52 protein-coding genes and 4 pseudogenes (2 of these 56 cut by a window edge) are annotated in these 115343 nt (G+C 47.5%); 20 read left to right on the forward strand and 36 right to left on the reverse strand.

Annotated features, from left to right (window positions below; all coding sequences use genetic code 11):
• The 3 genes from MY7_RS07960 to parC all read left to right on the forward strand — a co-directional run.
• Positions 1 to 98, forward strand: partial view of a CoA-binding protein gene (locus MY7_RS07960; RefSeq protein WP_007410316.1) — the end only. 310 nt of this gene lie to the left of the window's left edge; the window shows 98 of its 408 coding nt (coding positions 311-408); its start codon lies off the left edge, out of view; it ends in the stop codon at positions 96 to 98.
• A gap of 423 nt (positions 99 to 521) precedes the next feature.
• A complete protein-coding gene (gene parE / locus MY7_RS07965) occupies positions 522 to 2489 on the forward strand; it encodes a DNA topoisomerase IV subunit B (RefSeq protein WP_007611767.1) in 1968 nt (655 codons plus the stop codon).
• A 2-nt stretch (positions 2490 to 2491) separates the two neighbouring features.
• A complete protein-coding gene (gene parC / locus MY7_RS07970; RefSeq protein WP_007611775.1) occupies positions 2492 to 4915 on the forward strand; it encodes a DNA topoisomerase IV subunit A in 2424 nt (807 codons plus the stop codon).
• A 53-nt stretch (positions 4916 to 4968) separates the two neighbouring features.
• On the opposite strand, the gene MY7_RS20025 is transcribed toward parC, so the two are convergent.
• Complete coding sequence (locus MY7_RS20025; RefSeq protein ID WP_007410313.1) at positions 4969 to 5094, reverse strand: hypothetical protein; 126 nt, start codon at positions 5092 to 5094, stop codon at positions 4969 to 4971.
• A gap of 24 nt (positions 5095 to 5118) precedes the next feature.
• A complete protein-coding gene (locus MY7_RS07975; protein WP_003153956.1) occupies positions 5119 to 5472 on the reverse strand; it encodes a hypothetical protein in 354 nt (117 codons plus the stop codon).
• Between the two features lie 379 nt (positions 5473 to 5851).
• On the opposite strand from MY7_RS07975, the gene MY7_RS07980 reads away from it, so the two are divergent.
• The 11 genes and pseudogenes from MY7_RS07980 to MY7_RS08030 all read left to right on the forward strand — a co-directional run bounded on the left by MY7_RS07980 (position 5852) and on the right by MY7_RS08030 (position 17499).
• Positions 5852 to 7270, forward strand: a complete 1419-nt coding sequence (locus MY7_RS07980; protein ID WP_007611779.1) for an alanine/glycine:cation symporter family protein — start codon at positions 5852 to 5854, stop codon at positions 7268 to 7270.
• Positions 7271 to 7474: 204 nt separating this feature from the next.
• On the forward strand, positions 7475 to 8431 hold the full coding sequence (locus MY7_RS07985) for a sugar kinase (RefSeq protein ID WP_007611781.1): 957 nt from the start codon (positions 7475 to 7477) through the stop codon (positions 8429 to 8431).
• 29 nt (positions 8432 to 8460) lie between these two features.
• Positions 8461 to 9480 (forward strand): zinc-binding alcohol dehydrogenase family protein, encoded by a 1020-nt coding sequence (locus tag MY7_RS07990; RefSeq protein ID WP_007611783.1) that lies wholly within the window; start codon positions 8461 to 8463, stop codon positions 9478 to 9480.
• A 13-nt stretch (positions 9481 to 9493) separates the two neighbouring features.
• The gene (locus tag MY7_RS07995) at positions 9494 to 10129 is read left to right on the forward strand and encodes a bifunctional 2-keto-4-hydroxyglutarate aldolase/2-keto-3-deoxy-6-phosphogluconate aldolase (protein WP_029325931.1); all 636 of its coding nucleotides are present in this window, start codon (positions 9494 to 9496) and stop codon (positions 10127 to 10129) included.
• Position 10130: 1 nt separating this feature from the next.
• Entirely contained in the window at positions 10131 to 11207 is a 1077-nt protein-coding gene (uxuA, locus tag MY7_RS08000; RefSeq protein WP_007611787.1) for a mannonate dehydratase, read from the forward strand.
• The gene (locus tag MY7_RS08005) at positions 11204 to 12040 is read left to right on the forward strand and encodes an SDR family oxidoreductase (protein WP_007611789.1); all 837 of its coding nucleotides are present in this window, start codon (positions 11204 to 11206) and stop codon (positions 12038 to 12040) included. The genes uxuA and MY7_RS08005 overlap by 4 nt, the downstream gene beginning before the upstream one ends.
• Positions 12041 to 12123: 83 nt before the next feature.
• Positions 12124 to 13125: a substrate-binding domain-containing protein gene (locus MY7_RS08010; protein ID WP_029325932.1), complete on the forward strand. Its 1002-nt coding sequence runs from the start codon at positions 12124 to 12126 to the stop codon at positions 13123 to 13125.
• 76 nt (positions 13126 to 13201) lie between these two features.
• Positions 13202 to 14473 carry an MFS transporter gene (locus tag MY7_RS08015; RefSeq protein ID WP_029325933.1) on the forward strand — a complete coding sequence of 424 codons (1272 nt, stop codon included), beginning with the start codon at positions 13202 to 13204 and terminating at the stop codon, positions 14471 to 14473.
• 118 nt (positions 14474 to 14591) lie between these two features.
• Positions 14592 to 15408, forward strand: a pseudogene (locus MY7_RS08020) (hypothetical protein).
• Entirely contained in the window at positions 15405 to 16013 is a 609-nt protein-coding gene (locus tag MY7_RS08025; RefSeq protein WP_007611793.1) for a DUF4166 domain-containing protein, read from the forward strand. Before MY7_RS08020 ends, MY7_RS08025 begins: the two are co-directional and overlap by 4 nt.
• Positions 16007 to 17499, forward strand: a pseudogene (locus MY7_RS08030) (YndJ family protein). Before MY7_RS08025 ends, MY7_RS08030 begins: the two are co-directional and overlap by 7 nt.
• Before the next feature lie 173 nt (positions 17500 to 17672).
• Here the strand turns inward: MY7_RS08030 and MY7_RS19545 are convergent.
• Positions 17673 to 17948 carry a hypothetical protein gene (locus MY7_RS19545; protein WP_029325934.1) on the reverse strand — a complete coding sequence of 92 codons (276 nt, stop codon included), beginning with the start codon at positions 17946 to 17948 and terminating at the stop codon, positions 17673 to 17675.
• 15 nt (positions 17949 to 17963) lie between these two features.
• Between MY7_RS19545 and MY7_RS08040 the strand changes: the two genes are divergently transcribed.
• Entirely contained in the window at positions 17964 to 18299 is a 336-nt protein-coding gene (locus MY7_RS08040) for a hypothetical protein (RefSeq protein WP_029325935.1), read from the forward strand.
• Between the two features lie 144 nt (positions 18300 to 18443).
• Complete coding sequence (locus MY7_RS08045) at positions 18444 to 18713, forward strand: hypothetical protein (RefSeq protein ID WP_014418037.1); 270 nt, start codon at positions 18444 to 18446, stop codon at positions 18711 to 18713.
• A gap of 268 nt (positions 18714 to 18981) precedes the next feature.
• Here the strand turns inward: MY7_RS08045 and MY7_RS08050 are convergent, their stop codons facing one another.
• On the reverse strand, positions 18982 to 20118 hold the full coding sequence (locus MY7_RS08050; protein WP_007611798.1) for an alpha/beta hydrolase: 1137 nt from the start codon (positions 20116 to 20118) through the stop codon (positions 18982 to 18984).
• Positions 20119 to 20362: 244 nt separating this feature from the next.
• Positions 20363 to 21860: pseudogene (locus tag MY7_RS08055) on the reverse strand (cellulase family glycosylhydrolase).
• A gap of 459 nt (positions 21861 to 22319) precedes the next feature.
• Between MY7_RS08055 and MY7_RS08060 the strand changes: the two are divergent.
• Complete coding sequence (locus MY7_RS08060) at positions 22320 to 22631, forward strand: DUF4870 domain-containing protein (RefSeq protein WP_007611800.1); 312 nt, start codon at positions 22320 to 22322, stop codon at positions 22629 to 22631.
• Between the two features lie 49 nt (positions 22632 to 22680).
• Here MY7_RS08060 and MY7_RS08065 read toward each other — a convergent pair whose 3' ends face one another.
• The 18 genes from MY7_RS08065 to MY7_RS08150 all read right to left on the reverse strand — a co-directional run bounded on the left by MY7_RS08065 (position 22681) and on the right by MY7_RS08150 (position 76056).
• The gene (locus tag MY7_RS08065; protein WP_029325936.1) at positions 22681 to 24081 is read right to left on the reverse strand and encodes a sensor histidine kinase; all 1401 of its coding nucleotides are present in this window, start codon (positions 24079 to 24081) and stop codon (positions 22681 to 22683) included.
• A gap of 2 nt (positions 24082 to 24083) precedes the next feature.
• Positions 24084 to 24791: a response regulator transcription factor gene (locus MY7_RS08070; protein WP_029325937.1), complete on the reverse strand. Its 708-nt coding sequence runs from the start codon at positions 24789 to 24791 to the stop codon at positions 24084 to 24086.
• 143 nt (positions 24792 to 24934) lie between these two features.
• A complete protein-coding gene (locus tag MY7_RS08075; protein WP_029325938.1) occupies positions 24935 to 26206 on the reverse strand; it encodes a glucuronoxylanase XynC in 1272 nt (423 codons plus the stop codon).
• Positions 26207 to 26257: 51 nt separating this feature from the next.
• On the reverse strand, positions 26258 to 27796 hold the full coding sequence (locus MY7_RS08080; RefSeq protein ID WP_029325939.1) for a glycoside hydrolase family 43 protein: 1539 nt from the start codon (positions 27794 to 27796) through the stop codon (positions 26258 to 26260).
• Between the two features lie 319 nt (positions 27797 to 28115).
• Positions 28116 to 35975 (reverse strand): bacillomycin D non-ribosomal peptide synthetase BamC, encoded by a 7860-nt coding sequence (gene bamC / locus MY7_RS08085; protein ID WP_007611810.1) that lies wholly within the window; start codon positions 35973 to 35975, stop codon positions 28116 to 28118.
• Between the two features lie 82 nt (positions 35976 to 36057).
• Positions 36058 to 52149 carry a bacillomycin D non-ribosomal peptide synthetase BamB gene (gene bamB / locus MY7_RS08090; protein ID WP_007611811.1) on the reverse strand — a complete coding sequence of 5364 codons (16092 nt, stop codon included), beginning with the start codon at positions 52147 to 52149 and terminating at the stop codon, positions 36058 to 36060.
• A 44-nt stretch (positions 52150 to 52193) separates the two neighbouring features.
• Complete coding sequence (gene bamA, locus MY7_RS08095) at positions 52194 to 64142, reverse strand: bacillomycin D hybrid PKS/NRPS BamA (protein WP_007611813.1); 11949 nt, start codon at positions 64140 to 64142, stop codon at positions 52194 to 52196.
• A 19-nt stretch (positions 64143 to 64161) separates the two neighbouring features.
• Positions 64162 to 65364, reverse strand: a complete 1203-nt coding sequence (bamD, locus tag MY7_RS08100; protein ID WP_007611815.1) for a bacillomycin D biosynthesis malonyl-CoA transacylase BamD — start codon at positions 65362 to 65364, stop codon at positions 64162 to 64164.
• Positions 65365 to 65922: 558 nt separating this feature from the next.
• Positions 65923 to 66708, reverse strand: a complete 786-nt coding sequence (locus tag MY7_RS08105) for a 3-hydroxybutyrate dehydrogenase (protein ID WP_007611819.1) — start codon at positions 66706 to 66708, stop codon at positions 65923 to 65925.
• A gap of 12 nt (positions 66709 to 66720) precedes the next feature.
• Positions 66721 to 67383, reverse strand: a complete 663-nt coding sequence (locus tag MY7_RS08110) for a CoA transferase subunit B (RefSeq protein WP_007410136.1) — start codon at positions 67381 to 67383, stop codon at positions 66721 to 66723.
• 17 nt (positions 67384 to 67400) lie between these two features.
• Positions 67401 to 68096 carry a CoA transferase subunit A gene (locus MY7_RS08115; RefSeq protein ID WP_029325940.1) on the reverse strand — a complete coding sequence of 232 codons (696 nt, stop codon included), beginning with the start codon at positions 68094 to 68096 and terminating at the stop codon, positions 67401 to 67403.
• A gap of 30 nt (positions 68097 to 68126) precedes the next feature.
• On the reverse strand, positions 68127 to 69572 hold the full coding sequence (locus MY7_RS08120) for a GntP family permease (RefSeq protein WP_007611822.1): 1446 nt from the start codon (positions 69570 to 69572) through the stop codon (positions 68127 to 68129).
• 302 nt (positions 69573 to 69874) lie between these two features.
• Complete coding sequence (locus MY7_RS08125; protein ID WP_007611825.1) at positions 69875 to 71071, reverse strand: cytochrome P450; 1197 nt, start codon at positions 71069 to 71071, stop codon at positions 69875 to 69877.
• Position 71072: 1 nt separating this feature from the next.
• Positions 71073 to 72092 carry a biotin synthase BioB gene (gene bioB / locus MY7_RS08130; RefSeq protein ID WP_007611827.1) on the reverse strand — a complete coding sequence of 340 codons (1020 nt, stop codon included), beginning with the start codon at positions 72090 to 72092 and terminating at the stop codon, positions 71073 to 71075.
• A gap of 2 nt (positions 72093 to 72094) precedes the next feature.
• On the reverse strand, positions 72095 to 72796 hold the full coding sequence (bioD, locus tag MY7_RS08135; protein WP_007611828.1) for a dethiobiotin synthase: 702 nt from the start codon (positions 72794 to 72796) through the stop codon (positions 72095 to 72097).
• On the reverse strand, positions 72793 to 73953 hold the full coding sequence (gene bioF / locus MY7_RS08140; RefSeq protein WP_007611829.1) for an 8-amino-7-oxononanoate synthase: 1161 nt from the start codon (positions 73951 to 73953) through the stop codon (positions 72793 to 72795). The genes bioD and bioF overlap by 4 nt, the downstream gene beginning before the upstream one ends.
• Positions 73943 to 75289 (reverse strand): adenosylmethionine--8-amino-7-oxononanoate transaminase, encoded by a 1347-nt coding sequence (bioA, locus tag MY7_RS08145; protein ID WP_007611830.1) that lies wholly within the window; start codon positions 75287 to 75289, stop codon positions 73943 to 73945. The genes bioF and bioA overlap by 11 nt, the downstream gene beginning before the upstream one ends.
• Positions 75289 to 76056 carry a 6-carboxyhexanoate--CoA ligase gene (locus MY7_RS08150; protein WP_007611831.1) on the reverse strand — a complete coding sequence of 256 codons (768 nt, stop codon included), beginning with the start codon at positions 76054 to 76056 and terminating at the stop codon, positions 75289 to 75291. The genes bioA and MY7_RS08150 overlap by 1 nt, the downstream gene beginning before the upstream one ends.
• A 223-nt stretch (positions 76057 to 76279) precedes the next feature.
• On the opposite strand from MY7_RS08150, the pseudogene MY7_RS08155 reads away from it, so the two are divergent.
• The 3 genes and pseudogenes from MY7_RS08155 (at position 76280) to MY7_RS08165 (ending at position 78296) form a co-directional block, all read left to right on the forward strand.
• A pseudogene (locus MY7_RS08155) lies at positions 76280 to 76737 on the forward strand (GtrA family protein).
• Entirely contained in the window at positions 76738 to 77631 is an 894-nt protein-coding gene (gene galU, locus MY7_RS08160; RefSeq protein ID WP_007611838.1) for a UTP--glucose-1-phosphate uridylyltransferase GalU, read from the forward strand.
• 74 nt (positions 77632 to 77705) lie between these two features.
• Positions 77706 to 78296 (forward strand): DedA family protein, encoded by a 591-nt coding sequence (locus MY7_RS08165; RefSeq protein ID WP_007410125.1) that lies wholly within the window; start codon positions 77706 to 77708, stop codon positions 78294 to 78296.
• 54 nt (positions 78297 to 78350) lie between these two features.
• Here MY7_RS08165 and MY7_RS08170 read toward each other — a convergent pair whose 3' ends face one another.
• From MY7_RS08170 to MY7_RS08230, 13 genes are all read right to left on the reverse strand, one after another.
• Positions 78351 to 79880: an acyl-CoA carboxylase subunit beta gene (locus tag MY7_RS08170; protein WP_007611839.1), complete on the reverse strand. Its 1530-nt coding sequence runs from the start codon at positions 79878 to 79880 to the stop codon at positions 78351 to 78353.
• A 17-nt stretch (positions 79881 to 79897) separates the two neighbouring features.
• A complete protein-coding gene (locus MY7_RS08175) occupies positions 79898 to 80677 on the reverse strand; it encodes an enoyl-CoA hydratase (protein WP_007611841.1) in 780 nt (259 codons plus the stop codon).
• 13 nt (positions 80678 to 80690) lie between these two features.
• A complete protein-coding gene (locus tag MY7_RS08180) occupies positions 80691 to 81590 on the reverse strand; it encodes a hydroxymethylglutaryl-CoA lyase (protein ID WP_007611850.1) in 900 nt (299 codons plus the stop codon).
• Between the two features lie 15 nt (positions 81591 to 81605).
• Positions 81606 to 81818, reverse strand: coding sequence for an acetyl-CoA carboxylase biotin carboxyl carrier protein subunit (locus MY7_RS08185; protein ID WP_007410121.1), 213 nt, complete (start codon positions 81816 to 81818; stop codon positions 81606 to 81608).
• On the reverse strand, positions 81815 to 83164 hold the full coding sequence (locus MY7_RS08190; RefSeq protein ID WP_007611855.1) for an acetyl-CoA carboxylase biotin carboxylase subunit: 1350 nt from the start codon (positions 83162 to 83164) through the stop codon (positions 81815 to 81817). Before MY7_RS08190 ends, MY7_RS08185 begins: the two co-directional genes overlap by 4 nt.
• Before the next feature lie 21 nt (positions 83165 to 83185).
• Positions 83186 to 84826, reverse strand: a complete 1641-nt coding sequence (locus MY7_RS08195; protein WP_007611856.1) for an AMP-binding protein — start codon at positions 84824 to 84826, stop codon at positions 83186 to 83188.
• Positions 84827 to 84870: 44 nt separating this feature from the next.
• A complete protein-coding gene (locus tag MY7_RS08200) occupies positions 84871 to 86013 on the reverse strand; it encodes an acyl-CoA dehydrogenase family protein (protein WP_007611857.1) in 1143 nt (380 codons plus the stop codon).
• Between the two features lie 139 nt (positions 86014 to 86152).
• Positions 86153 to 87691, reverse strand: coding sequence for a glycoside hydrolase family 10 protein (locus MY7_RS08205; RefSeq protein WP_029325941.1), 1539 nt, complete (start codon positions 87689 to 87691; stop codon positions 86153 to 86155).
• Positions 87692 to 87811: 120 nt separating this feature from the next.
• Positions 87812 to 88192 carry a DUF1360 domain-containing protein gene (locus tag MY7_RS08210; RefSeq protein ID WP_003153891.1) on the reverse strand — a complete coding sequence of 127 codons (381 nt, stop codon included), beginning with the start codon at positions 88190 to 88192 and terminating at the stop codon, positions 87812 to 87814.
• Positions 88193 to 88266: 74 nt separating this feature from the next.
• Complete coding sequence (locus MY7_RS08215; protein ID WP_007611859.1) at positions 88267 to 92070, reverse strand: non-ribosomal peptide synthetase; 3804 nt, start codon at positions 92068 to 92070, stop codon at positions 88267 to 88269.
• 19 nt (positions 92071 to 92089) lie between these two features.
• Positions 92090 to 102865, reverse strand: coding sequence for a non-ribosomal peptide synthetase (locus tag MY7_RS08220; RefSeq protein ID WP_007611860.1), 10776 nt, complete (start codon positions 102863 to 102865; stop codon positions 92090 to 92092).
• A 25-nt stretch (positions 102866 to 102890) separates the two neighbouring features.
• Entirely contained in the window at positions 102891 to 110540 is a 7650-nt protein-coding gene (locus MY7_RS08225) for a non-ribosomal peptide synthetase (RefSeq protein WP_007611861.1), read from the reverse strand.
• Positions 110541 to 110555: 15 nt separating this feature from the next.
• Positions 110556 to 115343, reverse strand: partial view of a non-ribosomal peptide synthetase gene (locus MY7_RS08230; protein ID WP_029326088.1) — the 3' portion only. Its footprint extends 2910 nt past the window's final position; only the last 4788 of its 7698 coding nucleotides appear in the window; its start codon lies off the right edge, out of view — the gene reads right to left on this strand; it ends in the stop codon at positions 110556 to 110558.

Here is a 115343-nt window from a genome sequence, read left to right on the forward strand (position 1 = left end):
GTCTTGCAAATGAAGAAGCGTATCGCATGATTACAGACAAAGGACGGACGGCTGTTATGGATTTATGTATAAAAGTCGCCCGCGCTGTTATAAAATAGGAACAAAAAAGGCAAAAATCCTTGGCAAATCAGGGGTTTTTGCTTTTTTATTGAAAGAATACTCTTTGCGTATGATGATGAAACAGATACAATAAAGCATGAACAGCTTTTTTAGAAACCCCTTTATACAGGGGTTTACAGTCTGTTTGCGATGGCCCGCATAAAGCTATATAATAGAAAGCGAACTCATGTTCTTATCCGCCGAAAAGGGCACCAAAAAGATGAAAAGCCGTTCGAATGTATGTCTTGCGGCCTAAAAAACGAGCCATTCGCTTAAATATGTTGCGAAATCAAGCATATTGGTTATAATTGTGAGTCCGAGGAGAATTGGACCGAAGCTTGCGCATACTGAAAAACAAAGACATGAAAACATTTAAAAAAGAGAATGATTAAGAGCAGGTTTTTTGAAAGGGGTTTGTACGTTTGGCTAGAAAACAGCAATTTGATTACAACGAAGATGCCATACAGGTGCTTGAAGGCCTGGAAGCCGTCAGAAAACGACCGGGAATGTACATTGGTTCGACGGACGCACGCGGCCTGCACCATCTGGTATATGAGATCGTCGACAATTCCGTCGATGAAGTTCTTGCCGGCTACGGAGATCATATTATCGTAACGATACATAAGGACAACAGCATCTCTGTACAGGACAGAGGACGCGGAATGCCGACCGGGATGCATAAGCTCGGAAAGCCGACGCCGGAAGTTATTTTCACCGTGCTGCATGCCGGGGGGAAATTCGGACAGGGCGGCTATAAAACAAGCGGCGGTCTGCATGGTGTCGGCGCATCTGTCGTAAACGCATTATCGGAGTGGCTGACAGTTACTATTGAGCGTGACGGATATGTTTATAAACAGCGGTTTGAAAACGGCGGCAAGCCCGTGACTTCACTTGAAAAAATCGGAACGACCAAAAAAACGGGAACGCTTACCCATTTTAAACCTGATCCGTCAATGTTCAGCGCAACGGTTTATAATTTTGACACGCTGTCAGAACGTCTGCGCGAATCGGCTTTCTTGTTAAAAGGTTTGAAAATAGAATTAATTGATGAACGGAACGGCGTAAAAGAAGTATTTTATTATGAGAACGGAATTGAAGCATTTGTCGCTTATTTAAACGAGGAAAAAGACGCTTTATGCGAAGTGGTTTCCTTTGAAGGCGAGCACCATGACATTGAAGTCGATTTCGCGTTTCAGTTTAATGACGGGTATTCAGAAAATATGCTGTCATTCGTTAATAACGTCAGAACAAAGGACGGCGGCACCCACGAATCAGGAGCCAAAACGGCAATGACAAGAGCGTTTAACGAGTATGCGCGAAAGGTCGCCCTTTTAAAAGAGAAAGACAAGAACCTTGAAGGCGCCGATATCAGGGAAGGTTTGTCCGCAATCATTTCCGTGCGTATCCCGGAGGAACTGCTGCAATTTGAAGGCCAGACGAAAGGGAAGCTTGGCACAAGTGAGGCGAGATCCGCCGCGGATGCCGTTATTTCCGAGAATCTTGCTTATTTCTTGGAAGAAAACCGCGATACGGCGACCCTGCTTGTCAAAAAAGCGATTAAAGCCAGCCAGGCCCGTGAAGCGGCCCGTAAAGCGAGAGAAGAAGCGAGAAGCGGCAAAAAGCGAAAAAAATCAGAAGCGACGCTGAGCGGAAAACTCACACCGGCCGGTTCCAGAAATCCGGCGAAGAATGAATTGTATCTTGTGGAAGGAGACTCTGCGGGAGGTTCTGCAAAACAGGGAAGAGACCGGAAATTCCAAGCCGTGCTGCCCCTTCGCGGAAAGGTCATCAACACAGAGAAAGCAAAGCTTGCAGACATCTTCAAAAATGAAGAAATCAATACGATTATTCATGCGATCGGAGGCGGTGTCGGCGCAGATTTTGAGATAGACGACATCAACTATGACAAGATCATTATCATGACGGACGCGGATACCGACGGCGCACACATTCAAGTCTTGCTGTTAACGTTTTTCTACCGCTATATGAAACCTTTAATCGAGCACGGAAAAGTCTTCATCGCCCTTCCGCCTCTTTACAAAGTGAGCAAAGGAAGCGGTAAGAAAGAGATTATTGAATATGCTTGGTCCGACGAAGAAATGGACGGCGTTTTAAAGAAAGTCGGCAAAGGGTATACCATCCAGCGCTATAAAGGTCTGGGAGAAATGAACGCAGACCAGCTCTGGGAAACGACGATGAATCCCGAATCGCGAACGCTCGTCAGAGTCAAGATCGACGATGCGGCACGGGTAGAGCGCCGCGTAACGACATTAATGGGAGACAAAGTAGAACCGAGAAGAAAATGGATTGAAAAGAATGTTGCCTTCGGATTAGATGAGGAAAGCAATATTTTAGAAAATGAAAACTTGTCGGTCGCTGAGGAGGTTTAATAGTGGCACAGCCAGAATTATTTCATGATTTACCGTTAGAAGAAGTAATCGGCGACCGTTTCGGACGCTACAGTAAATACATTATTCAAGACAGGGCGCTGCCCGACGCTCGTGACGGTTTAAAGCCGGTGCAGCGGAGAATTTTATACGCCATGCACGCAGACGGAAATACATTCGATAAAAATTTCCGTAAAGCGGCGAAAACGGTCGGAAACGTTATCGGTAATTATCATCCGCACGGTGACAGTTCCGTTTATGAAGCGATGGTGCGGATGAGCCAGGATTGGAAAGTGCGGAATGTGCTGATTGAGATGCACGGCAACAACGGAAGCATTGACGGTGATCCGCCGGCTGCCATGCGTTATACGGAAGCGAGATTATCATCTATCGCGTCAGAGCTTTTGCGTGATATTGATAAAAATACGGTTGAATTCGTTCCGAACTTTGATGACACTAGTAAAGAACCGGTTGTTTTGCCCGCCATGTTCCCTAACTTGCTTGTCAACGGATCAACCGGGATTTCGGCGGGCTATGCGACTGATATTCCCCCTCATCATCTGGGTGAGGTCATTGATGCTGTCATTAAACGGATTGAATCTCCGGATTGCACCGTCGATGACTTGATGCAGGTGATTAAAGGGCCTGACTTTCCGACAGGAGGCATTATTCAAGGAGTCGACGGTATTCGGAAGGCTTATGAAACCGGTAAAGGCAAAATTATTATCCGCGGCAAGGCTGAAGTGGAATCCGTAAGAGGCGGACGGGAGCAGATCGTCATTACAGAAATTCCGTTTGAAGTAAACAAAGCCAATCTTGTAAAGAAAATGGACGAATACCGCATAGACAAAAAAGTTGAAGGCATTTCTGAAGTCCGGGATGAAACTGACCGCACGGGGCTTCGGGTGGTCGTTGAGTTAAAGAAAGAAGCCGATGCAAAAGGCATTCTGAACTTCTTATATAAAAACACTGATCTGCAGACAACATATAACTTTAATATGGTCGCCATACATAACCGCCGGCCGATGCTGATGAGTCTTACGGCCATCCTGGATGCGTATATTTCCCATCAGAAGGAAGTGGTGACAAACCGCTCCGTCTTTGAATTGCAAAAAGCAAAAGAGCGGCACCACATCGTTGAAGGACTGATGAAGGCACTGTCTGTGTTAGATGAGGTCATAGCCGTCATCCGGGCAAGCAGCGACAAGAAAGATGCGAAGCAAAACTTAATGTCTAAATTCGCATTTACGGAGCCGCAGGCCGAAGCGATCGTATCCTTGCAGCTGTATCGTCTGACAAACACGGATATTACGGCGTTAAAAGAGGAAGCGGAAGAGCTCAGCAAGAAAATTCAGGAGCTCGAAGCCATTTTAAGTCATGATAAAAAGCTGTTAAAAGTCATTACAAGCAGCCTGAAAAAATTGAAAAAGACCTATGCTGACAGCAGACGGTCTGTCATTGAAGAGAAAATTGAGGAAATTAAAATCAATCTTGAAGTCATGGTTGCCTCTGAGGACGTATATGTGACAGTCACAAAAGACGGCTATGTAAAACGAACAAGCCAGCGGTCATTTGCCGCTTCTAACGGCCAGGATTTCGGTATGAAGGATACTGACAGGCTGATTCACCAATTTGAAATGAATACAACGGATGTTCTCCTGCTCTTTACCAATAAGGGAAGCTATGTTTATTGTCCGGTTCACCAGCTTCCTGATATCAGGTGGAAAGACATGGGGCAGCACGTAACGAACATCATCACGATTGACCGTGATGAAACCATCGTGAAAGCTATACCGGTAAAAGAATTTGATCCATCTTCATATTTATTGTTTATGACGAAAAACGGCATGGTGAAAAGAACTGAAATGACGCATTACAAAGCGCAGCGTTACTCGAAAGCGCTTGTTGCCCTTAACCTTAAAGGGGACGACGAGCTGATTGATGTTCATGTCACAGACGGCGGCAGCCAGCTGTTTATCGCCACCCGCCTCGGGTACGGTTTATGGTTCGGTGAAGATGAAGTAAATGTAGTCGGTGCCCGTGCGGCCGGCGTAAAGGGCATAAATTTAAAAGACGGTGATACCGTCGTATCAGGACAAATCCTGCATGAGACAGATTCGCTTGTCCTTGTCACACAGCGGGGAGCAATCAAGCGGATGAACCTATCTGAATTCGAAAAAACATCCAGAGCGAAGCGCGGTGTCATCATGCTGCGTGAGCTTAAAAAGAACCCGCATCGTGTTGTCGGCGTATTCGCGTGCGCTTTGGCCGACATGATCGCTGCGGAAACAGAAAAAGGCGAGAGAATCGAAATCCCCGTGAAGTCCTTGCGGGCGAATGACCGATACAGCAACGGTTCCTTCTTTACCGATGAAGATGAGACAGGGCCGGTAACAGATGTATGGCGTATACCCGCGTCTGATGTTTAAAAGTAAAAATAAAATAAAAAAAACCTCCGCTCATTGAGCGGAGGTTTTACTATTTAGCTTTCATGGTTGCCGAATAAGTCAGTGATAGCGTGAATGACTTCGATTCCCTGCCATACAAATAAATTCAATGCGGTGAATGAAAACAACCCTAAAATCACCATTCGTAAGATAAACAACATGTTTAACAACCTCCTCATTTTATGTTACATAGATAGGCGATGTTGAACATGAAGCTCATCGAAATACGAGGACTGATAAAATTTAGCGATTAAAAAGCTTTTCTTTCGCTGTCTTCTCCGGGAAGCGGGGCGTCTCCTGTCTGATATCACGATCAGTGAGACAGAAGCGGCAAAAAGCGCCGTCAAGATATATGAGCCCGTCAGCGATTTTTTCTCATCATCAGCATTTTGGCCGGCCTTCATTTCGTGCATTTCCTGCTGGTCGGCTACCGCTTTAAAATGATGAGCAGTATCAAACGCATGGGGAATGGAGAGCAAATGAAAGCTTGCAATCGCTAAAAATAAAATAGAAGCTTTTAAAAACAAGATTTTTTTCAAATGTTCTCCCCCCTTCATAAGTCTGAATATTTTTATTATAATACCCTAATTTAAATGTAAAGTAAACATATTTATTAAATTTAAAAAATTATTATCCTGGTTAAGTATATACCATTCCATCCATCTTTTCATCTCTTTTTTCTTAAAGACCTATTTGTTATGATATGCACGCATTCCTTATGACGTGACAACATTTTTCAGGGCTGTAAGATAAAAAACACGGAACATGACAGCAAAAGACGTGATGAAGAAACCGAAACATTTTCTTAAAAAAACTTCTCAACCACTGTTGTTGTGATATAATAATACTCGTTGTGTTAAAAGATCTAACATATGCAGCAAAAATGACAGTAAAAGATATGTAAAAGGGAGGTTAAACATGGAGGCTTTCATCAGTGAAATCATAAATGTTCCAAATGATTTTATTTGGAAGTATCTTGTTTATATTTTAGTCGGGATCGGATTGTACTTTACGTTCCGTTTTCGCTTTATTCAATTCCAATACTTTATTGAAATGTTCAGAATCGTCGGGGAGAAGCCGCAAGGAAATAAAGGAGTGTCTTCAATGCAGGCATTCTTTATCTCAGCCGCTTCTCGTGTCGGAACCGGAAACTTGACCGGCGTCGCGCTGGCGATTGCAACAGGCGGTCCCGGCGCAGTATTTTGGATGTGGATCGTAGCGATTGTCGGTATGGCTTCCAGCTTTGTGGAAAGCACCTTGGCGCAGCTGTATAAAGTGCGTTCCGGTGACGAATTCCGCGGCGGTCCGGCATATTACATGGCAAAGGGACTGGGCGCCCGCTGGCTCGGTATTTTATTCGCCGTATTGATTACCGTTTCTTTCGGACTTATCTTTAACGCCGTGCAGTCAAATACGATTTCTGTCGCGTTTGACGAAGCATTCCATGTGAATAAAACAGTTATCGCAATCATTTTAGCTGTATTAACGGCTTTCATTATATTCGGCGGTCTGAAACGTGTTGTTTCCGTTTCGCAATTAATCGTTCCGGTCATGGCGGGTATGTATATTCTGATCGCGCTGTATGTCGTGATTGTAAATATTACAGCGGTACCTGAGCTGTTTGTTACGATTGTGAAAAATGCGTTTGGTCTTGAACAGATCGTCGGCGGGAGCTTAGGAAGCATCATTATTATCGGTGCGCAGCGCGGCCTGTTTTCAAACGAAGCGGGTATGGGAAGCGCGCCGAATGCCGCAGCGGCTGCACATGTGTCGCATCCGGCTAAGCAGGGATTAATTCAGACGCTCGGCGTGTTTTTCGATACATTTATCGTTTGTACATCGACTGCCTTTATCATTTTATTGTACAGTTTTACGCCTAAAGGCGACGGCATCCAAGTGACACAAGCCGCACTGCAGCACCACCTCGGCGGCTGGGCCCCGACATTTATTGCGATTGCGATGTTTTTATTCGCATTCAGCTCTGTCGTCGGCAACTATTACTATGGTGAAACGAATATTGAATTTATTAAAACAAGCAAAACATGGCTTAATATTTACCGCGTCTTCGTTGTAGTGATGGTGGTATACGGCTGTTTGGCTGACTTCCAGATCGTCTGGGACATGGCAAACTTGTTTATGGGACTGTTGGCTCTCATTAACTTAGTGGCAATCTTACTGCTGAGTAATGTAGCCTACAAGATCTATAAGGATTATGCCGCTCAGCGCAAAAAAGGTCTTGATCCTGTATTCAAAGCGGAGAATACCCCGGAGCTCAAGCATATTGAAACATGGGCGGAAGAAGAAGATACAAGCCCCGAACGTAAGACTGCTAACTAAGGAAACATGCATACAATTTTCAAAAAACCCCTTTACATTTTGTTGTGAGGGGTTTTTTCATGTGAAAAACCGGGTTATTTTTACCGAAAATAGATTTTTTTGAATTTGTTGTATTTTCCTCTTGCTCGTGTAAGGGTTTTCATATAAAGTTTTACTAAACCGGTTTACCAAACCGATTTAGTCTTAAAAGAAAGGAGTATTGATGTGGCTTCTGATTATGGCATTTTTACGATCGGTGATGCGATGATCACCTTAAATCCCGCAAGCACAGGGCCTTTGCGTTTTGTTACCCATTTTGAACGAAAAGCAGGAGGAGCTGAACTGAATTTTGCGATTGCATGCGCCAGATTGAATCTGCACTCAAAGTGGGTCAGCAGACTGGGGAAGGATGAGTTCGGCAGAGTGATTTATCAGTTTGCCAGAGGAGAAGGAATTGATGTGACTGACGTCTCCTATGTTGAAGGCTTTCCTACATCTTTAAATGTCAAAGAGATCAGAAATGACGGTTCAGGCAAGACGTTTTATTATCGTTTCAGTTCACCAATTCTGACTCTTGCACCAGAAGATATAACAGAGAATATGTTTGCCGGCATTCACATCGTTCATCTTACCGGTGTGTTCCTCGCGCTTGATAAGAAAAACCTTGAAATTGCTGAAAGAGTGCTTTCCATCGCCAAAGCAAGAGGGATTCCCGTATCTTTTGATCCGAATATCAGGCTGAAGCTGTGGACGATTGAGGAGGCGCGTGCGGCATTTCATCAAATCTTTCCGCATACTGATATTCTTCTGGCGGGCCGGGACGAAATGAAACAGCTGACAGGTATAGGAGAAAATGAAGCATTAGCCCGGTTTGCAGAGACCTATTCAATCAGTCAGCTCGTCATAAAAGACGGTGAATCAGGTTCTGCGCTGTATCATGATCATAAGTGGATTCACAAAGAGGCTTTCCCGGTTGCGCCTGTTGACACGGTAGGAGCGGGTGACGGCTTTAATGCCGGCTACCTGTACAGTTATCTGCATGGTTTTGAACCGGAAAAACGTCTGGAGTTTGCCAATGCGGTCGGTGCGCTCGTCACCACAGTTTCCGGTGACAACGAAGGGCTTCCCTATCTAGAAGAGGTTCTGTCATTTGTAAACAAAGAGACTGTGATTGAACGGTAGCAAGCACAACTTAAAAAGCGGGTGAGAAAATGAAAGCGGTTCAAGTACGGAAAGCATTTGATCTGATGGTGACGGAATGTGAGAAACCGTCTGTTGTCCACGCGGATGATGTTCTTGTCAAGGTGAAGCGGGTCGGAATTTGCGGATCAGATTTGCATATTTATCATGGGACAAATCCGTTAGCGTCCCTGCCGAGAGTAATCGGACATGAAGTCACAGGGGAAGTCGCAAAGACAGGTTCTCATGTCCGGCGTTTCAAGCCGGGTGACCGCGTAGTGGTTGAACCGATATCTTATTGCGGAACATGCTATGCCTGCCGGAAAGGACGTCCGAACGTCTGCAAAGCGCTTTCGGTGTTCGGCGTTCATGAAGATGGCGGGATGCGGGAATATATCGTGGTTCCGGAAAAGCAGCTGCATGCCGTTTCGCCCGATCTGCCCTGGGAGGAAGCGGTCATGGCAGAACCATATACGATCGGCGCCCAGGCCGTTTGGAGAGGCCGTGTCGAGAAGGAAGATACCGTTTTGATTCAGGGAGCGGGACCGATCGGAATCTGCATATTAAAAATGGCAAAGTTCAAAGGCGCTTCCGTCATGATAACCGACTTGAATGATGAACGCTTGGCATTCGCTGAAAAAAACGGGGCGGACGTTACCGTCAACGCGCAAAAAGAAGATCCCGTTTTGCGGGTGAACGAATGGACAGAAAATGAAGGCGCCAATGTTGTCATTGATGCCGTCTGTCTCCCCTCAACGTTTGAAACGTCCATTGACGCGGTTTCTCCGGCCGGTCATGTGGTTGTGCTTGGTTTTGATGAGAGGACTGCCGGCATTTCTCAGCTTCCGATCACAAAAAAGGAAGTCACGATAACCGGTTCAAGATTGCAGACGAATCAGTTTCCGTACATTACAGACTTACTGAATAGAGGCTTGTTAACGCACGGCGGTCTTATTACACATACATTTTCTGCAGATGACGTCCATCAAGCATTTCAGTTGATCGAACAGCACCCGGGCAAGGTGGGAAAAGCAATCATTACGTTTGATTAAAGGAGGAGCGAGAATGCTGCCTAAGTACGCCATTTACGAAAAACTTCTGCATGCACAAGTGGTGGCTGTCATAAGGGGACAAAACAGCCAAGAGGCGCTTGAAGTTTCAAAAGCGGCCATTTCAGGAGGTATCAGCGCCATTGAGCTTACATACACAACTCCTGAAGTGGAAGATGTCTTTAAGGAACTCCGGCATCAAAATATTCTTCTTGGAGCCGGCTCTGTAATGGATACAGAAACGGCGAGACACGCCATTTTATCAGGCGCCTCATTTATCGTCAGCTCTCATTTTGTAAAAGAGATAGCATCTCTATGCAACCAGTACAGCGTACCGTATCTTCCGGGATGCATGAGCGTGTCTGATATGGCTTTGGCGCTCGAAGCCGGATGTGATGTGGTAAAGCTGTTCCCCGCTAATTCGTTTGACCCTTCATTTATCAAGTCGGTCAACGGCCCTCTGCCGAATGTCCGCATTATGCCGACTGGGGGTATCTCATTAAACAGCATGAATGACTGGCTCTCTGCCGGAGCGGTCGCGGTCGGTGTGGGGAGCGACTTGACAAAAGCATATCAAAAGGGCGGCTATGAAGCTGCCGTATCCCTCAGCAAAGAATACGTCTGCCGAAAAAACGAATATATGGGGGTGTAACATGAATATCACGTTTCGCTGGTACGGCCAAGGTAATGATACGGTGACTCTTGAACATGTCAGACAAATTCCCGGGGTCAAAGGCATCGTCTGGGCTCTTCACCAGAAGCCCGCGGGCGAAGTATGGGAAAAGGAGGACATTGAAGCGGAAGTCAGATACATTCAATCCTATGGGTTTCATGCAGAGGTCGTGGAAAGCGTGAATGTTCATGAAGCCATTAAACTAGGTCATGAAGAACGCGGACAATATATTGAGCACTATAAACAGACCATTCGCAATCTGTCCGAATTCGGCGTGAAAGTCATCTGTTACAATTTCATGCCGATATTTGACTGGACGCGTACCGATATGTTCCGCGCGCTGGAGGATGGGTCAACCGCTTTGTTTTTTGAAAAAGCGAAAGTGGAAAGTCTCCCTCCGGAGGAACTCATCCGCACGGTTGAAGAATCTTCTGATTTGACGCTTCCCGGGTGGGAGCCGGAGAAAATGGCCCGGATCAAGGAACTGTTTGAGGCCTATCAAACGGTCGGTGAAAAACAGCTTTGGGCCAATCTTGAGTTCTTTTTACATGAAATTCTTCCTGTAGCGGAGGAACACGGCATTCAAATGGCCATTCATCCGGATGATCCGCCCTGGTCAATTTTTGGCCTGCCCCGTATTATCACCGGTGAGAAAAGTTATGAAAAGCTGCGAGAGATTTCAGATTCACCCGCCAATTGTATTACGTTATGCACGGGTTCGATGGGAGCGGATCCCGCCAATGATATGGTGAAGATCGCCAAACACTATGCGGGAGCTGCGCCGTTTGCCCATATACGAAATGTGAAAATCTGCGATAACGGTGATTTTACGGAAACTTCGCATCTTACCAGTGATGGGTCCATTGATATTACCGGTGTGGTAAAAGAATTGCACGGCCAAGACTATAAAGGATATGTACGGCCTGATCACGGCCGTCATATCTGGGGCGAACAATGCCGGCCGGGTTATGGTTTATATGATCGTGCCTTAGGAATTATGTACTTGAACGGACTGTGGGATGCGTTCTCGTCTCATGAGAAAGGGGTGAAGAGATGAAACCGATTCATGAACGTTTATCAGGAAGAACCGCTGTCATAACAGGCGGGAGCGGTGTTCTCTGTTCAGCAATGGCAAAGGAGCTTTCGCGGCAGGGGATGAAAATTGCGATCGTCAGCCGGAATGCTGATAAAGCAGAGCGTGCGGCGGGCGAGATTGCTGACGCTGGAGGAACCGCGGTTTCTGTACCGGCTGATGTTTCAGCCCGTGATTCGCTCGAAAAGGCAAAAGACGAGATTATCAGCCGGTTCGGTTCTGTCAATCTTTTAATTAACGGAGCCGGGGGAAACCACCCTGATGCGATCACTGCCAGCGAGACGTATGAAGAGGATGAGCAGGGCACATCATTTTTTGATATGGACGAAACGGGGTTTTCAAGCGTATTTTCAACCAACTTTACCGGTGCATTTCTGGCATCGCAAGTGTTTGGAAAAGACCTTTTGAAGGCGGAATGTCCCGCGATTATTAATATTTCTTCTATGAGTGCGTATACACCGATGACAAAGGTGCCCGCCTACAGCGCGGCCAAGGCGGCGATTCAGAATTTTACGATGTGGATGGCTGTTCATTTCGCAAAAAAAAGGCTGCGGGTGAATGCCATCGCTCCGGGTTTCTTTTTGACTGCGCAAAACCGTGGGTTGTTATTACAGGAAGATGGAAGTCTGACAGACCGATCCAATAAGATTATGGCACATACACCGATGAAACGTTTCGGGAAACCGGAAGACATTCTGGGAACGCTCCTGTGGCTTTCGGATGATTCATGCTCAGGCTTTGTCACCGGGGTCACAGTTCCCGTCGACGGAGGTTTTATGGCTTATTCCGGAGTGTGACAGAATCCATGTCCCTGTCAGATTGTAAACTATTTACTTCTGACTTATACTAGTGAAAAATGAAGACAGACGGGGATGAGTCTATGAAAACCATTACAATTTCTGATGTGGCGAAATATGCAAACGTATCTAAAAGCACCGTATCTCAATTTTTAAATCAGCGCTATGACTATATGAGCGAGAAAACGAAACAAAAAATAGAAGCGGCTATTCAAGAGCTGAACTATCAGCCGAATTTCGTCGCCCGCAGCTTAAAACAGAAATCAACATTTACGGTAGGTGTGGTGGTGGCTAATATTCTTCACACCTTTTCCACTCAGGTCATCAGGGCGGTGGAAGACTATTTTCATGAACAAGGATTTCATATTATTGTCTGCAATGCGGATGATGAACCGGAAAAAGAAAAGAAATATATTGAAATGCTGCGGGCCAAGCAGGTGGACGGAATTATTATTTTTCCGACGGGCGAAAATCTCTCTTTATATGAAAAGATGAAACGCGATACGTTTCCGGTCGTGTTTATGGACAGAACCATTGAAGAACTCGGGATTCCGACAGTGATGCTTGATAATCATCATGCAGCCGGTCTTGCCGTTGACCGGTTTATCGAAAGCGGCATTAAGAGAATCGCGATTATTACGACGTCCATTATACGGGGAATCAGTCCGAGGGTAGAAAGGATTGAAGGGTATAAGAAGGCGCTTGACCGCCACGGAATGATGGTGCGGAACGAATATATCAAAACAGCCGATGCAGCTGATATTTCCAATGTTTTGTCAGAGCTGTTCTCACTTGATGAGCCTCCGAAAGCGATATTGGCGGCAAACGATATCGTTCTTGTTGAGGTGCTGAAGTATATGAAGGAGCATGATATGACAATTCCGGATAAGGCTGCCGTCATCGGGATTGATGAAGTTCCTTTTGCGGGTTTTTTTACTCCTCCGATTACGACGATCGTTCAGCCTGCGGCAGAAATGGCGCGAAAAGCGGGAAGCCTTCTTCTTTGCCAGATACAAGAAAAAGATGGCGGTGAAAAACGGATTCACCGCTATAAACCGGCGCTGCTCGCAAGACAATCCGGATAACCGGTTTCATTGCATAAACCGGTTTACTCCGGCAATTCAAATGTCTGAATGTTATGAAATAAGAGGGAGGGATTTTATGTTCTCAAAGGATAGATTCCCTATTATTCTTCTTTTATTTTCAGCCGGGGTGATTAACTATTTAGACCGCTCAGCGCTGTCTATTGCAGCGCCGTTCATACAGCAGGATCTCACATTGTCGGCAACCCAAATGGGGCTGATTTTCAGCAGTTTTTCTGTCGGATACGCTGTGTTTAACTTTCTCGGCGGTGTTGCATCTGACCGGTACGGGGCTAAATTGACATTGTGTACGGCGATGATCGTTTGGTCTCTTTTCAGCGGAGCGGTTGCGCTTGCTTTCGGATTTGTAAGTCTTTTGATTATCCGTGTTTTATTCGGTATGGGGGAGGGGCCGCTGTCGGCTGCCATAAGCAAAATGGTCAACAATTGGTTTCCTCCGTCTCAGCGCGCCACGGTCATCGGCCTGACAAACAGCGGCACGCCGCTCGGCGGAGCGATTTCCGGCCCGATTGTCGGGATGATTGCTGTGGCGTTCAGCTGGAAGGTTTCCTTTGTCCTGATCATGATCATCGGTTTAGTCTGGGCGGTCATCTGGTTTAAATTTGTCAAAGAACGGCCGGCGCCGACGGAAGACGCCCCGGCAATGAAAGCGGAGATTCAGTCGCATGAGCAGCATATCCCGATGACCTTTTATTTGAAACAAAAAACGATTCTCTTCACGGCTTTTGCCTTTTTCGCCTACAATTACATCTTATTTTTCTTCTTAACATGGTTTCCGAGCTATCTGGTGAAAGAACGCGGTTTAAGTGTTGAATTTATGAGCGTGGTGACTGTTATTCCTTGGATTCTTGGATTTATCGGTTTGGCGGCAGGCGGAATGATTTCTGATTATGTATTCAAAAAAACCGCCGGAAAAGGGGTTTTGTTCTCACGGAAAGTCATTCTTGTCACTTGTCTGTTCGCTTCCGCTGTACTGATCGGATTTGCCGGACTTGTTACCACTACCGTAAGTGCCGTTATTCTCGTTGCTTTATCAGTTTTCTTTTTATATATAACGGGCTCTATCTATTGGGCGGTGATTCATGATGTGGTTGATCAAAGGAATGTCGGGTCAGTCGGCGGCTTTATGCATTTTCTTGCAAACACGGCCGGTATTATCGGGCCTGCTTTAACCGGCTTTATCGCGGACAAAAGCGGATCATTCTCCGGGGCGTTTTTGCTTGCAGGCGGATTAGCCGTTTTGGCCTCGGCTGCGGTAATCTGTTTCGTGCGTCCGATTATCATTCAACCCGCTTCTAAAGATAAAAAAGACACGATACCTTATTCATAAGTCATCAAAGCCACTGAGGCTGTCCTGCCGATAACGGGATGGCCTTTTCGTTCTGCCGCTTGATCTGTTCCTATGATAATATAGGAGTTGTTTACAAAAGAAGGGAAGAGGAGGGGGCATGAAACAGAAGCCGATATATGTCGAAATCAATATTGCATCTGATATAGAAACGCTTTGGGAATATACGCAAAACCCGCATCTTCATAAGGAATGGGATCTGCGTTTTTCTGACATTACATATCTTCATAGGCTGCCAGATGAACCGCAGAGATTTCTATATGAAACACGAATCGGTTTTGGGCTGAAGGTATCCGGCACAGGCGAATCAATAGGTGACATAAGGTCTCGCTCGTCAGAAAGAGTGTCTTCGCTCGCTTTTGCCTCTGATCATCCGCTGTCACTTATAAAAGAAGGCAGGGGCTACTGGAAGTATATAGAGCGGGATAACGGACAAACCGCATTTTTGACTCAATATCAATATGTAACGGCCCGCGGTCTGCCGGGAAGTTGGATAGACCGGTTTTTATTTCGTCCGCTGCTAAGCTGGGCTACCGCATGGAGTTTTGATGCGTTGCGGCTTTGGATAGAACAAAACAGACATCCGAAGATATCAGTCCGTTCCGGGTTTGTCTATGTCTTTATGTGTCTCGTATTCAGTCTGTATTGGTTTTTTTCAAGGCTTTTATGATGGCTGTGCCGATGCAGAGATCGTGAGGGGAGCGCTGGAGACAGGGTTAGGGGTATTATGGCTGATTCCCATGCGGAGAAAGTGGCTGATTCACGCCGGGCAGTCAGTCTTCTTTTGTGTAACGGCACTGCTATATTCCGGCGGCGGATTCGTGATCTCATTAGGAGTGCTTACGATAGCCGCAATGATTCTTAATCTCAAGCTGCCGAGCGCCTGGCATACAAAACGAAAGAGAGAAGTGAAATGACGGATTCAATGTATGAAAAAGCGATTACTCATTATCAATCACTGCACCCGATGCTGCAGAAACGGTACAGATTTGACGAATCACGCACGTTTTGCGGAGAAGGCGTTATGTCAGAAATAAAGGGAGGTTCTTTTCTTGTCAGAATGCTTTTAAAGACAGGTGTTTTTTTCAGATGTTTTTTCTCAGAGAGGGGAAACGATATCCCTTTCACTATCGAAAACAAAAATAGGCAAAATGGCGTGGAATGGAATCGTACCTTTTTCTTTAAAGGCAAAACGCGTTTTTTTGATGCAGTCATGGAATATGATGAGCGGGAAAACAGAATTCTTGATTACTTCGGAAAACCTCACATCCTACTGTCTGAACTGCATTTAGAAGCGTCTTCAGACGGAGGGCTTGTTATTACATCCGGAAGGCAGTGGCTCCTGATAGGCGGAAAGAAAATCCCGCTTCCGGCATGGATGTGCGGCAGTTCAACCGTTTATGAGGCTTATGATGAAGAAATGAATTGCTTCAGCATAAAGGTTCATGTGAAAAACCGGATACTCGGCACGCTTTTCTCTTACCAGGGGACTTTCCGGGAAACAGAGGGAGAAACATGCTGAAGCGTCATCTCATGGTATGCGTGATTTGCTTTTTGGGATTTGCGGCGGCTGAAGCTCCGCATATATCAGCTGCTGAGACGTTTGTTTTATTTTCCGTACTTTTTTTCGTTCCCGCTGTATTCGATTTTGCTTTTCGGCCGTCAAAGACCTTAAAGAATGTGTGGTTACGGAGTTATCCTGTTGCCGCTTTATGTGCGGTGCTTGCGCTTGTCACAGACTTCAGTTTTTTTGCCTTTGTGTGGCTCATTTATACGCTTGGGCTGGCACTGTATGCTGTCCGGCGGCTGACGAAAACAAATATTCACAGAACAGAAGAGATATCTGTTATGGCGGGTTTCATTTATTTGGCCGGGGGCGGATTCTGGTTCTTCGCATATGTCCTTGAGATTCCCGTCATGAATTTCGGCCCGCTTATCGTTCTGCTGACGGCGGTGCACTTTCACTATTCCGCTTTCCTCATTCCGATCTTTAACGGATTGCTCGGCAGGATCATACGGGAGAAACGCGAACTTTACCAGTGGAGCACGGTCATTATTTTGATTTCGCCGATCCTTATTGCCTTGGGGATTACATTTTCAAAGACACTTGATGTGATTGCTGTCGCTCTGTATCTGGCGGGTCTGTATGTAAATGCATATCTCGTCTTTACGGGGCCGTTTGTTACGAAAACAGGAAGGGTCTTGATCAGGAGTTCTTCGGCTGTGTTAATGATCACAATTGCTTTTTCTTTGATATATTCGTACGGTGTCTACCGCGAGGAGGCAACGCTCACGATCAGCCAGATGATTTGGATTCACGGGGCCGTCAATGCATTCGGCGTTATCCTGCCGGCTTTGGCGGGGTGGAGGTTGGAAAATCCGAGACCGTTTGATGAGGGCAGTGAAAGAACGTTCAGCCGTATTTACGGGAAGAGAACGATAGGCAAAGAATTTTTGACTGATATTCATGCAGCAAATGACATCCATTATACCGGCCTTCTGGATCAGCTGAGAGAACTGCATTCTGAAGACTTTTCAACTGAAAAACTGGCGCCGGCCGTTATTTCCTTTTATGAAGAGACAATTGATTAGGAGTTGACTCTGACAAAGATGGCAGAAAAAATGTCCGTGCGTGGATCAGAACAAATGAAAAGCAGGAAACCGTTTTTACTGCGCTGTATTCAGCGTACAGGTCAAAAGGGGAAGGATACATGAATATCTCTCTTCCGCTGCCGTACGGCCAAATGACGGGCATTTTAAAACCTTATGCGCGTAATCAGAATCTTATTTTGACAAGCAGACGGCGAAAAAGCGGAGCGGGTGATGAAGGGATTTATCTGCAAACGAAATGGGGGGCGTGTCATCTTCCGCTGGCAGAGACATTTCTTATTTCAGCCCAGAGCGAAACAAGCCTGAAGGCCGTTCATCATATGTGGCTGTTCGGACTGAAATTTTTAACTGTGCATTATTGGATCACTCATGCTTCCGCAGGTAACCGAAGCAAATAACAAGCTGCAGAGCCGTCTGTTCATCAGGCGGTTTTTTCTCATCTACATGGGTTATATTCACCATTTTATTTGCGAGCTATTTTGCGGCGGATGACACGAAAGGAGTCATGCGCTGGATCTCATTTATTCTCGTGTTAGCTCAGCTGTCCGGGATGACATGAGCGGTTATGTTGTCAGTGAATGAGGATAGGACGCAGCCTCGGTCTTGCCAGTCTTTGCCTGTCTTTCATGATTCGCGAAATGAAAACGACCGCAAAGATACCTGTTACATTGAGCGGTATGGTGAAGGCAGCCGGGCATATGTCCTTGCTGAAAATCTCGTTTTTATCCATTTTAGCCCATGACATGATTTTTACGAAAATGTTTAGCTTCACAACGGCATATGCGCTGCGTATAGGTGTCAGTGAGAAAGAAATCAGCTTGTTGTCTTTTCGTTTATGACTCCCCACGCACTGGCTCCGCTAGTGATAGGAACGTTAGTTCGCAGGTGCGGAAACTGGGTAACATTAAAGCTGTTTTATTTACTCGCAGCCGTTTTTATTTTTATCATTCCTTTTACCATCAGCCCGATGGCGCTTTATGCACTCGGTATTTTCGGAGGACCTTTGGTCGAGGGATTTTTTAACGATTGGCTGGGGCTCAGGGCCGGATTTTATTTCGCGGCAGTGCTCGGGCTGGCGGCTGTCATACTTGCTCAGCTCATATGTGAGGAGCCGATGCGAAAAAATCGTCGGAGTATTACCAGACATGATTTTATTTTTGTGTACGCTTTCAAAAAAGAAGAGATCTTATTCGGATAAAATTCATGACAATATATGTATTTTTAGTGAAAATAAGTATCTGATCTACAAAATATGACAAATTCCCTTTGTACAAGATGGTAAAATCAGATTACCTGCTAAGTGAAAAAGCAGCAGGCAATAAATCACAAGGGGGCAATATTAATGTTAAAAAGTAAAATTAAAAAAATAGCCGGTGCGGCTGTAATTGCTGGAGCATTATTGGTTTCTGTGTCGCCAGCAAAAGCAGAAACTCTTCCGGGATTGATCTGGGTCATGGACAAATATACTGACGCTTTTAAATTCGACATGTTTATTAAAAACGGAAATGAAAAATGGGTTTATGTTTACACAAGATTATCCGATGGCAAAGTTGATGTGGAAGAAGTAAAGTGTGAAACAATTTATAAAGATCGATGCTATGTAAAGCAGTAAGAAATAAATACAAATCGTAATACATCCTATTTTTTAATTCTGTCTCATCAACTAAGTATACTTAAGATAACGAGACAGAATTTCCATTAAAGATTTAACTTCCTAGAATATATATTATGTAAACTAGAAATTGTGAAGAGAATAAAAAAATGGATTCATATTCTAAGAGCATCCCCTTTTTGTAAGGTAATATTAAAAAACCTTTACGTCCTTAATAAATTAAATTGGTCATAAAGGTTTTTCAGTTTGAGTATTTTAATCGGTTATGTCACTTGTTGCTGGTCTTCTTGATCAAGTTCACGCCATCGTATGCCAGACTTTCCACACTTGCAGCCTTCTGCAGTATGTAATGATCAAAAAAGTTCTTCGTATAGTCTGTAACAAGATTTCGCATCTCCATGGCATCCCGTTCGCCTCTAAGTTCCTCATTCACACTGGTAAATACGATGTCGCAGTAATCTAAATGCGCAGCGCGATCAACAGAGAAATAATAGGTATCCATGCTATTGTTAGCGCCAATGATCGCATTCATGTTATAGTTCGGTTCAGAAAACAGCAGCAAAAAGGGTTTCTTAAGGTCGCTGCCCTGAAGGCCGAACGCTCCGCTATCCAAGCCAATCCCGCAGGCGAACCGTTCGTCGTCCCGGCAAACAATCGCCGTCGTAGCCCCTCCATAAGAATGTCCGACTATGCCCATACCGATGTCAAGCAACAATCTGCCCTTAAAGATGGAATTCAGCTCTCCAGAGTCCAATTTGACAAGATAATCGGCTACATACCTTACATCTTCTGCCTGTAATTCACTATACTCTGTTAACTTGTCAAGTATCGGCAGTGTAAGCACGTTTTGGCACATCTCAATGGCAGTTTCATCGTCAGGACGCATCTTCATCTTACCAGTCAACGCCATCATCTCCGGATCTTCAGAAAACGCCATAATAATATCCGAAAAATCCTTTGATATATTAAACAGGCGCCCATCTTTACGCTTATACATCGTGCTGTTCTGATGGCCGATGCTTACCACAACATATCCCATGCTTGCCAAGTCTGTACAGATCACTGTACCCCATTCTGGAGAACCGCCCCCGCCGCAAACATAAAATAACACCGGATAGCGTTTTTCCATCCCGGAGAGAGCAAGGCCATCGTAACATTGGGTCTTGATATCTATAGTGTAAGCATCCTTCAACGCAGTGAGAAGCGGCTGCTCATCAAGCATTTCGCAGACTTCAGGAAACATGTACGTTGATGTAGTCTTCCCTTCGCTGCTGTCGGACGGATAGTACACAAACGCCGTCAGTTCTCTTTTTGTATGATCTGATGCCGTGTACTCAAAATCCATCTGGGTTCGGCCGACAGTATAGCCGCCAATTGGCTCTGGAAACGCGTCATACTTTTTCATTCTTTTGTTCCCCCTTAAGTAATAAAAGTGGCGGATGTGAAATACACACATTGCGCTACAAACGCTTTTCATTACATCATATGTTCAGTGAATCATAGCTACTCCTTGGCTTTCTTGAAATTGCTAACAACATTTGTACAGGCCCATATACTGTTTCAGAGTTTCATCCGCCACGTAAACCTCCATGTATTGCTGTTTAAGTTGATAAAAGCGGACATCGTTGCTGATGTCCGCTTAAAGCTTACTAATTGGGTTCTGTTCCCCAAATCAGTTTTCCTTGATGATATAATGTGATTTTTCGTTGTTTTAAACGTATTTGATTGGAAAAAGGAATAATCGCCGCTTTGTGCATAATTGCTCCAGTCATCGTTGTGAAGACGAAGCTGAATATTCCCTGTGCTTGCTCCCGGTGACAGCGTTCCTTTTTTAAAACCCAGTTCCAGGTAGGTATCTGCACCTTGCTTAGGTTTATACAGCGTCACAAACTTGTGGGTCAGATTGCCTCATCCAATCTGCGTGTAGTCACAGTCAAAGTTTTGGCCTTTGTTTTTCGCGTTATACCAGTAACGGGCAGTGACACCTTTTAAATCAACCGTGGTATTCCCGTTATTTTTTATGTGAAGCTGCGGGCGGATTTGGTTGCTGTTCACACTCCCATCCCCTGCTTTGTATTGTACAGAAACGCCTTTTTCCTGTGTGGGATTATCTTGTGCTGGCGTTTCAGGGCCGTCCTTCGTTGAATCTTTGTTGCCGCGAATGTTTTCTCTTACGAAGGTTCCTGAAGCAGTTAAATCTGACAGCGGCCAGCCGCCTGTTTTAGATGCTCCCGGCTTTAACGCTGAGGATGATTCCTGCTTATCAGAAAGATTCCAGTTCACCCAGCTGATTTTCTTGCTGTCGAGATAATTCAGCCATTCCCGCGACTGGTCAAGGAATACACCGCCATTTCCAGACGCGTCGCTTGTTCCCCATTCCGTCACGAAAATAGGCGCTCCTTTACTGAGTGCATAGTTTGCTTTATCCCGTAAAGATTGGCCGTGTGTGCCGGCATAAAAATGAAGCGCGTACATGACGTTTGCATCTTTTAGCTGGTCATCGGCAGCATCATTCACATCCTGGCTCCATGTACCGGTTCCGACAATGATGGGATTGTCGGGGTCATTTTTGCGGATAACGGAAATCACTTCTTCCGCATACGGTTTAATATCACGCTTCCAGTTCACGTCACCGTTTGGTTCGTTTGCAATTTCATAAATGACGTTTGGCGTGTTTCCGTAAAGACTTGACATTTCCTTGAAAAATTCTTTTGCCTTCTCTTTATTTTGGTTTGGGTTGCCGTCATTTAAGATATGCCAGTCAATGATGACATATATCCCAAGTTCTTTTGCCGTTTCAACTGCTTCTTTCACTTTGTTCTTCACAGACGGGTTGTCAATATAACCGCCGTCTGCCGTATACATTGCCGCGCGGAAAACGGTGATGCCCCAATCGTCTCTCAGCCATTTTAAGCTGTCTTTATTGACGAAATCGCCATACCATTGCAATCCATGTGAACTGATCCCTTTCAATTGTACCGCTTTGCCGTCTCGGTTTACGAGCTGTGTACCTTTTATGCTAAGCTGACCATTCTTGACTACTGGCGTTTTTGTCCCTGCTGCTGATGCCGGCGAATGCAGCAAGCCGCCCATTGTCAATACCGCAATCAATAAACACGTAATAAAAATAGAAATTGACCGTTTCATATCTGATCTTTTCCTCCTTCGCATCATTTTGGCTCTTTCTTATGAGCTCGAACTCATTGTAAAAATCTTTCTCATGATTGTCTATCAACCTAATTTCTTGTTTTTGGGAGGTGTAAAAGCCTGTCAATTTGCTCTATCTCTATTGAATAAGACACACCTGACACATATAGTACAAAGAAAACCGGACTGAATCGGGACTTTACACGTCATTTTTCAATCGAATCGAAAAATTAAATGTATTTCCAACGTAGACACGCTGAATGTGAGGAGTCTCAATATGGCATTGTATCTTATGATTGCTGTAAGAAGACGAGCCCTTACCCGTCCTTGTTAATTTAAGGTTGATGTAAGGTTCGGATTAATACGGGTTAAGGTTGGAGTTGTACAATAAGATTGTACTTCAGTGAGGGATTCAGCCAGAAGAATTCCCCCTTCAATAAATCATAGAGGTGAAAAGGTTTGAGAGAAAATAAAATTTTGTCTTCATTATGTTACTTCAGTATATTTTTTGCGCCATTTCTGTTTCCGATTATCGTCTATTTCTTAGGTCAGGACGATGTGAAATATCATGCGAAAAAATCTTTATGGACGCATCTGATTCCTTATTTGATTTTTGTAATGGGCATCATCGCTTCAGGTTTACTTGGTATGAATGACATCAGGCACGCCGGGCCTTTCCTGCTTGCGACGTATGCTGTTACATTCCTTGTGGCGATCTACTTTTTCATTTGGAACATTGTCAAAGGAATCAAAGTGTTTTCGGAACAATAGGAAAAAAAGGTTCTGTTATTGATCAACAGAACCTTTTTTTGTATAGCCATTATGATAATTGTATATCTATCGTTGTCCCTTCTCCCGCGGTGCTTTGAATGGTGATGTCCCCTCCGTGCTTTTGGATAATATCCTTTGCTATGGCCATTCCAAGACCAGAGCCTGCATGCGTCGTTCCTGTATTTGTCCCCCTGTAATAGCGATCAAACACTTTCTCCAGCTCCTCTTCTTCTATCCCTTTGCCGTTGTCCTTAATTGTCACATGAGTTCGTTCTTTTTGTTCAAGCTGTACAACGATCTTCACATCAGCATCATTGTGAACGAGGGCATTTAAAATGAGATTCGTGACCGCTCTCCGAATCAATATCGCATCAAGGTTCAGCATCAGCTTTTCCACGTTCGTTTGAAGTTCAATGGACTTATCCGCATATCTAGAATCGTTTAACATATCAATTAACGTTTCCCGCAGCAGCGATACAAGGTTTACCCGTTCTGTATGTAACATCACATCGTTGTTTTTCAGCCTTGTCGTTAAATTTAAATCTTCCATCACATCTTTCATATAGAGGGATTTACTCTCAATGATCTGGGCGTACTCTCTGATCTGTTCGACTGTGAGATGGTAATTTGGATCTTGAATGATTTCTGCATAGCCTTGAATAGATGCTAATGGTGTTTTAATGTCATGAGAAATATGACTGATCCACTCTTCACGCATTTGCTCTAATTTATCTTTTTCTTTTTTGCTTGAAGATAGTTGTTTCGATAAGTGATTGACATTATAGAAGACATCTTTATAAATGCCTTTGGATTTCATTTTGATCGTATAATCTCCATTAGCTAACCGCTGGATTCCTTGAATGACACGGCCGAGCGGTTTTGTGAGCTGCCGGCTGAATAGATAGCCAATGAGTAACGCGATCAATGCATCTATTGATAATAATATGATGGTCCCTGCATTGAACTTCGTCACAAATTCCTTGGTATCATATGAGAGGACATACTTTCCGAGAGAGGGATTTTTAAACCCTATAAAGTAACTGTACTCCTTGCCGTTCACTTTTTTTCCGCCGGCGTAAATGGTTGATAATAATTGTTCATCCTTATATTTATGTAAATTTATAATTTCAATAGGCGTATATTTTTTCTTCAGTCCTTTAGGTTCTCTATCATGATAAACATCCTGTCCGTTTTCATCTAATATTTGAATCCATGCATTCTGCTCTTTTAAAGCTTTTTGGCCCTCTTTGTTTACTGTGATACCATTGTCCGATAACGTGACATATTGTCGGAATGATCTTGTGAAAGTTTCCGGTGTACTTTCTTCGTCATGTTGGCTGTTCGCCTGGAAAACGAGCCAAAACATAAAAATAAATAAATTAATGAAGACTGTAATGATGGTCACGATAATGACAGAGACCATATACCTGCCTGTTAATCGCCAATTCATCCTTACGCATCCTTTACAGCAAATTTGTAGCCTAACCCTTTCACAGTGACGAGAAAGTCTGGTTTTGATGGGGTGTTTTCTATTTTCTCACGGAGCCTGCGTATATGAACCATCACCGTGTTGTCAGAACCGAAGAAATCTTCTCCCCATACAGCTTGATAGAGTGTTTCTTTACTGATCACCCGATTGGGATGCTGCAGAAAATAGGTCATAAGCATAAGTTCTTTAGGTGTTAACTCAATAGCCGCTCCATTTTTGGTGAGCTCGGCTTGTTGTTGGTTTAATTCAAATGGTCCTTTTTTTATCACGGTTCCGGTTTGAGAAGGCTGTAAGTAAGAGACCCGTCTCAGCTGCGCTTTGACCCGATATGCAACTTCCTTAGGGCTGAAAGGTTTTGTAATGTAGTCGTCCCCGCCGATGGCAAGTCCTACAATTTTATCCGTTTCCTCCCCCTTTGCAGACAAAAAGATAATCGGAACGTGTGAAATGTCTCTTATTTGTTTGCAGATATCATAGCCTTCACCGTCTGGCAGCATGATATCCAATATCACAAGATCGGGATTTTCTTGATGAAATTGAGCCAATCCGTCACGGGCAGTCGAAGCGGTGATCACGCGATCAATGCCTTCTCTTATTAATACGGTTTTGATCAGTTCCAAAATTTCTTTTTCGTCGTCTATGATTAATACTTTGCTGTGAAGCCGTGACATATATTGATCACTCCTTGAAGTCATTGTCATTATTATACCCAATGTCTGTGTATCTTTAAAAAAATCAACACTTCTATCCCACAGAAAATAAGCCAATTTTCTTTTTCAAGTAAGAAAATTGGCTTATTGCGATGCTGATGCCTTTAACGCTTTACAACAAATGTTGTCACGCTTTGAGCCGGAAGATGGGCCCAAAAATGATTGTCCGTTACTTTGAGATCCGTTCCAGGCTGAAGATTGCTGCTGCTGCTCGTGATCCATCTGGATACTTGCGAAGCAGTTCCATTCTGCAACACAAAGTTTTGGTTGACCCCTGTGTTATTTTTATTAATGGCAACAATCACGACTTTATTGTCTCCTTTATAGGCTGACACGTAAACATTCGGTTCAGGATTTTTCGTTGCATCAATCCTTACATAGCCAGGGCGCACAAATTTTGAGAAATGAGCCATATTGTATCCGCGTTTGCTGATCATCCCATCTTCTTTCATAGGGCCGTATGATCTGCGGATGTACCACCATACATAAGCTTGAAAATCTCCCTCCACCATTGAATGGTGAATATGCTCTGAAACACCTAAAGCCTCAGGCCAGCGATCCGCTGAATTGTTGTCACTATTCGGATAGTATACCTCCGTCATCCATAGCTCTTTCCCTCCTCCTTTTTGTTTGAAAAGAGGATAAGGAAACTGACTGACCTGAGTGCCGTACAGGTGGGTTCCGAGGATATCCATATTCCTAAGCGCCTGCGGATCGTTCAAAATGGGGTCCGATATATTTTTCAGGTATTGAAATGATTCCGGCGCAATCACACGGGCATTGATGGAACCGGCATTCTCTCTCATGAAACGCAGGATTTCTTGGGGCGTCCACCATGTCCATTCGTGAGCGTAATCTGGCTCGTTTTGCATAGAAATCGCATACAGATTCACACCATTACTCTTCATGAAATTAACGAAATCGTTAAGATGCTGCGCGTATGCGGCGTACTTATCGTATCTCAGCCGCTTAGCTGATGTGTCACCATTATGATTGAAAGTCTCAACCATATCGTTTGGCGGATTCCAAGGGGAAGCAAAAACGATTGCTCCATGTTTGATCGCACTTTTTGCAGTCTCCACTTCCTTGTACCAATTGTTTCTATTTTCATCTACATGAATTCTTAAGACCGAAAAACCTAACTGATTCTGTCCATTGCCAAAAGCGGTCTCCCGTTGGGCTGCAGTCAAGTCTCCAATCCAAGCCGGGTGGTTCATTCCTCCAAAACCGCGAATCACTTGTCTATCTGCAGATATATTAACTTTTGCATCACTCGCTGCTGAAACTTCAGTAACTCCCGGTCCTAAGAGCATGACGGACATCATTGTGAAACATACCAATAATACACAAATTGTTTTTTTTACGCTCGACATCATTTTTTCCTCTCTTTCATATGTCTTTTATGGACTTAGAAAACGTATCTTTGCTTATCTTTGTGTAAACTGCCAGTAATCAACGTTAAACAAGTTTCCTGTACCAGTTCCCGTAAATACAAAGAATACGTTGTGAACACCTGTTGCGCCGCTTATCGCAGTTTCTATTTCTCTCCAGGATTGCGTTCCGCCTGTGGAAGGGACATTCAAGGTTCCGACAAGCTTACCGTTTGCACTGTCTAGCCGCACTTCTATTTTCCCGCCAAGAGCGGACGCTACATTTGCTTTAAACGTCCTGGCGCCGCCTGAGCCGAAGTCTGCATTTCCAACAGCAATCCAGTCTCCGTTATGAATGTTTGTGACATGTTGATTATTGACCGGCCCGCCGGGTGCTGAGGATGCCTCTGTCAAAATCCGTCCGTTCCAGGCAAACGTTTCCGCTTCTACCCGGTTATATGGATTCAAGTTGGATAGCTGTTTGACACCTGCAAAATTTGCCGCTACTTCTTGCAGGGAGCCATCTGGATTATGCACAAGCTTATTAATATGGGGAGAACGGTATCCTTTGCCGGCCCCGTAAAGAGCGGAGCTGACAGTTTGAGTATGATACACCACATACCACTCGTTTCTAAAATTGAAAACAGCATGGTGATTGTTCCCGCCGCCTCCGAAAAATGCTCCCGGATTTTTCAGAAAGTGCCCTCTATACGAAAAGAAACCCATGGGACTTGAGCTGGTCATATAGCCGATCTCACCTGGAGGTTTATCGGCGGGGTGCGCGCCCCCGAAATTGATACAATAGGAATAGTAATATTTTCCGTTATACTTATGCATTCCCGAATCTTCAAACATAAAAGGCGCATCAATCGTCGATGCACTTCCAGCAACACTGGTCATATCAGGACCTAATTTCATGACTCTTGCTGTTTTAGGATTGGCCCATTGCCCCTGCGTTGGATTTGAACCGCCCGGAACGCCTCCGCCGGCATATAGGTAACCGGTACCGTCATCATCTACGAATACTGCCGGATCAAAAAGCCATACAACACCGGACATTCCTGGCGTATTTGGCGTTACCACCGCTTTTCCGATCGGATCTGTCCATGGGCCGGTCGGGCTGTCTGCGGTGAGAACCCCGATACCTCCGCCGCCGTTTGCGAAATAAAGGAAAAATTTATCCTTACCATTGATCTTTTTCACCGCGGCTGACGGGGCCCATGATGCTCCTGCCCATTTGGCAATCCCCCGGCCGCCATTCGCCCCATTGGCACCCGCTGCGGGAATCGCTCCGTGATCTGTCCAGTTCACCATATCCGCTGAAGATATGACGGATATTTTATTCAAATTGGCAAATGAATTATCCTTAATCGTTCCGTCGCTATTATATTCATAGTCATCGCTTGACATATAGATGTAGACTCTTCCGTTATAGGTCAGCGCAAACGGATCTGCTCCCAAATGATGGTCTATAAGCGGATTTGAATTCCCAACATGTTTTGCAATTGGAGTGCTGGCAGCATACGCAGACTTCCCAGTGAAGCAACTTAATAATAAAGCAAGGACCCATAGGCATACGCAACATTTTTTACACATAACTTAACGCTCCTCCTTTTTCTTTAAATTTAGGGAACTTTTGCCATTTGAGAACAAATTGCAGTACCGGCAGTAAAAAGCAGACTCCGCAGTTAAGCAACTCAATAATAGAGCTAGTACCTATAAACATACGCTACACTTTTTTCTAATAACTTGACATCCTCCTTTTTCCTTAAAATGTATGATGATTTTTTTACCATGACAACTGGTCATGGAGAACGGCTCTGGAGTAAACCTTGCGAACACAGGAGTATGACTCTCGCCTTTTTAATAAAAACGCCGCTGAGTGCCAGGCCAGCGGCGTTTTACACTTGATCATTTACATTTTGTCAAACTTTGCGTCCCCCGCAAACGATCCCATTGACAGTTGTTCTTCAAGAACAAGTCCGTGATGATGCCGTTCTTCAATCCTTTTGATAATAGATCGAATTGTATCCGTATTTTCTTCAATATTGTGAGGGTCAAAGATCGTCACATGGTCTCCTTTTAATTTATACTCAAAGTAATGCTGTGCGGTTGATTGCTTCCATCCTCTATCGGTCAACTCGCCGCATAGAAAATGATGAATGTTGGCGTTCACCGCGCCGGAATTGATCAGTTTATTGTGATATGTGAGATAGCTTCTGATTTTATCCTTAATGGAAGGAATGGTTAATAATTCTCTATAATAATCCGGAATGATATCCAGATTCCGATGAATGATCTCTTCGGTTTCCTTTTCCGAAAAATAATTCACCGATACGGCTCTTTTAGAATCAAGCATCATAATGTCCGATACGATGCGTCCGCGCTTCTCCAAGGCTTTGGCAACCTCAAAAGCCAAATTCGACCCCGAGGAGTAACCAAGTAAAACAAAGGGCCCTTGTTCCTGAATGCCTATCATGCTTTCTGCATACCGGTCAACGATCTCTTGCTCGTAAGACGGCTCTTCTAGGAAATCAGCGGCATAGACGGTGCAGCGGCCGGCAAGTCTTTTCGCCATTTCATTATAGACCAGCCCGTATCCGATTAAAGGCGGGAAACAGAACACAGGGATTGAACCGTTCTGATTCATCTTGACGAATACGTTATCCGTCTTGGACTCGAAAACTGCTGCTTGAATGGCGCGTGCCATTGTTTCAATGGTAGGAAAATCGTATACGGCCTGATAATGCATTTTGATTCCCATACGGTCGTTGATTTGATGAATAACTTGCAATACTTTGAGCGAATGGCCGCCAACGTCAAAGAAGTTATCTTTAATTCCCGGGTCACTGAGAGCTAAAATGTTCTTCCATATCTCGGCCAGCTGCTTTTCAATTAACGTTCCGGGCGCTTCGTATTCGGTTCCGGTAAGCCTATTTCCCTCAGGAGCCGGCAAAGCTTTTCGATCGATTTTTCCATTTGCGGTTATCGGCATCTTCTCCATTTGGACAAAGTAAGCCGGTATCATATAAGCGGGCAGTTTATTCAGCAAATGGCGCTTCAGCTGCGCCGTATTTAATGAATCGTCTCCTGACAAGTAGGCGCACAGCTGCTTGGAGCCCTCTTCTTCAATTGCGATGACGACCGCTTCTTTGACAGATTCCGATTGCAATAAAGCCGCTTCGACCTCGCCAATTTCAATCCGGTAGCCCCGGATTTTCACCTGATGATCAATTCTTCCCAAATACTCGATATTGCCGTCAGGCAGCCACCGGGCGACATCTCCCGTTTTGTACATTTTTTCGCCCGCGGCAAACGGGTGTTCAACAAATTTCTCAGCCGTTAATTCCGGGCGGTTCAAATATCCTCTGGCCAGTCCCTCTCCTGCCACATAGAGTTCGCCCGGTATGCCCATTACCTGAATGTGCTGATATTCGTCCAAAATATACGCTTGCAGGGTAGGAATAGGTTGTCCGATGTTGCTTCTGCCCTCGTCGATTTCCCGTTCCGTGATTTCTTTATATGTGACATGAACGGTGGTTTCGGTGATGCCGTACATATTGATTAATTGGGTTAAAGGATATTTAAGCTTCCAGTCTTTCAAGAAGGATGGATTTAACGCCTCTCCGCCAAATATGATTTTTCGGATGTTTAAATTGGATTCGGGATCTGCTCTCTCCTCCTGCATCAGTTGATAGAAATAACTCGGCGTTTGATTTAAAATAGTCACAGCTTCCGATTTTAACAATTGCAAATACCTTTCCGGGTTTTTTGCTATTTGTTTCGGAACAATCACTAATTTGCCCCCATACAGCAGCGCTCCGTACATTTCCCATACTGAAAAATCAAAGCAGAAGGAATGAAACAAAGTCCATGTGTCCGATGCATTAAAATCAAAAACATTTTTGTTGTTAAATAACAGACGAACCACGTTTTTATGTTCAATGAGCGTGCCTTTCGGATTCCCCGTTGTTCCTGATGTATAAATAACGTAGGCTAATTGATTTGGCATTACGTTCAGATTGAGATTAGATGTTTCGGCGCCGTATGATGACGGATCGTCAAGGAAGACAGTATGACTTTGATAATCGGTACCTTCCAGAAGATGATGCTGCAATAATAAGATAGAGACGTTAGAATCCTCAAGCATATAATGGATGCGTTCTTTCGGATAATCCGGATCGATCGGTACGTAAACGCCCCCGGCTTTCAAAATAGCAAGGATGCCTATCACCATCTCCGGTGAACGTTCCGCCATAATGCCGACAAGCTCCTCGGCCTGAAGTCCTTTGGCAACCAAGGTTCGGGCCAGCTGATTGGCGCGTTCATTTACTACCTGATACGTCAGCTTCTTATCTTCAAAAACAATCGCCGCTTGCTCCGGCGTTCGCTCCGCTTGTTCTTCAAACAATTGATGAATCGTCTTTTCCTTTGGATACTCAGCCGCCGTATCGTTGAACTTGTCTATCAGGAGCGATCGCTCATCCGCTGTTACGATATCGAGGTCTTGAACGCGAATTTCTTGATCGTCCGCCATTTGCTTCATGATTTGCATGAAATGCGTCTGCATCCGTTCGACACTTGCTTGGTCATAAACATCGCGATTGTATACAAAACGAATGTCAATTTCTCCATCCGGCATCACTATAAAAGTAAAATCGTAATGAGTATGTTCTTCCATATGAAAATCGAGAATGTCTAATGCGTTGTCATCCTGCTTCATATGTTCTATTTGTTTCTCAACTGGGTAATTCTCAAATACCATAATATGATTGATCAACTGCTGCTTTTGCTCAGTTTGAGCCTGAATGTCATACAACGGAAATGTATCATATTTTTGAGAAGCCAGTGCCCGCTCCTGGTTCATTTTCAATACTTGTGCAGCTGTCATTTCAGGCTGCGTATGAATACGTACGGGAATGGTATTGATAAATAAACCGACCATGGTTTCAATTCCCGGAATTTCTGCCGGTCTGCCGGATACGACCGTGCCGAAGACGACATCCTGACTCCCGTTGTATCTTTGCAGCAATAAGCCCCATGCGGTTTGTATCCATGTATTGACGGTGACTTGCTGGCGGCTTGCGGCCCGTTTGATTTCGTCTGTGAGCCGCTTTCCTAAACGAAACTCATGCTCACCTTTTTCGTATCCTTTCGCCCGGTCGGAAGATTGTTCTTGTAACAAAACAGTCTGCCCTTCATAACCTTCTAAATAGTTGCGCCAATAGGCTGACGCCTGCTTGTGATCTTGTTGATCCAGCCATTCGATATATCGGCTGTATGGGGTGACGGCTCCCCGCTTCGGCTGCCTTTGCTCAAGTATTGCATAATAGGTTTCAAACACTTCTTTCGTAACAAGAGGCAAACACCAGCCATCCATTAAAATATGATGAAAGCTCCATATCAACCGCGCTTGGTCTTCCTCTGTCCGCAGGATCGATACGCGCATTAAAGCATCCCGGGTGAGATTGAATCCCCGCGCCTTATCTCTTCTTGCAAAATCGGCAATAAACTCGCTGCGCTGATGACTGTTCATGCTGCGAATATCTTCAACGGCCGTTTCAATCGGCTTTTGCCGGAATACAATCTGCAAAGGCTGATCTTTCCATTCTGTATAAAAAAGAGTCCGAAGAATGTCATATTTTTCGGCCAGATGCGCCAAACTCATCCTGAATGCATCGATATCCAAGAAACCTTTCAGATCAAAAGCGGCTTGTTCAAAGTAAGCTTCGGAAGCCGAATCGATCAAGCTGTGGAACAACATTCCTTTCTGCATCGGGGTTAATGGGTATATATTTTCAATGTCACCGAGATGACTCGTTTGCTGCACAAATTGATCTAATTCACCGATCGTTATACCTTTTAACGAAATATCGCTTGGCGTCAGGTGAATTTGATCTTGAGCATCACAATGTGCGATGACTTGCTGCAGGCTGTTTTTTAAGAGATCGGCACAAGCTTCCATTGTTTCTCTTTGATATTGTTTACCGCAATAGCTGATGGCCAGCGACAATCGGCCGTCTGAAATCATGCCGTTGATATCAAGTGTATAGGTCAAGGGACGATTGTCACTGGCTGTTTTCCCGCTTGAGTAAGGGGATACCTCCATCTTGCCGTTCCGGACATCTTGATCAAATTGACCCAAATAATTGAAACGTATTTCCGGATGTCCGGTCCATTCATGTGCCTTCGGGTGATCGGATAAATATTTGATCAGGCCGTAACCTATTCCCTTTTGGGGGATCTGACGCAAATTTTCTTTCACTGTTTTAATCCGCCCGGTGATATCCTGATCAGCTTTGATTTGAAGCGAAACCGGATATAGGCTTGTGAACCATCCCACCGTACGCGAAATATCGAGATCCGGAATGATAGACTCTCTGCCGTGTCCTTCAAGATCAATGAGAATGTCTTCATATCCGGTCCAACGATGAATAGCAGTTCCCAGACCGGTCAGTAATAAATCGTTCATATCGGTCGAATAAGCCCGGTGAGCGTTTTTTAATAAACGTTCGGTTTCCTCAACGGTCCATTGAACGATGACCGTTTCCCGGTCTTTGGCCAGACCGGTCTCCTGTTCATTGTCCTTTGGCAATGTATGCTGCGGATTATGTTTCTGTCTGAACCAGTATTGATTTTCCGCTTCGAATTCCTGACTTTCTGCATAACGATTCAACTGTTCAGCCCATAACAGGTAAGAGTCCGTTTTCTTCGGAAGCCGGATCGCTTCGCCGTTTTGGAGCTGCTCATAAGCTGCCGCTATATCCTCAAGTAAAATCCTCCACGATACGCCGTCGATGACCAGATGATGAACCGCAATCAGCAAATGATCTCCCTCTTGACACCGGAACAATCCCAGTTTCATGAGCGGTCCTTCAGCTAAATGAATGGATTGCTGAATCTCATTGGAAATGGTTTCTATCGTCTTGGACACATTTTTTTCTTCGCGTAATGAGATCACTTCAAGGCTGAACAGATCACCTTCATCGATCCCGCGATTTCGGGCTTCATATCCATCTTCTGTCGGAACATAGACCATGCGCAAAGCATCGTGATGCTCTGTGATCTTCTTCATGACGTCCCGAAGCTTTGATTCATCCAGTCCCTCTTTCCAATAAAGCATAACCGCTTGATTATAATGGTGTAATTCCGGGTATTTCTGGTCAAAAAACCAATGCTGAATCGGTGTCAGCAGCGCCCGGCCTTTGATTTCTCCTTGTTCTGCGATTCGGGTTACCGGCTCTACGTATGGAACAAGCTCGGAGATCGTTGGGTATTTAAACAAGTGTTTGATTTCAAACTTATACCCGGCTTGGTATAATCTTGAGGACACTTGAATCGACTTAATGGAATCGCCCCCCAATTCGAAGAAATGATCTGAGATTCCGACCCGTTCTAAGCCTAAGACCGACTCCCACACCGCGGCCAGTATTTTTTCCAGTTCTGTTTGAGGAGCTTCATAGTTCATGCCTGTAAGATTCTCTCTTGGAGAAGGAAGGGATTTACGGTCTATTTTCCCGTTGAAAGTAAGCGGCATCTCTTCCAGCTGAACGAAATACGCAGGTATCATATAGGATGGAAGCTGCCGGGACAGCTCTTCACGGAGCTCGCCTGCAGTTAAAGCATGTTGTGCGGTATAATAGGCGCACAAGGATGTTTCCCCATCGATTTCCCGGGCGATAACGATGGCTTCTTTGATCACCGGCAGCTGAAAAAAAGCGCCTTCGACTTCGCCGATTTCAATGCGGTAACCGCGGATTTTCACCTGGTGATCAATCCGGCCCAAATACTCGATATTGCCGTCCGGCAGCCATCTTGCCAAGTCTCCCGTCCGGTATATCCGTTCTCCTGATGCAATCGGATGGTTTACAAACTTCTCGGCCGTCAGTTCGGGACGATTCAAGTAGCCCCTTGCAAGCCCATCGCCCGCTATGCACAGTTCTCCCGCCACACCGATCGGCTGCATATGTTCCAAATCAGCATGTAATATATACAATTGAATGTTGGAAATCGGTTTGCCTATCGGAATCGATGCATATGTTTCTTCCGTCTGGCAATCAAAGTATGATACATCAATTGTTGCCTCAGTCGGTCCGTACAAGTTGATGATTTGAGCCTGGCTCACCGATGTGATGATGTGTTTGAAGCCTGCGACATGTACAGGCTTCAAAGCCTCGCCGCTTGCAAACACATGTCTTAATGACGCTAATTTTTGTTTCAACATCCCGCTTGGCTTCTGATCCATGGATTCCAGGAAGGCATGCAGCATCGCCGGTACAAAATGCATTGTGCTGACGCCTTTTTGTGCAATTGTATCTAAAATCAGCTCGGGATTCTTTTCTCCTCCGTTTGGCAGCAGAACCAATCTGGAACCTGATATCGTCCACCAGAACAGTTCCCACACTGATACATCAAAGGTGATCGCAGTTTTTTGCAGAATCGCATCACGCTCATCAAGAGGGTATTTTTCCTGCATCCACACCAGCCGATTGATGACCGACCGGTGCTCAACCATAACCCCTTTCGGCTTGCCCGTTGAACCCGATGTATAAATAACATAGGCCAGATGATCCGGACCAGCAGCCGGCTCTACATTCGACCCGTCTTCACAAAAGTTTTGCGGATTTTTCATATCCAGCACTTTTCCCGTAAAAGGTACTCTCTCTTGCGATTGATTCTGCACGAGTAACAACTTCGTATCCGAATCCTCCAATATGTATCGAACCCGTTCCTCGGGATAGCCCGGGTCAATCGGTACATACGCCCCGCCGGCTTTCAAAATCCCGAAGATCCCTACAATCATATCCAGGGAGCGTTCGGCCATAATCCCGACCGGCTGATCCGGCTGCACGCCTTCAAATTGCAGTGTCCGAGCGAGTTGATTCGCCCTTTCATTCAATTCACGGTACGTCAGACGGCTATCCTCGTATACAACAGCCGTTTGATCAGGGGTACGTTCCGCTTGTTCCTCCAAAAATTGATGAATCGTTTTTTCTCTTGGATACTCTGCAGCCGTTTGATTATAGGCGATGAGTTGATTTGTCTCTGAGTCTGACAGAATATTAAGCTGGCGGATCATAAGGTCGGGTTGGAATAACAATATCGAAAAAATCCGGTTTACATGTTCGATCACTTGCATCATATACTGGCGATCATAAGCGTGTTCATTATAAGTTAACTTTAAATGAATCGAATCATTTTCTATGGAAAACTGAAATAATGTATCAGCAGCAGCCGTTTCTATAAAACGAATGGGGTGAAGCTGATCTAGTGATACGATCGTATGGATCATTGGCAAATGATTTGAATCGTAGTTCAGATTTAATGGACCGGCCATTTTATCGAAAGGAACGTGCTGATGTAAGATGGCTCCGTTCAGCTTGTGTTTGAATTCATTAAATATGGATTTAAACGTGCTGTCCGCATTTATGTTTTGTTTGATTAACATGACTTGGTCTAAACGAAGGTCTTCATCGGTTTCGTCTTCAAAGGTCGGTACACCTACAATAACGCCCTCTTCCCCCGTATATTTGTACAAAAGACACTCGATTCCGACCAGGAGAACCATATAAACGGCCATTGGCGATTTATTCGTCATCTTCATGATGCGCAGGGATACATCGGAGCTCAATGAACTGTGAATACGGTTGGGTGCACTCGACGCATCATGCTCTATTGTTGAGTCCGACATTTGAAACGAAGGGATTGCACTGGGACGATCTTCCGCATCGAACATGCTGCTCCAGAACAACTCCTGTTGCTTAAATTCTGACATTAATATCCCTCCAGTAAGTTTTAGCCGGCTGACCGCTGTCCCCGTAAAAACATCATGCGGGGACAGCCGGTACCGGCCGTTTTTAGAAATTCAATTCGATTTCGCTTGCAAAGTGTTCACTTTTGTTTACTTTCTCACTTAATTGAATTTCTTTTAAAGGAATCGATGGGTCTTTTATGATCGCCGACAGAATCATGGCGTAATCCTTGCTCAGCGTAGCGATGGTTTTCTGTTTAAACAGCTTCGTGCAGTACTCAAAGCTTCCTTGTATCTCGTGCGGATTCATCACGAAGGTCAGCTGCAAATCAAATTTGGCCGCCGTATTTGTTTGTTCATATGGTCTGACCGCGAGAGAGTCCAATTCGATATCCGTTTGTTCCGTATTTTGCAGAACAAACATCGTATCGAATAACGGATTACGGCTTAAGTCCCGTTTCACTCCCAGTTTCTCAACTAATTCTTCAAAAGGATATTCTTGATTTTCATAAGCTTTCAGCATCGTTTCTTTTGTTTCCGTTACATAGTCCATAAAGGTCTTTTCTCCAGCCGGGGCCGTACGGATGGCCAGCGTATTCACAAACATCCCGATAATATGCTGTAAATCTTCATGCATTCTTCCCGCAATAGGCGTACCGACGACGATATCTTCCTGACCGCTGTATTTGGCCAGCAGTATGTTATAGGCTGACAGCAAGATCATGTAAGCGGTCGATCCGGTCAATTCTTCCATCTGTTTTATACCCTGGACCACGGTCTCATCGAGAGCGAAATTGTATCGTTTGCCTTCAAAGCTTCGAATTCGCGGTCTGGTAAAATCTTTCGGCAGCTCAAATGGCGGGAGTTCCTCATGAAATACATTCAGCCAATAGTTCTCCTGCCTCTTGATGCGTTCCCTCTGCTCCGCCTGCTGCTGCCATACAGTGTAATCTTTGTATTGAATTCGGAGCGGGGTTAATTCTTTGCCGTCATACAATTGAATCAGTTCTTCAACAAAAATATTCATAGAAGCGCCGTCTGAAACGATATGATGCATGTCAAACATGAAAACATGTCTGTCCTGTTCTAATTCAATGAGTCCGGCCCGAAGCAATGGAGCCTGACTGAGATCGAAAGGCCGCACAAAATTGCGGAACAGCTCCTCGACCTCTTCATCAGCTGCTTTGTACCTTTCTATAGAGAAATCCGTTTGCGGCTTGATCACCTGCACCAGCTCTCCGCGGACCATTTCAAATCCGGTTCGTAGCGATTCATGGCGCTGGATCAGACTTTGGAACGCAGATTGTAAACGATTCATGTCGATCCTGCCTTCCAATGTCAAAATCCCCGGCATGTTGTAACTTAGTTCTCCGCCTTCAATTTGTGTAGACAGGTAAACCATCTTTTGCACAGAAGATACAGGATAAACATCTTTGGCTTCTGCAACAGGGATTTCATCCGGTCCGCTGGTTTCCGCACCTGCAATGACCCTCGCCATTTCTTCAATCGTCGGGTATTGAAATACTTCTCTCAATGAAATGCTTTTGTCGAATTGCTTATGGATCTTGGTAACGAGCGTCATCCCCCGTAACGAATGCCCGCCGAGATCGAAAAAGTTATCTTTGACGCCGACTTGTTCTACCTTCAATACTTCTTTCCAGATGTGAACCAGCTGCTCTTCCGGCTTTGTCCTTGGAGCAACATAGTCAATCCCGGTCTGCAAGCCTGCTTCAGGCAGCGGTAACGCGCTGCGATTCACTTTTCCATTGGAGGTTAACGGCATTTGCTCCAGTTGCATCAGGTATGGAGGAACCATGTAGCCTGGTATTTGATCGGAGAGTTTTTCTTTAAGCTGATTGATCGGCAGTGACTTCTCCCCTGTAAAATAGGCATACAAATCGCTTTGCCCCTCTGCATTTTCTCTGGCCAGGATCACCGCTTCTTGTACATGCTCGATGTTGAGAAGAGCGGCTTCCACCTCGCCAAGTTCGATCCGGTAACCGCGAATTTTAACCTGATGATCCTTTCTTCCGGCATATTCAATGTTTCCATCCGGCAGGTAACGGGCAAGGTCGCCTGTTTTATACATCCGCTCTCCGATTACAAACGGATCGGCCACAAACTTTTCACCCGTTAATTCAGGCAAGTTCAGATACCCTCGTCCTACTCCGTCTCCGGCGATGCACAGCTCACCCTTTACACCTATAGGCAGCATCCGATCATGGGAATCAACAATATACACACGGTTGTTGCCCAGCGGCTTGCCGATCGGCACGTAACCGCCGTCGTCAGCGGATGCCAATGTCTCCGGTACGATATGAAAGACCGATGCATCCACGCAGGTTTCCGTCGGACCGTATACATTGGTTATGAGCGGCATTGATGACCCGTTCGAAGCGAACAATTCAAGCAATTGCGCCACCGTCGCCTGCGGGAGCGCCTCTCCTCCAATAAGCATGTGCCGGATCGTTACCCCATGAAGGCTGTCTGCAGCGATAAGCAATTGCAAATGTGACGGTGTTCCGTCTGTTACGTCAATGCGGTGGGTGCGATAATAGTTTGACAAGGCATAACCGTCTGATACTGATGCTTTAGGGACGATATACAGTGCATGTCCCCCTAACAGTGACGCGAAAATTTGCTTGACCGATGCGTCGAAATAGTATGGTGCCAACAAAGACACACGCAATCCCGAATCATAAGCACCGTACACTTGTCCGCGGAGCCCCTCCATCAAATGAAGGACCTGGCGATGCTCAATCAGCGTGCCTTTTGGCTTGCCGGTTGTGCCTGATGTGTAAATCACATACGCCAAGTGATCCGGTCCGGCTGCCGTCACCAGATTCGAGCTATCCCCGCTGTTCATTCGTTCGTCATTCAGCAGTAAAATCTCTCCGGCAAAGGATACACGATCTTGTAAATGGGTCTGTGCCAGCAGAACCTTTGCTCCTGAATCCTCCAGAATATAGCGGATGCGTTCCTGCGGGCTGTCCGGATCCATCGGCACATACGCACCCCCGGCTTTCAGGATCGCTATAATCCCCACGATCATTTCCAGAGAACGTTCTGCCAGAATCCCCACAGGCTGGTCAGGCTGCACGCCTTCGCTTCTTAAAATCCGCGCCAGGCGGTTGGCCCGCTCATTCAGCTCACGGTATGTGAATCTGCTTTTCTCGTAAACTGCGGCCGTATGTTCCGGCGTGCGCTCCGCCTGCTCCTCGAACAATTGGTGAATTGTTTTGTCCCTTGGGCAGTCTATCGCCGGTTGGCCCCATCTCTCCACAATCTGCTCTTTCTCCTTCGCGGTGATCATCTCCAGCGATGAAAGCGGCGCCTGCGGGTCATTCGCAATCTCCTCGATCAATTGGATGAAGTGCTTTGCCATGCGTTCCGCAGTTTCCTGCTTGTACAGCGCTGACGCGTAACTGATCATACCTGTAATTCCGTCTTCTTCTTCTGCCGCTTGGAACGTCAGGTCGAACTTCGCCATCGCATGGTTGTCCGGATAAGGGGTAAAACGCACATCATCGAGGTTCAATTCTCCCCGTTCTGTGTTTTGCCATATGAACATCGTGTCAAACAGCGGATGGCGGCTGAAATCCCGGGACACATTCAGCTTGTCCACCAGTTCGTCGAATGGATACTCCTGGTTTTCGTACGCTTTTAATGTATGCTCTTTGACTTCCTGCACGTATTCCCGGAATGTTTTTTCCCCGACCGGATTCGTTCGTATCGCCAGCGTGCCCACGAACATGCCGATTAAGCTTTCCAAATCCGAATGGGTTCTTCCGGCAATCGGGCTGCCTACTACGATGTCTTCTTGCCCGCTGTATTTGGCAAGCATGGTCGTATAAGCAGCCAGCAGCACCATGTACAGCGTGCTTTCGCTCTTCACCGCCAAGCCTTTCAGCTGTTCCGTCAACTCCGGTCCGATAACAAACTCGATTTGTCCTCCTTCAAAGCTCCGCGCAGCCGGTCTTCCGTAGTCGGTTGGCATATCCAGCACTAGAACCTCTCCGCTGAACACATCCAGCCAGTACGCTTCCTGTTTCTTCATCCGTTCGCTTTGCATATCCGACAGCTGCCACGCCGCATAATCTTTATACTGAACCCTTAATGGCGGCAATTCTTTTCCTTCATATAATGAAACGAACTCTTCAATCAAATTCTTGATAGATACGCCGTCTGAAATGATATGATGCATGTCAAACAGCAGCAAATGGCGGTCTTTTGCAAGCTCGATCAGTCCTACCCGCAGCAGCGGTGCTTTCTCCAAGTCAAATGCCCGCACAAACCCATGAACGAGGGCTTCCGCCTGTTCTTCTTTCGCCTGAGTGAATTCCACTGCAAATGGGACGTCGTCATAAATCCGCTGCACCGGTTCTCCATCTATCAGTTCAAAGCCGGTACGCAGCGTTTCATGGCGCTGAATCAGCTTGCGGATCGCCTTCTCGACAAGTTCCCGATCCAGAGCTCCATCGGCTCTCATGACACTCGGCATGTTGTAGCTCAGTTCTCCGCCTTTCAGCTGATTCAAAATGTACAGCCGTTTTTGCGCCGAGGAGACGGCATAGTATTCTTTTGCGTCAACGGTCGGGATAGATGTATATGCTGTGTGTTTCATTCCGGTAATCGTTTCTGCCATTTCTTCAATTGTTGGCGATCGGAACACTTCCCGCAGCGGCAGGCTGACCCCCATCTCTTTGTGCAGTTTCGCTGTCAGAGTCGTTGCCCGCAGCGAGTGACCGCCGATGTCGAAGAAGTTGTCTTTCACGCCGATACGCGGAAGTCCAAGCACCTCTTTCCAGATATGCGCCACCTGCGCTTCCGCCGCTGTACGGGGAGCAACGTATTCGCCCCCCGTTTGCACGCCTCCTTCTGGTTCTGGCAATGCTTTGCGGTCGACTTTTCCGTTTGCCGTGAGCGGAATCGATTCAACAAAAGCCCATTTCACGGGAATCATATAGTCAGGAAGGTTTTTGGCCAGATCTTTCCGTAATGCTGAAGGATCAGTCGCTTTTGAGACGCTGCAGTACGCGCACAATTCATTTTCACCCAAAGCGTTTTTTTGAATAAGGACCGCTGCTTCTCTCACCGCCGGGTGATTGGCCAATATGACCTCAACTTCTTTCGGTTCGATCCGGTAGCCCCTTATTTTCGCCTGATCATCAATGCGGCCGAGGTATTCGATTTGCCCGTCCTCACGCAGCCTTGCCAAATCTCCGGTGCGGTACATAACGGCTCCCTCTCTGAACAGATCAGGCAAAAATTTCTCTCCCGTTAAAGCCGGGTTATTCACATAGCCTCTCCCGGTATTTGCTCCGGAAATATACAGTTCTCCCGCAATGCCCAAGGGCTGAAGCTGTTTGTTCTTGTTGATGACATACATATTGTTATGGCATATCGGTTTGCCGATCGGCGGATATTCAGGAATATCATCTCCCGGTTGAATGGTATACGTCGACACTACATGGGTTTCTGACGGACCGTAATGATTGTGCAAATGCAAGCCGTGTGTGCGGAGCACTTGCTGAAATAAACGGGACACTGTCAATTGTTCTCCTGCTGTAATCAAATGCTTCACACAGCGCGGAAATGAATATGCATAGCTCTCTTCGTTAAAAAGCATTTTGGCAAAAGCAGTCGGGAAAAAGACGATGTCCGTCTGATGTTTATTAATAAACGAAAACAGCTGAGCCGCGTCCCGCTTTATTGATTCAGGCACGATGTGGAGTGTGCCGCCGCTGAGCAGGGCTGAAAACAGCTCTTGATAGCAGACGTCAAATGCCGGAGATGCGTATTGAAGCACATTGGTTTTGAAATCGATGCCTGAGTTTGTAAATTGGTCATACAGCAAATTGGCCATATTTCTATGTTCAAGCAGCACACCCTTCGGTTTCCCCGTCGTTCCTGATGTATAAATAACGTAAAGCAGATCCTCCGCCGTGTTTATCGTCTGCACATTGCTCCCGTCCGGTTCTGTCTCCGCTTCTTCTATGAATGTGACAATCTGCGTTGCTGCCTCGGGGACTGACCGGTCTTTCTCTGTCACAAGATGAGTGCAGCTGCTGTTTTCAATGATATAGCGGATTCGTTCGGCAGGATGGCTCGGATCAATCGGAACAATGGCACCGCCCGCTTTTAAAATGCCTAAAACTGCAACGGCTAATGATGGTGAACGCCCGGCGATCACAGCCACCGGCTCCTGATGCTTCACACCTCGCTTACGGAGAAGCCGCGCCAGTTTATTGGCCGTTTCGTTCAGCTCTTTGTAAGAAATCTCCGCCCCTTCGTATTGAATTGCGATTTCTTGCGGCGTTTGTGCCGCCTGGCGTTCAAACATAGTATGAATCGTTTCGTATTCAGGCTTCTCTGTTCCCCCGGAAAGCGGAGTGAGCAGCTGTTCTTTTTCCTGCTGCGTCAGAAGTTCCATTTCTTCTATTTTGACAGACGGCAGCTGCAATACTTGCTGCATAAGCTGTTCAAAATGTCCGCGAATCCGCTCTGCCTCTGATTGTTCATATTCATTTCGGTTAAAACTAAAATGAACGGTGAGTTGTTCGCCAGGGATGACAACTACATTAAAATCGTAATGAGTGTGTTCTTCTATATGGAAATTCACGATATTTAAATCCGCAGCATCATGGCCCTCTTCAACTTGCTGCCCTATCGGATAATTTTCAAAGATCATGATATGATCAATTAAGTTTTGCTTTTGTTCCGTTTGGGCCTGAATTTCGTATAAAGGATAAGTATCATATGCTTGGGAAGCCAACGCTTTTTGTTGAACCATTTGCATCGTATCAGCAAAAGTGCTGTCCTCATCGCAGCGGATGCGAACCGGAATCGTATTGATGAACAGGCCGATCATCTGTTCCACATCAGGAATTTCCGCCGGCCTTCCCGACACGACACTGCCGAAGACAACGTCTGCGGACCCGCTGTATTTCTGTAATAAAATTCCCCATAACGTTTGGATCAACGTATTTAACGTAACCTGATGCTGATTTGCGATCTGCTGTAATTGTTTTGTCTGTTCGTGATCAAATCGGCAGATCACATTGGCATAGGCGTATTCTTTTTGTTCATGCTGCGCTATTTTATGAAGAAGCGTGGTTTCACCTTTATATCCTTCAAGATACCCGCTCCAGTACCGCTTTGCCGCTTCCTGATCTTGGCGGCCAAGCCACTCGATATAGTCGCTGTAAGGAGCTGCCGATGGCGGTTCTGGTTCCCTGCCTTCCTGTAAGGCGCTATAATGATCAAACACTTCCTTCGTGATAAGAGACAGGCACCAGCCATCCATCACAATATGATGGAAGCTCCAAATCAAATGATATTTGCGGTCTTCCATCCGGAAAATCGCTATGCGCATCAGCGGATCCCGAGCCAAGTCAAATCCTTTTGCCTTATCTTCTCTTTGATAGGCTGCGATTGCATCCTCTCTCAGGTGCTCCTCTATATCACGCAAATCTGTAAAATGAATTTGCAGTGTTTGCGTTTTATAGACAATTTGTAAAGGCGTATCGTTCCAGCCGCTGTAAAAACGGGTTCTGAGCACGGCGTATGTTTCAAATAATCGTTCAAGGCTTGCTTTAAACCAATCAATCTTTAACTCTCCCTGCAAATCAAACGATGCTTGTTCAAAATAAGAACTTGAGGCCTCGTCCAGCAGGCTGTGGAAGAGCATTCCTTTCTGCATCGGAGTGAGCGGATACACGTTTTCAACCTCACCTGCATGCGGCAGTTGAATGAGGAGCTGATCCAATTCGTCAATGGACATGCCTTTTAACAAAATATCGCTTGGCGTCAGTTCCGATTGTTCTTTATGAACGCAATGCGTAATGATGGTCCGCAGGCGGCTTTGAATCGTTTCCGATAACCGCATGATCGTTTCTTTTGCGTACTGTTTGCTGCTGTAGCTGATCGTAAGCTTCAGCCGGCCCTCGGTGATCATTCCGTTTATATTCAATACATACGGTCTTTCTTGATTTCCGCTTGAGTCTGAACCGCAAGAATAAGAAGATAATTGAACCCCATGCTGCTGTAAATCTTGGTCAAACTGTCCAAGGTAGTTAAAGCTGATCTCAGGATTGAGTTCCGATGGCATTCCGCCGCTTAAGTACCTTGCTATTCCATATCCGATCCCTTTATGCGGAATTTGGCGCAATCCTTCTTTGGTCGTCTTGATATAATCAGAGATTTCTTTGCCCGGCTGCGCGTGCAGCACAACCGGATACAGACTTGTAAACCACCCGACCGTGCGGGAGATATCTATATCTTGTATAATCTGTTCTCTGCCGTGTCCCTCTAAATGAATCGGAATTTGTGCCAGTCCTGACCAATGCGATATGGAAAGACCGAGAGAAGTTAAAAGCAAATCGTTTATTTCCGTGTTATAAGCGCGATTCGCTTGTTTTAATAGCAGATCCGTTTCCTCTTTCGTCCATTCCACAGTTGCTGTTTCACTGTCTTTTGCAGTTGTAGGGGTTTCATGAAAATCTTTAGGCAGCGGTTTGACTTCGGTTTGTTCGATCTTTGTCCAATATTCCTGTTCTTGTTTTATGGTTTCACTTTGCGCGTATTCTGAAAGTCTCTTAGCCCATAATTGGAAAGAGTTTGTTTTTTGCGGCAGTTGAATTACTCGCCCGTTCTCGGCTTGCTTGTAGCCGCTAACGATATCTTCCAGTAAAATGCGCCATGAAATCCCGTCTATAATCAAATGATGGATGGCAATGAGCAGATGATCTCCATTTGCGCATTGAAACAACCCGGCTTTCATTAACGGCCCATCACTTAAACGCATACTGCTTTGTATCTCATCAGCCTTGGCTTCAATTGTACGGCCCGGATCGGGATCTTCTTTCAGATTCAGGACTTCTAAGTAGTACAGTCCGCTTTGGGCGATTTCTTCATTCTGTGCCTCACAGCCATTTTCCGTAGTCCGGAACGTCATGCGGAGCGCATCGTGATGTTCAGCAAGCTTTTGCAGGGTTTGACGAAGCTGCGTTTCCTGAAAACCTTCCGGCGCATGCAGCATGACGGCTTGATTATAATAATGCTGATCTGTTGTTGTTTGTTCGAAAAACCAATGCTGAATAGGAGTCAGGCTGACTTTTCCTTTGACCTCACCTTGATCGGCTATACGCAGATTCTGCTTGATATGCGGACTCAATTCTGCAATTGTTGCATATTGAAACAAGTCTTTGATTTCCATTTTGTATCCTTGCTGATTTAATCTGGAGGATACTTGAATGGATTTAATAGAATCTCCGCCAAGATCAAAGAAATTATCAAGAATACTGACGTTTTCAGCGCCTAATACCGATTCCCAGGCAGAAACTAATATTTCTTCCGCTTTTGTTCGGGGAGCTTTATACTCTGCTCTGTCCTGCAGCTCGAAATTCGGAGCCGGCAGCCCTTTTTTGTTTATTTTTCCGTTAGAAGTTAAAGGCATTTCATCAAGCTCAATAAAATAAGCCGGAACCATATAACTTGCAAGGGTATGAGACAATTGTTTCCGGAGCCGGGCTGCCGTTGTTTGCCCGCCGCTCACGTAATATGCACACAATTGTTTAAACCCGTGGACGTCCTCTCTGGCTGTAACGACAGCTTCCTTGATCGCTTCTTCTTGAAGCAGTGCCGCCTCGATCTCGCCTAATTCGATACGATAGCCTCTGATTTTCACTTGTTCATCTATTCTGCCCGCATATTCAATGTTTCCGTCCGCCAGCCACTTCGCCAAATCTCCGGTCTTATACATCTTCGCTCCGGGTTCAAACGGGTCATCGACAAATTTCTCTGCTGTTAATTCGGGACGGTTCAAATATCCTCTTGCCACACCGGCGCCGCTGATATAGATCTCTCCCGGCACTCCGATCGGTGCGGGTTTCATATTCTCATCAAGAACGTAAATGCTCGTGTTTGCCGCAGCGGTTCCGATCGGTACCGATTCCCGTCTGTCCTTTGCGGCATCGTAACGGTAAATCATGCAGCCGACAACGGTTTCCGTCGGTCCGTACTCATTGCATATTTCAATCCGGCCTTCGAACTGTTCATGAATGCTGCGGGCTAACCGGGTGCTTAAGTTTTCCCCTCCCACAATCATTCTTCTGACAGCCGTTTGATCGGCAATGTTCATTTCTTTCAAGACCTGCAAATGGGCCGGGGTCAATTTAATGATATCCACCCTCGGGTCACGCACAATCGATTCAAGCAGAGCTGTTTTATCCTCTCCGTCATAGACGATGATTGCATTGCCTGTGACAAGCGGCGTGAAAATAGAAGTCACCGTCAGATCAAAAGAAATTGACGAATACAATGGGAAGTTGGCTTTCTCGCCTTTTACATAAACTTCTTTCGCCCACCAAATATAATTGGTCAAGCCTCCGTGCTCGATTAATACGCCTTTTGGCCGGCCTGTGGAACCTGACGTATAAATGACATATGCCAAATGGCTCACATCATTTATCGGAGCAAGGTCAGAGCCATCTTGGTGATAAGAACTTTCATCATCAAGTAAAACCGTGACGCCTTCATAGGCAAGCTGTTTCCTGACGTCCCGCTGCATTAAAACGATTCCGGCTTGGGAGTCATCCAGCATATACCGGATGCGGTCTTGCGGATATTCCGGATCTATAGGGACATAGGCTCCGCCTGATTTTAAAACGGCAAGGATTCCGACCACCGATTCGATGCTGTTTCTTGTGATGATGGCTACAGGCTGATCCGTCTGCACTCCTTTCGCTCTTAACGTTCGCGCCAGTCGGTTGGCCCGCTTATTGAGCTCTCCGTACGTGAGCTGCCTGTCCTTATCAATGACGGCTGCTTGATCGGGCGTACGCTGCGATTGCTCTTCAAATAATTGATGAACCGGCGTCTGCGGAAACGGCGCGGCCGTGTCGTTCAGCGTCTGCAGAAGGGTTCTTCTTTCGCCTTCCGTTAACAATTCCGCTTGATCCACCCGGATATCCGCATTTGTCACGACTTGATGCAGGATTTGCATGAAATGTTCCCGAACCCGCTCTATGCTTGCCCGATCATACACATTTGCATTGTATTCAAAAGAGATGTTCATCTCGTCGCCCGGTATAACGGTCAAATTAAAATCGTAGTTGGTCTGTTCTTCCATTTGTACGTTGGAAATTTTGATGGATGTTCCGTTCTGACGGCCTATACTTTCCATATACTGATCAACCGGATAATTTTCGAATATCATTAAATGTGTAATTAAATCTTGCTTTTGCGTTGTACGCGCTTGAATATCGTACAGCGGGTGCGTCTCAAATTGTTGAGACGCTACAGCCCTTTCCTGCGCCTCTTTCATAAGCTCAGCAAACGTTGTCCCGGCTTCACACCGGAACCGGACGGGGATGGTGTTAATGAATAAGCCGATCATGGTTTCCACGTTTGGAATTCCAGCAGGTCTTCCGGATACAACACTTCCAAACACAACGTCCCGGCTACGGTTATATTTCTGCAGCAAAACCGCCCATGCCGTCTGCAGCAGCGTGTTCAGCGTGACATGATGCTTGCCTGCCGTCCGCTTCATTTTCGAAGTGAGATCGGAGCTTATGTCACACGTCACTTTTTCAGGAACGTATCGTCCGTTTTCCGCTGCATGGTGATCCTTAGGAAGGCTGGTTTGCTCCTCATATCCCTCCAAGTACTGATCCCAATAAGCCGCGGCCTCTTTCGCATCTTGCCGGCCGAGCCATTCAATATATTGACTGTACGGAGTAATTGATGATTGTTCAGGCTGCTTTTGCTGAAGCAAGGCAAAGTAATTCTCGAATATTTCTTTTGTAATCAGCGGCAGGCACCAGCCGTCCATCAAAATATGGTGGAAACTCCAGATAAAACGGTATGTCTTTTCATCCGTACGAAGGATGAATAACCGCATTAACGCGCCTTTTTCTAAGTCGAACCCCCGCATCTTATCTTCTCTGGCATATTCCTGAATCATCGCTTCTTTTTGTGATTCCTTCATCTCTCGTATGTCATTGAATTGAAAACCGATTTTTTTCGTTTTGAATATGATTTGGAGGGGCTGATCCTTCCAGCCTCTGTAAAAATTCGTGCGGAAAATATCATATTTTTGCGATAAGCCGTCCAAGCTTTTTGAAAATGAATCAATCTCCAGATCTCCATGCAGATCAAACATCGTTTGCTGAAAATAAGCACCTGAATTCGGATCAAATAAGCTGTGAAACAGCATGCCCTTCTGCATCGGCGTTAATGGATAAATATTTTCCGCTTCGCCTAATTCACGCGTCTGCTCCAAAAGCTGTTCCAGTTCGTCGATTGAGATATCTTTTAACAGGATGTCACTTGGTGTGAGAGAAGTCTGCTGCCGGCTTACGCAATGCGCAATGACTTCTTGCAGACTTTCTTTCAACCCCCGGGCAAATTGCGCCATAGTAGATCTTTCGTATTGTTTGCTGCTGTAGCTCAGTGTCAGTGATAATGTCCCTTCGGCAATCATGCCGTTCAAATCAAGCACGGCCGTTCTCTCTTGGTTTTCGTTCATTGATAACCCTGTGGAAAAAGGCGAGATGCGCAAAGCCTGATGCTTCAGGTCTTGGTCAAATTGTCCCAAATAGTTAAACGATATCTCCGGATTCAGCTGCAGGCTGTCGGCTTCCGGATACCCGGATATATATTTGATGATGCTGTAATTCATTCCTTTGTCAGGGATGCGGCGCAGCCCTTCTTTTACGATCTTGATCCGCTGCGACAGGTTTTTTCCGGCTTCCATTCTCAGGACGACAGGGTACTGGCTTGTGAACCATCCTATCGTGCGGGAAATGTCAGCATCCGGAATAATTGGTTCTCTCCCGTGGCCTTCCAAATTCACGACAATGTCTTCCGTGCCTGTCCACTTGTGAACAGCCAGCCCTAATGAAGTCAGCAGCAGATCGTTGATATCCGTGTTGTAGGCGCGGTTCGCTTGTTTTAATAATTGCTCCGTTTCCTCTTTTGTCCATTGAATCGTCACTTCTTCGCTGTCTCTTAATAACGATCCTTCGCTGATAGTGTCCTTAGGCAATGGCTGAGGCTTTATACTTGAAAGCTCAGTCCAATACGCAATCTCCTCTTCCATATCGGTTTCCGCCGCATATTTGGACAATTGATCGGCCCAGAATGGAAACGAGTCTGTTTTTTGCGGGAGCTGGATCGTTTGTCCGCGTTCTGCCTGCTCATATCCGCTTGCAAAATCTTCGAGTAAAATACGCCAGGATACTCCGTCAATCAGCAAATGATGAATTGCAATCAGCAAATGATCTCCGTCCGGACATTGGAACAAACCGAGCTTCATCAATGGCCCTTTGTCTAATACCATGCTGCTTTGAATCTCATTCGCTTTATCGGCAATCGCTTGAGCCGGATCGGTTTCCCCTTTATAATTCATCACTTCCAGATGGTATAGTTCACTTTCATCTGTTCCTGTAATTCGCGGAGCATATCCATCCGGCGTTTTTTCAAAAATCATCCTCAAGGCATCGTGATGCGACGCGATCCGTTCCATCGTCCGGCGAAGCGGGCCCTCTTTAAAGCCTTCCGCCGAATATAACATGACGGCCTGATTGTAATGGTGTGCATGCGGCATTTTTTGATCAAAAAACCAATGCTGTATCGGGGTCAGCTTGGTTCCGCCATTCACTTCTCCTTGATCAGCCACCCTGCTGACCGGCGCTACAAACTGACTAAGTTCAGCAATCGAGGGGTGTTTAAACAAATGCTTCATATCAACCTTGTATCCGGCTTGATACAATCTGGATGACACCTGAATTGATTTAATCGAATCTCCGCCAAAATCAAAGAAATTATCCAGAATTCCTATACGTTCTGCTCCTAATACTTCTTGCCAGATGGACGCCAGCAGTTCTTCTATTGTATTCCGCGGGGCTATGTATTCGTTTTCCGCCCGCGTATTTTCGTCAGCAGCAGGCAAAGCTTTCAGATCAATCTTCCCATTGGAAGTGAGCGGAATGCGTTCCAAAGGGATAAAGCGGGAGGGAATCATATAATTCGGCAGTTCCCGGGATAAGTCTTCTCTGAACTGCGCAGCGGTCAAAGAAGGCTCGCCGACATAATAGGCATACAATTGTTTGGCCCCGTCTGCGTCTTCCCGCGCGACGACTGCGGCTTCACGAACGTTTTCCAGATTGAACATGGCTGCCTCTACCTCGCCGATCTCAATCCGGTAGCCGCGAATTTTCACTTGATGATCAATCCGCCCTAAATATTCAATCCGTCCATCTGGCAGCCATCTGGCGAGATCCCCTGTCTTATACATCTTTTGACCAGGGACATGCAGATGCTCCACAAATTTTTCCTCCGTCAATTCAGGCCGATTGAGGTAGCCGCGGGCCACTCCCGCTCCTCCGACATACAGTTCTCCCGGTACGCCGATCGGCTGGATTTGATGGTGCGCTCCTAAAATATAAGCTTGATGGTTGGCCACCGGGCTGCCGATTGTGATCTGTTCATCAGCGGACTGAACAGGGTGAAATGTAGATACCACGCTGTTTTCTGTCGGTCCGTATTCATTATTGATCCGAATGCGAGGCTGCAGAGAATGCAGCTTCTCAACTGTATCTGTTTCCAGCTGCTCACCGCCTACAACAACATGCTGAACATGGATGAAGTCCTCTCTGTTCATCTGTTCGATCATCGTTTTCAGAAGACGGGGAGAAGTTGAGAAATGGGTAATTCTTTCTTGTTTTATGGCATTTTGAATGGCGAAAGTTTCTTTATTCTCTTCATTAGGCAAAAGGTGCAAAGTTGCTCCTGAGATGAGCGGGCCGAAGAAGTTTAAAATGAACGCATCAAAAACATACGGGTACAAGACAAGCACGCGATCCGCCGGGGAATGCTTGAAAAACGCCTTCTTCCATTGGAGCGAATTCACAATGCCGCTGTGTTCAACCATGACTCCTTTCGGCTTTCCTGTTGTACCCGACGTATAAATGACATAGGCTAAATGGCTGTGTCCCGCTACTGGTGATAACAATGAGCAATCGGCATGGTATGATGTTTCATCATTCAAATCGATCACCGGGCCGTCAAAGGCGAGACTGTTTTTTAAATGATGCTGAACAAGGAGAACGTCTGCATCCGCATCATGAAGCAAATATTGAAGCCGCTCTTTTGGATATTCAGGATCCAGGGGCACATAAGCGCCCCCTGCCTTCCAAACGGCTATAATGGATACGATCATCTCTAAAGAACGATCAGCGAGAATGGCGACTAACGTATCGGGTTGAACCCCGCAATTACGCAATGTTCTTGCCAAACGGCTCGCCTTCTCATTCAGTTCCCTGTACGTCAAATGGTCGTTTTTAAACTTGACGGCCGCATGTTCAGGCGTTCTTTCTGCCTGCTCTTCAAATAATTGATAGACTGTTCTGCTCCCGGAGAAATCTGCGCCGGTGTCGTTAAAATCAAACAATAGCTTCTGTTTTTCCGCTTCCGGTAAGATCTCTGCCGTATGGATCGCGGCTTGAGGCTGAAACAGGATCACAGACAGCAGCTGATCCAAATGGGATACAATTTGATTGATATAGCGCTCATCGTACAGATTGCCGTTATAAAAAAGCTTCAAATGAATCCCGTTGTTCTCCAAGTCAAAGTGAAACAGCGTATCGGTTGCAGTATCTTCTTTAAATTGCAAGGAATGAATTTCGTTAAGCGAAACGACGGTATGAATCAAAGGCATATGCTCGTCATTGTATTGCACGCTCAGATGCCGGACCATTTTTCTAAACGGCAGGTTTTGATTTTTCAGAGAATCATTAACGGCTTCTTTCAGCTGCCCGAATACGGTTTTAAATGTGCTCTTGTTTGAAAGCGTATTTTTAAAGAGAACAATGTTGTTAACGGCTGACTGGCCGGCTTTTTGCTTCGATACCGTTGGAATGCCAAGAATCAGGCTCGTTTGATCCGTATATTTATACAACAAGCATTCAATACCCGCCAATAAAATCAGATAGGCCGCCATATCGGAATGATTCGCCATTGTCATGATTCTTTGAGATACTTCCGGAGATAAGGAACGGCTGATGCATTTTTCCTGGTAGCCGGTACGGGCCAACGACGCTTTATCCGCTGCTTTAAAGTAAGGGAATGCGCTTAGGCCGTCTTCTTCATCAAACAGGTTTTCCCAGTACGTTTCTTGGTTTTTAAATACCGACATTGGAGCACCTCATTTTATATAATTTAAAGAAATAATGCTTTTCCCTAAAAGTTCAATTGAATAGAATCAAGCGCGTTCTCTTCTTCCTCATTGCTGCCGCTCAATCCGATATGTTCGATTAGAATGCTTGGCTGTTCCAAAATCGCCGATAGGATGTGTAAGTAGTCGTTTGATAAAATCTCGATTCTGCTTTTCTTAAACAGTTTTTTCGTATATTCAAACAGTCCGTGATAGTTGTCACGGTCCGCCTGAATCGACAAGGTCAAATCAAATTTGGCAACCGGATGATGAAATGGATACGGCTTGATTTGAAGGGAATCGAAAGTCAATTCAGCATGATCGAGATTCTGCAGCACAAACATCGTATCGAATAAAGGATTGCGGCTTGAATCTTTTGGGAGATGCAGATGCTGAATTAATTCTTCCAATGGATAGTCTTGATTTTTATAGGCGTTCAGCATGTTTTCTTTTACTTCGTTTAAGTAGGCATCAAATGTTTTACGGCCCGCCGGGTGATTGCGAATGACTAACGTATTGACGAACATTCCCACGACCGGCTCTACATCTAAATGAGTCCGCCCGGCAGACGGCGTTCCTACGATAATATCTTCTTGTCCGCTGTACTTGGATAAAAGAATCGTATAGGCTGCCAATAAAATCATATACAGTGTTGCTCCTGTGTCTTCTTCCATTTGGCTTAAACGCTGTTTCAAGTGTTCGGGTATAAGAAATTCAAATGATTCGCCTTCGTAATCGCGTATGGCAGGCCGCTCATAATCCGCAGGCATATCCAGTACAGGAATATCACCGTGAAACTGATCCAGCCAATACGCTTCCTGGCTCTTGATGATCCGTTTCTGAATGTCCGATTGCTGCCAAACTGCAAAGTCTTTATATTGAATAGAGAGCGGGTCTGGTTCGTTCCCCTCGTAGATTCGGCTTAAATCTTTCATCAGAATATTGACGGACACGCCGTCAGAAATGATATGATGCATATCAACCACAAGCACGTGCCGCGCAGGTTCAATTTCAATCAGTCCGGCCCGCATCAGCGGCGGTTTGGCTAAGTCAAACGCTTTGATGAAATCAAGCACACGGTCTTCCGCCTCTTCTTCGCTAGCTTGAATTCGTTCTATCGTAAAGTCGACGTTCTGATGAATACGCTGTGCCGGCTCGCCTTCATATAAATCAAAGCTGGTACGCAACGCTTCATGACGCGCGATTAATTTTCGGAAAGCGGCGTTTAACCGTTCGGGATCGATCGTCCCTTCCACATTCATGGCACCCGTCATATTGTAAGTCAGCTCGCCGCCTTCTGTGTGACTTAACAAATACATCCGCCTCTGAGCTGAAGAAACCGGATAATATGGCATTTCCTTTGCAGCCGGAATCGGTACATATCGATTTTTGTCCATGTGTAACGCCTTGTCAGCCAATTGTTCAATGGTAGGAAACTTGAATATGTCTTTGAGAGACAGATTCACATCCAGCTCTTTGTGAATTCTGGCGGCTAAGGCAGCCGCTCGGATGGAGTTGCCTCCGAGATCAAAGAAATTATGTTTGATCCCCGCATGGCTTATTCCGAGCACTTCCTTCCATAAATCTGTCAGTTTGGACTCCGTCTCATTACCCGGCGGAACATATTCAGCTGTCTGCTGCAGGCTCGCTTCCGGTGCAGGCAGTGCCTTACGGTTTATTTTCCCGTTGGATGTTAACGGCATATGCTCCAGATGGACAAAATAGGTCGGAACCATGTAGTCCGGAAGCCCCGATGACAATTGTTCCCTAAGCTGCGCAGCCGCTATAGGCTTGTCGCTTACGTAATACGCGCATAATTGTTTTAAGCCGTCTTCTTCTTCTTTCACTGTAACCGCGGCTTTTTGCACCGCTTCCGCGTTATGCATTGCTGCTTCAATTTCACCAAGCTCGATTCGGTGTCCCCTGATTTTGACTTGTTCATCAACGCGCCCAATATATAAAAGATTTCCGTCCTTCAATCGCTTAGCCAAATCCCCTGATTTGTACATCTTCGCTCCCGGGACATACGGGTTTTCAACAAATTTCTCTGCCGTTAAATCCGGGCGGTTCCAATACCCTCTGGCAACACCCGGTCCGCTGATATATATTTCGCCGATTACCCCGAACGGAACCAGGTTTCTGCTTGCATCGGCCACATAAATATCCGTGTTGGCAGCCGGGGTGCCGATCGGTACAAATTCCCGCTTGTCCCGTTCTGCGTCGAAGTGATAAATCATACATCCGACGACAGCTTCCGTCGGTCCGTATTCATTGAAAATGTCCAGCCGGCCTTTAAACTGCTCGCTGACACTTTTGGCCAGACGGGTGCTTAAATTTTCTCCGCCGACAATCATTTTCCGTATTGCGGTGCCGCCAGCGATATTCATCTCCTTGATAACGTGCAGATGTGCCGGGGTCAATTTGATCATGTCTATTCTTGAGTCCCGCATAATCTCAGAAAGCACAGCGCTTTTGTCTTCGCCGTCAAAGACAATGATGGTATTTCCCGTAACCAGCGGTGTAAATATCGAGGTCACAGTCAGATCGAAAGAGATGGAAGAGTATAATGGGAAGTTGGTTTTCTCACCTCTTACATAAACCTCTTTCGCCCACCAAATATAATTGGCCAGCCCCTGGTGCTCAATGAGTACACCTTTTGGATTTCCCGTGGAACCTGACGTATAGATCATGTAGGCCAAATCATGCGCATCGCTGTCCGATTCAAGATTCGAGTGATCCTCATGGTATGAGTTTTCCTCATCCAAAAGCACAATGTCACCATCATACGGTAATTGATCCAGCAGGCTGCGCTGTGTCAACACAACCTCCGCTCTTGAATCTCTCAGCATATATTGAATCCGATCTTCGGGATATTCAGGATCAATGGGCACGTATGCGCCGCCGGCTTTCAGAACAGCCAAAATTCCGACAATCAGCTCGATCCGATGCGGGCTGATGATGGCAATGAATTGATCCGCTTGTACGCCTTTTGTCCGTAACGTCCGCGCCAATCGGTTCGCCCGTTCATTGAGCTGTCTGTACGTATACCGCTCATTGCCAAAAATAACGGCTTCATGATCGGGACTCTGTTCCGCCTGCATTTCAAACCACCGATATACCGTTTCCTTATGCGGATACGGCGTCTTTGTGCCATTACACTCCGTCAGCAGTTGATGACGTTCGGTTTCAGACAGCATAGGAACGGAAGACAATGTCATCTCCGGCTGCTCAGCAAGGCTGTTTAAAATGGCGGTATAGTGTCTGGTGATCTGTTCAATGGTGTCTTTTGTGAATCGTCCAGGTTTATAATCAAAATGCATCTCTATCTGTTGACCGGCATCTTCGATCGTGAGCATCAAATCATATAAAGAGACCCCTGGATTTCGTTCTTTCACTTTAAATGTACATTCATTGTGCCGGATTTCATGAAATTCAATGTTTTGAAACACAAACATCGTGTTAAACAGAGACTTTCCGGTTGTTTCCCGCTGTACATTTAATTTCTCCACAAGCCGGTCGAATGGATAGTCTTGGTTTTCGAAAGCGTCAAGCGTCTGCCGCTTTACTTCTTCCAGATAATCCGTAAACGTTCTATTGGCGTGCGGCTTCGTCCGGATTCCAATGGTTTGTATGAAAATACCGATGATCCTTTCGATATCCGGATGATTTCTTCCTGAAGCAGGCGTGCCAACGACAATGTCTTCTTGTCCCGTATATTTATGAAGCAGCACATTATAGGCGGCCAGAAGCACCGTATAGAGAGTGGTTTCCGCCTTTTGTGCCAAGTCTTGAAGCGAACGGATGACATCCGGCTGTAAGGAGCATGTCACACGCTGTCCCTCAGAAGACCGTTCTGCCGCTTTTGAACCGTCTGTCGGCAGGTCAAGGATGGGAATTTCGTCTTGAAATTGTTCCAGCCAATATGTCGCCTGCCGCTTCATGGCATCGTCATTCAGCCGTTGGTTTTGCCATTCTGCGAAATCTTTATATTCAAATTCAATGTCCGGTAATGGTTTCTGATGATATAAAGCCAGCAATTCATTTGTAAGGATGTTGACGGAATAACCGTCCGAAATGATATGATGCATATCGATGAGCAGTTCGGCCTGCTCGTTTTCAATCTTGATCAGCTCCGCACGAACTAACGGAGCTTGGTCCAGGCGGAACGGTTTTACAAACCGGTCTGAATAGGCATCAAATTCATCCCGGCTCATTGTCCGGACATGAACGTTAAAATCAACTTCGTTTTCAAGTTTCTGAACGATATCGCCATCTATAATGTCGAAATACGTGCGAAACGCTTCGTGCCGCTGCATCACTTGTTGAAGAGATGAGATCAGGGCTTGCTCATCGTACTTCCCTGTTATTGATATGTGGCCGAACATATTTTGCGCCAGCTGATCCGGTTCCAGTTGGTGCAGGAAATATACTCTTTGCTGTGCCGGCGATGTCGGGTAATACGCTTTTTTCTCAGCAGTCTTCATCGGGAGGTGTACGACTTTCGTTTCGTTCTGAATGAAACGTGCTAATTCCTTAACAGTCTGGTGATTGAAAAATTGTCCGATGGAAACCTTTTGATGAAATGTCTTCTGAACTTTGGAAAGCATAAGCGTCGCCTGGAGTGAGTTTCCCCCCAGAGCCAGAAAGCGATCTGATCTGCCGACCCGTTCAAGGCCGAAAAGCTCCTCCCAAATCCGTGCCAGCTGCCGCTCCGTTTCATTTACCGGCGCCTCGTAGGCTTCAGTAAAATTTGCCGTATTGCTTGCTATTGAAGAGACCCGCTTCTGGTGTTCGGCGTAAAGTGCTTGTAAATCTTGCTGTTCTTCATCGGAAAACATCATCATGGCGTCAAGAGGGATTGAATCTCCCTCAACCATTTTTTGCAGCAATTTTGTAAAACCCGCTCCCCACTTTTTCATGATTTCCGGACTGATGACGTTCGTATTAAAGTCGAAATCAAGAACATATTCTTGATGCGCGTCTGTTATGTTAAGAAATAAATCGTACAGGGTGCATTTTACCGGGTATGCTACGGGCTCCGCCTCCGCCTTTCCGAAATGCAGCTTTCGAAAAGGTCTGTCTAAATTAAAGATAATACGCATATCCGGCACTTGATCGTGCGGAAGCTCTCTGGCCACCAGTGTCATCGGGACGGCTTGGTGCCGCATTGCAAGATTCACGCTTTCTTTCATGCTGCCAAGATAACCGGATAAAGTGCTTTCTGAAGAAGATGTGTTCTTCACCGGAATCATATTGACGCAATTTCCAATCAGATCATGCTGTTTCATATGCGATTGACCTGCAGCGGGGATCCCGATCACAAGGCCTGACTGTTTGGTAAGCCGGTGCAGAAAAAGATGAAATGCGCCCAGCATCGTCACAAATACGCTATTTTTCATCTGAATGCTTAATGATCTTAAAGCCTCGCTCAATGGCCGTCCAAGCCTGACGGTACACCGGTCTCCCTCATACCCGTTCGGATAACGGACAGAATCTGCGCTTGGCAGAATTGGCTGCTGTATCGGTTCAGAGAAATGACGCCGCCAATAACGGACCCCTTCTTCATACTGGCCGCTGTCAATCTGTGCCTGCTGCCAGTCTAAGTATTGGCGAAACGAAACATCTGCCTCTTTCGGTGAAATCGATTTTCCTTGTACTATTGCCGCGTAGTTGCTCTCCAGTTCTTGAACAAAAACGGCGATTGACCATCCATCGGCAATGATATGATGGAACGTGAGCACAATCAGATGTTCATTGTGAGCCGATGTAAGCACATGGATTCTAAACAAAGGCTTTTGTTCATGGAAATGAAACGGCCGCTTGGCATCTTCTGTCAGCCATTTTTGGATTTCCGGCTCCCGATGTTCATGCGGGAGACCGGTAAAATCAATGACAGGTATTTCTATATTCATCCGTTCCTGCACTTGCTGTACCTCGTCATCGGGATGAATCACCGTACGTAAAGCTTCATGACGGTCAACGATATGCCGGACGGCTTGTTTTAATGATGTATACTGCAGTTCGCCTTTCACTTTCAGCATAATGGACTGGTTTAAAGCGGCGGAAGCTTCATTCCCGTAATGGGATGCCATAACCAACTGCTTTTGTTCAGGTGAAAGCTCGCGCGTCCCGGACTTTTTACGACCTCCGCCATCAGGGGAATCCGGGCCTTCCGGAATAAATCCGCCTCGGCGAAGATCCTCCACCGTGTCTTTCACCGCTTGAATAATATTTTCGATATCATCCGCGGTATGCGCCACAGACAAGAAGCAGTTGCGTCCCTCCCATACATAGACCCCTTTATAGTTGAGATGGTAAAAGAACAAGTCATTATCAAGCGATGAGACAAACCGGAATAAAGAACCGAATCGAACCATGCGGATAGGCACTTGCGCTTGTTCGAAGCAGTGGTTCAGCTCATCGACCAGGTAGGCTGTTTTTTGATTAAGCTGCTCATACAGATGTTCTCCCTCGGTTTGTAAATGGCGAAGGACGGCTAATGACATCCTCATGGTAAGCGGGTGAGTATTGAAGGTGCCGGCCACAAACGTGCGTTTCGCCTCGTCTTGCGGGTAGGAATCGTCCCCATACTGCCAGGTACCCCCGTCGATCGCATTCATGAACTCAGCTTTTCCGGCAACTACCCCTAACGGCTGTCCGCCGCCGATGATTTTTCCGTAGGTCACTAAATCAGCCTGAATGCCGAACCATTCCTGTGCGCCGCCAAGACCGATCCGAAATCCGGTAATAATTTCATCCATAATCAGAGCTGTTCCGGATTGCTGCGTGATCGCCCGCAATTCTTTCAAAAATGCCTGCGGCTGCAAATCCGGTCTGCGGCTTTGTACCGGTTCCACCAGTACGGCTGCCAATTCATCACCAAGACTGCGGATCACATCCAGCGAATCGGGATTGTTGTAATGTAAAATAATCAAATCATCCATAAAGCTCTGCAATATGCCCGGAGCCAGCGGATTCGCAGACGCAGCCCCGCCTTTTGTGCCGGCAACCCCTAATACGCCGTCAAACGTCCCGTGATAAGATCCTGAGAACGCCACGACTTTCTTTCTTCCTGTTGCCGCCCGCGCCAAACGCAGGGCAACCATGACGGCCTCTGTTCCGGAATTATAGAAAGCGACCCTTTCCACTCCGGTACATGTGCGGATCCGGTCGGCAACTTCACCGGCGACATCTGACATCGGGCCCAACGGAGGCAATGATGAACGGGTTGAATCATCGATAACCTGTGTAATAAAGGAAGGATGATGCCCGAAAAGGTTAACCCCGAATCCCATGGTGATATCGATATATTCATTTCCGTCAATATCCCACATTTTAGAACCGTCAGAACGTTCGGCGATAATCGGGTATACGATTTCCTTCCAATACGAACGGAAGCTGGACAAATTGCGGTTGTTTGCATGAGCAAATCGGGTGTTGTCCGTATATTGTTTGGAACCTTTCGTTTTACCTGCGTATTTCTTGATGAAATCTTCTAAGTATTGTTTTTGCCGTGCGGTATAGTGTCCCTGATCATTCAGGTTCTGAGGCTGGAAAGGAACATAGGGTTTCGCTTCTTGAGCCGCTTTCTGTTCTGCATTGACGGTCGGAGGCCCCTGCTTGACAGAAGGAATTGATTTCTCTTGCGCTTTAGCGTATTCTTTCTCGTCGGAATGATGTCCGCTGTTTCTCAACAAATTAAAGCTATTTAATTGAGCTTGCAAGGCATCCTGAATTAATTGATTTTGAGATGCGATTATTTTTTCGAGCGTATGCTCTTGATGACCATCTCTGCGATCCGATTCAGGCTGCGCTTCTGAAATGACCTGTTTTTCCTGCGCCGGAACATTCTCTTGAGGCGGAGCGGATGCAAAGGACGATGGAACGGTATCAGCCAAGTAATCTATGACACTTTGAAGGTTGGTCAACGTATCAAAAAAACGATCCATCGGGATATCTACCCCAAATTCGTCCGCGATGGCTTTTTTGACCTGTGACAGCATGATAGAATCCATTCCGAGCCCGATAAAATGAGCATTCAGATCGAGTTCCTCTCCCCTGATCCCCGAAGCATTGCTGATTACAGTTTTCAGGAAGGATTCAATATGCGCCTTCGATTGATTGATATTCAATGCCGCTTCTCCTCTCTTTTCGCCCTCGTTTAAGCGCAACTGATCAGCTTCAGCCCAACATCGGCTCCGTTCAAACGGATACAGGGGCAATGGCGTCTTTTGTACAGTTTCACCGGAATACAGCGCGCGCCAATCGATAACGGCTCCTTGCACAAATAATTCGGCTGCGCGATTCAGCCATGTGATCCGTTCATCTTGCGTACGTAAACGCTGCTTAATCAGAGCGGCTGCTTGTTGATTCAGCTCTTCTTTATGAGCAGGCAGCATTTCCTTCATATTCTTGTAACCGATGTATACACCGGGAAGATTTCTGTCTCCCTGAATCAGGCGGGTCAGCTTATCCGATAATTCTTGCTTACCGGATACAATCATGGCAATGCCATGATCCAAATGAGCCCTGCCCGTACTGGCTGTATAGCAAATGGACTTTAATGAAGCTTGGCTGTCATCCGATACATATTGCCGGTACTGCTGTGCGAGTTCATAGAGTGATTTTTCAGTATGAGCGGATAAAACAAATAGGTGCGGCTCATGTTCATCCTCGGGTGCATACTCACTTTGAGAAATATATTCTTCCAATACCACATGAGCGTTCGTTCCGCTAAAGCCAAATGAGCTGACTCCGCCTCGCAGCGGCTCATCACCCGATGTGAACTCCGAAACTTCCTGATTCACATAAAATGGTGATGAGTGAAAATGAATGAGCGGATTAGGTTCATTAAAGTGCGCTAACGGCGGATTTTTCTTGTGATTCAGCATGAGGACAGATTTGATCAGCCCGACGATGCCTGCCGCTTCAAACAAATGACCGATGTTCGATTTAACTGAACCAATCGCACAAAATTGTTTTTTTGCCGTATACTTTTCAAACGCTTTACAAAGCCCGTTAAATTCAACCGGATCGCCGAGCTTCGTTCCGGTGCCATGCGCTTCGATGAAAGACAGTGTTTCAGGGGCAATGCCCGCGTCTTTCCAAGCCGTCTCAATGACCTCAGTCTGAGCTGCCGGATTCGGTGCTGTAATCCCGGCGGTTGTTCCGTCTTGATTCAGCGCGCTTCCCTTGATTACGCCGTAAATATGGTCTCCGTCGCGAACAGCATCCTGCAAAGGTTTTAGCAGGACTGCGGCCGCGCCTTCACCTGTGCCCGTGCCGTCTGAATCTTTACTGAACGTTTTCGTGTACCCGTCCGAAGATTCCATATCAAGTCCGATACAGATCGGCAAGAGCGATGTCCGGATACCGCCGGCAAGAGCCATTTCACAATCGCCGGACATTAAAGATTTACATGCCATATGAACGGCGGCAAGCGATGAGGAGCATGCCGTATCCACTGTGACCGCCGGCCCTTTTAAATTTAAGAAATAAGCGATTCGGCTGGCTAGCACGGAAGGGAGATTGCCCACGATATATTGATGAAGTTCCTCCGGATAATTCGCAGAAAGAAGACGTTCATAATCGTAGCCCACCTTCGAGTACCCCGCATATACCCCAACACGGCTCCCGTTCATGCTGCCGCCGGCATAGCCCGCATCTTCAATCGCATGCCATGCAGACTGCAAAAACAGTCTTTGGTTAGGGTCCATAAACTGAGCCGCTTTAGGAGCTAAACCGAAGAACGAATAGTCAAAGCGGTCGATTTCATCTAAATAGCCGCCCTTCACAAACTGACTCTCATTGAACTCGCTTTGGATGGACTTTAAATAATCAGCCGCATCTTTCAGCCGGGATTCGGGGTATTCTCGAATGCTGTGCTCACCTTTTTCAAGCAGATTCCAAAAATCACTTTTCGTTGACGCTCCCGGGACATTGAGTGACATCCCGATAATGGCGATATCTTTCGGTGTCACATGGCTTGGTTTCGCTGCCGCGTCCTGCTTGATTTCAGCCCGGCTTTCAGACAGATATGCCGCTAAATCAGTGATAGAAGGATACGTAAAGAGATCTGAAACGGCAAGCTCGCGTCCGAATTTCTGTTCTATGCGCTCGGCAATCTGCGATAACTGTAATGAATTTGCTCCCATATCAAAATAACTGTCAGCGAGGTGAACCTTTTTTCCATCGAGCACTTCGGAAAAGATAGACAGCAATTCCGTTTCTATCTCATGAATGGGTGTCTGTCCGGATGTTTCCGGGCTGCTCTCCAAACATTCATTGATGGCGGCAGACTCTGTTGAAAAATTCCCTGCCTCATACTGTCGGGCAAGTTCGTAGCGTTTAACCTTTCCGCTGGTTGTTTTAGGGAGTTTTCGGATCGGAAGGACTTCTTTTATGCTCCAGCCGCCCCGCTTGTACAAATGTTTTTTTATCTCTTTGACAAGCGGTGCAAATTTTTCAGGTGATTTTTTGTAAACAACAAAGAGCACGATTTCTCCGCTTTGCGTCTTTTGATCATATACACCGCAGGCGGCAACCCTTCCTAAGTCAACCTCTTCCATTTCAATCGCGACCCGTTCAATATCGTGCGGGTAGATATTTTTTCCGTTCACGAAAATAATGTCCTTTTCTCTTCCGGTTACGACTAAGTTACCACTTTCACTAATGAATCCGAGGTCTCCCGTTTTTACCCAGCCGTCAGAAGTCAGCGCTTTTTCCGTACTCTCGGGGTTGTTATAATACCCTTGCGTCACGTTGTCTCCTTTGATGTGGATATGGCCGATGATTCCATCTTCTACTCTTTCATTTGTTTCATCGGAGATCCGAAGCTGACAATAGTCAATAGGTTGTCCCACTTCGACGAATGAAGCGCAATTTTGGTCCTCTTTGCTGACTTTTACAGCTCTTTCACCGAGATTTAAATGATCGCGATGCAAATAAACGGGAACGAATTCTTCACCTAATTTAGAGAATGCTGCGCCGACCGACGCTTCCGCTAAACCGTAAACATTCAAAATGGCGGATCTTTTCAGATTGAATGGTGCGCATCTTTTCAAAAATTCGTCACACAGCTCCGGCAATATCGGTTCTGCACCGTTTGCGATGACCTTGATGTGGGATAAATCCCAGTCTGGTTCGTTTTTCAGAAATTTAAGGAAGTAGTTGTATCCGAAATTAGGAGAGGATAGAATACTGGCTTTATGTTCATGAGCTTTTTTCATCCAAAGAATAGGTCTGCGAATAAATAATTCTGTAGGCATCAGATTTTGATTGATTCCGGTTATGAAGGGAACAAGGTGGCAGGCGATGAGCCCCATATCATGCGTTAAAGGCATCCATGATAAGAAAGAGTCTTTCGAATGAACGGCTAGGGCATTCCCAATGGCACACGTGTTATGTATTAAGTTGTGATGCGTTAACATGACTCCTTTTGGATCTCCTGTCGATCCTGAAGAAAATTGGATAAAGGCGAGTTCATCCGCATCAGGTTTATAAAACGAAGCGGGGTAATCGTAGGTTTGATCTTGAATGATGTCAGATTTTTCGTTTAATTGATGATGGAAATCCTGTAAATCGTGTTCTGCAGCGTATTTCTTTATTTTGTCCAATACTTTTTCAGAGGCAATCAGAAACGGATGATTTAATATATTCCAAATGCGCCAGACCTTCAGCTTATGGTCATCATCTTCTCCGATACTGACCGGCACCGGGATCATTCCTCCTAATATACAAGCCCAGAAAGCAACGACAAATGATTTGTTTTCTTGGATTTGAAATACAATTTCCTGCTTCGGCTTAATGCCGAGATGCTGTAAATAGCCAAGATACCCTTGCGCCTCTGCAAACAATTGGCGGTAAGAGACAACCGTCTCGTTTTTATCAGATTCGATAAAACGGATCCCGCGATCAGAGATATTGCTTCTTTCCCGAATGACATCTACTAAGGTTTGGAATTGACTGGTATACATAGGTCCCCTCCTGGGCGCTTTATTTTAAAATCCGCAATTCTTCCCAAGCCGGAAGCTGTTTAGCTTCACAAATTAATTTGCATAAATGGATCGAATGTTCGAGTTCTTGTTCTGAAAGCACGTCTTCATGCCTTTTCATTCTCTCTTTCAGCTCTTGGATTTGCGTAAATAATGGCGTCGTCATATTGGAATAAGCCGCTGAATCCTTGTTGTAATTTCGCGCAATGACGGATTGAATCATCAATTTATTCAGTTGTTTTTTGCGTAAATGGACAATATGTTTCTTTCTTTCCGCTGAATTGGAAAGCGGGGGAACATCAGATGTCTGTCCTAAGGGATAAGGTACAATGTGATTCGTTGTTTTTCTCAGCAGACCGGCTAAGACATTGTTCGGACCCATTTCGATGACTTCTGTGACCCCATGTAAAAGCAAGTAATGCATCGATTCTGTCCATCTAACCGGCATCGTCATGTGCTGCTTGAGATGTTCGCTGATCGAATTTCCGCTGCTGTAAGGGCGTGCGGTGACATTTGAAATGATCGGCCATGCGGCATCCCGGAAGGAATACTGGTGTAATACAGTCTGGAATTGTTCGGAGGCTGATCGTATCATCGAACTGTGAAAAGGCGCACTGACATTCAAATAAGTGTATGCCGCACCCTTTTCCTCCGCCATCTTGATGACACGTTCCACAGCTTGCCGGTGTCCGGAAATCACATGCTGCTGTTCTGAATTCATGCAGGCTACTCCTGCCGGAAAGTCTTCCGTCGACACTTTCGAACATATTTCCTGCAAGGTTTGGAGAGAGAGGTGAGTCACGGCGGCCATCGCCCCCTGCTGCTGAGGATCCGCATTTTGCATAAGAATTCCCCGCTCCCTTACAAGTGTAACGGCATCCTGAAAAGAAAGGGCGCCGGCACAGACAAGCGCTGAATATTCGCCTAAGCTATGGCCTGCCAGGAAGCGGGGCTTCACCCCTATTTCCTGCATATACACTTGAAAAGCAATAACACTGACCGTTAAAATAGCGGGCTGCGCGTTCATTGTCTTTGTCAATTCATTCATATCTCCGTTAAAACACAGTTTTTTTACATCCAAGGAGATCGCATCGCTCGCTTCTTCAAACAATCTCTTTGCGAGCACAAAATCATTCCAAAATTGTTTGCCCATTCCTACAAATTGAGACCCTTGTCCAGGAAATAAAAAGGCAAGATTGTTCATGAGATTCCTCCGATCATATTGAACAGGGGATACAATATCCTACAAAATATCCCTTTATCTAACATCCTAGCATGATTATAACAAATGTGTATAGAATACTTTCGGAGGAGTTATTGTTCGTTTTCACAAACGAATTAGATATATTTATTCATAAAATAAAACATGGGGGTTTCCCCGAGAATCAGTCTTAAAGAGAGATGATGAAAGCCGGTGTGGAGCCTGTTACCGGCTCTTCTTCACTTAGGACGCGCTCTTCATGTTTCATATGTTTTAGGGCTATTGGCATTATTGTGTCAGAAATTACATATTTTCAGTTTATTGTAAAAATTCATTTGTATATCTGTGAAGGATTGTAAACTGATTGCGCTTGATTATAAATGCGGTGCAAGAGATGGATCTGGATGGGGAAAATCCGCAAGGGCGAAATACGCCGCAGAACATGTGAATGACCCAGACTGGATACCGATTGACGCAGTAATCGGCCTATTGAGTGAACAAGGTTTTCAGGCATAAAAAAACAGCCGTTCAGAGCGGCTGTTTTTTAAAAAAGTATAAGAACTATTGAGCGGTATACCCGCCATCCATGACTACGGCCTGACCTGTGACCCCTTTTGCTTTGTCGCTGGCCAAAAATACGGCGTAATCAGCGATTTCCTTCACTGACAGCAGCCGTTTTTGGGGAACGAGCGGAAAGATGACGTCCTCAAGCACCCGCTCGTACGGTACATTCCTTGTTGCGGAAATGTCCTTTAACTGATTGCGGACAAGCTGAGTGTCCACATATCCCGGACAAAGCGCATTGACGGTAATACCGTCAGCCGCGCCTTCAAGTGCGCCGACTTTCGTTAAACCGATGACGCCGTGCTTGGCGCTGTTATATGCTGCTTTCCCGTGAAAACCGATCAGTCCGTTGACAGATGCCATATTAATGATTCGACCGAATTGCTGTTTTTTCATCATGGGAAATGCATGCTTCATTGCGATAAATGGCGCGGTCAGCATGAGACGAATGAGCCGTTCAAACTGTTCGGTGGGAAATTCCTCGATGGGCGCGACATGCTGAATGCCGGCATTATTCACAAGGATATCAAGACGTCCGAATTGTTTCTCGACCGTCTGCAGCATGTCGGCCACTTGCTTTTCATTTGTTACATCGCATGTGATGCTGACTGCTTCACAGCCTTCATCTGTCAGTCTTGCCGCCGCTTCTTTCCCCGCTTGTTCGTTTACATCAGAGATGATGACGGCTGCTCCTTCACGGGCGAATTCTTTTGCGATTTCAAGCCCGATTCCTCCGGCTGCTCCTGTTACAACGGCTGTTTTTTCAATAAGCAATGAATGCATGGCGGCACCTCCTCATTTTGGTCTGACCCCGTTTTTTAACGACTGGCTGACAGTAAAATGACCTTCTGTTTTCTCAAAGACCTCCTCCATTGTTACACCTTCCTGCAGTTCGGTGAGCGTCATACGGCCATCATGAAAATCGAATACAGCCAAATCTGTGATCAGCCGATCGACCACCTGCCTGCCGGTTAAAGGCAGCGTACATTCCGTTCTTACTTTAGATTCCCCATATTTATTAACATGCTCCATAATGACAATAATCCGTTTTGCTCCGTGGACCAAGTCCATGGCGCCGCCCATTCCTTTGATCATTTTTCCGGGGATCATCCAGTTCGCCAAATCTCCCCGTTCGGAAACTTCCATCCCGCCGAGAATCGCTACATCAATGTGGCCGCCGCGAATCATGGCAAAAGATTCGGCACTGTCAAAATACGAGGCTCCCTTTACCTCGGTAATGGTTTCTTTTCCCGCATTGATCAGATCGGGGTCCTCCGTTCCTTCCGCCGGATAAGGCCCGATCCCGAGCAAGCCGTTTTCAGACTGAAGCAGGACGTTATAATCATTCGGTATCTCATTGGCTACAAGCGTCGGCATCCCTATCCCCAAGTTCACATTCATTCCGTCCTTTATTTCCTTTACAGCCCGTTTGATCATTCGTTTTCTGCTATCTCTCATTCTGTCAGCCTCCTTTATCATGCTTGCCGGACGGTGCGGCGTTCAATCCGTTTTTCATGAATCCCGCCGTGCAGCACGTGCTGCACAAAAATACCCGGCGTATGAATTTGATCCGGATCAAGCTCTCCGGCATCGACGATTTCTTCAGCCTCTGCAATCGTCACTTTGCCTGCCATTGCAGCGAGCGGATTGAAATTTCTCGCCGTCTTTCTGAACATCAGGTTGCCCAGAGGATCGGCTTTCCAGGCCTTTACGATGGCGGCGTTCCCTGTAATCCCTTTCTCCAGAAGGTAGGTGCGCCCGTCAAATGTCTTATGTTCTTTGCCCTCGGCTACTGATGTTCCGACGCCCGCAGGTGTATAAAACGCCGGAATGCCCGCCCCTCCCGCGCGAATTCTTTCTGCGAGCGTTCCTTGGGGCACCAATTCGACTTCCAGCTCCCCGCTTAAAAACTGCCGTTCAAAGGTTTTGTTTTCTCCCACATAGGATGCGACCATTTTTTTGATCTGCCGGTTTGCAAGCAAGAGGCCTAAGCCCCAATCATCAACACCGCAGTTATTACTGACAACGGTCAAATTTTTAACGCCGCTGTCCCTGATCGCGAGAATTAATTGTTCCGGAATGCCGCACAGGCCGAAGCCTCCTGCGATGAGGGTGTCTCCGTCCTTGATCAGTGCAGCAGCATCTTGATAAGAGTCCATCACTTTTCCTATTCCCATATCCGTTTCCCCTTTCTGTTTTGGCTACACAAGGCCCGTCAGACTGTAAATGGCGATGATGACAAACACAGCGGCTGTTTTAATGACGGTAATGGCAAAGATATCCCTGTAGGATTGGCGGTGGGTCAACCCGGTGACCGCGAGCAGCGTAATGACGGCGCCATTATGCGGAAGAGTGTCCATCCCGCCGGAGGCCATCGAAATCACCCTGTGCATGACCTCCGGCGGGATGTGGAATGTATTGATTGCTTCTGTATACGCTGCTGACATCGTGCTTAAAGCGATGCCCATTCCTCCTGATGCCGAGCCTGTAATCCCTGCAAGCGCAGTGGTCGTCACCGCTCCGTTGACGAGCGGATCAGTAAACGTCTGCGATATACCGCTGCTGACCATTTTAAAGCCGGGAAGAGCCGCAATGATGCCGCCAAATCCGTATTCGGCTCCTGTATTCATCGACGCTAGCAAGGCGCCCCCGATGCCCTCATTCAGTCCTTCTTTCAAATTGAAGAGGACTTTTTTCCAATCGAACAAAATCGTTGTCATGATTCCGATGAATAGTGCGAGTTCTACTGACCAGATCGCAGTGACGGAGGAAAGGTCAATCTTCCCGAACGCTTCTAAGCCGAGCGGCGCAAAATCAAATCCGTCAGGGTACCAATGCGGGAGCCACATCGTGAAGCATTTGTTCATGACCCCCACAAGGATAAGCGGAACAAAGGCGAGCACTTGCCGCGCAGGGCTGGGTTCTGCCTCCTGCGGTAAAACAGGCGTATGTTTTTCATTAGCCAGACCTGAGGATTCCTCTGCAGCGGAAACTTCAGATTGAAATCCAGCATAGCCTTCTCCGGCATTGGCCCCTTTTTTGCGCCGGGATTCTAAATAAATCATTCCGGCCGTAAGCACAAATGCTGCACCAATCAGTCCGAGCCAGGGAGCGGCATAAATGTTTGTTTTAAAAAAAGCGGTCGGAATGACATTTTGGATTTGCGGTGTGCCGGGAAGCGCATCCATTGTAAATGTAAAGGCGCCTAATGCAATCGTACCGGGTATCAGACGCTTGGGAATATCAGCTTTCATAAATAGGTTTTTAGCAAACGGATAAATGGCAAACACCGCTACGAAGAGACTGACGCCGCTGTACGTTAAAATCGCACCCATTAAGACGATGGCGAGAATGGCTCTTTTTGCTCCCACAAGCTTGACGATTGTTTTTGCAATCGACTCAGCGAGCCCGGATATTTCAACAACCTTGCCAAAAACGGCCCCTAAAAGAAATACGGGAAAATACAGCTTAATAAATCCTACCATCTTCTCCATAAATATATTCGAGAAGAAAGGAAGTACGAAGCTTGGATCTGTCAGGAGCACAGCAAACAGCGCACAAATCGGGGCGAATAAAATGACTGAAAAGCCCCGGTAAGCCGCAAACATCAGCATGCCTAATGCCAATAAAATAATAACAATGTCCACAAATCCCCCTCTTTTCTGCTCAATGTTAGTAAGCGCTTACAAATATCGAGAAAATAAAGCAAAAACATGCCGGTTTTGCACAGTTTTTGAGGCTGAAAAAATGTGCATCATGGTGAATTCTCCGTTTTGGCGAAAGAAAAGGAGACCCTTGCTGCATTATATTGATTGGCTGAGCAGTGAGTTTTTTTAGGGATAGTGAGATGGATCAGAGAGGATTTTTGCTTTATAAATATGTATTCTTTTTTCTTTCATTTATTTCCTGCAAGAGGAACCGATAAAATCCGGCCCTCCTGCATGGTCATTCAGCCAATAACAACCGGAAGCTCTTTGAGCGACCTAAAACCAATGAGCTTGCGGTATTCAAGGCGGTGTGCGGCCAGCCGAAGTTTAGGCATCCGCTCAAACAGTGTGAGAATTGCAATTTGTGCTTCGATGCGCGCTAATGAGGAGCCTATGCAAAAATGGGCGTTCTTTCCGAATGCAAGATGCGGATTCGGTTTTCTTTGGATATCCATTTTGTGAGGCTGATCGAATATGCTTGGATCGCGATTGGCTGCACCTAAAAGGATATATACCTGCTCTCCTTTTTTTATGGTCTTCCCATTTATTTCGCAGTCTTCTGAGGCGGTGCGTGCCGTCAGCTGCGCGGGGCTGTCGTAGCGCAGACACTCCTCAACTGCAGTTTCAATAAGCGAGGGGTTTTCTCTCAGTGCGCTAAGCTGTTCAGGGTGTTTCAATAAAGTAAACACACCGTTGCTCATGAGGTTTACCGTCGTCTCGTGTCCGGCTATGACAAGTAAGATACATGTCGCGAGCACTTCCTCTTTTGAAAGCTGTTCCTCCATAATAAACCTGCTGATCAAGTCTTGCTGAGGGTGAGTTTTCCGCTTGTGAATCAAATCTCTGAAATATGACGTGAGCCTGCCTGCGGTGTCGCTTGCTCTGACTAACGTCTTTCTTGATCGGGTAAGATCAATGGCCTGAATGACGTCTGCCGTCCATTGTCTGAATTGATATCTCTCCTCTTTCGGCACTCCGAGTATCTCCGCAATGATAAGGCTTGCCAATGGAAAGGCAAACTCTGAAACAAGGTCCGCGTTTTTTTTGATTTGGACTTGATCCAACAAGTCATGAACCGTTTCTTTTATACAGGGGCGAAGTGATTCCGCCGTCTTTGCGGTAAATTCTTTACCGATAAGCATCCGCATCCGCTTATGGTCTGATTGATTTTTAAATAACAGCATATCGTGCTGGATATGCGATAGATTTTGATATTTCGTTGAAGCTTCCGGAAGAGGAATGCGGTTTTTAAATCGGGTGTCTTTCAGAATCGCTGCCGCTTCTTTGTACCCGGTGACATACCAGCCCGGATATTTTAATACGGTTCCTTTATAAACAGGATCAATGGATCGCAGTTTGTCATAAAACGGGTAAGGGTCATTCCAAAAATCCGAATCCGCATGGAGAGATGGATGTGCAATCGATAGGCCTGCCGTCATCTCATACCTCCGTATTGCAGGCGGATTGCAGGCCGGCTTTCATTTCTTCAACGGATTCGACTTCAAAACCTAAATCATGGAGCATTTGATGATCCTCTGTTTCATGCTGCCCTGCTGTCGTTAAGTAATCTCCGACGAAAATCGAATTTGCGGCATAAAGTCCCAGCGGCTGCAGCGAACGAAGGTTGACTTCCCGGCCTCCTGAGATACGGATTTCTTTTGACGGATTGATAAAACGGAACAAGGCGAGCACTTTCAGGCAATACACCGGATGTAATTCGCTTACCCCTTCTAACGGAGTTCCGTCAATCGCATGCAGAAAATTAACCGGGATGCTGTCGGCGTCAAGCGCTTTTAAGCTGTTCGCCATATCAATAACGTCCTGTTTCGTTTCTTTCATGCCGACGATGACACCCGAACAAGGCGACATCCCCGATTGTTTCGCCGTTTCCACTGTATTGACCCTGTCGTCATACGTGTGGGAGGTCGTAATGTTTGAATGATTCCTTTGTGATGTATTGATGTTATGATTGTACCGGTCTACTCCTGCCTGTTTCAGGCGCTCTGCCTGTTCCGGCTTCAGCAGACCGAGGCATGCGCAGATTTTTAAACCGTACGTTTCTTTAATTTCTTTGACAGCATCAACAACTTGATCTACTTCTCTGTTTGACGGTCCCCGCCCGCTGGCAACGATGCAGTATGTCCCTATATTCAGGTCGTGGGCGCGTTTTGCCCCCTTTAGCAATATATGCTTATCCACCATCCGATAAGACTCGATCGGCGCTTTTGATATTGAAGATTGTGAACAGTACCCGCAATTTTCCGGACACAGGCCTGATTTTGCATTCATAATCATATTCAGCTTTACTTTTTTTCCGTAAAATCGTTTTCTGATATGAAAAGCGGCATGCATCAGCAATAAAAGATCCTCATCAGGACAATTTAAAATGGCCAGCGCTTCTTGATTCGTTACTTCCGCCCCGTCCAGCACTCTCTCTGCAAGATTCATCCATTGATTCATGTTTATCTCCCCATTTGTGTCAGATTCATGAAAGAGGTAACATCTATATGTTTCTCAATCATGTGTTGAATGTTTTCCGATGAAACGTGATCCAGCTTCGGTGTGATTCCCAAAATCGGAACTTTGCATAATGTTTCAATCATGCTCGGGTTTGTCTTTTCGTCCAGCCCCGGGTTGCTCTTTATGCCGTTGATAATAATGCCGAGAACCTCTATCCCCATGTTTTTCGCATATTCAACGGTTAAATATGTGTGGTTGATGGTTCCGAGATCAGGCCTGGTGACAATCACTGCCGGCAATTCCATGGCTTTTATCAGATCACTGACTAAGTAATTTTCACCAAGCGGGACGGAAATGCCGCCTGCCCCCTCAACGATGAAACACTCATGAAGATTTTTGATCTTTCTCCAGTGGGCCATGACATCCGCCATGCTCACGTATTTCCCCTCAAGCATGGCGGCCGTGTATGGCGCAAGCGGCTCTTTCCATTCAAATGGCGTGATTTCTTCATGAGACAGTGCGGTTTGTGACATGTCTTTCAAGAGCGAGGTGTCACTTTCCGGATGAGTCCGCGGCACACCGCTTAAAAACGGCTTAAACACTCCGATATCCGCCTGTTTCTGCCGGAATGCCGCAGCAAGTCCGCAAGAAACGATGGTTTTTCCGACGCCGGTATCTGTTCCTGTAACAAAAAAACTTCTCATTTGTTTATATTCAGCTCTTTTCTGGTGGAATCAAATGCTTCTGTCAGCTCGTCTATGTCCTGTAAGCTGCGATCCGCCGTAACGGTCAGTCTGATTCTGCTTTCGCCTTCCGGAACGGCGGGCGGGCGGATGGCCGGGGCGCAGATTCCCTTTTTCTCCAGCAGCGCAGCGGCTGAAACCGCTGTTTTTGCATCACCGATGATAACGGGGATAATCGGTGTATCTCCGCCTCTTACGGTAAAGCCCATATCGGCCAGACGCGTTTTTATCGTTTTGACAGATGATTGCAGCTCACGGCGCGTATTGTGCATATCTGATATAATGTCAAATGCCGTATGTGAAGCCGCACAAATTGACGGCGGGAGGGCCGTCTGAAAAATAAACGTCCGCGCCTGATTCAGCAAAAAATCAATGAAAATGTTTGATCCCGCAGCAAAACCGCCTTCCGTTCCTACAGCTTTGCTTAATGTGCCGATGACAACATCAGGACAAACACCGAAATAGTCACTGGTTCCCCCGCCGTTTTCCCCGAGTACACCGGTTGCATGCGCGTCATCTGCTATCACAAATGCCTGGTACTGCTTTGCAAGCGCCATTATGCGGTCAAGAGGCGCGATGGTGCCGTCCATGCTGAAGACGCTGTCTGTGACGATAAAGCGGCGGTTCCGAGCCTGGACGGAGGCAAGTTTTTTCTCAAGATCAGCCATATCAATATGGCGGTACACGATGGTTTCCGCTTTTGATAAACGGCAGCCGTCAACAATGCTCGCATGGTTCAGTTGATCGCTTAAAATGACATCGCCTTTTTGAGGCAGTGAGGCAAGGACGCCGATATTTGCCAAGTAACCGCTTGAAAATAATAAAGCCGCTTCCGTCTGTTTAAAGTCCGCGATTGTGTGTTCAAGTTTTTCGTGCCACACAGTATTTCCTGTCGTTAACCGTGAGCCGCCGCTTCCCGCTCCGAATCGGCTCAGCGCCGTTTGCGCGGCTGTGATCAGCCGCTCATCTTTTGACAGGCCTAAATAGTCATTGGACGCCCAGGTCTGCCGCTTTTGCCCTTTGGTTTTGAGAGCGGTTTCCTGTGTTCGCAGCGTCCGATACAGCCCGTCTCTTTTCACCGCATCGAGCCTTCCGAGGAGCCATCCGTCAAAATCCACGGCCGGTCACCTCGGCTATCGCTTCTTTCATAATGGAGATCATGGCTTGTAACTGATCGGTTGTGCTGGCAAGCGGCGGCAGAAAGGCGATGACGTCTCCGAGCGGCCGTGTCAGCATACCAAGCTCTCTCATTTTCAAGGACACCTTGTATCCCATCCGCTTTTCAGGTGGATAAGGCTGTTTTGTCCCCTTATCCTGCACAAGCTCTATGCCGCACATGAAACCGAGCTGGCGGACATCGCCGACATGGGGAAGCTGCTTCAGATCATGAAGAAATTTCGCTGCCGTTTTTGATTTTTCGGCGACTTGTTCAACGATGCGCTCTGATTCGAATAAACGCAGATTTTCAATTGCCGCGGCACAGCCAAGCTGATTCCCTGTATAGGAATGGCCGTGGAAAAATGTTTTCATTTTGTCGTAGTCATCGTAGAAGGCTTCATAAATGGCTTCTGTGGCAAACGTCACAGCGATCGGCAAATAGCCTCCCGTAATGCCTTTCCCTGCCGCCATCAAGTCCGGCTGGACATTTTCATGCTCACAGGCAAACATTTTTCCGGTGCGGCCGAACCCCGTCGCCACTTCGTCAACGATCATTAACACATCATATGCCGTACACAGCTTTCGTACGCCTGCCAGAAAGCCTTCAGGCATGACGATCATCCCGGATGCGCCTTGCACCATCGATTCGATCGTAAGTGCGGCAATCTCTTCGTGGTGCTTTGCAAGCAGCTGTTCGAGCGCGTGAAGGCATTCATCCCGGCATTGTACAGGGTCGCCGCTTTCAGATCTGTATACATACGGAATCGGGGCTTTGTAGCTTTCAAACATCAGCGGGCCGTACACATGGTGGAAGAGTTCAATGGAGCCGACGCTGACGGCTCCGATCGTATCGCCGTGATAGCCGTTCTGCATAGAAATAAATGTCTGTTTCTCGGGTCTCCCTATGTTTTTCCAGTATTGAAAGGCCATTTTCAGAGCGATTTCCATTGCTTCCGCTCCGCTGTCGGAGTAAAAAACGCGTGTCAGCTTTTCCGGTGCGATGCCTGTCAGCATCTCGGCAAGTTCTGTTGCGGGAACGTTCGTCATACCCAGCAAGGTTGAATGAGCGATTTTTTCAAGCTGTTTTTGAATCGCTTCATCCATTTCTTTTTTGCGGTGGCCGTGTACATTGAGCCATACTGAAGAAAAGCCGTCATAATATTCTTTGCCGCTGATGTCTTTCAGCATGATCCCGTTTCCGCTTTCAATGATTAACGGATCTTCATCGTAATCTTTCATTTGTGTGAAAGGCAGCCAAAGATGCTTTTTGCTTTTTTCAATCATTGATTGTTTCATCATTTCTCCTCCCGCTGAATGAATACAGGCTGCTTCTCTAAAAAATGGATACAGCTCTCCGTATCTATGGAGCCATCTGTAAAGAAAATCCGGCAGCCGCATTCATCTCCGCCATTTTTCATCTTGGCAATCCGCTGATATCCCAGCTTCTTTGCGGCAACGTAGCCTGTTATGTAATCAGGGTCATCCGACCAGCACAATTCAGCAATAATCCCCGGATATGCGCAAACTTTTGCCGCGATGGCATGTGCTTCTTTTATTCGTGAATTTTCCGGCATGTTGTGAGTAAAAGCCCATTTTTGAAAATCATGTGACGGCCAATCCACTCGGGATACCCGCACACCTCTATTTCCTCTGCCGTCAATGCGTTCTCCTGCCCGGATATCAAACAGAACCGCTCCTCTTGCTTCTGCATATTCCGCAATGTTTTCATCCGCTTTCTCTATCATGTACGGGGAAATCCCCGCCTTTTGCAGAAGCTTGCGGGCGATTGCTTGTCCTTTTTCCGGCGTGTCTGTTTGATGGAAAGCAACCGGCAAAGGGCGGATCGTTTCGATCGGTTCATTAATGCTTTCAAGCTGAATCTGCATAAAATCAGGTATCCCTCTTGAGTGCGAGAAGCCTTTATGTAATAAGCCATCTACCGCTTCCTGTAAACCGCTGTAAGTGATGAGCCGTTCTCCGCCGGAAATGTGTTTTCCGCCCTGCTCATGGGGGGCGTTTCGGGAAGCTCTCATTCTGACGCTGTAATAGGTCTCTTCCTGCATTAAATCTCCCTCCTTTCTTTCACTTTGAAATTTAATGTTAACCAAAATAATAAAAGGTTAACACTTATACAGAATATTAGTGCCCCTCGCGGAATATGTCAACCTAAACTATAAAACTGTTAACTTAATGAGTTTTGCAAAGCCTCATTACGTTTTCATGTTTTGTTCATATTTTAGTAATTGTTTATTCAACACTGTCCGCTAAAGTAATCCATATCAACAAATAGGACAGCGAACTGCATCTTATTATGAGGGGAGGTCACCGCTATGCTGAAAGAAAAAGTAAAGACAGCAGGCCGTTTTTGCACTGTAGGCGTCGGCAATACGCTGATCGATTTTGGTGTCTTCTTTCTTCTCGCCGCTTGTCATGTCCCCTATCTTCCGGCGCAGATCTGCTCCTATTCGGCAGGGATCATCAACAGCTATGTATGGAACCGGAAGTGGACGTTTCGTGTAAAACGCAAGGCTGACGGGAAAGAGATCATGCGGTTTCTCATGATTAATCTTGCCGCGTCGGGAATCACCTTTTTGCTGCTTTACGCGTTTCAAAAAGGCGGCTGTTCGCTATTGGTGAGTAAGTTCGCTGCCACTATCGGCGGAATGATGATGAATTTTATCGGAAACCGAATCTGGGTATTTGGAGATTCGCTGAAAAACATACAGGATCAGGAGGGAAGATGAATGAGAAAAAAAGTGAGAAAAGCGGTCATTCCCGCAGCAGGTTTAGGAACGAGATTTCTGCCGGCGACAAAGGCGCAGCCGAAAGAAATGCTGCCGATTGTCGACAAACCGGCCATCCAATATATTGTCGAAGAGGCCGCAGCGTCAGGAATTGAAGATATATTGATTATTACAGGGAGAAACAAACGCTCGATTGAAGATCATTTTGACCGGTCGGCGGAATTGGAATTCAATCTTGAGGAAAAAGGCAAGACGGAGACGCTGAAGGAAATGCAGCGGATTGCCGATTTGGCCAATATTCATTACATCCGTCAGAAAGAACCTCTCGGATTAGGACATGCGGTGCTGTGTGCGGAGCATTTTATCGGAGATGAGCCTTTTGCCGTTCTCTTAGGTGATGATATTATGGTATCTGATACTCCCGCTCTCTCACAGCTCATAGACGTCTATAACAAACACGGTACAGAAACGGTCGGCGTACAGCCCGTCGATCCTGCTGATGTCAGCAAATATGGTATTATACAGACGGGGCGGCAGAGCGGTCATGTGTACCAGGTTGAGGATCTGATTGAGAAACCGGCTGTTGAAAAGGCGCCCTCTCATATTGCCGTGATGGGCCGCTACATATTAACCCCTGCTATTTTTAAAACGCTGAAGACGATCGGAAGAGGCGCGGGCAACGAAATCCAATTGACAGACGCGCTGCGCGAAGTGTGCCGCACCCGAAGCATTTACGCGCGGGAGCTTGAAGGAAGCCGGTTTGATATAGGAGATAAGTTCGGCTGTTTTAAGGCCGGCACGGAGATAGGGCTTCTGCGGGAAGAAATGAGACCGAAACTTTTAGCTTATTTAGAAGAGGTGTTAAAAAGAGAATCTGAAGAAATCGTGCGTTAAAAAATAATTTGTAACCATTTTGCTTGTCAATCAGTCATATAATTGGGTAAAAAGATAAAGAGGTTGTGAACAGTGTGGGCAATTTTATTAGTGAAATATTATCCTGGCTGACAAGTATGGGCTATTTAGGGATTGCGCTCGGATTAATGATCGAAATCATTCCGAGTGAAATCGTTCTGGCTTACGGAGGCTATATGGTGTCAGAAGGCACGATCAGCTTTATCGGCGCCATTGTCGCCGGTGTGATCGGGGGAACGATCGCGCAGTGCTTTATTTACTGGATCGCCCGTTATGGGGGACGGCCGTTTTTGGACAAGTACGGCAAGTACTTACTTCTGAAAAAGCATCATGTTGATGTTGCGGAAAACTGGTTTCGCCGTTACGGCGCCGGCGTTGTGTTCTCGGCGCGGTTTATCCCGGTCGTCAGACATGCGATTTCCATCCCGGCCGGCCTTGCGAAAATGCCTCTTTCCAAGTTTGTCATATTGACGACGCTTGCCATTATTCCGTGGTCTGTCATTTTCGTTTATCTCGGGTATCAGCTCGGGGGACAGTGGAAAGACGTAGACAGCTATGCCGGAATGTATACAACTCCGATCATTATATTGGCTCTCGTATTTATTGTTGTTTATTTTGTTGTGAAGAAAATGAGATCAAGACTGTGAAAAAAGACTGCATAAGAACGGCTGTGAGCCGGATCTATGCAGTCTTTTTTTTATTTATACCGGGTATACGGGGTGTTTCCGGTGTGTGAATGTCAGTTGTTTGGACATGTAAGCAGTGAGGCGTTTATTGAGTTCTTCCCGCAAGGAATCAGCAGGAACAATGCCGTCAATCACCATTTCAGAGGCAAGCCGGTAAAGGTTAATGTCTTCCTTATATTCATCACGCTTTTCTTGAATAAAAGCCGGCCTTTCTTCAGGTGTGAGCTCGCTGATTTTGTTTGCGTAGACCGCATTCACCGCTGCTTCAGGACCCATTACGGCAATTTGCGCAGTCGGAAGCGCTAAACAGCAGTCCGGTTCAAAAGCAGGCCCCGCCATCGCGTATAATCCGGCACCGTAGGCTTTTCTGACGATAACGGAAAGCTTCGGAACAGTCGCTTCCGCCATTGCGGAGATCATTTTTGCGCCATGCCTGATGATGCCCGCCTGCTCAACCTTCGTTCCGATCATGAATCCGGGAATGTCTGCTAAAAACAGAAGCGGAATATGGAATGCGTCGCACAAAGCGATAAATTTTGCGGCTTTATCCGCCGAATCGAGAAATAAAACCCCGCCTTTGACACGCGGCTGATTGGCGATAATGCCGACCGGCTGTCCGTGAATCCGCGCAAGCCCCGTTATTAATTCCTGCGCAAATAACGGTTTAATCTCAAAAAATGAGTCTTCATCGATGACACGTTCAAGTAAATCCATCATGTTGAACGGTGCGTTTTGATGTGCCGGGATGACATCTGAGAGCGGTTTTTCAAAAGCTTTCGGGTTCTTAGATTTGTTGACGGGCGCTTTTTCAGTATAATTTGCCGGAAAGTAGCTGAGATATGTCTGCGCCATCATGATTGCTTCCTGTTCCGTCCGGGCGAGGAGATCACCGCAGCCTGATACGGAACAATGCATACGGGCGCCGCCCATTTCTTCAAGCGATACTTTCTCGCCAATCACCATTTCTGCCATACGCGGGGAACCTAAGTACATGGATGCATTGCCCTCGACCATAATGACAATGTCGCAAAAGGCCGGAATGTAAGCGCCGCCCGCAGCGGAAGGGCCGAACAATAAACAGATTTGCGGAATGCGGCCCGACAGCTTTACTTGATTATAAAAGATGCGGCCGGCTCCCCTTCTGCCCGGGAACATGTCGACCTGATCCGTAATTCTCGCACCTGCGGAATCGACTAAGTACAAGAGCGGACACTGAAGCTTTTCCGCCGTCTCCTGAATGCGGATGATTTTTTCCACCGTTTTCGCGCCCCACGAGCCCGCCTTTACGGTTGAGTCGTTTGCCATCACACAAACGGTTCTGCCGCCGATGGTTCCGATCCCGGTAACGACCCCGTCAGCCGGCAGTCCGTCTGACATGCACTCGGCGAAAAAAGCGTCTTCAACGGATATGCCGTCATCGAATAAAAGCTTCAGCCTGTCTCTTACAAAAAGTTTTCCCTTCTTTTCGTTGCTTGCGTGATATTTCGCGGCTCCTCCCTTTTCTATCATTTTGCTGCGTGTCTGCCGTTCTTTTTCGTAATCCATCCGAGTCCCTCCATGTTTTATTTTCCTTTGTATTCAGGGGGTCTTTTTTCTTTAAAAGCGCGCAGGCCCTCTTCTCTGTCAAGTGTGGGGATGACTTGTTCATATGCTTTTCGTTCGATTTCGAGTCCTGTATTGAGATCTGTCTCCAGACCCTTGTTTATCGCGGATTTTGCTTGTCTGACGGCGATCGGCCCATTAGCGGCGATTCGGCCGGCCAGTGCTTTTGCTTTTTCCATAAGTTCATCGGCTTCATAAACATGCTCGATCAGCTTCATGTCTTTTCCCTCTTCTGCAGAAAGTCTTCGGCCGGTATAGATCAATTCTTTTGCCGCGCCAGGGCCGATAAGCCGGGGCAGTCTCTGCGTTCCGCCCGCCCCGGGAATGATCGCAAGCCCTGTTTCAGGAAGGCCGAGGCCCGCCCGGCTGACGGCTGTTCTGATATCGCAGGCGAGAGCGAGTTCAAGGCCTCCTCCGACAGCGGTTCCGTTCAGCGCTGCAATGACCGGCTGCGGGAGAGCTTCAATGGATGCGGCCGTTTCACCGATACGCCTGACGCTTTGTCTGACTTGTTCATGATTCATCCCCGCTCTTTCTTTTAAATCAGCACCGGCGCAAAATGTGTTCCCGGTGCCGGTGAGAATGACACAACGAATGAATGGCGAGTTTTTGATGTCTTCAATCACACGCTGCAAATGATCAATCATTTCTGAAGACAGCGAGTTGGCCGCATGCGGGCGGTTCAGCGTGATCAGACCGATCGTTTCTTGACAGACGGAATACAAGACGCAATCTTCCATGGCTTCTCCTTTCTCATTTCGTTCTGAATGCCTGCAGGTTTCTGCTTGGCAGGTCTTTGCCTATTTTATCCGCGATCCAGCCGGCGGCATAAAGAAGTTTATTCATGTCCGTCCCGGTATCAATCCCCATTTGTTCGAGCATATAAATGACGTCTTCTGTGGCAGCGTTTCCTGCTGATCCAGGGGCGTACGGGCAGCCGCCAAGCCCGCCTGAGGAAGTATCAAAGGATGTGATGCCCATATCAAGAGCGGGAATGATATTCGCTAGAGCCGTTCCTCTTGTATCATGGAAATGGAGTGCGATTTTTGAGGCGGGAATTCTCGGCAAAAGGGCTTCAAGCACGGCTATGACCTGCAAGGGGTTTGCCGCGCCGATCGTGTCGCCGAGCGATATTTCATCAACACCCATTTCGAGCAGGGTGTCTGACAGGCGGATGACTTGTTCGACCGGCACGTTCTGTTCGTACGGACAGCCGAACACAGTGGACAGATAAGCTCTCGTCGCCATTTTTTCAGCTTTTGCTTCAGTAATAACCCGCCTGAGCTCTTGAACGGTCCGGTCAATCGGTTTGTTTACGTTTTTTTGGTTATGGGTTTCGCTTGCAGATAAAAATACACATGCCTGATCGATTCCGCCTTCTGCCGCATGCTCCAGTCCGATGAGGTTCGGAACGAGAGCCGCGTAGACCGTATGTTCAGATCTGGCAATGCCTTTTGCGACGTCCAGGCTGTCACGAAGAGCCGGAATCCATTTCGGATGCACGAATGATGTCACTTCGATATAGGGAAGGCCTGTTTTTGACAGCATATTGATCCACTCAATCTTATCTTCTGTATCCACCCACGCTGATTCATTCTGCAAGCCGTCACGCGGTCCTACTTCATTGATGCGGACATGTTTCGGACAGTTCATGCTGCACCTCCCGTTTTATTGAAGTTCAATCAGGACCTCTCCTTCATCAGTGAAATCACCTTCTGATTTTTTCACTTCTTTCACCGTACCCGCTGCATCAGCGATAATCGGAATTTCCATTTTCATAGATTCCAAGATGGCCACTTCCTGTCCTTCTTCAATGACATCGCCCGGCTTCACATGAATTTTCCACAGGTTTCCCGCCATCTGAATTTTTATGACGCTCATTTTGACGCCCCCTCGTTCATTCTTTGTAAAAAACCGGTTGTTGCCTCGCCCTTTTCAAACACTTCTGAATGAGCAATTTTTGTCAGCAGCGGAATGTTGGTTTTAATCCCTTCTACATGATATTCGCCAAGGGCGGTTTTCAGTTGTTCAATGGCTTGTTTTCTCGTATTCGCCGTGACGATCATTTTGGCAATCATCGGATCGTAAAACGGAGAAATGACGCTTCCCTTTTCGACGGCGCATTCGTGTCGCACTGACGGGTGTCTTAAAACGGAAAAAGACGAGATGGTACCGGGTGACGGGTAAAAGGTGACCGGATCTTCCGCATAGATCCGCACTTCAATCGCATGACCGCGGTGGTTGATATCTTTCTGCGAGAAAGTCAGCGCCTGCCCAGCGGCAATTTTCAGCTGTTCTTCCACAAGATCCAGTCCTGTAATTTCTTCTGTCACCGGATGCTCCACCTGCAGTCTTGTGTTCATCTCTAAAAAATAGATTTGTTTCTTTTGGTCGACGAGAAATTCTATTGTGCCTGCATTTTGGTAGCCGATCGATTTAGCGGCTTTAACGGCGGTTTCACCGAGTCTTTGTCTTAATTCATCGTCAACAAACGGCGACGGCGCTTCTTCTATCACTTTTTGGTGGCGCCTTTGGACTGAACAGTCACGTTCAAACAGATGAACGGTGTTGCCGAAAGAATCTGCGAGTATCTGAATTTCAATATGACGGGCATTTTCAATGACCTTTTCCATGTACATTGCGCCGTCTCCAAAAAAGGAGGCGGCCCGCTTTTGATTGCCTTCAAACGCTTTGGCCAGCTCTTCTTCTGAATGTACGATCTGCATGCCGATTCCGCCTCCTCCTGCGGACGCTTTCAGCATGACCGGAAAACCGATGGCACGGGCTTCGGCTAAGGCGGAGTGAACATCGGGCAATGGCTCTGAAACACCAGGAACGATCGGGACTTTTGCTTTTTGCATCGTTTTTCGGGCTTCTATCTTGCTGCCCATCTTGGCGATGATATCACCGGGCGGACCGATAAATGTGATTTGTTCCTTCCGGCAGCGTTCGGCGAACAGGCTGTTTTCTGACAGAAGCCCGTAGCCCGGATGAATGGCGTCCGCTCCGGCGGATTTGGCGGCTTCTATGATTCTGTCGATATGTAAATAGCTTTCATTTACTCTCGATTTTCCGATTGGATAGGCCTCATCAGCCGCTTTTACGTGCAGGGCGTCCCGGTCGGCTTCTGAATAGACAGCTGTCGAGGGGATGCCGAGACGTTTGCAGGTGCGGATAATTCTTAAGGCGATTTCTCCTCTGTTGGCAATCAGGACTTTTTTAAACAAATGTGAAGCACTCCTTTTTCATTAAGTTAACTTGAGCTCTTCAATCGTTTTTTCCCGCAGCTTGAATTTCTGAATTTTTCCTGAGGCTGTCATTGGATATTCATCTGTAAACAAAACATACCTGGGGACTTTATAGCGGGCGATATGTTCTTTGCAAAAGGTTCTGATGTCTTCTGCGGAAGCGGTTTGTCCGTCTTTGAGCCTGACCCATGCCGCGGCCTCTTCTCCGTATTTCGGATCAGGCACGCCGACGACCTGAACGTCTGCTACCGCGGGATGCCGATATAACATTTCCTCAATCTCACGCGGATAGATATTTTCGCCGCCCCTGATCAGCATGTCTTTCAGACGGCCCGTGATTTTGCAGTACCCGTCCTCGTCCATGACCGCCAAATCACCGGTATGCAGCCAGCCGTCTTTGTCTATCGCTTCTTCGGTCGCTTCTTGATTTTTATAATAGCCTTTCATGACATGATATCCGCGGGTGCAGAGCTCTCCTTGTTCGCCCCGGTCGGCTTCTTGGGATGTTCCGGGCCGAACGATTCTGAATTCGATATGGGGAAGCGCGCGCCCCGCTGTTTCCACTCTTCTTTTAAATGAATCATCCGTTCTTGTCTGCGTAATGACAGGTGATGCTTCGGTCTGTCCGTAGGCAATTGTAATGTCAGTCATCCCCATTTTGCCGATCACTTCTCTCATGACTTCCGCCGGGCATGGCGAGCCTGCCATAATACCGGTTCGGACGTGGGAAAGATCATATTCAGAAAAACGGCTGTCATGAAGGAGGGCGATAAACATCGTCGGTACACCGTGCAGAGCCGTGCAGGCTTCTTGCTCCACCGTTTTCAGAACGGCCGGCGGAGAAAACTGTTCGATCGGAATCATCGCCGCACCCGCGGAAACACATGCCAGCACGCCGAGCACACACCCAAAGCAGTGGAAAAACGGCACGGGAATACATAAACGGTCACTTGAAGTAAGCTTCATGCATTCTGCGATATTTGCCGCGTTATTTACGATATTAAAATGTGAGAGCATGACGCCTTTCGGAAATCCGGTCGTACCTGATGTATATTGCATATGAATGCAATCATCCTTTTTCAGGCTGTCCATCCTTCCGTCAAGCTCTGCATCCGTTACAGACTCAGCATCCTTCAGCAAAGAATCCCAACGGTGCACCCCGGGCGGGCTTTTATCACCGATATATAACACCGTCCGTAAAAAGGGATAACGTTTCGAACGCAGCCTGCCGCGCTCACACGTTTTCAGCTCCGGAATCAGCTTATTCACGATTTCAACATAAGATGTCTGCCGGTAGGAATCCATGATTATCAGGGCCGAGACGTCTGAATGTGCCAGCAGATAATCAAGCTCTGCGATTTGAAAATTGGTATTAATGGTGACCAGAACGGCGCCGATTTTCGCCGTTGCAAATTGCGCCGCGAGCCATTCCGGAATGTTGGATGCCCATATGGCCACATGATCTCCTTTTTCAACTCCCAGCTTCATCAGCCCTTTTGCGGTTTGCCGGCATAACCGGTCAAACTCGGCATACGTATAACGAAGGCCGCGCTCAGGATAAACAACCGCTTCACGATCCGGAAAAAGCTCCGCGGTCCGCTCAAGCAGCTTTCCGGCTGTTAAATGGATAAGTTCAGCCATATGACCTGCCCCTTTCCATCCCTGTCTTAGTAAACGTTTTCATTTCACTTCAAAAGCTGTCTTGCGATGACCATTCTTTGAATTTCTGACGTTCCTTCGCCAATCTCCATCAGCTTTGCGTCACGAAGCATACGTTCGACACCGCATTCCTTCATATAACCGGAACCGCCATGAATTTGGATGGCCTGAAGGCATGTTCTGACGGCCATTTCAGATGCATAAAGCTTGGCGAATGCCGCTTCTTTCGTAAATGGCAGGTTTTGATCCTTCAGCCATGCCGCTTTAAGCACCATCTGTCTGGCAAGGTCAATTTCCATCGCCATATCGGCCAGCTTAAATTGAATGGCTTGAAATGACGATATCGGACTGCCGAACTGCTTGCGTTCCTTCGCATATGACAGCGACGCCTCCAGCGCGCCTTGAGCGATACCGACAGCCAGTGCCGCAATCGAGATCCGCCCGCCGTCTAATGTATATAAAAATTGTTTAAAACCTTTTTCAGGATCACCGAGCAGGTTATCGGCAGGCACCCTGACATCCTCCAGCACAAGCTCGGCCGTATCCGACCCTCTCACACCCATCTTGTCGTACGGATTTGTGATCGTAAATCCCGGTGTGTCTGTCGGGACGATCAGAGCTGAAATGATCGGTTTTCCGGAGGAGTTCTTTCCCGTAACGGCGGTGACAATGACCGTTCGGGCGTAATTTGCGTTTGTGATCCAGCATTTCTCTCCGTTTATCACATAGTCATCGCCCTTTTTCTCGGCTTTTGTCTGGGTTCCGCCGGCATCGGAACCTGCATTCGGCTCTGTCAGCCCGAATGATCCGAGCGCTTTTCCCGAAGCAAGCGGAATAAGATGTTCTTGCTTTTGCTGTTCAGTACCGAAATAGTATAATGGGCTTGCGCCGAGTGACACGGCTGCCGCGTAGCTCAGCCCAGTGCTGCCGCAGGCTTTTCCGATTTCTTCGACCGCTGCCGCATATGAAATGGTGTCACCGCCCGCCCCGCCGTATTCTTCCGGAAACGGAATTCCGAGCAGCCCGAGTTCGCCTATTTTTTTAAATGTGTCTATCGGGAAGACGGCTGATTGATCAACCTCATGGGCTTTCGGGGCAATTTCATTTTTGGCGAAATCTCTGACCATTTCGCGTACCATCTGCTGTTCTTTTGTCAGTTGAAAATTCATTAACCTTCCTCCTTCTGCTGCTTTCTACATTTTATTAATGGGGGTCTTTATTCATTCCATCCAAATGAAGTCTGAACATTCGGACTCATCCGCTGCAAAAAAACTGACAGCGCCGCAACTGTCAGTTTTATTAATAATGCTATTTAACCGTCCGTTTTGCGGAGGGACGGCTCTCATGGTGAAGCCTGTCAACGGAAGTAACGATATAGGTGCAGACTCCTTTCGCCCGAGTATCAGTATCTGAAAATGTCTGCGTCCGTGACGATGTTTTTCTGACTGTATCCACTAAATAAGGCTGCTTTCCCTTTTCTGCGCGGTAAATGGCGTAATAAGCCGTTTTTTTACCGTTGGATTTCGCATCTTCAATTAAGAGTGTATGGCCTGAAGCATTCTTCTCCGCCCGTTTGACAGACGGTTTTTTTAAAGCGGAATGTCCGAGCCAAGGCATCTCGGGAATTAATGCGGGCCGGCTGTACATGTCTTTGATCAAACGGTTTTTCACATCGAGCGGATTACGGTTTAAATCCTTTAAACTGAAATGCATGCTTCCTTTAATCCAAGCTGATCCCCTGTTTAGAGTAATCTGTCTTCCGTATTCCCCCGGGTCGGCCCAGGCCGGGTCAGCATTGTTGTTGATTTTATAAGCTGCCTGCCCGATATATAAATGCACCGGCCGATTGTTCACTTCTTTTCCCCACCAATCCGCTAAGACGTCATATGCCGCCGCTTTAAATCCGATGCTCCAGTAAATTTGCGGTGCGATGTAATCAATGTATCCTTTTTGGATCCATTCTCTCGTATCAGCATATAAATCATCATAGTTCCGCACCCCGGCGGCCGTTTCGGAGCCTGTCGGGTCATCTGCGGCATTTCTCCATACGCCGAACGGGCTGATTCCGAATTTGACATAAGGTTTTTCTCGTTTGATGGTTTGGTTGATTTCTTTTACAAGCCGGTTGACGTTATCCCTGCGCCAGTCATCAACTGATGCAAAGTGAGCTTTTCCGTACCGTTCGTATTCCGCCTGATCGGGGAATTCCTGTCCGGCAATTTTATAAGGATAAAAATAATCATCCATATGAACCGCATCAATGTCATAACGGCTGACCACTTCTTTGATTCCATCCGTTATAAATTGTCTTACTTCCGGAATGCCCGGATTATAGTACAGCTGTTTTCCGTATGCAGCGACCCAGTCCGGATGGGAACGCGCGGGATGATCATATGAAAGCGCATTCAAATTTGTGTGATTCATCGTGATCCGGTAAGGATTGAACCAAGCGTGAAATTCAAGATTCCGTTTATGTGTCTCTTCAACTAAAAAAGCAAGCGGATCGTAGCCGGGATTTTTGCCTTGTGTTCCTGTCAGATACTCTGACCAAGGCCCGTAATCTGATGGATAAAAAGCATCAGCCGCAGGCTTAATTTGGACGATAACGGCGTTCATTCCCATCTCCTGAACGTCATCCAGCAGCTTGCTGTATTCTCTTTTTTGCTCTTCCGGTGACAGCCCTTTTTTAGAGGGCCAGTCGATATTGGTGACAGACGCGATCCATACGGCTCTCATTTCTCTCTCCGGCTGAGTGCCGCTTGCTTGTGCGGATGCTGAGAATGTAAAGATACCGGCTGTCAGTACAACGGTCAAAAACCATATCATGCTAAAACGGCAGCTTTTCATGTTTTTCCCCCTCTCTGCTTTACGGTATTCCGAAGCATTCCGGGCGGTGAATCAGAAAGCCTGCTTTGCTCCTCTCAGCCTAAAAGGGAAAGAAAAAAGTCCTAAAGCGAATAAAACGCTTCAGGACTTTTTATGTTTTATGGCGGCGAGCACGTCAATGACTTTTGTTCCGACGCCGACACATGTTTCAAGAATGGCCTGCGCTCCGGCGATGGATAAAATGAAAATAACCGGATGTGCATAGCGGGGCCAGACCAAGTAGCAGATGCCGATCAATATGGCGCACCAGACACCCGCACACCAATAACATTGCAGCATATAACCGAATGCGGAGGAAGGGACTTTTTTTTGGACGGCGCGCCCGTTTTGATCGACGGTTTTTTCTTGCTTTATAAAGGGTTTTCTTATGAATTCCGTAATCTTATCAAATACGATCAAATGGGTCAGCCGGTAGCTGGCAAGAATGATCATTACATACGTAAGCCAAGATAGGTTCGTCATGTCAAAGCCTCCAAAAAAACTGAGTTTGATTCCCCTATCTTGCCCTTTGTCTTCTTCAGCCATTCTGCCGGATGTTACAGATTCCGCGCCAAGCGTCTTCCGCTGTTTGCAATGATGTCCAGTATGACCTCAGCATTTTGCTGTGCATAGGCGGGTTCAAACATATCTTTATGGGCGCCCCCGCCTTGATATTCCTGATAGAGTCCCGTTGTGGCGCCTTCCCACTTCATCGGCTCGGTCTTATCACTGTGCTCTTCCTTTATACCGGCCTCGATAAAATGGAGGTTTGCCGCAATTTGGCCATCATTTATCAGTTCCGCCCAGTACGTTTGATAGCGCTCTGTTTTTCTGATGACCGCTTCCCTGACGGCTTCCGGGACATTTTCGGCTGTTGCGTTTGTTGGCTGCGGCGGCAGTGCGTCAAGCTTTCTGTACGCGTCTGCGATAATGACGTCGCTGATTTCTAAGCCGCGCTTTTCCATCGCTTTTGCCGCCTCGAATGCCGTATTGCCGCCCGCTGAATATCCGAAGAGGATATAAGGGCCTTCCGGCTGGATTTCCAGCATTTTATCAATGTATTGTTCCATTCTGCTGTCTTCTTCAATAAAGTTAAAACCGTACACAGCAGCCCGTCCGTTTAATGCCGCCGCAAGATCTTTAAAGAAAATCCCGAAACCTGAGATAGGCGGAAAACAGAATAGGTTGCGGCCTTTCGGCTGATTCAGTCTGCTGATATGCTGTTCGGCAGCTTCCGACAGTGTGCTGGAATACAGCTTTTCAGCCAATTGTTCAATTGTCGGATATTCAAATATCATTTCAATCGGCACATCCATCTGCTGCCTGGTCTTCAGCTGATGAATCACTTGCAATGCTTTCAAAGAATGGCCGCCCAGCTCAAAGAAGTCATCCTGTATGCCCAGCTCCCCGCAGCCGAGGATCGGCGTCCAAATGTCGATCAGCTCACGCTCTACCCAGTTTCGTGGCGGAACGGCTTTTGATGACGTTTTTTTCCGTTCCGGCGCAGGCAGCCGGCGGCGGTCCACTTTGCCGTTTGCGGTAAGCGGCATACGGTCAAGCTTAATCACATACTGCGGAATCATATAGTCGGGAAGCGACCTGGCCAACAGGGATCGAATGGCTCTTTCTTCAGCATGTGCTCCTGTATAATACGCACAAAGGATTGCTTCTTGTCCTTCTTTTGCTGCGATGACTGCCGATTCCCTGATTCCATCTATTTCAGTCAAGCGTGCTTCAATTTCGGCCGGCTCAATCCGCTTCCCGCGAATCTTGAATTGGCGGTCGATACGGCTGATGTATCCGATGCTTCCATCAGGCAGCCAGTGTGCCAAGTCGCCTGTTTTGTAGATCTTTTCTTCAGGATGAACCGGATGGCTGACAAATGCTTCACTTGTTAAGTCAGGCCTGTTTAAATAGCCTTTGGCAACCCCGTCACCGCCGACACAAAGCTCACCGGGCACGCCGATCGGCGCAAGTCCGCCGTTTTTATCAATGATATACGCGGTTGAATTGCTGATCGGTTTTCCGATTGGGATCGGCTGAGAAAAATCGTGCCTGATTTCGTAAAAGGTAGAAAATGTCGTATTTTCCGTCGGTCCGTATATGTTATAAAGGCTGAGATTCGGACAGCGGTGTCTGACCTTATTGATGAGCGCCGGGGACAATGCTTCTCCGCCGACATATAAGGTGTGCAACCCAGAAAACATCTCCGGATCTGCCTGGGCAAACTGGTTAAAGAGCGCCGTCGTCAAAAACAGAATCGTAATCCGGTTGGAAGAAAGATAATTGCCGAACCTCTCAGGGGCAAGCATTGTCGAGCGGTCAACCACATGAAGACATGCTCCGTTCAAAAGCGCTCCGAAGATTTCAAATGTCACTGCATCAAAACCGATGGACCCTGTCAGAATGAGACGATCCGTCACACCGGCCGCCGTGTAATTGCTGTTTGACACGAGCGATACGACGTTTCGGTTGGAAATCATCACGCCCTTCGGTTTTCCTGTTGAACCGGATGTATACATAATATAGGCAAGGTCATCAGGTGCTGTATCGGTATTCAGCTTTCCCGCATCAGCTGTTTGTTTTTCAGCTGCAGCCGGGATAGAGATGATGTGAGAAAAGTCAATATCAGTCTCAATCCCTTTTTGTACCGTTAACAGCTGTGCTCCGCTCTCAGTGAGCATATCGGCGATCCTGTCGGATGGCAGTTCTGCATCAAGAGGAAGGTACGTCCCTCCCGCTTTCAATACAGCGAGAACAGCGATGATAAATTCCGGTGAGCGTTCGGCCAGAATCCCGGCAATTCCCTTTGGCGCCAAACCGTTTTCCAGCAGGGTGCGGGCGAATGCAGTTGACCGTTCATCGAGCTCCCGGTACGTCATCGTCAGCCCGCCGGCGTGAAGCGCCTGATGGTCCGGGGTTTTCTTCACCTGTCGGCTGAACAGGCTGATGATGCTTTCGTCTCTTTCATAAGTTGTTTTCGTGTCATTAAATTCGCCGATTATTCTTGATTTTTCCTTTTGTCCGAGCATCGGAAGCCGATCAGCGGGAACATCGGGATTGAAGGCGGCGCCACGCAGAGCTTCTTCCAAATGTCCTTTTACGCTCTCTATCCATACTTCGTCATAAACGTTCGCATTGTAGCTGAATTTGATGAGCAGCTCATCGCCAGGCGCTATGATGAGGTTAAAATCGTAGCCCGATTGTTCCGACACGTTGACATTCCCGATCCGGAACGGTGCATCCGATTCCTTTTCCGCGTCTTTCATCTGCTGCTGAATCGGATAATTTTCAAACACGATGATGTGGTCGATTAAATCCTGTTTCAGCTCAGTCTGAGATTGGATGTCAGCAAGCGGATGATAACTGAACGCCTCTGAGTCAAGCATTTCTTTCTGCAAGCGCCCCAGCAGTTCTCTAAAGCTTTCGTCACCCGTTTTAATGCGTACCGGCACGGTATTGATAAACAGCCCGATCATGCTTTCCACGCCGTCAATGACCGAAGGGCGCCCTGATACGACGGCACCGAATACGGCATCGTCCGTCCGGTTGTAGCGCTGCAGCATCAGGCCCCATACAGTCTGCATAAGAACCGCGAGCGTAGCCCCCTCTTCTTTGGCGATGGTTTTCAGCCTGTCTGTCAGGTTTTGATCTAAAGAAAACAGGAGCTCTTTCTTACGGTAGCCTTTTTCCTGGGGACGGGCCGATATTTTCGGGAGTCCTGTGGGTGTCTCGCAGCCTGCTAAATATCCTTTCCAATATTCAGAAGCCGCGTCTTTGTCCTGATCAGTCAGCCATGTAATATAAGTGCTGTAAGGCTTTGCGGGCGCCAGTGTGACGGGTGAGCCTGATTCAATCGCCCGGTACATATGCATGAATTCCTGAAGGACGATGCCGAGGCACCAGCCGTCCATAAGAATGTGATGGTGGCTCCAGACGCATACATATTTTTCGTCACCCGTTTTAAACAAAGAAACACGCATCAGCATATCCTTTTGCAAGTCAAAGCCTTTTAAGCGGTCACGTTCCTTAAATCGCTGTAAATAGATGCTCTGTTCCGCTTCGTCCAAATGTGTAAGATCTTCGCGGTGCAGCCGGAATTCCCGCTCACGCAGCACAACTTGGCGGGGGCCGTTCAGCTGAGCGATATGAGGTAAAAAAACCGTTCTGAAAATATCGTGGCGGCTGATGACAGACTGTACGCTTTGCTCAAACAATTCCGGACGAAGCCGGCCTTTTATGGTGAAGACGGATTGCTCGATATATGCAGCCCCCTCCTTTTGCAGAAAGGAATGAAAAAGCATTCCTTCCTGCATTCGGCTGAGGGGATAAATGTTTTGGATATTTTTCGTTTTGTCCATGTGTTCCTCCCGCTCGATTTTAGTGGAAGCTGAGTAAGTCGGCAATATCCTGCAAGGCTTCCTCAGTCAGCTCCCGATCATCAAAGTCACTGACGGTCTTCTCCGTATCGGTTTTGCTGAGGCAGTGTTCCGACAGTTTCAGGAGATAATACCGGCAGCTTTCGGACAGCCGTTCGATCGTATCTTGCCGGAAGCGCTCCGTTTCATAGGAAATGCTGACGGTCATCCGGCCTTTTGCCGCAATCGCGCTGATTTCAAGTGACTGCTCCCGTTTCCATGTATCTGTCACATCATCTCCGCCTCCCAAAGGAGAAAACTGAAACGCGTCTGGCTGTTCCGTTTCTGCCGGATTCCCGCCGGGCGCATCGAATTGTCCGAGATAGTTAAAGCTGATCTCCGGTGCTTTCCCGAAAGTCATCCCGGCAAGCTTCGGCGGTGTTAAATATTTGAGGACGCCGTATCCGTTCCCTTTATCCGGAATGCGCCGCAATGTGTCTTTGACGGTTTTCAATGTGCGAATTTCATATTCTTCATGAGGTTCATAAACTCCGCTCCGGAAAAGCACCGGGTAAATGGAAGTGAACCACCCCACCGTCCTGCTGATGTCCGACCCTGCCTGCTCCGATTGGCGTCCGTGTCCTTCAAGGGCGATTTTCAAAGCGTGCCGCGGCGACCATTTCTGAACAGCGAGCACGGCGGAAGCCAAAAGCACATCTTGCGTATCCGTATTGTAGGCGCTGTGCACATCTTTCAACAGGGCGTCCGTTTCACTTTCTGTCAGAGTGAAGGATACCGTGTTCCGGTTTTTTGCAGAAGTTTGAGATAAATCTGCCTGCTCGTAAGGAAGACTTTCTGTTTGATAGTGTTCAATCTCCCGCCAATACTCCGCCTGCTGAAGAAGCTGTCTGCTTTCGGCATAATCGGCCAGCTGCTCCGTATATGTTTTGAATGACATGGTTTTCGGAGGGAGTTTGATTTCCTGTCCAGAGACGGCCTGCTCATAAGCAGAAGCCAAGTCTTCCAATAAAATCCGCCATGATATCCCGTCGACAGCGAGATGATGGACCGTCAGAAACAAGTAATCTTCTGCTTCAGAGCGGAACAGCCCCGCCTGTACCAGCGGCCCGTTCTCCAAATTCATGTTTCTCTGAAGCTCGGCGACGCGGCGTTTTACAAAACGTTCCTTCTCATGCTCATCGTCTTCCGTTTCTAATATGGTCAGGCTGTAAAGCTGCTCATCTGCGAGGTCAGCCGGTCTGTTGAAGAGGAGAAGACCTTTCTCTTCGTCTTTTTTGCAGACAAGGCGCAAGGCATCATGATGAACGGTAATGGCTTTTAACGTTTTCCTCAGGGCCTCTTCATCTATTGAATTTGTTCTCGTCAGCATGATGGACTGGTTAAAATGGTTTGCTTCCTTCATGTCTTGTGTGAAGAACCATTTGTGAACCGGCGACCACTTCACTTCTCCTTCTGCAGGAGCTTGGCTGACCGGCTGCCGCTCTGTACGGACATAAGGCGCCAGCTCCCTAATTGTCGGCCGGCTGAAAATATCTTTTACGGCGATCTGTTTTCCTGCCTGATGTAATCGGGCTGATACTTGCAGGGCTTTGATGGAATCGCCGCCCAGTTCAAAAAATGATTGATCCGCGGCAATGTTTTCAGTTCCGAGCACTTCGCTCCAAATCGCGGACAGCTCTTTTTCCATGTCGCTTTCAGGCTCGGTAAATGCCCGTCCGGTGTGCGCTTTTTTCCGCGGCTCAGGAAGCGCGCGGCGGTCAAGCTTCCCGTTCGGTGTGACAGGCAGGGCTTCAAGTGTTTCAAAGAACGCCGGCACCATATAAGCGGGCATTTCATTTCTGAGTGCTTGCTGCACGGTTGCACTTTCTGTTCCTTCTTCTGTCACGATATAAGCGCATAGTTCCGTTTGGCCTGCTGATGCGGTATGAGCGGTAACAGCTGCTTCTTTGACACCTTTTATGCCTGTTAAGGCGGATTCAATTTCTTTCAGTTCCACCCGGTAGCCTCTGATTTTGACTTGCTCGTCCATTCGGCCGATATATTGCAGCGTGCCGTCCGGCAGCCATTTTGCCAGGTCGCCCGTGCGGTACATGCGCCGGTTCTTCCGGAACGGGTCTTGGACAAAGGCTTGGGCCGTTTGCTGAGGAAGATTGCGGTACCCTCTTGCAAGGCCGGAACCCGAGATGCAAAGTTCTCCCGTTACACCGATCGGCTGCGGGTGATCCCCGTTTAAAATATAAACGTGTGAATGCTCAATCGGACGGCCGATCGTGATGTTCTCACTTTGTTCTATATGTCTTGCCGCTGTAGTGGCGACGCTGTTTTCCGTCGGTCCGTACTCATTGGCAAGCTCAGTGTGTGGACAAACTGATAAACTGCGGCTGATAATGTTTTGGTCGGCGGCTTCTCCAGCTAATGTGACAATTCTGAGAGACTCTGCATCCCCCGGCTCCAGTACGTCAAGCAGTGTACGGTACAGTACGGGAACAATGATCATGTGAGTGATGCGGTAAGATGCAAGATAGTGTTTAATAGCAAGAATATCTCTTGCTTCATCTTCGGCTAAAACGGCCGCTTTCGCACCGGAAATCAGCGGTGTGAACATGCTTGTTACAAAACCGTCAAATGAAAATGAAAAGAGCTGAAGAATCGTATCTTTCTCATTCAGATCATAAAATCCGCTCCGCCATTGAAGAGTTTGGCTGACGGATCGATGTTCGACCATAACCCCTTTCGGCCTGCCTGTCGTTCCCGATGTATAAATGATGTAAGCCAAATCTTCCGGTGTTGATAATGACTGGACCGGCGAAGCATCCTGTTCTTGGATATCCTCCAGTGCGAGCACTTCACCGTTAAAACGATCAGGCACTTGTTCTATCGCACCGTGTGCGGTAAGGAGAAGCGCTGTGCCGCTGTCTGAGATGATATATTGCTTGCGTTCCTCCGGATATTCAGGATCTATCGGGACGTAGGCTCCTCCGGCTTTCCAAACCCCGAAGACTGCCGCTACTTGTTCCGGCGATCTTGGTATCACAATGCCGACGGCTGCATCAGGTCCGATCTGCCGTTTTTGCAGAGCTCTGGCGATTTTATTCGACCAGTCATCTAATTCTTTGTATGTGACCAAAGTTTCCCCGCTGATAAGGGCCGCGGCATCAGGTGTTTTTCGCGCCTGGGTGATGAACAGTTCATGAACTGTTTTTTCAGACAGCTGTTGATCCGTCATGCCGTTAAAGTCCGAAAGAATCCGGTTCCGTTCCGGAGCAGTCAGCATGCTGATCGTTTGTAAAGAAGTTTCCGGTTCACGGACAATGTGTTCAAGCATCGTCATAAAGTGCGAAGCCCAGCGCTGCATCGTTTCTCTCCGGAATAAAGACGCCGCATATTCAAACAGAAAATGAATCTGTCCCCCGCCTTCAGAAGCCTGTAAAGTGACATCAAATTTGGAAACCGGACGGGACACATCCGCAGGCTGAATATGCAAACCGTCCAACAGCAGTTCCTCATGCTCTATATTCTGGACGACAAGCATGGCGTCAAACATCGGATTGCGGCTTGTGTCCCGCTGCACGCCGAGCCGTTCCACAAGCTCTTCAAACGGATAGTCTTGATGCTCATACGCCTCAAGCGCCGCCTGGCGGACTTCCGCCAAATAATCGGTGAACCGTTTGTCTCCTTTCGGCTCCGTTCTGATGGCGAGCGTGTTGACGAACATGCCGAGAATCGGTTCAAGGTCTTTGTGCGGACGCCCGGCAATCGGTGAGCCGACGATGATGTCTTCCTGCCCGCTCAATCTCGCGAGTAACGTATTGTACGCGGCGAGAAGCACCATATACAAAGTGGAGCCGTGATCCCGGGCGATGCGGTGAAGGCCGGATGCCGTTTCAGCGTCAAGCGTGCACGATACGCTGCCGCCCGCAAAGCTTCTGACCGCCGGACGGGGCTTGTCAGCCGGAAGCTCAAGCACCGGAAGCTCTCCTTCAAGCCGCTTCAGCCAATACGCTTCCTGCTTCTGATATCCTTCTTTCTCCTGAAACGACCGCTGCCAGACGGCATAGTCTTTATATTGAAGGCGCATCGGCGCAAGCGAACGGCCTGCGTACAGCTCGCCGAATTCTTTAATCAAGGTGTTGACGGACACACCGTCAGAAATAATATGATGCATATCCGTTAATAAAAGATGGCGTTCATCCGATTCTTTCACGAGAGCCGCGCGGAAGAGCGGCGCTTCCTCCAGACAAAACGGCCGGACGAATGCGTCAGCTGACTCGGCCTCATCCAGTTGAAACGGCACGCTGTCATGGATGCGCTGCACCGGTTCGCCGTCAGGCCCCGTTTCAAAGGACGTTCTGAGCGACTCATGCCGCTCCACAAGCTGCCGGAACGTCTCCTCCAGCCGGCTGCGGTCAAGCGGGCCCGTCAGTTCCAGCACAGCCGGCATATTGTAGCCGACACCGCCGTCTTCAAGCTGTTGGAGCACATACATCCGTTTCTGCGCCGAAGACACCGGATAGGTGTCCTGTTTTTTCGCAGGCTGAATCGCTTCATACGAGCTTTCTTCCAAGTCCTTAATAACCGAAGCGAGCTCTTCCACCGTCGGCCGGGCGAAGATGTCCTGTAACGGCACCTGAACACCGAACTCTTTGGCGATGCGGGAGACAAGAGCTGTCGCTTTTAACGAATGGCCTCCCCGCTCAAAAAAGTGATCCCGGATGCCGACGGGGCCGTTTTTCAGCACCTCTTCCCAAAGGGCGCAAAGCTTCATTTCCGTGACGTTCCGCGGGGCGGTGTACGCCTGTCTGTCTGCCGCTCCGCCGGGAGCCGGCAGCGCGCGGCGGTCAAGCTTTCCGCTCGGCGTGACCGGCCATTCGGTCATCTTTATGAACTGAGCCGGCATCATGTAAGCCGGAAGGCGTGTCGCAAGCTCCGCCCGCACGTCATCGCTTTCCCGTCCTTCGATATAGGCGTAAAGCGCGGTTTCGCCGTGTTCGGTCCGGGCGGTGACCGCCGCCTCACGAATGCCGTCGATGCGCCGGATCGCCGCTTCGATTTCTCCCGGTTCAATCCGGTAGCCGCGGACTTTCACCTGTCCGTCTGAACGGCCGAGCCATTCGACAAGGCCATCTTCTGTCCAGCGTGCGATATCACCCGTCTGATACATGCGTTCTCCCGGATAAAACGGATCATTGAGAAAGCGCTCCTCCGTCAGCTCAGGCCGGTTCAGATAGCCCCGGGCCACCCCTGTCCCCGCGATGTACAGCTCTCCGATACAGCCCGGCGGCAGAAGCTGTTTCTTTTGATTTAAAATATACAGCCGCATGTTATGCCCGGAAATGCCGATCGGAACATTGTGAAATTCTTTTCCTTGCGGCAAATCAAAGTACGCCGCTTCTACCGTCGCTTCCGTCGGACCGTAGGAATTTGTCAATTCCGTTCCAGGCAGAAGGTCATAAAAACGGGAAACCAAGTGCGGGCCCAATTGTTCACCGCCGGCAAAAACCCTTTTTAAGCAGATCTTTTTGATCGGCTGTTTTCTGGAATTTATATATTCCAAGAAAGCATGAAGCATGGATGGCACAAAATGGGCCGCCGTTATGCGGTTATTCTCCAAAGCGTTCAGTATCATTTCAGGGTCTTTCTCGCCGCCTTGCGGAAGGAGGAAAACAGAAGCTCCCGCGATCGGCCACCAAAACAGCTCCCAAATCGAAGCGTCGAAAGAGTAGGATGTTTTATGCAAAATGATGTCAGAATCACTTAATCCATAACGCGTTTGCAGCGAGTATAAAAAGTTTACGGCTGACCGATGTTCAACCTGCACGCCTTTTGGGCGTCCCGTAGAACCGGATGTATAGATGATATAAGCCAATGAATCAGGTTTTACCGGAACGTTAGGGTTGGCCGCAGCTTCAGGGTTTCCTGTTTGTCCGCTTTTCAGAGAGATCATTTCTCCCTCAAAAAGATCTGGTGCGAAAAGTTCTGGTTCTGCCAGTAAGAATTTCACGCCGCTGTCTTTCAGTAAAAAGCGAATCCGCTCTTCCGGGTAATCCGGATCAATCGGCAGATATGCACCGCCTGCTTTTAAGACAGCGTAAATGCCGATCAGCATGTCAGGAGAACGCCGGCCCATAATGGCAGTTTTATCCTCCAGCCTTATGCCGCGCTTGATCAGCTGATGCGCAAGCTCGTTTGCCCTTTCGTTCAGTTCCTGATACGTAATCGAAATGTCATCAGTTAAAATCGCAGGACGGTCCGGCGTTTTTTCCGCCTGCTGTTCCAGCAGATCATGAAGAGACTGATGAAGCGGAAACGCTGTTTTCTGCACGGGGCTGAAATCTTGAAGCAGAGACGCTTCTTCTTTTTCTGTCAAAACAGAAATATCGTCTAATTCCAAGCCCGGATCAGCCGCGGCGTTTTCGGCAAGTGTCGTAAAAAATCCCGCCCATTTTTGAATCGTTTTTCTCTTAAACAAATCGGTGCTGTATTCAAACTGGCAGTACAATTCACCGGCGTTTTCAGAGATGTACAGTGATAAGTCAAATTTAGAAATCGGCAGGCTGACGTCTGCCGGCTGCAGTTCAAGTCCGGCTGCCCTAAGCTTCTGCTGTTCCATATTTTGCAGCGCAAATGTTGTGTCAAACAGCGGATTTCGGGACATGTCCCGCGGCACACCGAGCTTATCGACGAGCTCTTCTAGCGGGTAATCCTGATGTTCGTAAGCCTCAAGCGCTGTTTGGCGAATTTCTTTTAAATATTCTTTGAATGTCATGCTTCCGTCGGGACGCGTCCTGAAAGCAAGCGTATTGACAAACATGCCCAGAACGGCGTCAAGGTCGGCATGAGGCCTTCCTGCAATCGGAGACCCGACAACCATATCTTCCTGTCCGCTTAAACGGGCTAACAGAACTGTGTACACACCGAGCAGCGTCATATACAGTGTGCATTTGTTTTCTTTCGCCAGCTTTTTCAACTGAGCTGTATGTTTTTCATTGATGACAAATGACACCCGGTCTCCGGAAAAACTCCGCACCGGGGGACGCGGCTTATCAGCCGGCAATTCAAGCACGGGAATCTCACCGGCAAGCCGGTTCAGCCAGTACTCCTCTTGTTTCCGATATGCGGCGCCCGCCATAAATGATTGCTGCCAGACGGCATAATCTTTGTATTGAATCCGTAACGGCGGCAGACTTCTCTCAGCATACAGCTCACTGAATTCACGTATCAAAAGATTGACGGATACGCCGTCTGAAATAATATGATGCATGTCAGCTAAAAGCAGATGCCGGTCTTTTTCTATTTGGACAAATCCCGCCCGGAAAAGGGGCGCTTTGCCGAGATCGAACGGCCGGATAAACGCTTCGGCTGATTGTTCTTTTGTAAATGCAAACGGCACGTCGTCATGAATCCTCTGCACGGGCAGGCCGTTGTTTTCTTCAAAGGACGTTCTAAGCGGTTCATGCCGCCCGATCAATTCCTTGAACACGGCTTCCATCCTATCTCGGTCAAACGGCCCCTTCACCTCTAAAACGGCTGGAATGTTATAGCTGACACCGCCATTTTCAAGCTGGTGAAGGACGTACATCCGTTTTTGGGCGGATGAGACAGGATATGTTTCTTTCATTTCTGTCTTTTCTATGGATGCGAACGGGTTCTCTTCTGCTTCACTGATGATTTTGGCGAGTTCTTCTACAGTCGGATGGCTGAAGACATCGCTCAGCGGGATTTGCACACTGCACTCTTTAGCTATTTTTGCAACGAGTGCCGTCGCCTTTAATGAATGGCCGCCAAGCTCGAAAAAGTGATCGTGAACGCCGATCGGGCCGGTTTGAAGCACTTCTTCCCATATGCGGGTAAGCTTCAGCTCCGTCACATTCCGGGGAGCTGTATATCGACGGCCCGCTGCGTACGCCGAAGCTTCCGGAAGGGCCCGCTGATCGACTTTTCCGTTCGCAGTGAGCGGAATTGAGTCAACAAAAGCCCATTTGACCGGAATCATATACTCAGGCAGCTCTTTAGCCAAATCTCTCCGCAGCTGAGAAGGATCAGTCGCTTGTGAGACGCTGCAGTAAGCGCATAATTCATTTTCGCCCGACTCATTCGTTTGAATCAGAACGGCAGCTTCTTTTACGGCGTGATGATTTGCCAGGACGGTTTCAATTTCCTTCGGTTCAATCCGGTACCCTCTGATCTTCACTTGATCATCTGTCCGGCCGATGTATTCGATTTGGCCGTCCGCACGCAGTCTTGCCAAATCTCCGGTCCGGTACATGACGGCGTCCGTTCTGAACGGATCCGGCAAAAATTTCTCTTTGGTCAGCGCCGGATTGTTCACATAGCCTCTTCCTGTATTCGCTCCGGAAATATACAATTCTCCCGCAATTCCGAGAGGCTGAAGCTGCCGGTTTTTGCTGAGAATATACATCTTGTTATGATGGATCGGTTTCCCGATCGGCGGATGTTCAGGTATGTCATCTCCCGCAGAAATCGTATACGTTGAAACCACATGAGTTTCTGACGGGCCGTAATGATTATGCAGATGCATACCGTGTGAACGGAGCGTCTGCCTGAACAAACGCGAAACGGTCAGCTGCTCCCCGGCCGTAATGACATGCTTCACACAGCGGGGAAAAGACTGTGCATAACCTTCTTCATTGAAAAGCATTTTGACAAACGCAGTCGGGAAAAACACAACTTCCGTGTTGTGCTGATCAATAAACGAAAACAGCTGAGAAACGTCCCGTTTAATTGATTCGGGCACGATACAGAGGGTGCCGCCGCTCAAGAGTACTGAAAATAACTCCTGATAGCAGACGTCAAACGCCAAAGATGCGTACTGCAGCACATTTGTGCAAAAATCAATGTCTGTGTTCGTCCATTGGTCAGAAAGCAGGTTGGCCATATTTTTATGTTCGATCAGCACGCCCTTCGGTTTCCCTGTCGTACCGGATGTATAAATCATATAAAGAAGGTCGTCCGCCGTATTAATGGATTGCACATTGCTTCCGTCCGCTTCCGTCCCGGCCTCTTCTATGTATGTAACTTGCAGCGCTTGTTCCGCGGGGACTGACTGCTGCCGCTCTGTTACAACATGGACGCAGCCGCTGTTTTCAATAACATATCGGATACGCTCCTTTGGACTGCCCGGATCTATCGGAACAAAGGCGCCGCCCGCTTTTAAAATACCGAGAACGGCCGCCGCTAAAGAAGGGGAACGGCCAAGCATGACGCCTACCGGCTCCTCCCGCTTTAATCCGCGCTTTTGCAGCAGGCGGGCCAGCTTATTAGCCGATTCGTTCAGTTCTTTGTACGTCACTGACTCACCTTCATACCGAATCACGATTTGATTCGGCGTTTTTGCGGCCTGCCTTTCAAACATCGCATGAACCGTGTCATATTCAGGTTTTTCGGTCTCTTCAGAAATCGGCGCAAGCAGCTGCGCTTTTTCCTCTGGGGTGATGATTTCAAGCTTGTCCGGCGTGATGTCCGGTTTGTCGAGAACCTGGGAGACGCTGTGTGCCAAATGGCCTTTGATATTTTCGATAAATTGGCGGTCATACACGCTTGAATCGTATCTCATTTTCAAATGAATCTCGTCACCCGGCGCCACCATCAGGTAAAAACTGTAGTTGGTTTCGTCTTCCATGCTGAAATCATGGATGTGAAAAAGGTCTTTCGTGTCTCCCTTGCTGTTCAGCACATCAAGCTCCTGTTCAACCGGATAATTCTCAAAGACGAGAATGTGGTCAATTAAGCCTTGTTTTACCTGTGAATTCGCCTGTATGTCATAAAGCGGGTGATAGCTGTATGCCTGTCCTTTCAAAGCGTCCCTTTGCACGTTTTTGATCAGCTTTTGAAACGGGATGTCCGCCCCGCTGATCCGGACAGGCACGGTATTAATAAACAGGCCGATCATTCGCTCGATGCCTTCGATTTCAGAAGGCCTTCCCGAAATGACAGAACCAAAAACCGCATCTTCTGTCTGGTTATACGCCTGAAGCAAAATGCCCCAGAGCGTGTGGAAAATGGTGCTCAGCGTGACCTCTTCTTTCACGGCCAGCTCTTTCAGCTTAGCCGTGTCCTCTTTTGAAAAGGAAAACGTCACTTCCTCTTGTCTGCTTTCGCCGGCTTTTTTCTGCTTCGGCAGAACAGTCTGCTGCTCAAAGCCTTCAAGGTATCGCTCCCAGTACGAAGCGGCTTTTTCTTTATCTTGCTCCATCAGCCACTTGATGTAGGTCCCGTACGGCACAGCGGGCTCAAGCGTTAACGGTGTCCGGCGGAGCCGCGAGGCGTATATCTGGAAGAACTCTTTCAGCACGATTCCGAGACACCAGCCATCCATAATGATGTGATGGAAACTCCATATGCACGTATATTCACATTCACCGGTTTGAAGCAGCGTCACCCGCATCAGCATGTCTTTTTGCAGATGAAACCCTTTCTCACGGTCTCTTCGTTTGGCTTCTTCAATATACTTGATTTGATCAGCCTTATTTAAATTAGTGAGATTTTCCTCAATAATGCTGACGTTCCGCTCTTTTAATACGACCTGCTGCGGCACTGACACGTTCTGGCTGATAAAGATCGTTCTGAAAATATCATGTCTTTCGAAAAGGGCATGAACGCTCTCTTCAAACACGCGGGTGTCAACCTTCCCCGTTATTGAAAAGGAGGCCTGCTCGGCGTAAGCCTGTGATTCCTTTTGCAGGAGGGAATGAAAAAGCATTCCTTCCTGCATATAAGACAGCGGATAAATATCCTGAATTGCATTCTTTTTTGTCATGTTATAATCTCCCCGTCGCCTTTTTCTACAGTTCCTCGACAAAACTCGCTATGCTGTCCAAATCATCAGATGTTAACGTTTTGCTGCTAAAATCACTAACGGTTTTTTCTGCTTCCTCTTTGCCTGTGCAGTGCGCCATAATATCACGCAAATATTGCTGTAAGGTTTGCAGCAGCTGTTCCATCGTTTCTTTGCGGAAGCGGCTCGGCGGATAGCTCAAACTGAAGTGAAGTTTGTTTTGTACGGCCATCGCGCTCATTTCCACCGCTTGTTCCCGCTGCCATGTCGGCGTGATGTCGTGCCCGCTTGCAAGACCGGACAGACTGAACGTGTGCTGATCTTCTGTATCATTGAATTGCCCTAAATAGTTAAAGCTGATTTCAGGCGCTTGTCTGAAGCGGATTGTTTTTTGTTCAGGCGGTGTCATGTATTTTAAAATACCGTAGCCTATTCCTTTCTCCGGTATTCTTCCGAGTGTGTCTTTGACCGTCTTTACCGCCGTCCCAAGTTCTGAACCGGCTGTGTTCAAGTCAATGAGCACCGGATACATGGAGGTAAACCAGCCTACGGTGCGGCTGATGTCAAGCTCCGGCATGATAGGCTCTCTCCCGTGCCCTTCCATCGCGATGCGCAGTCTGCCTCCTCCTGTCCAATCCCGTAAAGCCAAGGCTGCCGCAGTCAGAAGTATATCTTGCGTATCGGTATGGTAGGCTCGGTTAACCTGCTGAAGCAAAACGGACGTTTCCTCTTCTGAAAGCGTAAAGCTTACCGTTTGCCGAATGCTGTCGGCTCCCGTCTGATTCGGCTGTTTTTCATAAGGAAGTTCGGCGGCTGTTTCTTCTTCAGTAAAACGCCAATAGTCTTCCTCGCGCATCAGCTTGCTGCTTTTGGCGTATTCTGAAAGCCTTTCAGCGTAATGCTTAAAGGAATCAGTCTTTGGCGGAAGCTGAACCGGCTGACCTTTTACGGCTTGAGTATAAGCGGAAGACAAATCCTCCAGCAAAATACGCCATGACACTCCGTCAACCGCCAAGTGATGAACGGTGATGAATAAATAATCCCCTGACCGGGTTTTGAACCAGCCGGCTTTTAATAACGGTCCTTTCTTCATATCCATCCGCTGTTGAAGCACAGCCACTTCAGTTTCTATTTCACTTTCCCATGAATCCGTTGCAGACAGATCCCACGTGTCCAAGCTGTACAGTTCCTCTTTTTGAATGCCGTGATTGATCTGTCTGAGACTTCCGTTTTCTTCACTGACGGTGATCCGGAGTGCATCATGATGTATGACGAGATGTTGCAGGGCTTCTTCGAGCGGCTGTTTACGCAATGCGTCAGAGCTGAACATCATGACCGACTGATTGAAATGATTTCTGTTTTCCATCCGCTGTGATAAAAACCAGTGCTGAACGGGTGTCCAAGGAATGTCCCCTTCTACCGGCTGCTGATCGATGACTCTTTCTGCTTTCCGGATAAGAGGCGCGAGTTCCTTGATGGACGGGTGCCGGAACAAGTCACTTGCCGTCATTTTCCACCCATAGCGTCCGAGCCGGGCGGAAACTTGCAGTGCTTTGATGGAATCACCGCCCAATTCAAAAAATGAGTCCTCAATACCGACTTGCTTTGCGCCGAGTACTTCCTGCCAGATCACAGAAAGCTGTTCTTCAAGCTCATTCCGGGGAGCTGTGTATGCGGTTTGAAGCGCGAGCTCCGGTTCAGGCAGATTTTTCCGATCCAATTTACCGTTCGGCGTAAGTGGCAGCTTCTCAAGTTCCATCATATAGGCCGGAACCATGTAATTCGGCAGTTGCTTAGACAGTGAAGAACGCACTTTTTCTGTATCCATGTCCGTCTGCAGACTCATATATGCGATCAGTTCTTTATTGCCGGACTGCCCGGTTCTGACTGACACGGCAGCTTCTTTCACGCCGTCCAGGCTCCTCAGTGCGGCTTCAATCTCTCCCAGCTCGACCCGATAACCGCGGATTTTCACTTGATCATCCATCCGCCCGGCATATTCGATCGTTCCGTCCGGCAGCCAGCGGGCTAAATCTCCGGTGCGGTACATCCGTTCTCCGGGAACAAAAGGATTGGGGACAAATTTTTCTTCCGTCAGCTCAGGGCGGCCGAAGTATCCTCTTGCCACACCGTCTCCTCCAGTGCATAATTCGCCGATGACGCCAATCGGCTGCGGTGTTCCCCTGCCGTTTATGATATATGCGGTTGAATTTCCGACAGGGCGCCCGATCGGGATTGAATGATCGTATGATTGTTCAATCAAAAAGCAAGTCGAGAACGTCGTGTTTTCAGTCGGTCCGTATCCATTCCATACTGAGAGATGCGGCAGCGCATTCCGAACCCGGTTTACATGGCTCGGGGACAGTGCTTCCCCGCCGATAATCAATCGGGATAATCCGGAAAACACGTGTTCATTTTGTTCTGATAAATGGTTGAACAGAGACGATGTCAGCCACAGTGTCGTAATGCCGTTTTGCTGTATAAATGTTTCCAGAACATCAGAGTCGAGATAGGTTTCCTGGTCACTTACATATAAAGAAGCGCCGTTTAAAAGCGGACCGAATATTTCAAATGTCGTAACGTCAAATCCTAATGATGAAGTAAACAACAGTCTATCTTCCGGCGTAAAATCAATATAATTGCTGTTTTTCACAAGGCGGATCACGCTTCGCTGTTCAATCATGACGCCTTTTGGCGCACCTGTTGACCCGGACGTATAAATCATGTAGGCCAACGATTCAGGTCCGCCGAGCGGCTCGGGATTTTCCGAACTCAATCCGGCCTTTGTTTGAATATCCTCTATGAATAAACGTTTTCCTGTAAGCGGCAGACCGTCAAGTTTATCAGATTGGAGAAGAATCTCAGCTTTACAGTCTTTAAGCATCCATTCAGCCCGTTCCCGCGGCACATCGTCACCGATAGGCAAGTAGGCGCCTCCCGCTTTTAATATTCCGAGGATTCCGGAGGCAAGCTCTGTTGTGCGGCCGGTTAATAAGGCGACAACGCTTTCCGGACCGACGCCATTTGATCGGAGAGCCGCCGCTATTCTGTTAGCCCGTTCGTTCAGCTCATGGTATGTCAAAATTTGTCCATCATATACAACTGCCCGGGCATCGGGAGTTTCTTTTGCCTGCCGCTCAAATAAACGGCTGATGGTTTCGTGTCTTGGGTAATTGCTTTTCGTCTGATTAAACTGATAAATGACGCGATTTGTTTCAGCATTATCCAGTACGTGAATGTCACCAAGGGGTATCGCTTGGTTTTCAATTACTTTTGTAAGAATACGGGTAAAATAAGAAAGCCATTTTTCAATTGTCTGTTTTTGATAGATATCTGTATTGAATTCAAAATCAAAGCTGATGGAACCGTCAGACCCTTCTGACGCGTAAAGCGTGGCATCAAACTTTGCGGTTTTATGACTTGTATCCGCAGCTTGAGCCAAATGCAGCTTATTTAACACCAGGGATTCACGCTCCATATTTTGGAGCACAAACATCACATCAAACAGCGGATTGCGGCTTGTGTCCCGCTGCACGCCGAGCCGCTCCACAAGCTCTTCAAACGGGTAATCCTGATGCTCATACGCTTCAAGCGCCGCCTGGCGGACTTCCGCCAAGTAATCGGTGAACCGTTTGTCTCCTTTCGGCTCCGTTCTGATGGCCAGGGTGTTGACAAACATGCCGAGAATCGGTTCAAGGTCTTTGTGCGGACGCCCGGCAATCGGCGAGCCGACGATGATGTCTTCCTGCCCGCTCAATCGCGCGAGTAACGTATTGTACGCGGCGAGAAGCACCATATACAAAGTGGAGCCGTGATCCCGGGCGATGCGGTGAAGGCCGGATGCCGTTTCAGCGTCAAGCGTGCACGATACGCTGCCGCCCGCAAAGCTTCTGACAGCCGGACGGGGCTTGTCAGCCGGAAGCTCAAGCACCGGAAGCTCTCCTTCTAGCCGCTTCAGCCAATAGACTTCCTGTTTCTGGTACCTTTCTTTCTCCTGAAACGACCGCTGCCAGACGGCATAGTCTTTATATTGAAGACGCATCGGCGCAAGCGAACGGCCTGCGTACAGCTCGCCGAATTCTTTAATCAAGGTGTTGACGGACACACCGTCAGAAATAATATGATGCATATCCGTTAATAAAAGATGGCGTTCGTCCGATTCTTTCACGAGAGCCGCACGGAAGAGCGGCGCTTCCTCCAGACAAAACGGCCGGACGAATGCGTCAGCTGACTCGGCCTCATCCAGCTGAAACGGTACGCTGTCATGGATGCGCTGCACCGGTTCGCCGTCAGGCCCCGTTTCAAAGGACGTTCTGAGCGACTCATGCCGCTCCACAAGCTGCCGGAACGTCTCCTCCAGCCGGCTGCGGTCAAGCGGGCCCGTCAGTTCCAGCACAGCCGGCATATTGTAGCCGACACCGCCGTCTTCAAGCTGCTGGAGCACATACATCCGTTTCTGCGCCGAAGACACCGGATAGGTGTCCTGTTTTTTCGCAGGCTGAATCGCTTCATACGGGCTCTCTTCCAAGTCCTGAATAACCGAAGCGAGCTCTTCCACCGTCGGCCGGGCGAAGATGTCCTGTAACGGCACCTGAACACCGAACTCTTTGGCGATGCGGGAAACGAGAGCCGTCGCTTTTAACGAATGGCCGCCCCGCTCAAAAAAGTGATCCCGGATGCCGACAGGGCCGTTTTTCAGCACCTCTTCCCAAAGGGCGCAAAGCTTCATTTCCGTGACGTTCCGCGGGGCGGTGTACGCCTGTCTGTCTGCCGCTCCGCCGGGATCCGGCAGCGCGCGGCGGTCAAGCTTTCCGCTCGGCGTGACCGGCCACTCGGTCATCTCTATAAACTGAGCCGGCATCATGTAAGCCGGAAGGCGTGTCGCAAGCTCCGCCCGCACGTCATCGCTTTCCCGTCCTTCGATATAGGCGTAAAGCGCGGTTTCGCCGTGTTCGGTCCGGGCAGTGACCGCCGCCTCACGAATGCCGTCGATGCGCCGGATCGCCGCTTCGATTTCTCCCGGTTCAATCCGGTAGCCGCGGACTTTCACTTGTCCGTCTGAACGTCCGAGCCATTCGACTAGGCCGTCTTCTGTCCAGCGTGCGATATCACCCGTCTGATACATGCGTTCTCCCGGATAAAACGGATCATCGAGAAAGCGCTCCTCCGTCAGCTCAGGCCGGTTCAGATAGCCGCGGGCCACCCCTGTCCCCGCGATGTACAGCTCTCCTGCCACGCCCGCAGGCTGGATGGTTCCTCCGCTATCTAATACATACAGACGGGCACCCGGAACGGGTTTTCCGATCGGAAGCCTTGTCCGTCCGCTGTCCCGTTTTCGGTCATAGACGTAAAACGCCGCATCAACCGTCGCTTCTGTCGGTCCATAGCCGTGAATAAGCATGGTCGCCGGCAGAAGATTGGCAAACCGGGCAGCCGTAAGCGGGGAAAGAGCTTCCCCTCCGGCAAACACGCGTGTCAAGGTTCTGCCGAGGCGTGTTCTTGTTTCCGCAGGCTCTGTTTCCAGCGCGTCTAAAAAGCTGTTGACCATTGCCGGAATAAAATGCGCGGTCGTCACCTTTTCTGAGGCAAACGCTTCAATCATCCGCACAGGATCTTTCTCCCATCCGGCAGGAAGCAGATACACGGAGGCGCCGGACATCGTCCACCAAAACAATTGCCAGATGGAAGCATCGAAAGAAAAGGATGATTTCATCACGATAATATCCTCTTCCGTCAACGGGAACTGTCCTTGCATCCCTGATAAAAAGGCGGCGGCCTGACGGTGTTCAACAGCCACTCCCTTCGGTGTTCCCGTCGAACCGGACGTATAAATGATATAAGCGAGCGAATCAGCATCCGCTTCTTCAGAGACAGCCCCTGTCTCCGTCTCGCCTGTCAGAGAAGAAAGAGACACTTCAAGCGTCTCGCCGGAAAAACCGGGAACGGATAATCCCGACTGTGCAAGCAGGAGACAAGCGCCGCAGTCGTCGAGCATATAGCGCAGCCTGTCCTCAGGATACTCCGGGTCAAGCGGCACGTAGGCGCCGCCCGCTTTTAACACGGCAAGCACAGAAACCACCATCTCCGGCGAGCGTTCAGCGAGTACGCCGACCATGCTTTCTTTGCGGACGCCTTTTTGTCGGAGCCGAACAGCGAGTCTTTCTGTGTACTGGTCAAGCTCGGCGTACGTCAGCATACCGCCCGGAAAACGGAGCGCCGGACGATGCGGCGAAAGCGCGGCGCGGCGGGCAAACAGTCCGTGAAGCGTCGGAGCCGGCGGTTCAGCCGTTTCTGTACGGTTAAAGGCATCCAGCATATTTCTGGCTTCACACGCATCAAGCAATGCGATCTCGGAGGCGCTCATTTCAGGGTCGGAAATGACTGACTTCATCATATGCCGTAAAAATGTTTCAATATTCTTCATAAAAACACGATCGTATATACCGGTATCAAAGTTTAAGCGGATATAAAGAGAATTTCCCGGAATCACCTTTATGCTGCATCCGTAGTTTGTGACTTCCTCCATCGTGAAATCTTCTACCGCAAAATCAAATGAACCGGCCTGACTCACATTTTCAATTTCACGCTGGGCCGGCACATTTTCAAACACGATAATGTGGTCAAACAGCGCTTGCTTCAGAGGGCTTTGCGCCTGAATGTCATACAGCGGATAATAGCTGTACGCTTCTGCTTGCAGCGTCTCCTGCTGCAAATGCCTGACGAGCTCCAGAAAAGAAAATGAACCGCTTTTCACCCGCACGGGAATCGTATTGATAAACAGTCCCACCATTTTTTCCACGCCTGCGAGATCCGACGGCCGGCCGGAAACGACAGAACCGAAAACGGTGTCATCACAGCGGCTGACACGCTGCAGCAACATGCCCCACAGTGCCTGGAACACTGTGTTCAGCGTTGCTCCCGCCCTTGCCGCAATGTTTTTCAGCTCATTTGTCTGCTCTTCCGAAATGGTGAAAACCGCCTGCTCAAGTTCGCCATTTGGTTCCGCGGATTTTTTCGGAAGAGACGCCGATTGCTCAAGATCGGCAAGTCTCGTTTTCCAAAAAATCTCGGCTTCTTTACGATCCTGCTTCATGAGCCATTTAATATACTTTCCATATGGCTGAACAGGCTCGAGAGACGGGAGCCGTCCGTCTCCGAGAGATTGATAGATCATCAGAAATTCCTTCATGACAATTCCGAAGCACCAGCCGTCCATGACGATATGATGATGGCTCCATATACAAACATAGCGTTCAGGCGCTTTTTTCAAAATGGAGACTCTCATGAGAGGGTCTGATTGCAAATCAAAGCCTTTATCTTTATCTTCTTTTCTGAACCGGTCGGCATATTTGTCTTGTGCCTTCTCGTCCAAATGAGAAATATCATGAAACTGAACGCGGCTCGGCCTGTTTTTCAACACGACTTGGCGGGGCTTCGCCACATTCTTATGAATAAATGTCGTACGGAAAATATCGTATCGTTCAAAAACAGCATCTATACTTTTTTGGAATCGTTCCCGGTCAAGCTGTCCGCTGATCGTAAACACCGCTTGTTCGAAGTAGGCTCTTGAGTCATGATCCAACAGAGAATGAAAAAGCATGCCCTCCTGCATAAAAGATAAAGGATATATATCTTGTATTTCCGGTTGCTGCCCCATTGCGCCACTCCTTTTCTATAGTTTGTTGACGGCTCCCATAATGTCACTCAGATCTTCCAGCGTTAACTCCTCGTCACTGAAATCAGCGGCGCTCCATTCACGCTCCTCTTTGCCTGTGCAATGCGTGATGATCTGTTTGAGAAAGGCATGAAAATGTCCCGTCAAAACTTCAATCGTTTCTTTTTGATACTGAAAACGGTTGTACACGACATGCATGCTGAGACATTCCGACGATACGGAGCCGCTGATATCAAGTGTGTACGGACGTTCCCAGTCCGGGCTGACTTCATTTCCCGCTTTTACGGGAGAAACACCGAAGCCGCTGGAACGGATTTCCCGGTCGAACTGCCCCAGATAGTTAAAACTGATTTCAGGAGCATCAGATTCAGTCTCTTCCCAGAGTTTGCTTATATACTTCAGCACCCCGTATCCCGCTCCTTTATGCGGAATGCGGCGCATCATGTCTTTTGTCCGCTTAATGTGATAGCCGAGCCGCTCGCCGTCATCAGTCTGATCTTGAAAACTTGCGTCAACCAATACCGGATAAATTGACGTAAACCAGCCGATGGTTCTGCTGATATCAAGATGCTCCAGATGCTCTTCCCTTCCGTGGCCTTCCATGCTGATTTTGAATGTCTCGTTTCCGGTCCATCTGTTCAGCGCAAGGCTTAACGCGGCAAGCAATAATTCAGCCGTCTCTGTTGTGTATGCTCTGTTCGCTTCCGTTAACAGCTGCTCAGTCTCCTGTTTTGTCAATGTAACGGTCATCACATCTGTATCTTTCAGAAGATTGGAAGAGATGCGGGCATCTTTCGGAAGCGGTTTGACCGCCGCTTTTTCTCTTTCGGACCAGTAGTCTGCTTCCTGTAACAGCCGGCGGCTTTTTGCATAATCAGAGATTTGCTTCGCGTAAGTCTGATAGGAATCGGTTTTTGCCGGAAGCGCGGTTTCTTTTCCTTCGAGCGCCTGCCTGTAGCATGCGGTGAGATCTTCAAATAAAATCCGCCATGACACCCCGTCAATGACAAGGTGATGAATGGAAAGCAGCAGATGATCGCCATCATTAGCGTGAAATAATCCGACAGCTACGAGCGGACCCGTCTCCAGCCGAATGGAAGTTTGAATAAGGGCGGCCGCCTGTTCAATTGCGGCGTGCTCCTCTTGTAATGACCCTTTCCCTCTCACGTCATGCGTTTCAAACGTAAAGAGTTCTTCTTCAGAAAGGTTTTCCGCTCTGTTATATTGAATCACCGATCCGTTTTGCGTGCCGCATACCATCCGTAATGCGTCATGATGAACCGCGAGCTGTGCCAGCGCTTTTCTCATAGCAGATTCATTGATTCTGTCCGCACTGCGGAGCATTACGGACTGATTAAAATGATCATGCGGCAATGATTGCGACAAGAACCAGTGCTGGATCGGCGTCAGCGGCACGTCTCCCGTGACGGGAGCCTGATCAATCACGCGGCGGACTTTCCGGAGCCGCATCGATACTTCTCCCAGTGTCTGATGCTCGAACAGCTCGCGGACGGTCGTTTCATAGCCCTGCTGTTTCAGCCTCGCACATACTTGCAGCGCTTTAATCGAATCCCCGCCGAGATGGAAGAAATGAGCATTGGGGCCGAGTCCTTCAACACCTAAGAGTTCTTCCCAGATGTCAGCCATCATTTCTTCAGTTTCATTTCTCAGGCTGATATCATCTCCAAGGCTATCATTTAATTCAGGCTGCGGGAGCGCCTTCTCGTCCAGCTTCCCATTCGCCGTCAAAGGCAGTTCATCAAGCTCTATCAAGCGGGCGGGAATCATATATTCCGGCAGAAAAGCTCTGAGAGAGGCCTGAATCTCTGCTTCTTTTATCTTTTCGTTTCCGTGTAAGACCGCGTATGCGTAAATGGAGTGCTGACCATGCTGATCAGCACGTGTGATCACGGCGGCCTCTTTCACGGAGGAAAGCTCTTGCAGCGCTGATTTAATTTCTCCCAGCTCAATTCTGTGGCCTCTGACTTTTACTTGCGCATCTTTCCGCCCGACATATTCCAGCTCGCCATTTGTGAGCCTTTTGGCGATATCACCCGTCCGGTAGAGCCGCATGCCGGAAACATGCGGATTCGTGATGAAACGGGAGGCGGTTAAATCATCCCTGTTTACATATCCCCTCGCGACGCCTTCCCCGCCGATATAAAGCTCACCGAGAATTCCGATTGGCTGCGGATTCATATAGTCATCCATGACAAAAGCATAAAGGGTTTCCAGCGGTCTGCCGATATTGCTTTTGTTTCTCTCAATATCATCCATATTCAGTTTTTTGCATGTGACGTGAACCGTGGTTTCCGTAATACCGTACATATTAACAAGCTCCGTCTCCGGGTACTTCTCTTTCCAGCTTTTCAGCATGCCGGGCTGAAGCGCTTCTCCGCCGAAAATGACATATCGAAGCTTTAGCTTGTCCGTATGCCCGGCCTCTTCATGAATGAGTCCGGAAAAAGCCGTCGGTGTTTGGTTCAGCACCGTTACGCCTTCACTTTGCAGCAGCTGCCGGTACAAATGCGGATCACGGGCTGTGTCTTTCGGCACGATAACTACCTTTCCGCCGTATAAGAGCGCGCCGAATATTTCCCATACAGAAAAATCAAAGCAATAGGAGTGGAACAGCGTCCAGACGTCTTCAGAGCCGAAATCAAACGGCAGTCCTTTATGTGTGATAAGGCTGATGACATTGCGGTGTTCCGTCATAACGCCTTTCGGTTTTCCTGTTGTGCCCGATGTGTAAATCACGTAAGCCGGCTGTTCAGGCGTTATCATTTCTTTCGTTCTGTCTGCTGAAACGGATTCAGGCTTATCGATGTATAAAACCGGCAGCCCGTCCATTCCGGATATCCCAAGGCCCGATTGCGTCAACAGAACACGCGCGCCGCTGTCAGTCAGCATAAATGAAATCCGCTCGTCAGGATAGTCAGGATCGATCGGCAGATAAGCTCCTCCCGCTTTTAAAATACCGAGAATCCCAATCAGCATATCCGGAGATCGTTCGGTCATAATTCCGACAATCTGTCCGGAGCGGATGCCGTTTTCCGACAGCATATCGGCGATTCGATCCGCCTTTTCATTGAGCTCGCGGTAGGTGAGACGCTCATCAGACATGACGGCTGCAATTTGATCCGGCATTTTTTCCGCCTGTGCTTCAAATAAACTGACGATCGTTTCATGCCTCGGATACTCCGCCGTTTGATTTCCCGCTTGAAGAAGCATCTGTCGCTCGTTTGTGTCCAGCAAATGAATGTCAGACAGCTTCCGCTCATCATCCGATGCGATTTGTCCTAAAAGCTCTTTAAAATGACCGGCCCACCGTTCGATCGTATCTTTTTCAAACAACGCGGTACTGTATTCAAAATGAAAATCCAGTGAGCCATCCGGCCGTTCCTCGGCATGAAGCGTCAAGTCGAATTTTGAAATGTCATGCTTCACTGCATGTGAAGAAACGGATAAGCCCGGAAGGTTCACTTCGAAATCATCACTGTTTTGCAAAACGAGCATGGCATCAAACAGCGGATTGCGATTGACTTCCCGGTGTGTATCAAGCTTTTGGGCAAGTTCTTCAAACGGGAAGTCCTGATGTTCGGCCGCGCCGAGGGCGAGCATTTTCACCTCTTCTAAATAAGCGCGGAATGTCTTATCCCCTTTCGGCCTGCTTCTCATTGCCACGGTATTTACAAACATGCCGATGACCCCGTCAAGCTCAGCGCGGCTTCTGCCGGCCGCAGGTGAACCGACGACAATGTCTTCCTGCCCGCTCAATTTAGAAAGGAACAAGGAGTAGCTTGCCAAAAGAATCATATACAGCGTCGAACCTGTCTCATCCATGAGCCGGCGCAAATTCTCCGCCGATTCCTTTTGAAGGCGCGTTCGAACAACGGACCCGCTGAAATCAGGAAGCTGAGGGCGCTTTTTATCGAGCGGCAGATCAAGTACGGGAATGTTTTCCCCGATCGTCTCCAGCCAATAACGCTCATGTCTTTTGAATTCTTCAGCGGCAAACCGCTTATGCTGCCAGACGGAAAAATCTTTGTACTGGAGTTTTAACGGCCGCAACTCCTTTCCTCTGTATAAATCCGTCAATTCTTTAATCAGAACGCTCATTGACACACCGTCTGCGATAAGATGATGCATATCAAGCAGCAGAAAATGACGTTCTTCAGTGACTTTGGCTAAAGTCACTCTCAAAAGCGGCGCTTTTTCCACGTCAAACGGTTTGACGAAAGTTTCCATCACCTCTTGAAGAAGGTTCCCGGATGACATGTGAATCTCTGTGAGGTCAAGATCGACATGTGAATGTATGTGCTGCATCGGCTCCCCGTTTCGTAAAACAAATGAAGTGCGTAACGCTTCATGCCTTTGTAACAGCGCTGAAAAGGCTTCGTGCAGCCGATCCCGGTTGAGTCTGCCGCTCAGTTCCAGACAAGCGGGCATATGATAGCCCGTACTGTCCGCTGCAAGCTGATGAAGGGCATAGAGCCTTTTTTGCGCAAAAGATAGCGGGTACAAGTCCTTTGCCACAGCAGGCGTGATTTCTGCATATTCTCCTCTTTTCCTCTGTTCAAGGAAGCGGGCCATGCTCTCGATAGTCGGATGTTCAAAAACATGGCGGACGGCAAGTTCAATTTGGAGCCGTTTATGTATGTTTGAAACAAGCGACGCGGCTTTCAGCGACTGTCCGCCGATTTGGAAGAAATCATCTCTCATACTGATATGTTCCCGTTTCAGCACTTCTTGCCAAATAGACAGCAGCTCGGTCTCAAGCATTGT

Source organism: Bacillus sp. 5B6, assembly GCF_000259405.1.
GTDB classification, from domain to species: Bacteria; Bacillota; Bacilli; order Bacillales; family Bacillaceae; genus Bacillus; species Bacillus velezensis.

Bases quoted from the DNA above. Each gene is read 5' to 3' on its own strand.
- MY7_RS20025 (WP_007410313.1), bottom strand. From the start codon at position 5,094: ATGTTGTTTATCTTACGAATGGTGATTTTAGGGTTGTTTTCATTCACC.
- MY7_RS07980 (WP_007611779.1), top strand. From the start codon at position 5,852: ATGGAGGCTTTCATCAGTGAAATCATAAATGTTCCAAATGATTTTATT.
- MY7_RS07990 (WP_007611783.1), top strand. From the start codon at position 8,461: ATGAAAGCGGTTCAAGTACGGAAAGCATTTGATCTGATGGTGACGGAA.
- MY7_RS07995 (WP_029325931.1), top strand. From the start codon at position 9,494: ATGCTGCCTAAGTACGCCATTTACGAAAAACTTCTGCATGCACAAGTG.
- uxuA (WP_007611787.1), top strand. From the start codon at position 10,131: ATGAATATCACGTTTCGCTGGTACGGCCAAGGTAATGATACGGTGACT.
- MY7_RS08005 (WP_007611789.1), top strand. From the start codon at position 11,204: ATGAAACCGATTCATGAACGTTTATCAGGAAGAACCGCTGTCATAACA.
- MY7_RS08010 (WP_029325932.1), top strand. From the start codon at position 12,124: ATGAAAACCATTACAATTTCTGATGTGGCGAAATATGCAAACGTATCT.
- MY7_RS08015 (WP_029325933.1), top strand. From the start codon at position 13,202: ATGTTCTCAAAGGATAGATTCCCTATTATTCTTCTTTTATTTTCAGCC.
- MY7_RS08025 (WP_007611793.1), top strand. From the start codon at position 15,405: ATGACGGATTCAATGTATGAAAAAGCGATTACTCATTATCAATCACTG.
- MY7_RS08045 (WP_014418037.1), top strand. From the start codon at position 18,444: ATGTTAAAAAGTAAAATTAAAAAAATAGCCGGTGCGGCTGTAATTGCT.
- MY7_RS08050 (WP_007611798.1), bottom strand. From the start codon at position 20,118: ATGAAAAAGTATGACGCGTTTCCAGAGCCAATTGGCGGCTATACTGTC.
- MY7_RS08065 (WP_029325936.1), bottom strand. From the start codon at position 24,081: ATGAATTGGCGATTAACAGGCAGGTATATGGTCTCTGTCATTATCGTG.
- MY7_RS08070 (WP_029325937.1), bottom strand. From the start codon at position 24,791: ATGTCACGGCTTCACAGCAAAGTATTAATCATAGACGACGAAAAAGAA.
- MY7_RS08075 (WP_029325938.1), bottom strand. From the start codon at position 26,206: ATGATGTCGAGCGTAAAAAAAACAATTTGTGTATTATTGGTATGTTTC.
- MY7_RS08080 (WP_029325939.1), bottom strand. From the start codon at position 27,796: ATGTGTAAAAAATGTTGCGTATGCCTATGGGTCCTTGCTTTATTATTA.
- bamC (WP_007611810.1), bottom strand. From the start codon at position 35,975: ATGTCAGAATTTAAGCAACAGGAGTTGTTCTGGAGCAGCATGTTCGAT.
- bamB (WP_007611811.1), bottom strand. From the start codon at position 52,149: ATGTCGGTATTTAAAAACCAAGAAACGTACTGGGAAAACCTGTTTGAT.
- bamA (WP_007611813.1), bottom strand. From the start codon at position 64,142: ATGTATACCAGTCAATTCCAAACCTTAGTAGATGTCATTCGGGAAAGA.
- bamD (WP_007611815.1), bottom strand. From the start codon at position 65,364: ATGAACAATCTTGCCTTTTTATTTCCTGGACAAGGGTCTCAATTTGTA.
- MY7_RS08105 (WP_007611819.1), bottom strand. From the start codon at position 66,708: ATGCATTCATTGCTTATTGAAAAAACAGCCGTTGTAACAGGAGCAGCC.
- MY7_RS08110 (WP_007410136.1), bottom strand. From the start codon at position 67,383: ATGAGAGATAGCAGAAAACGAATGATCAAACGGGCTGTAAAGGAAATA.
- MY7_RS08125 (WP_007611825.1), bottom strand. From the start codon at position 71,071: ATGACGGCAGGCCTATCGATTGCACATCCATCTCTCCATGCGGATTCG.
- bioB (WP_007611827.1), bottom strand. From the start codon at position 72,092: ATGAATCAATGGATGAATCTTGCAGAGAGAGTGCTGGACGGGGCGGAA.
- bioD (WP_007611828.1), bottom strand. From the start codon at position 72,796: ATGAGAAGTTTTTTTGTTACAGGAACAGATACCGGCGTCGGAAAAACC.
- bioA (WP_007611830.1), bottom strand. From the start codon at position 75,289: ATGAAACAATCAATGATTGAAAAAAGCAAAAAGCATCTTTGGCTGCCT.
- MY7_RS08150 (WP_007611831.1), bottom strand. From the start codon at position 76,056: ATGCAGGAAGAGACCTATTACAGCGTCAGAATGAGAGCTTCCCGAAAC.
- galU (WP_007611838.1), top strand. From the start codon at position 76,738: ATGAGAAAAAAAGTGAGAAAAGCGGTCATTCCCGCAGCAGGTTTAGGA.
- MY7_RS08170 (WP_007611839.1), bottom strand. From the start codon at position 79,880: ATGGATTACGAAAAAGAACGGCAGACACGCAGCAAAATGATAGAAAAG.
- MY7_RS08175 (WP_007611841.1), bottom strand. From the start codon at position 80,677: ATGGAAGATTGCGTCTTGTATTCCGTCTGTCAAGAAACGATCGGTCTG.
- MY7_RS08180 (WP_007611850.1), bottom strand. From the start codon at position 81,590: ATGAACTGTCCGAAACATGTCCGCATCAATGAAGTAGGACCGCGTGAC.
- MY7_RS08185 (WP_007410121.1), bottom strand. From the start codon at position 81,818: ATGAGCGTCATAAAAATTCAGATGGCGGGAAACCTGTGGAAAATTCAT.
- MY7_RS08195 (WP_007611856.1), bottom strand. From the start codon at position 84,826: ATGGCTGAACTTATCCATTTAACAGCCGGAAAGCTGCTTGAGCGGACC.
- MY7_RS08200 (WP_007611857.1), bottom strand. From the start codon at position 86,013: ATGAATTTTCAACTGACAAAAGAACAGCAGATGGTACGCGAAATGGTC.
- MY7_RS08205 (WP_029325941.1), bottom strand. From the start codon at position 87,691: ATGAAAAGCTGCCGTTTTAGCATGATATGGTTTTTGACCGTTGTACTG.
- MY7_RS08210 (WP_003153891.1), bottom strand. From the start codon at position 88,192: ATGACGAACCTATCTTGGCTTACGTATGTAATGATCATTCTTGCCAGC.
- MY7_RS08215 (WP_007611859.1), bottom strand. From the start codon at position 92,070: ATGGACAAAACGAAAAATATCCAAAACATTTATCCCCTCAGCCGAATG.
- MY7_RS08220 (WP_007611860.1), bottom strand. From the start codon at position 102,865: ATGACAAAAAAGAATGCAATTCAGGATATTTATCCGCTGTCTTATATG.
- MY7_RS08225 (WP_007611861.1), bottom strand. From the start codon at position 110,540: ATGGGGCAGCAACCGGAAATACAAGATATATATCCTTTATCTTTTATG.